This window comes from Streptomyces sp. NPDC026659 (genome assembly GCF_040638245.1).
GTDB lineage: Bacteria > Actinomycetota > Actinomycetes > Streptomycetales > Streptomycetaceae > Streptomyces.
Genome location: NZ_JBEZXY010000001.1, coordinates 277,871 through 389,268 on the forward strand (window position 1 = coordinate 277,871; position 111,398 = coordinate 389,268).

Sequence of the window (111,398 nt, forward strand, 5' to 3'; positions counted from 1 at the left end):
GCCGCACACCTGAGCCGATGGGGGGAAAGCGGAGGGAGAGGGCGGACACCATGGACCAGCCGATCGTCGTCGGCGTGGACGGCTCGGAGCAGAGCCTGCGCGCCGTGGACTGGGGAGCCGACGAGGCCGCCCTGCGCGGGGCACCGCTCCGCCTGGTGTACGCCTCGTTGTGGGAGCGGTACGAGGGCGCGCTGATCGCCCAGGAACTCCACCGGCCGGTGGACGAGGTGATGGCGCGGGACGTGGTCGGCACCGCCGAGGACCGGGCGCGGCGCCGCCGTCCCGGGGTGCCGGTCACCACCGACGTGCTGCCCGACGAGCCGGAGTACGGTCTGGTGCGCGAGAGCCGTACGGCCCGTGCCGTGGTGCTCGGCTGCCGGGGCCGCAGCGGGCTCACCGAGGCGCTGCTCGGGTCGGTCAGCCTGACGGTCGCCGGGCACGCGCACTGCCCGGTGATCGTGCTGCGCGGCGGCCACGACGACCCGGAGCGCGCCGGGACCGGGCGGATCGTGCTGGCCGTCGGCGAGAAGCCGACGGGCACGGCCGCCGTGCGGTTCGCGGCCGAGGAGGCCGCGCTGCGCGAGCTGCCCCTGGAGGCGGTACGGGCCTGGCGGCGTCCGTCGGGGCCGCTGCCCGGCCATGTCCCGCACGACGGCGATCCGGAGCGGGCCGCGCTGGACACGGTGGAGGAGGCGTTGCGGGGCCTGCCCGCCGGTGTCGTACCGGTACGGCACGTCGTGGAGGGCCACACCCGTGACGTGCTGCTCGACGCCTCCCGCGGCGCGGTCCTGCTCGTCGTGGGCGCCCGGCGCAGGCACGGCCGCTTCGGTCTCCAGCTCGGCCGGGTCGCGCACGGGGTGCTGCACCGGGCGGACTGCGCGGTGGCCGTCGTACCGGAGCCGGACTGACGGGCGCGGAGGCACGCCGTCCCGAGGCAACGACCGTCGACCCTGTGGAGTTTCCATGACCGACACCGCCGAACGCGCGCTCACCAACGAGGAGTTGGACACGCTCCTGGCCCACTGGCGGGCCGCGAACTACCTCTCGGCGGGCCAGATCCATCTGATGGCCAACCCCCTGCTGACCGAGCCGCTGCGCCCGGAGCACATCAAGCCCCGGCTGCTCGGGCACTGGGGCACCACGCCCGGCCTGAACCTGGTGTACACGCACCTCAACCGGGTGATCCGGGAGCGCGGGATCGACGCGCTGTGCGTATGGGGGCCGGGGCGCGGCGGCCCTGCGGTCCTCGCGAACTCGTGGCTGGAGGGGAGTTACGCGGAGGTCTACCCGGACGTGAGCCGGGACGGGGAGGGCATGGAGCGGCTGTTCCGGCAGTTCTCCTTCCCCGGCGGAGTGCCCAGTCATGTGGCGCCGGAGACGCCGGGCTCGATCCACGAGGGCGGTGAGCTGGGCTATTCACTCGCGCACGCCTACGGTGCCGCCTTCGACAACCCGGATCTGCTGGTCGTGTGCGTGATCGGGGACGGCGAGGCGGAGACCGGTCCGCTGGCCGCGTCCTGGCACTCCGACAAGTTCCTCGACCCGGTGCACGACGGCGCGGTCCTGCCGATCCTCCACCTCAACGGCTACAAGATCGCCAACCCGACGGTCCTCTCCCGGCTCCCGCAGGCCGAACTCGACGCGCTGCTGCGGGGATACGGCCACGAGCCGCTGTACGTGTCGGGCGACGACCCCGCCGAGGTGCACCACGCGATGGCGGCGGCCTTCGACGAGGCGCTGGACCGGATCAAGCTGATGCAGGACAGCGCGCGCGAGGACGGCGTCACCGAGCGGGCGCACTGGCCGATGATCGTGCTGCGCACCCCGAAGGGCTGGACCGGTCCGGCCGAGGTCGATGGACTGGCGTGGCAGGCCGAGGTGCTGCCCGTGGACGAACACCTGGACCGGCACGGCCGGGTTCTGGAGGTGCTGTCCGAACACCTCGTGGACACTCGATGGTCAACCAGCACATCAAGTGGCTCAGGATCTCGCGGGAGCGGGCAAGCAGCCCTGTTTCGACTGGCTGTCGCTGGAGGAGGCCCGGGTGCACTGCGCGCGCGGGGCCGGGATCTGGGAGTGGGCCGGGACCGGCAACGGCGGCGACCCCGATGTCGTACTCGCCTGCGCGGGGGACGTACCGACCCAAGAGGTGCTGGCGGCGGCCCAGTTGCTGCGTCGCCACCTTCCGGAGCTGGCGCGCGCCCGGCACCACGACTGGATCCGCGTCCACGGCACCGATCTGCCGGAGGTCGCGGAGTGGAGCTGGGACGGCTGAGCGGCAGGGGAAGGGGGGCCGGGATCACCCGGCCCCCCTTCGGCCTTCGGCGGAAGCATCAGTCGTGGTCGGCCCGGCGCAGCAGCCGGTAACCCCGGCCCCGCCACCGGCACAGCCAGTGCCGCAGCCGTCGTCCGGCGCTCATCAGGCGGCCCCCTCGCCCGGTGCGCCCGCCGGGACCAGCGCCTCCACCACGGGGGCGGGCAGTCCCGGCTGCACGTCGAAGGCGCCGCCGAGCCCGGTGGTGCGCAGCAGCCGCAGGAACTCCTGGCTGTCCGCGACCAGCCGCAGCCTGCCCCGACGGGCCCGGGCGCGGTTGCGGGTCCGGCACAGCACACCGAGACCGGTGCAGTCGATGAACTCCACGGGCCGCAGGTCCAGCACCAGGTCGGGGTGCGGACGCGAGGTCAGGGCGTCGAGCCGGGCCGCCAGCCCGGGCGCGGTCAGCAGGTCTATCTCGCCACGCAGGGCCACGACGGTGGCGGGGCGCACCCGCGCTCCCTCTCCGCCGGACCGGTGTTCCTCGGGCTTCGTGTGGTTCTCGGACATACGACGAGCGAACCGGATGCACCGGTCCGGGCGGAAGGGCTGTTCGGCCCCTGATCTCCGTCCGTCCGGGGAAGCTCCGGGGAGGCACGGAAGCAGGCGTTCCGCGGCCGCCGTGTCGCCGCCCGCCCGGCATCCCGTACGCGCAGGCCGGGCCCCGTACAGCCACCCCCGTGGGCCGGACGGCCCAAGCGCGCCGGCCCGTCTCGCGCGAAGGTGGAAGGGCGGGGCCGTCTCCCGGCACCCGCGCACCGGGCGACGACGGTGAGGAGCGAGTGGCATGAAGGGCTATGTCTTCGAGGGGCCGGGCCACGCGTCCTGGCAGGACGTGCCGGACCCCGCGATCAAGGAGCCGACCGACGCGATCGTGAAGGTCGGCGTGGTCACCATCTGCGGCACCGACCTGCACATTCTCAAGGGTGACGTGCCCGAGGTGCGCCCCGGTACGGTCCTCGGGCACGAGGCCGTCGGGGAGGTCGTCGACATCGGCGGCGACGTGCGCACCGTACGGCCCGGCGACCGCGTGCTGATGTCCTGCATCACCTCGTGCGGCCACTGCCGCTTCTGCCGCGAGAGCCGCTACGGCCAGTGCCAGGGCGGGGGCGGCTGGGTGCTGGGCCATCTGATCGACGGCACGCAGGCCGAGTACGTCCGTGTCCCGTACGCCGACCTCTCGGTCCACCCGCTGCCCGCGACCGTGCGCGGCGAGGACGCCGTGCTGCTCGCGGACATCTTCCCCACCTCCTACGAGGTCGGCGTCCTCAACGGGCAGGTGCGCCCGGGCGACACCGTCGTGATCGTCGGCGCCGGTCCCATCGGGCTCGCGGCGATCGTCACCGCGCGGCTGTTCAGCCCCGAGCGGATCATCGTCGTCGACCTGGCCCGGTCCCGCCTGGACGCGGCCCGGCGGCTCGGCGCCGACGCGGTCGTCCTGGCCGACGAGGACCCCGCCCAGCTCGTGGACGACCTCACCGGCGGCCTCGGCGCGGACGTGGCCCTGGAGGCGGTCGGCGTGCCGGAGAGCTTCGAGCTGTGCACCCGGCTCGTACGGCCCGGCGGCCATGTCGCCAACATCGGCGTCCACGGCGCCCCCGCCACCCTGCACCTGGAGGACCTGTGGAGCAGGGACGTGACGATCACGACCGGCCTGGTCGACACGTACTCCACCCCGACCCTGCTGCGGATGACGGCGGCCGGCGGCCTGCCGACCGGCGAGCTGGTCACCCACACCTTCCCGCTGGACGACATGGAGGAGGCGTACGACGTCTTCGCGCACGCCGCCGAGACGGCCGCGCTGAAGGTGGTACTCGGCGCGGAGCGGTACGAGGTGGTCCCCACGGAATCGACGGACTCCACGGACTCCACGGGCTCCACGGGGCCCACGGGGTCCAGTGGCTCCACGGGCTGAGCCGGGCCCGAGAGCCCCGCGACGGCCACCGCACACACACGACCAGGCGAGAGCAGGTGACGGACGTGACCGAGCCGACCGGACGGACGACCACACCCCCGGACACGGCGGCCGACACGGCGGCCGTGCCCGGGACGCCCCGGGGTGATCTGGGCCGCCGCCTCGCGGCCCGGCGCGCGCAGCTCGGGCTGACACGGGAGGCGGCGGCGGAGCGCGCGGGCATGGCGCCCGGCTATCTCCGCTATCTGGAGGCCCATCCCGAGGCCGCGCCGGGCGCCGAGGTGCTGCTCAGGCTGGCCGACGCGCTGGAGACGACGGTGCCCGACCTGACCGGCGGCACCGTCGACCAGCCACCGGGCCCCGGGCAGGCGGCGCGCGGTGCCCGGTTCGAGTCGATCGGCACCGAGGAGTGCCGGGCCCTGCTCGGCGACCACGGGGTGGGCCGCCTCGCGGTCGTCCCGGACGACGGCCCCGTGGTCGTGCCCGTGAACTACACCGTGGTGGACAACACGATCGTCTTCCGGACCGCCGCCGGGGCGACGCCCTCCCTCGCGGACGGCGAGCGGGTGGCCTTCGAGGTGGACCGGATCGACGACGCCTTCAGCCGGGGCTGGAGCGTGCTGGTCCGGGGCGACGCCCGGATCGTGACCGACCCCGGCGAACGGGACGAACTGGTCGCGCGCGCGTACTCCGGGCCCTGGGCGGGCGGGACGCGGGACGTGTGGGTACGCCTCGATCCGGACGCGGTGACGGGTCGGCGCATCACGGCGTGAACGGGTCTCCCGTCGGCTCCTCCCGCTCCTCCAGGTCGTCCAGCAGCACCCCCGTGACCAGACCCGGCCGGATGCGCACCGCGTAGTCCATCCCGTGCTGCGGCGCCCACGGCACGAGCAGCGCCCGGATGCGCGCGAGTTCCGCCGGGTCGGTCACCAGACGGGCGTACCCGGTGACCACCACGCTCCAGCCGAGGTGGGTCACCGGGTCGATGGCGTCGGCCTCGTAGGCGACGACCACACCGCCCCCGCCGTCCCGCAGCGCCTGCGAGGTGAGCGCGGCGCCCTCGTGGGTGCGGATGACGACGTCGCCGCCGTCGAGCACGTGGTTGACCGGGCGGACGGTGGGCAGCGCGTCCTGTGTAAAAACGATTCTGCCGAGGGACACGCTGCCCAGCAGCCGCAGTGCCTCGGCCCGGTCGAGGTCGACACGATGGCGCGCCGGGCGCTGGTCGCACGGCACTGGTTGCTTCTTCATGGGCACGGCTCTCCGGTCGGCCGTCGGCGCCCGGCGGAAGTGGGGCGGCGCCTCGTGGGCGGAGCGGCACCGCGGGGGACCGGTGCCACTCCTGGGTCCACTGTGGTCCACCGCCCACCGCCCTTCCAGTGCCGTTCGGCCCTAGGTTGACGGGCCGGACGATCCTCCCCTCCCCCACCTGGCGGAGGCCGGGAGCCCTGTCGCACGCGTGCTTCGGCGCGGGGGCGCCGGGTGGCCCGTTCCGCGTACCGGGGCCCATCGGGGACCGATACGGTGGAGACGACGACCTGGACGGTGCCGGGTTCGCGCGCCGAGGGACGTGGAGGAACGTGGTGGCAAGCTCCAAGGAGCCCCGCGTGCTGCTGCCGCAACTGAAGCTCGACGAGCTGCTGGAGGAGCTGCAGGCCCGGATCGACGCGGCCAGGGGCACCCGGGACCGCGTGCACAGCCTGCTGGAGGCGGTGCTCAGCGTCGGGCGCGAACTCGACCTGGAGCAGGCGCTGCACTCCATCGTGGAGGCGGCGGCCGTCCTGGTAGACGCCGAGTACGCGGCACTCGGCGTCATCAGCCCCGACGGCCGTACGCTCTCCGCCTTCCACACCGTCGGCGTCTCCGACGAGAAGATCACCGAGATCGGCCCCTATCCGCAGGGCCACGGCATCCTCGGCGAGCTGATCCGGCACCCCGAGCCGCTGCGCCTGTCGAAGATCTCCGAGCACCCGGCGTCGTACGGCTTCCCGCCCAACCACCCCCCGATGCGGAGCTTCCTCGGGGTGCCGATCCGGGTCCGCGACCAGGTCTTCGGCAATCTGTACCTCACCGAGAAGCGGGGCGGGGCGGAGTTCGACGAGGAGGACGAGTCGGTCCTGTCCACGCTGGCCGTCGCGGCCGGGGTGGCCATCGACAACGCCCGGCTGTACGAGGACTCCCGGCAGCGGGAACGCTGGCTGCTGGCGAACGCGGAGATCACCCACCGGCTGATGCTCGGCAGCGAGCGCGCCGAGGCGCTCGACCTGATCGCGGAGCGCGCCCGGGACATCACGGGGTCGGCCCTTGCCGCCGTCGCCATGCCGGTGGAGGACACCGTCTCGCTCACCGTGGAGATCGCGGTGGGCGCGGGCGCGGAGGCGCACCGGGGTCTGGTCCAGCCGCTCGACGAGGGTCTGATGGGGCTCGCGTACTCCTCGGCCGAGCCGGTGACCAGCGACGACATCACGCGGGACGACCGGATAGACGCCGACCCGCAGCGGTTCAGGGGGCTCGGTCCCGCCGTGGCCGTGCCCATCGGCACCGGCGAGGGCGGGATGCGCGGTGTGGTGCTCCTGGCACGCGAGGCGGGGGCGTCGCTGTTCTCCGGCAAGGAGACCGAGCTGCTCCAGGGCTTCGCCGGGCAGGCCGCGCTCGCGATGGAACTGGCCGAACGCCGTCAGGACGCGCAGCAGCTCGCGGTGCTCGAGGACCGCGACCGGATCGCGCGCGACCTGCACGACCTGGCGATCCAGCGGCTGTTCGCGACCGGGATGACCCTGCAGAGCGCGGGCCGTTTCATCGAGCACCCGAAGGCGGCCGAGCGGGTGCTGCGCGCGGTGGACGACCTGGACGAGACCATCAAGATCATCCGCTCGACCATCTTCGGGCTGCGCACCCGCGACGGCGCGACCGGCAGCGGCCTGCGGTCCCGGGTCGTACGGGTGGCCGGCGAGGCGGCCCCCGTGCTCGGTTTCGCGCCCGGGGTGCGCATGGAGGGGCTGATCGACACCGAGGTACCGCCGGAGATCGCCGACGACGTGGTGGCCGTCCTCTCCGAGGCCCTCACCAACATCGCCCGGCACGCCCGCGCCGACCGCGCCGACGTGCTGCTCACGACCGACGGCCGCGAGGTCCGGCTGCGGATCGCGGACAACGGCGTCGGCGTCCCGTCCGGCGGCCGCCGCAGCGGACTGCGCAACATGGCCGAACGGGCGGAGCGGTCGGCCGGACGGCTGGAGACGACGACTCCGGAGGGCGGCGGGACCGTACTGGACTGGCGGGTGCCGCTCCCCGTCGCCTGAGGCTCGGACCTCGGCGTTGCTTGAGGCTCAGACCTCTGCGCGCAGCGCGGCCAGGGCCGTGTCGAGGTCGGCGGTGCGGGGGCGGTTGTACGGCAGCTTGCCCAGGACGACGGCCATGCCGCAGGTGTTGGTGAGCGCGGAGAAGACGAGCCCGCCGGCGATCGCGGCCGACAGCAGCTGGAAGGCGGGGTGCACGAGCCACCCGAGCACCAGGCCAAGGAGCACCAGCGCACCGGCCGTGAAGCGGACCTGCCGTTCCATCCCCCACACCGCCTTGGCCCCGGCGGCGGGCGGCGTGGTCAGTTCGTATCCCCGCGCGGCCCAGGCGCCGGTCCCGCCCTCCAGGGTCGCGGTCACGATCCCCTGCTCCGCCAGCAGCCGGGCGGCACTCTCCGCCCGCGCCCCTGAGGCACACACCACGAGCACGTCCCCGCGCCGCGCGGCCTGTTCGATGTCGGGGAGCGCCCGCCGCACCTGGTCCAACGGGATGTTCAGGGCCCCGGGCAGATGCCCGGAGCCGTACTCGCCCGCCGTACGCACGTCGATCACGATGAACTCGTCCAGCCGCGCACGGACCTGATCGGTGCCGAGAACGACCGGGGTGGGGAAATTGGCCATGGCCGGAATGTACGGTACGGCCGACGCGAAAGCGCCCTGCGGCGGGTTCGGCTTCACGGAGCGTTCACGCCGGCGAACCTTCCGGCGTCATCCCTCCACACCCGCCGCATACGTCAGCGGCGGCGCGATCGCCTGGGCGTCCGCCCCCTCCCCCACCCACAGTCCGATGAACAGCGCCGCCGTTGCCTCCAGCAGCCCGGACCGGTCGAGCCCTCCGGCGGGGAGCGGCGTACAGCCGACGTCCCGTACGAGGGTGTGGACGAGGGCGAGGGCGGCCGGGTCGTCGCCGCAGACCGGGACGGCGAGCGGGCGGCCGTCGAAGACGGGCGGGGTCATGCGCCACACGTCCTCGTGGCAGAGGTTGAACGCCTTGACGACCCGGGCACCCGGCGCGGCGCGGGCCAGCCGTCGCGCGGCCGAGGGGCCGTCGCCGGTCAGCAGCCGGAAGCCGGGCGGCCCGACCGGGTTGGAGCAGTCGAGCAGCACCCTGCCATCGAGGACGGTACGCAGCTCCCGCGCGACCTCCTCCCCCGCGCCGTAGGGCAGCGCGGCGAGGACCACCTCTCCCGCCCCGGCCGCCCCGGCCGGGTCTCCGTGCCGTACACCGTCCCCGAGGCGCTCCGCGAGTCGCCGCGCGCGGCCCGCGTCCCGTCCGCCCACCGTCACCTCATGGCCCGCCCGCACCCAGTGCGTGGCGAGCGCGTCCGCCATGTTGCCCGTGCCCAGCACACCGATCCGCACCGAACTACCCCTTTCCGTAAGCGAGTTGGGTGCCACGCTAGAGGTGTCGTCGGGCACCATTCGGTACGTGACGACCGAACCCTTCCTCGCGGACTGCCGCGCCCGTCTCGCCTTCGACCTGCTGTCGAACACCTGGAACGCGGTGGTGCTCCGGGCCCTGCGCGAAGGCCCCCTGCGCCCCCGCGAACTGCGCGGCCGCATCGGCGGGATCAGCCCCAAGGTCCTCACCGAGACACTGCGGCGACTGCGGCGACTGCGGTTCAACGGCCTGGTGGAACGACAGGCGTACGCCGAGGCACCGCCCCGCGTGGAGTACCGGCTCACACCCCTGGGCCGCACCCTCCTGACACCCCTCGACACCATCGGCGCCTGGGCCTTCGAGCACGGGGACGAGGTGATGGAGGCGCAGGCACGGGCTGTCGGTGACACCCCCTAGGGTCGCGGCATGACACGAACCACGCCGCCACGCCCGTTGGACGTAGAGGCGCTCTTTCCCGAGCTGGCGGCCCACCGGGGCACCACGACCCGGCTCCACCCGCGTCCGGGCGCGCCGGCCGCCGGGGACAGCTCCGTCGGCGGTCCCCTGCTGTGGCCGGCCGACGAGCCCTGGCCGGTGTGCACCGAGCCGCACTCGCACGCGCGCGGAAGGCGCCCGGCGGACATCCACCGGGAGCGCGCGACGCTGCACGCCGCGTGGCGCGGTGACCCGGAGCACGGGCCCACGGACGAGGACCGGCGGATCGTGGACGAGGCGCGGCAGCGCCACCGCGCGCCGGACGAGGCCGCGACCGCTCCGCTCCCCCTGATCGCCCTCGCCCAGCTGTACCGCCGGGACATACCCGATCTGCCGCCCGGGCCGGACGGCCGCGATCTGCTCCAGGTGTTCTGGTGCCCCTTCGACGCACACGGCCCCACCGGTCACGGCATGCTGCTCGACCTGCGCTGGCGACGGTCGAGTGAGGTCACCGAGGCGCTGACGGCACCGCCGCGGCCGTACGTCGTCGGTTTCGACGGTTACGTGCCCGAGCCGTGCGTGCTGTACCCGGAGCAGGTGACCACCTATCCGTTCGCCGGTCTGCTGCCCAAGGAGTTGTGCGCCCGGATCGACGCGTGGGACGGGGCCCGGAGGAGGAAGACCGAAGCGGCGCCCGCGCGTTACCAGTACGACCTCTCCATCCCGCCCGGCTGGCGCGTCGGCGGCCACGCCTCCTGGCACACCACCGACCCCGCCGAGATGGACTGCCCGTCCTGCGCGGCCCCGATGCGTCTGCTCCTGACCGTCGACAGCTCGGAGTGGGACGGCGGCAGCGGCAGCTGGCGTCCGCTGGAGGACCGCGGGCTGCCCACGCACGAGTACGCGGGGCCGACCGAGGTCGTCGTCGGCCGCTGGGGCGAACTCAACGTCTTCGCCTGCCCCGTCGACCCGGCCCACCCCCACCGGTGGAGCATCCAGTGACGGCCAACTGAGGCGACCCGGGGGCCGCGTCACCCCCGATGAGGGGTTTCCTCCCGGCTCGGGCGGAACGAATCCACCCGAACCGGGTAGGGGGGAAGCCATGGACAGCTTCGAGGTGGACGCGGCACTGCAGGAGGCGCTCGACCGCCTCACCCTGTTGAACCAGACCGGTGCCGTCCTGGCGAGCACCCTGGACGCGGTCGAGGGGCTGCGCCGGGTCTGCCGGGTCCTCGTCCCCGCGCTGGCCGACTGGAGCGTCGCCGACGTCATGGACGAGGCGGGCAGGCTGGAGCGGGTGTGCGTCACCCACCACGACCCGAACATCCCGCTCACGGGGCTCACCGGCGTCCTGCCCGCCGTGCGGGAGGACTCCGGCGGCCCCTGGGCGCGGGTGCTGCGCGGCGCGGGCGCGCTGCTGCTGTCCCCCGAGGAGTTCGCCCCCGAGAACACCCCGAGCGACCCCCTGCACGCGCTCAACTCGGCCCTGTTCCGGCGCATGGGCGGGGCGTCCGGCGTCGTGGCGCCGCTGCGCGCCCGGCGTCGTATCCTCGGCGCGCTGGCCCTGGGCCGCGGCCCGGAACGGCCGCCGCTGGGCGAGGAGGACCTGGATCTCGTGGAGGGGCTCGCCCACCGCGCCGCGCTGTACGTCGACAACGCGCGCCTGCACGCGGAGGTGCAGAACATCGCCGAGCGGTTGCAGCGCTCCCTGCTGCCCACCCTGCCGGTGGTGGGCGGCCTCAGGATCGCCGCGCGCTACTCCCCCGCCACCTCCACCGCGCAGATCGGCGGGGACTGGTACGACTGTTTCGTGCTGCCCGGCGGCGACACCGCCCTGATCATCGGTGATGTGACGGGCCACGACCTCCAGGCCGCGGTGACGATGAGCCAGATCCGCAACATGCTCCGGGGCATCGCCTGCGACCGCCAGGAGCCGCCGGGACACATCCTGCGGCGCCTGGACCTCGCCATCGCCGCCCTGAACCCCCACCAGACGGCGACCTGTGTGTACGCCCTGCTCAAGGGCCCCGGCGACGACGGCCACTACACCCTGGACTGGACCCGGGCCGGACATCTGCCCCCGCTGCTGGTGACCGCCGGCGGCGACACGCGGTATCTGGAGGACGCCCACGGGATGGTGCTGGGTGTCACCCCCGAGGCCCGGCGGACGAGCGCCACGAGCGTCCTGCCGCCCGGGAGCACCCTGCTGCTCTACACGGACGGTCTGGTGGAGCGGCGCGGCGAGCCCCTCGACCACAGCCTCACCCGGCTCCGTCAGCACGCGGCGGCCCTGGTCGACCAGAGCCTGGACGTGATGTGCGACGAGCTGATGGCGGGGATGGGTCCGCACGGCAGCGACGACGTCGCGCTGATCGCCCTCCGCCTGCCGGAGTGAGGCGGAGGGCGATCGGCGGGCCGCGCGGACGGGCCGTCAGGCGTGCAGCAGCTTGTTGAAGAAGGTGCGGTACTGCTGGAGTGCCATCCGCAGCCCCTCCGTCTCGACCTCCTGGCCCCGGCTCCACCGGGACTCCAGTTCCTTCTTGTGGTCGGCGAAGGTCTCGGCCAGGGACTGGATGACCTCGGCCACCAGCGTGTCGGCCGAGTGGACGGCGTCCTTCGGGTCGTCCACGAAGGTGCCCTGGATGCGCGTCCAGCGCTCGCGGTAGTCCTCCGCCTCCTTGGGCTCGATCAGCGGCTCCGCCTCCGGCTCGGGCGACCGCTCGGGTGTCCGCTCGGCCGTCCCCTCGGCCTGCCCGCCGGGCGCCTGCTCCTCTGCCGTCCCCCGCTCGCCCGGCACGGCGGTGCCCTCGCCGGGATAGGCGGGCGGCGACTCCGGCGCGGCGCGCCGCTCGGGATGCGCCAGGTCCTCGGTGGTCAGTCCGGTGTCGGCGGCGTCGGTGTCGGTGTGGGTGTGGGTGTGGTGCGACATGGCGAGTTCCCTTTCTTGTCCTACGGCGTACGGCCGGCCCGTCCTACGGCGTACGGTCAGGCCGCGTGCGGCGATCCCCCGCGCCGGTGCGTGTCACCCGTGCCGCCCGTGCCGCCGAGCAGTTCCTGGAACAGCGCGCGGTAGTGCACCATGGCGCCGCGCAGCTCCTCGGTGGTCGCCTCGCCGTTCTCGTTGCGCCGGCTGATGTCGTGGGCGGCGCGGTACTGCTCCAGGGTGTGCGCGTGTTCCACGGAGAGGTCCTTGAGCCGCTGCTCGAACCCTTCCGTCGGATAGCCGCGGTCCCGCATCAGCTGGGTGACCAGCCGGTCGGCGTCCGTGACGCTGCGGTCCGGGTGGTCCACGAATTCCTGCTGGGCCCTGTTCCAGTCCTCGGCGTACCGTTCGCGGGCGCCCGGGGGCAGTTCGCGGATGTCGAGATCCCGGTGCCGCCTCTCCCGGGAGTGCAGCTCGCGCTCGGCCGACAGCCTGCCGTCCCCGGAGCGTACGGCCCTGTCGTACTCGGGCCCGAAGCGCTCGCGCAGCCTGCGGCGCCGTACCACGAAGAAGGCGACCAAGGTGATCAGCGCCAGGATGACCACGATGGGGACGATGATGGCGATCAGCGTTTCGGTGCTGGACATGGGACCTCCCCATGAGTCCGTCGACGAGTCCGGTCCGGTGACGGGGTTGCTCGTTCTCCCTGCGACTGCCCCCGGCCCGCTCGCACACACCTGCGGGCGGCGGGGGTGTGATTGCGCCGGGTCCGTCCGGGTACGCGGGCCGCGACGGGGCTCCGCCCCTCGGCCACAGCGGGAGGCTCTCATGCGGCGACGGCATTCCCCCGAGAACCCGGCAGGCGTTCCGCGCGCGCGTTCCGGGCTGGTCGACTGGTCGCGAAGGTCCTCAGCTCCTGAGCACCGCGGTGAGGGCCGCGAAGACGGTGACCAGGGACGCGAAGGGCACCATCACGAGCCGCACCAGGTCCACCACGCGCGTGAGGCGGCACCGCCGGCAGCCCGGACGGGGCACAAACGGCGGCGGTCCACCGTCGCACACGTGCTCCGTGAGCGGGAGCGCGTGGCACCAGGGGCAGTTGTCGTCACCGCCGTCGAGCCGGAACCAGTACACCGCGCCGGGCGGTCGGCGGTCGCTTCCGTGTCCGTGCGCGCCGTCCCTCATGTCTCACACAACGGCAAGGCCCTGGGGAGAGGTTGCGGTCCCTGTCGGCCGCACGGTCGTTCTGCATATGCCTGAACGACGCGAGTACGCCCCTAACGAGGCCACTGGTCGCGGTACTCGATGTGGATCTCGCGGGCGACGTCGAGGAATTGCCGCGCGGTCTCCCGGAAGACCTTATGACCCGCTTTCGGCGACACACGGACGCAGATGCCGGGCGGACCCCACGCGGACCGTCCCCCGTCAGACCCGCAGCGTCGCCCACACCGCGTTCCCCCCGGTCAGCCGCGACCGGTCCACCCCCCAGGCGTCGGCCAGTTGTCCGACCAGCAGCAGCCCCCGTCCGCTCTCGTCGTCGAGCCCCGGCTCGCACCGGTCCAGTCCCCGGCCGGAGTAGTCGTGGTCGTGCACCTCGACGCGGAGACATCCCGCGGAGACCATCCCGAGACCACACAGGATGCGCACGCTCGGTGTGTGCCGGACGGCGTTGGTGGCCAGTTCGGAGACGAGCAGCACGGCGTCCGCGCACAGCTCTTCGGACAGCCCCCAGCCCTCGATCCGCGTCCGCACACAGCGGCGGGCGACCCGGACGCTGGAGCGGTGCGAGGGTAATTCGATCCAGTGCGCCTGGTCCGGGTCGGCGACGTCCAACAGGTCGGGGGAGGAAGTCGTGTGGGGGGACACGGTGGTTGCCTTCCGTCGGACGGACTCGGTCGACAGAGGGCAATGTGATCAACTTGCCTTCGGGGACGCGACGTTGACCGTGAACGAGACTGCGATTCACTCAAATAACTATGCTCGCATCGGAGTTCACCCTGCAACCGGCTCCCTGATAATTTCAGAAAGCCGGGTATCCCTCTGGTTGCATCATCAAGTGCCTGTCACACTCGTGTCGGTGACAGAGCGTCAGGAGGATGGACGTGAGTGAAGGGCGTGCGAACGCGGGTGGCACCAGTGCGCCCACCGTCCTGCGCATGATCCTGGGCCGACAGCTCCAGAAGCGGCGCCAGGAAGCGGGCGTGTCACTGGAGGACGCCGCGCGGGCGCTCAGGGTCACGCCGCTGACCATCCGCCGCCTGGAGAAGGCGGACGTCGCGCTCAAGCCCCTCTACGTCGAGAAACTGCTGGAGACGTACGGCGCCGACACGAACGAGATCGCCGAGTTCGTCGCCTTCGCCGACCGCGCCAACGAGCCCGGCTGGTGGCACACCTACCGCGACGTGCTGCCCAGCTGGTTCAGCGCGTACGTCAGCCTGGAGACCGGCGCGAGAACCCTGCGCACCTACGAACCGCACTACGTCACGGGCCTGCTGCAGACCCACCGCTACGCACGCGCCGTACTCTCCGGCGGCTTCCCGAACGACAACGACGAGGACCTCGAGCGCCGCGTCGGGCTCCGGCTGCGCCGCCAGGCCCTGCTGGAGAAGGCCGACGCGCCCACCCTCTGGGTCGTCATGGAGGAGGCCGTACTGCACCGGGTGGTCGGCGGCGCCGAGGTGATGCGCGAGCAGGTGGACCGGCTCCTGGAGGTCTCGGAGCTGGAGCACGTCAGCGTCGACATCGTGCCGTTCACCGCCGGGGCCCATGTGGGCGCGTGCGCCCCGTTCACCTACTTCCGCTTCGAGGAGCCCGAGCTTCCGGACGTCGTCTACAGCGAGATCCTCTCCGGTGCGATGTACCTCGACCAGCGTGCCGAGGTCGTCGCCCATCTGGAGGCGCACAACCGCATGTCCCTGCTGACCTCCGACACGCAGAGCAGGGCGCTCCTGAACCGCATGCGCAAGGAGTACTCATGACCACCAGCGACGGCAGTTTCTACAACGGCATGCCCGCGTCGGACCTCGGTGAGCAGGGCTGGGAGTCTCCCTGGAGCGGCCCCAACGGAGGTCAGTGCGTGCAGACGAAGCAGCTCGCGGACGGCCGGGTCGCGCTGCGGCAGTCGACCGATCCCGCGGGACCCGCCCTCATCTACACCCCCGAGGAGATCACCGCGTTCGTCGCGGGGGTCAAGCGGGGCATGGCCGACCACCTGACCACCGGCTGACTTCTCCCCCCACGCACACGCACACCCCGGCACTCATCGAGAAGGAAGAGGATGACCAACTCACACGCGGCGCGGGACATCGACACCAGCAGGCCCCACTCTGCCCGCATGTACGACTACTACCTCGGCGGCAAGGACCACTTCGAGGTCGACAAGCAGGCAGCCGAGAACGTGGCGTCCGTCTACCCGGGCATCTTCACCTGCGCCCGCGAGAACCGCGCCTTCATGCACCGCGCCACCCGTGTCCTGGCCCAGGAGCACGGCATCCGGCAGTGGCTCGACATCGGCACCGGCATCCCCACCGAGCCCAACCTGCACCAGGTCGCCCAGTCCGTGGTCCCCGACGCCCGGGTGGCGTACGCCGACAACGACCCGCTCGTCCTGAAGTACGCCGAGCGTCTGATGCGCAGCACGGCGGAGGGCCGTACCACCTACATCGAGGCGGACGTCAACGACCCGCAGTCGCTCCTCGACGCCCCCGAGCTGGCGGAGGTGCTGGACTTCGACCGCCCGATCGCCCTGTCCCTCAACGCCCTGATGCACTTCGTGCCGGACGCCCGGGACCCGTACGGCATCGTCGGCCGCCTCCTGGACGTGCTGCCCGTCGGCAGCGCGCTGGCGCTGAGCCACTGCACGCCCGACTTCGACCCGGAGACCTGGCAGAAGGTCACCGACATCTACAACAACGCCGGAACGCCGGTGCAGTTCCGCTCCCGCGAGGCGGTGGCCCGCTTCTTCGACGGCCTGGAACTCCTCGACCCCGGCATCACCGTCGGCCACCGCTGGCGCCCCGACACGGAGCCCACGGACACCGACGCGGAGGTCAGCCTGTGGACCGGGGTGGGCATCAAGCGGTAGCGCGTGCGGGGCGTCCGGCGGCGAAGGCACCCACGCCCTCGGGTGGGAGCAGGTGCCCGCGTCGGCCGTGGAAAGGGTCAGGAGCCTCCGGTTCCCTGCCCCTCGATCCTCCCGGCGGACTCCGCCTGCCCCACCTCCGCCCGCACCTGGTCCGGCGTGAGATAGGCGTGGTCGTGCTCCAAGTCCCGGAGCCGGGGCGGACGTCCGCGCTGGAAGCCGGTGCGGACGAAATCGTCGCCCGCGACGGCGTTGAGGAGCCAGTTGACCAGAACGCGGACCTTGGCGACGTTGGTGCGCAGCGCCGACCAGTGATAACCGCGGGCGACGATCTGGGCGAGGATTCCCCGCAGTTCGATGCCGAGCGGCCGTGAGACGGCGTCCTTGCCGCCGAGGTCGACGACGAGGCCCAGGTCCTTGTGGACGTACGGCTTGAGCGGCTCGCCGCGCAGTGCGGCGATGACGTTCTCCGCGACCACCTTGCCCTGCCGCATGGCATGTTGAGCGGTGGGCGGGCAGATCGCGTCGCCGCCCTTGGCGAGGTCCGGCACGGCGGCGGCGTCACCGAGGGCGAACATGCCGTCCTGGCCGGGCACGGTCATCTCGGCGGTCGTCCTGAGCCGCCCCCGGATCTTCTCCGCGTCGAAGGTGTCGATCAGCGGACTGCCGACCACACCGGCCGTCCAGATCAGCGTGTACGTCGGGATGACCCTGCCGTCGGTGAAGGTCACCTCGTCCTCCGTGACCTTCGCGACCGACACGCCCAGCGAGACGTCGACACCTCTGCGGCGCAGGATCGTCATCGCCTGCCGCCCGAGCCGGTCGCCGAGTTCGGGCATGAGCTTGGGGGCGATGTCGACCAGGTGCCAGCGGATCAGGCCCGGATCGAGGCGGGGGTAGCGCTCCACGGCGGCGTGGGTGAGGCGTTGCAGACAGGCCGCCGTCTCGGTGCCCGCGTAGCCGCCGCCCACGACGACGAACTGGAGCCGCGCGGCACGTTCGGCGGGGTCGTCGCTGGCGTCCGCGAGGTCGAGCTGGGAGATGACGTGGTCGCGGATGTACGCGGCCTCCGCGAGGGTCTTCATTCCGACGGCGTACTCGGTGAGGCCGGGGATGTCGAAGGTGCGGGTCACGCTGCCCGGGGTGAGCACGATGTAGTCGTAGGACTCGTTGAGGACCCGGCCGGTGAGGGTGCGCACCACGCACACCTTCGCCTCGGGGTCCACGCCGATCGCCCGGCCCGGGACGATGCGGGTGCGGTACTTCCTGCTCCGCCGCAGCGAGATCGCGATCGACTGGGGGGTGAGGACGCCGGAGGCCACCTGGGGCAGCAGCGGGAGGTAGAGCTGGTACGAGTACGGCGTCACGAGGGTGACGTCCGCCTCGCCCCGGTCCAGTGCGCGCTCCAGACGGCGGACACAACCGACTCCGGCGAAGCCCGCCCCCACCACCAGGATTCTGGGTCGAGACACGGAGACCACCCCTTTCCACGGGTCAGGCGGCTCGAACCGTGCACAGGCACGGGAGCGCGGCCGACACATTGATCCCAACACGTCAGGAATGAGCGCGCGACCGGTGTGCGTGGGGCGGGAGGGCCTGGCCGCTCACGGGACACCCGCGCACCGCCTCCGCCGGCTCACTCACGATCACGCGTCTCGGGGTTGTTCGTATTTTCTTGTTACGCACCGAAGAGACACCGAAGAGACTTCGGCGCGAGGTGGCGGACGGCCCGATGGAGCCCACCGTGGCCGAAAACAGCCCCCATGGCCATGATCAGGGGATGGGTGTACACGCCCGCGAACTGGTCGTTGCCGCCTGCCGAGTTGATTGGACGCTACAAGCGACCGTCACGGAAATATCCAGATACCGCAACACGAAACGGCGCATACGCTTTCAAGCCGGGCGAAAGGGCAAGCTGTGGGTCCTCGGCATCGGCCGGGATCCGCACACCGTCCGCTCCTGACCTGTTCACGCTGGTCAGGGGTGGGCTCGTACCCCAAGGGGAGCACTGTTGATGTCTTCTCGTTCGATCTCCCGCATCGCGGCCGCGTCTCTCGTCGCCGGCGCCGCGCTCGGTGCGGCCACGCTGCCGGCCTCCGCCCAGACCAGCCCCCATCAGGCAGCCCCGTACCGCTCGGGTGTGGTGATCAGCGGTGTGCAGTACGACTCCCCCGGCTTCGACAACGGCTCCAACCGCTCTCTGAACCAGGAGTGGATCGACGTCACCAACACCTCCCGACGCAGCGTGAATCTGAGCGGCTGGACCCTGTCGAGCGAGGACGGCCACGCCTACACCTTCCGCCACTACCGGCTCGGCGGCCGCTCCACCGTCCGCGTCCACACGGGCATCGGCCGTGACACCTACCGCGACGTCTACCAGGACCGCCGCGACTACGTCTGGGACAACCGCTCCGACACCGCCACCCTCCGCAACGACCGCGGCCGGTTCGTCGACGACACCTCCTGGGGTGGCCGCCACCACACGTGGAACGGCTGGCACTTGGGTGACCTCGGTGGCCGCCACAACGATGACCGCGGCTGGTCGCACCGCGGTGGCGGCCTCGGCGGAGCCCACCGCCCCGGCGGGCAGCAGGGCCACCCGGGCCACCCGGGTCAGCCGGGCCACCCGGGTCAGCCCGGTCAGGGCGGCGGCCAGCACCACGGCGGCGGCCGGAACGGCCAGAACGGCGGCCAGCACCAGGGCGGCCAGACCGGCCAGGGTGGCAACCAGAGCCAGGGCGGCCAGACCGGCCAGGGTGGCAACCAGAGCCAGGGCGGCCAGGCTGGTCAGAACGGCCAGGGCGGCCAGGGCGGCAGCCAGGGCCAGGCCGGTCAAGGTGGTCAGACCGGCCAGGGCGGCGGGCAGCACCAGGGCGGCCAGAACGGTCAGAACGGTCAGGGCGGCGGCCAGAACGGCCACCACTGACCCGTGTCCCGCGTGACCGTGAAGCCGGTCACCGGGCGAGTTCCACTCGGCGGCGCGCAGCGGCTCACCCAGCCGCTGCGCGCCGCTCCGCGTGATCCGGCGGTCCCCAACCGGTCCCCGGGAACAGCGAAGGGCCGGTTTCGGATTTCTCCGAAACCGGCCCTGAACTGCGACTCTCACGAGTCGGGACGACAGGATTTGAACCTGCGACCCCTTGACCCCCAGTCAAGTGCGCTACCAAGCTGCGCCACGTCCCGATGCCGTTTGACCTGGGGTTTCCCCGGTCGCAACGTGCAGGGAAACAATACCGCACTCGGGTCGGTGGTCGCGCATCCGTAAACGGTTGACCTCAAGCCTGGTCGAGGTTGCACGATCGGCGGTATGACGATCACCGCGAACGACCACCGTCCCGACCATCGTCCCGAGGACCACTCCGGCGAGGCCTCGCACACCTACGCCGACCTGGGCAGACTGATGGGGCTCATGACCGGCGACGAGAAGCACGGACCGGCCGCCACCTCCACGCTGGACGTGCTGTGGGTGCTCTACGACCGGGTGCTGCGGGTCACGCCGGAGCGGCAGGACGACCCGGGCCGCGACCGGTTCCTGCTGAGCAAGGGGCACGGGCCGATGGCGTACTACGCCGTCCTCGCCGCGAAGGGCTTCGTCCCCGTGGACTGGCTGCCCGGTTTCGGCGGCTACGACTCGCCGCTCGGCCACCACCCCGACCGGGTGCTGGTGCCGGGCGCCGAGATCGGCAGCGGGTCGCTCGGGCACGGGCTGCCGATCGGCGTCGGGACCGCGCTCGGGCTGCGCGCCCAGGGGCTGCACGACCCGGCCGTGTGGGTGCTGATCGGGGACGCCGAGCTGGACGAGGGCAGCAACCACGAGGCCATCGCCTTCTCCGGGCCCGCCGGTCTCGACCGGCTGCACACGATCGTCGTGGACAACTCCTCCGCCAGCCACGCGCGCCCCGGCGGGATCGCCGCCCGCTTCGAGGCGGCCGGCTGGTCCGCCGTGACCGTGGACGGGCGGGACCACGAGGCCCTGTACGCCGCCTTCACCGCCCCGCATCCCGGCCGCCCCCATGTGGTCGTGGCCCGTGTCGAGCCGAAGTACGCCTGATCCGCACCTCCTCCCTCACTCCCGCGCACATCAGTGGAAAGGCCCTTCCTCATGGAGACCATGCGTGACCGGCTCGCCCCCGTCGCCCTCCGGCTGCTGGAGGAGAACCCGCGTGTCGCGGTCGTTCTCGCCGAGATCGGCAGGGACGGCTTCGCCGAGGCCCTGCGCACGCACCCGGACCGCGTGATCAACGTCGGCATCCGCGAGCAGCTCCTGATCGGCGCCGCCGCCGGACTCGCGCTCACCGGGCTCCGGCCGATCGTGCACACCTTCGCCAGCTTCCTCGTGGAGCGCCCCTTCGAGCAGGTCAAGCTGGACCTGGGCCACCAGAACGCCGGGGCGGTGCTCGTCAGCGCGGCCGCCTCCTTCGACTGGCCGGCCGGGGGCGTGACCCACATGGCGCCGGGCGACATCGCCCTCCTCGACACCCTGGACGGCTGGACCATGCATGTGCCCGGCCACCCCGACGAGGCGGAGACCCTGCTGCGCCACGCGGTCGCCGCGGGTGACGACAAGGTGTACGTCCGTCTCTCCCTCCAGGCCAACCGTGAGGCGCTGCCCGTCGACGGGGAGCACTTCCTCACGGTGCGCGAGGGGCGCGCCGGGGTCGTGATCGCGGTGGGCCCGATGCTGGACGCCGTCCTCGCGGCGACGGAGGGCCTGGACGTGACCGTGCTCTACGCCACGACCGTGCGGCCCTTCGACGCCGCAGGGCTGCGTCGGGCGACCGGGTCCGGGGCGGCCCGTCCGGACGTGGTCCTCGTGGAGCCGTACCTCGCCGGGACCTCGACGGGGGCCGCCGGCGAGGCCCTGGCGGACGCACCGCACCGGGTGCTCGGCCTCGGCGTGGCCCGCCGCGAGCTACGGCGGTACGGCACGCTCGAGGAGCATGTGGCCGCGCACGGGCTGGACGCGCGGAGCCTGCGGGAGCGGATCGGCGCGTTCGTGGCGCCCGCCCGGGTGTGAGGAGCGGCTGTCCGGTGCGACGGGGCGGGCGCGCGGATCAGCCCGCCCCGGGCACCCCCAGTTCCGGGTGTGCCTCCAGCAGCCGGGGCGGGGCCGCCTGGCGCCAGGAGTCGGTGAGGATGGCGCGCAGCTCCGCCTCGTCGTCCAGCGCGGCTATCCGGGCCCGCACCCAGGCGAACTGGGCCTCGTGACCGGCGATCCAGAACTTCCCCGGCTCGGCCAGGACCAGTTCGTCGCGCTCCTCCTTGGGGCAGCGCACGGCGATCGAGGTCTCCTCCTCGGGCAGCGTGGCGAACATCTTCCCGGCCACCCGGAACGTGGGCATGCTCCAGGCGATCTTCTCCGTCACCTCCGGCAGGGACAGGGCGATCCGGCGTACGTCGTCTGCGTCCGTCATGCCACGCACGGTAACCCCTGCCACTGACAGTCAGCCGGTGAGCGGATCGAGCGGTCCGAGCGGTTCGAGCGGATCGAGCCGCTTGTAGTACAAGGTCGTGGCGCGCGGGGTGCCGACCGTGTTCGTGGCGTAGTCGGGGCTCGACGCGGTGCCGGCCGTTGGGGAGGGCGGGGCAGGCGAGGCCGACGGTGCCGAGCACGCGGCCGGTGGCGGTGTGCTTTCCCTGATCGCCGCCGTCCGCGCGGCCGTTGTCGTCCACCGGCGGCCACCGTGTCGGTGAGCAGGTGGGCCAACTCGGCGGCGCCGTCCCGCACTTGACCGGCGTCCCACCGCAGCACCCTCATGCCCGTACCACCGCCAGCACATAGCGGGCCTCGTCCGGGCCCGCGCAACGGAACCTCGTCGGGCCGAAGACCCGCATCCGCAGACAGTCGCCGGTGGCGAGGCGGTGCTCGGTGCCCGCGTCCGTCACGTCGAGTGCGCCGGACAGGACCCACAGATGCTGTTCGAGGCCCGGCACGGGCGGGCGGGCGTAGGCGATGTCGGAGCCGGGCGAGAGCCTGCCCTCGACCAGTTCGCCGCGCAGGGCCGGGTGCGGCGGGGACACGGCCCGGCGGACGAAGCCGGAGGCGCGGTCCGCCCACACCCGCTGCCCCCCGGCGCGGACCACCGCGGCCGGTTCGGCCTCGACCTCGCTGAGCAGGTGGGACATCGTGCGGCCGTAGACGCGGCAGAGGCGGTTGAGGACGGCGGCGGTGGCGCTGGTCTCGGCGCGTTCGGTGCGCGAGAGCATGCAGGATCACACCGCTGCGTTCGGCCAACTCGTCCAGGGACCAGCCGTGTTGGGCACGCAGCGCGGAGAGCCTGGCGCCGAGGCGGGCATCGACGAGGTCGGGGGCTTCGCGTCTCACATCCGGGAAGCCATCCCCGATGTGAGACAGGGGAGTTACGGGCGCGTCACGCGGCCGAGTCGGCGGCCCGTGCCGCGCAGCCCAGCGCGTCCAGCACCGGGCGGATCAGCGGATGGTCCTCGGCGCCGCGTCGTACGGCCGCGAAGACGCGGCGGGTGGGGGCCACGCCGTCCACGGGGCGTACGACCACGCCCGTGAGGTCCATGCCGCGCAGCGCCGAACGGGGTACGAGCGCGACCCCCGCGTCCGCCGAGGCCAGCGCGACGACGGCGCGGAAGTCGTCGGAGGAGTGTTCCAGGCGGGGCTGGAAACCGGCGTTCTCGCAGGCGAGCACGACCACGTCGTGGCAGGGGTTCCCGGGGTACGGACCGATCCACGGGTCCTTGGCCAGGTCCGCGAGGGGGATGACGGGGGCGTCCGCGAGGCGGTGGGTGACGGGTACGACCGCGTCGAACGGCTCGGCGTACAGCGGGACATGGGTGAGACGCGGGTCGTCGGCGGGCGGCGCTCCCCGGTACTCGACCGTCACTGCCACGTCCACCTGCCGGTCCAGGAGCATCCGCAGGCTCTCGTCGCCCTCGGCGTCCTGGACACGGATGCCGATGCCGGGCGCGGAGCGGGCGAGCCGAGCCACGGCGGGCGCCACGACCCCGGCGATGCCGGTCGCGAACGCGGCGAGGGTGACCGTGCCGGCCTCGCCCTTGCCATAGGCGGCCAGCTCCGCCTCGGCCCGTTCCAGCTGGGCGAGGACCAGGTTGGTGTGGCCGAGGAGGATCTCCCCGGCCGGGGTGAGCCGTACGCCCTTCGCGCCCCGTTCCACCAGGCGGTGGCCGGTCTCCTGCTCCAGTGCGGTGAGCTGCTGGGAGACGGCGGAGGGCGTGAGGTAGAGCGCGGCGGCGGCCGCCGTGACCGTCCGGTGGTCGGCGACCGCACGGAGGATGTGGAGCCGCCGAGCCTCGATCATGAGGCCCATTATCGCAAGGGGCCGCATGTTTTCGGCCGCGCCCTGGAGGCGGCCCACATGTCCCCGGCCACCATGTCCGCGCGAGATGCCATATACGGGTGAGACAGGTGGCCGCCCCACTGCGCGCGGGGCGGCCACCTGTCTCGTTCAGACCTTCTTCGGGCCTTCAGCCGTCGGATCAGTCCTTCAGCGCGGCGCGGGCCGCCACGAAGGCGTCCACCGCGCGGTTGACGTCCTCCGTGGAGTGCGCGGCCGAGAGCTGGACGCGGATGCGGGCCTGGCCCTGCGGGACGACCGGGTAGGAGAAGCCGATCACGTAGACGCCGCGCTCCAGGAGCAGCTCGGCCATGCGGCCCGCCTCGGACGCGTCGCCGATCATGACGGGCGCGATGGCGTGGTCGCCGGGGAGGATGTCGAAGCCCTCCTCGGTCATGCGGCGGCGGAACAGGGCGGTGTTCTCGGCCAGGCGGACGCGCAGGTCGTCGGCGGACTCCAGCAGGTCGAGGACCTTCAGGGAGGCGGCGGCGATGACCGGGGCGAGGGTGTTGGAGAACAGGTACGGGCGCGAGCGCTGGCGCAGCAGGGCGACGATCTCGGCGCGGGCCGCGACGTAGCCGCCGGACGCGCCGCCGAGGGCCTTGCCGAGGGTGCCGGTGATGATGTCGACGCGGTCCATGACGCCGTGCAGCTCGGGGGTGCCGCGCCCGGTGGGGCCGACGAAGCCGACGGCGTGCGAGTCGTCGACCATGACCATCGCGTCGTAGCGGTCGGCGAGGTCGCAGATCTCGGCGAGCGGGGCCACGTAGCCGTCCATGGAGAAGACGCCGTCGGTGACGATGAGCTTGCGCCGCGCGCCGCCCGCCGTCGCCTCCTTGAGCTGGGTCTCCAGGTCCGCGAGGTCGCGGTTGGCGTAGCGGAAGCGGCCGGCCTTGGACAGGCGGATGCCGTCGATGATGGAGGCGTGGTTGAGGGCGTCGGAGATCACCGCGTCCTCCGCGCCGAGCAGGGTCTCGAAGACACCGCCGTTGGCGTCGAAGCAGGAGGAGTAGAGGATCGTGTCCTCCTGGCCGAGGAACGCCGACAGGCGGGCCTCCAGCTCCTTGTGGACCTCCTGGGTGCCGCAGATGAAGCGGACGGAGGCCATGCCGTAGCCCCAGCGGTCCAGTGCCTCGTGGGCGGCGGCGACCACGTCGGGGTGGTCGGCGAGGCCGAGGTAGTTGTTGGCGCAGAAGTTGAGGACCTCGCCGGGGCGGCCGCCGGCGGTGACGGCGACGGTCGCGGACTGCGGGGTGCCGATGACCCGCTCGGGCTTGTGCAGACCGGCGGCGCGGATCTCGTCGAGGGTGGCGCGCAGGTCGTCGCGCACGGAGTCGAACATGGGGTGGGCTCCTCTGAAGGTGCTGACGGAGTGGGGGTTTTCGCGATACCCGCCGGGTGCGGGGATTACGCGGTCCAGTCGAGGATGACCTTGCCGCCGGTACCGCTCGCCGCGTCCGCGAAGGCCGCGTCGAAGTCGCGGTAGTCGTACCGGCCGGTGATCACGGGCGTGAGGTCGAGGCCGCCTTCGAGTAGCACCGACATCGCGTACCAGGTCTCGAACATCTCCCGGCCGTAGATGCCCTTGATGGTGATCATCGACGTGACGACCCGGGCCCAGTCCACCGGGAACTCCTGCGCCGGCAGGCCGAGCATGGCGATCCGGCCGCCGTTGGTCATGTTGGCGATCATGTCCTGCAGCGCCTCGGCGCGGCCGGACATCTCCAGGCCGATGTCGAAGCCCTCGCGCAGGCCCAGCTCGCGCTGTCCGTCGGCGATGGTGGAGTGCGAGACGTTGAGGGCGAGGCTCGCGCCGATCTTGCGGGCCAGCGCCAGGCGCTCCTCGCTCACGTCGGTGACGACGACGTTGCGGGCACCCGCGTGCCGGGCCACGGCGGCGGCCATCAGGCCGATCGGGCCCGCGCCGGTGATCAGCACGTCCTCGCCGACCAGCGGGAAGGAGAGCGCCGTGTGCACGGCGTTGCCGAACGGGTCGAAGATCGCGGCCACATCGAGATCGACCGGAACACGGTGCACCCACACATTGGTGGCGGGCAGCACCACATATTCGGCGAACGCGCCGTCGCGGCCCACACCCAGTCCGATGGTGGCCCGGCACAGGTGGCGGCGGCCGGCCAGACAGTTGCGGCACTTGCCGCACACCAGGTGGCCCTCGCCGCTGACCCGGTCGCCGACGCGGATCTCGGTGACGTCGCGGCCGAGCTCCACCACCTGGCCGACGAACTCGTGGCCGAGCACGAGCGGGGTGCGCACGGCCTGCTGCGCCCAGCCGTCCCAGTTCCGGATGTGCAGGTCGGTGCCGCAGATACCGGTCCGCATGACCTTGATCAGTACGTCACCGGGCCCCACGGTGGGCTCGGGCACGTCCGTGAGCCAGAGCCCGGGCTCCGCCTTGTCCTTGACCAGCGCCTTCAACGCTACGGCTCCTGAGGGTGAGGCCCGGCACGCGGGCACACCGAAAGGGGCCGCACCGGGTCAGAGAGGTGGAATCACCCTGCAATCTGCCGTATGCGCGGGCCCGGGTCCATCGAGCTTTTCTTAACCGGAGCCTCAGCTCCACTTCACGCCTTGCGGGGACTGGGGCTTCGGGGCGGGTGCGGGGTTTCTATGACCGGTTTGGGCGCGACTCGTTCGGAGCAGCGGTGGGCTCGTCGGTGCGGGTGTGCCGTGCCGTCCGTTCAGAGGGGCAGGCCGTCGGCGGCCGACCGCTCGATGCGGCCGGTGAGTTCGACGGCGAGGGCCTTGATGGTGTCCAGGCCCGGCTGCCCCCACGAGCGCGGGGATGTGTCGGCCGCGCACACGGTGCCCAGCACCATGCCGGTGCTGTCGATGAGGGGTGCACCGAGATAGGAGCGGATACCGAGGTCGTCCACGACGGGGTTCCCGGCGAAGCGCGGATAGTCGCGCACGTCCTCCAGCACGAGCGCCTTGCGGCGGACCACCACATGGGGGCAGAAGCCGTGTTCGCGGGGCAGCACCCGGCCGATCTCGGGCCTGCTGCCGTCCTCGCGAACAACGGGGGCCACGACGGGACTGCTCAGCCCGGCGAAGAACTGACGCTCCTCGCCGATGAAGTTGACCATGGCGTACGGCGCGCCGGTGAGCAGGGCGAGATGGTCGGCGTAGACGTCGAGCGCCGGTTCGGGGCGCTCCCCGAGACCCATGCTGCGCAGCTTGGCCGTCCGGGCGGGGGCCTCCTTGTCCTCCGGGGTGAGCAGCAGGCCACGGACACGGCGGGCCGGCTCGTACATCATGACCGGGCTCCGTGACGGTGGGCGTACCTCATGGGGCGACTCCAGGGCTGTGTGCGGTGGTCACACGGGGGCGGGGCCCATGTGGGCTGGGCACGGGTGGGCTGAGAAAGTGTGGGCGGGGCGGGGAGGTCGTGCGTGGGCGGCCCACGTGTGGGCGGGACACATGTGCGGCGGTCACATGTGGGCGCTGTGGCGTGGCACGGGCGCGGGACTGTGGGCGATGAGGTGGCGTACGAGGGCGAGCAGGGTCTGTACGCCGGAGCTGGAGATGCGGGCGTCGCACGGCACCACCGGTGTCCCGGGGCTCAGATCGAGGGCCGAGCGCACCTCGTCGGGGTCGTAGCGGAAGGCGCCGTCGAACTCGTTCACGGCGACGATGAAGCCCAGTCCGCGTTCCTCGAAGAAGTCCACGGCGGCGAAGCACTCCTCGAGGCGGCGGGTGTCGGCGAGGACGACCGCGCCGAGGGCGCCCTCGCACAGCTCGTCCCACATGAACCAGAACCGCTCCTGCCCCGGCGTGCCGAACAGGTACAGCACGTGCTGCGGATCGAGGGTGATCCGGCCGAAGTCCATGGCGACGGTCGTCTCGACCTTGTTCTCGACGCCGTCGAGGTTGTCCGTGGCCGCGCCGACCGTGGTCAGCAGCTCCTCCGTGCTGAGCGGCGCGATCTCGCTGACCGCTCCCACGAAGGTGGTCTTGCCGACCCCGAACCCGCCCGCCACCAGGATCTTGAGCGCGGTGGGGAACGGGTCAGAGCTGTCGTCGTAATCCATCGAGCACTGCCTCCAGCAGAGACCGGTCAGTGGGGTTGTGGCGGAAGGCGGGGGGCTTGGTGGTGAGCGCCCCGCAGTCGACGAGGTCCGAGAGCAGCACCTTGGTCACGGCGGCGGGGAGTCTCAGGTGCGCGGCGACCTCGGCCACCGTCAGGGGCCCGCGGCACAGGTCGATGGCCTGGGCGTACTCGGGGCCGAGGTAGCCGAGCGGGGCGACTCCGGTGGCCATCACCTGGGAGATGAGGTCCAGGGCGATGGTCGGTTCGGTGCGGCCGTTGCTGACGGTGAACGGCCGCACCAGCCGCCCGGCCGCGTCGTCCAGCCAGGGCCCGTCGCCGGCCGTCGTCACGCTCAATGCCTCGTCGCCGGGGTGTCGGCGGCCTGCTGTCGGGGGGCGGTCACGAGGTAGGGGCGGACGCTCTTGACCAGCATCGCCATCTCGTACCCGAGCACGGCGGCGTCGGCCTCGCGTCCCGCGAGCACGGCGAGACAGGTGCCGGATCCGGCGGTGGTGACGAACAGCAGGGTCGAGTCGAGTTCCACGACGACCTGGCGCACGTCGCCGCCGTCGCCGAACCGGACGCCCGCGCTGCGGCCCAGCGAGTACAGGCCGGAGGCGAGGGCGGCCATGTGGTCCGCGCTGTCGGGGTCGAGTCCGTGCACGGACTTCACCAGCCCGTCGCAGGACAGGAGCACGGCGCTGCCGGTGTGGGGAACGCGCTGCACGAGGCCGCTCAGCAGCCAGTCGAGGTCGGTTGCTTGGGCGGTCGGCGCATCGCTCGCCATGGTGGATCGACTCCTTGGGGTACGAAGGTCTGCGGGAGCGTGGTGGGCGCGGGTCGGGGCGGTCGCGGGGCTGGGGCGGGGCGGCGTCATGCGGACGGGGGGCTCGCGTCGTGGTGGTCGGGGGCGGGGCGTGGAGTGGTCGGGGTGGGGGGTGTGTCCATGTGGTGGGGGGACGGGCCGGTGGGGATGGGCGGGGGGTAGGCGGGCGGGGGCGGGCTGGTGGCGGCGGTCGTGGGGCCCGGCAGCATGTGTGCCGACTCCATGTGCGTCGGTTCCATGTGCGTCGGCTCCATGTCCCCTGGCTCCGTTGGCGCCAGGTGCAGCGACACCATGTGGCTGGACACCATGTGGTCAGCGGCCGTGGGGGCGGAATCCATGTGTTCGGGCGCCATGTGGCCGGTAGCCGCGTGGCCGAGCTCCGCGTGCTCCGGACCCATGTGGCCGGCATCCGCGTGCCCAAGCTCCATGTGCTCGGAACCCCTATGCCCAGGCGCCATGTGGTCGGCCTCCAGGTGCGGAGACGACACATACCCCGGCCCCATGCGCCCCGTGGCCATCCCCACGGCCCCCTCCTCGGAGGGCGCCTCCGGGTAGCCGGACCCCGTCGTCTCCATGTGCTGCTGAGTCTCCGCCAGCCCGATCCCGCGCTGGAAGGCGGCCATCAGGCCGGGGTCGTGGCCTGCGACGGTGTCGCCCTCCTGGCGGGGGGTGGGGCCGCCGCGGAGTTGGGGGACGATGTGTTCCTGGGCGCGGCGGCGGGGCAGCCTGGGCCGCTCCATGGTGCCGCGCACCGCACTGCCGACGCGTGGGGTGGGGAGGTTACCCATGTTGGCCTCCACCATGGACCGGTCCTCGGCGCTGACGCCGGGTACCGCCTCGGCAGGGTTGGGCCGCCGCTCGTGGGCACCGCGCGTGGGCAAGGGCGGCGGTGTGCCCCCGACCCCACTCGCTCCCTGAGCGTGCCGCCCCCGCCCGGGGCCCGGCATCTTCCCGGTGCCTCCGTCAGAAACCCCCGGCGCGGTCCACGTACGACCGGAACGCCCGCTCTCCCCCGCGCCCGAGTCACGGCCCGCGTCACCACCGACCGGTCGCCCGGGAGGAGCCGTACCCTCACCACGAGCCACGCGCGGCTCGCCACCGGACGCACCGTCCGCCCCCGAGACGGGATCGGTCGTCGCGCCCGGCGCCAGGGAGGGCCGTCCGGCCGGGGCAGTCAACTCCCCGACCCCGGAAGGAATCTGGGCCTGCTCAGGCCCCCCTGCCTGCCCAACACCCCCCGCAACGCCGGACATCATCCCCGGCGCCGGTCCCAGCAGGGCCTGCGGGATGACCAGCACCGCCTGGACTCCGCCGTAGATGTTGGTCTGGAGCCGTACGCCGATGCCATGACGGCGGGCGAGTTGGGAGACGACGTAGAGGCCGATGCGGCCGTCGGCGAGGAGGCTGGCGACGTTGACCTGGTCGGGGTCGGCGAGCAGGGCGTTCATGCGCTGCTGTTCCTCCACCGGCATGCCGAGGCCGCGGTCCTCGACCTCCACGGCGAGTCCGGAGGTCACGAGGTTGGCGCGCAGCAGTACTTGGGTCTGCGGGGCGGAGAACACCGTGGCGTTCTCGACGAGTTCGGCCAGGAGGTGGATGACGTCGGCGACGGCGTGTCCGCGCAGTTCGCCGTCGATGGGCGGGACGAGTTTGACCCGGGAGTACTGCTCGACCTCGGCGATGGCGGAGCGCAGTACCTCGGTCATGTCGACCGGGTTGCTCCACTGGCGCCGGGAGACGGCGCCGCCGAGCACGGCGAGGTTCTCGGCGTGGCGGCGGATGCGGGTGGCGAGGTGGTCGACGTGGAAGAGGCCCTTGAGCAGGTCGGGGTCCTCGATCTCGTTCTCCAGCTCGTCCAGGATGGAGATCTCCCGGTGCACCAGGGACTGCAGGCGCCGGGCGAGGTTGACGAAGACCTCCAGTTTCTGTTCGCTGCCCGCCTGGCTGGAGAGCTGGGCGGCGCGCACGACGGCGGTGACGGCGCCGTCGTGCGCGCGGGCGAGGTCGGCGGCGAGGAGTTCGAAGTCGTCGGCGTCCTCGGGCGGCCTGCGGCGCGGTTTGCGCTGCGGGGGCGTCTCGCCCTTGCGCAGCGCGTCGACGAGCGTGCGCAGGTCGGCCTCGCCGCGCGCGGCGCCCCGGCGCAGCGCGCCGACGCGTTCTCCGACGGAGCGCGCGGCGCGGTCGGCGGCCACGGCCGCGATGGCGATGCCGGCGGCGGCCACCACGACGGCGCCGACGAGAACGGCCCAGAGGCCGAGGCTCGTCGGGACGCGGCTGGAGCGGACGCAGAAGACGACAGCGGCGCCCGCGCCGAGGGCGACGGCGATGGGTGGGAGCACGGCGAGTCGCATGAGCTGGGGCCGTATGTGCGTCTCGGGCAGCGCGGGAGCGGGTCGGGCGACCGGTCGCCCGTGCCTGCCGCCCTCCCGGCGGTCGGCACGGGTGGCCGGTGCACGGAGGTGAGACATCTGCGTCCTCGTACTGGTCCGTCGGGCCTGTCCTCGCGTGGTGCGCCCTGGGTGCACCACGCCTGGCGGTGTCGGCGGCACGGGGCGCACAAATGCCCCGCGTCGTCCGACGGACACTCACGGTAGTTGCCTGCGCATCCGGTCTGATGGGCAGTTGACAAAGTCACCCGGCCGACATCCCGCTCTGGTATGAGGCTTCGTACTGCAGACCGATAATGTCGTCGAATTCCCCTGCCAAAGAGAGAACATAGAGAAAAGAAAACAGTCCGACTCGATCAGAAAATGCCGTCACCGAACAGCACGGTCGAGGCCGGTCTCCGGGGCGGAAGAGCACTCATTCGGGTTGCAGGACGAAGTCGTACGTGGCGTGCAGATGCGGCTCCCCGACGGGGGCGCCGTCCGGCGCGGTCCCGGCCGGGCGCTCGGTGAACCGTACGATCAGCGGGTCCTTGGTGCCGAAGACGACATCGCTGTCGAGATAGTCGCCGCCCTCCTGGAAAAGGTGGGTGATCAGCTTTCGGTGACCGGGCTCGTCGATCAGGAAATGGATGTGCGCGGGCCGGAACCAGCTGATGTCCGTCCGGTGGATCAGATCGCCCACCGGACCGTCCATGGGAATGGCGTAACCACGTGGCGCGATGGTGCGGATGCAGTACGAACCGTCGTCCCGCGTACGGTATTTGGCGCGCAACCGCGCCTCGTCGATTTCCGGGAGCTGCGCCTCGTAAGCGCCGTCGGCGTCGGCCTGCCACACGTCGAGCACGGCGCCCGCGAGGGGCTTGCCTCCGGTGTCGGTGACCTTCCCGGTGATGTAGAGCGGGGTTCCGGGGAGGCCCTCGGACAGGTCGAACCCGTGGGGCACGGTGGGCGATCCGTCGATGTGGAACGGGCCGAGGACGGTGGCGGGGGTGGCCTCGGGGGTGAAGCGGTTGTTCAACTGGACCACCAGCATGCTCAGTCCGAGCACGTCGGAGGCGAGGATCAGTTCCTGCCGTTTGTCGTCGCAGGTCTGGCCGGCGTCGGTGAGCCACTGGATCGCGGCGGCCCATTCGTCCTCGGTGAGGCGTACCTCGGCCGCGAACGCGTGCAGATGGCGGATCAGCGCGGTCATCAGCTCGCCCAGGCGCGGGGAGTGGGCGGTGGCCCAGCGCTGGACGGCCAGTTCGGTGATGTTGTCCTCGTCGGCGAACACGGGTGCGGCCCTGCCTCTCTTGTCGCGTGGGTCCGTCCGTTCGCTGCGGCCCCGCGCGGCGCGGCTCACGGCACGCGGGGGGGCGCGGGTCAGTCCTCCGGTCGCGGTCCGGGGTGCGGGGGCCGTGCCAGGGGTTCGGGTGCGAACGGGTCGGGGGGTACGGGGGTGTTGTTGAGGTCCACGGACAGGAACACGTCGCGTGCGACCGGGTGGCGCAATTCCTCGGCGAGTTGACCGATCAGTCCGGCGGTGCGGGCCAACAGGGCGAATCCGCGCAGGAGTTCCAGGGGCAGGCCCAGGTCGGCGAGGGCGGCGCCGCAGACTCCGGCCCCGTTGAGGGGCAACGTCCGGCCGAGGACGTCCGGATGGACCCGGCCGATGGCGGCGAAGAGCGACAAGTGCGGCCCGAACAGGCCCTCTTCCTCCGCGATGCGCATCAGCCTCGGTGTCCGGGGGTCGCCGTCCTTGTGGACGTGGTGTCCGAGGCCGGGTACGAACTCGCCGGCCGCGCGGCTCTCGCGCACTGTGCTCAACGCGACCGTGTCCCAGCCTTGTTCGTCCTTCGGCAGGTCGCCGTCCAGGGAGACCAGGACGTCGTGGAGGAAACGGCCGGTGTCCTCGGTGACGCCGAGGAAGCGGGAGCCGCCGCCGAGCAGTCCGGCGGCGAGCGCGCCCTGCACCGAGTCGGGCGCGGAGAGGTAGGTGAGGCGGGTGACGATGGCCGTGGGGGTGAAGCCGTGGTCCGCGAGGGCGGCGAGGACGGCCTCGAACACCCTGGTCTCAGCGGGACTTGGGCGCCGCTGGGCGGCCAGCCAGAACGCGAGTTCCCCGAAGCCGACCGAGCCCATGACGTCCTCGGCCAGGTCGTGCCCGAGCAGGGTGATGCGCTCGGGGTCGGCGGCGCCGAGGGCGGTGGGGTAGGCGGGGCGCGGGATCCGCTCGGAGGTCCCTGCGCGGTCGGGGGGCGGCTCGGTCATGGCCGCTCGCCCTCGGGCTCGGCCAGCCACTTGCGCAACTCCGCACCGTGTTCGTCGAGTTCGGGTGGGGGAAGCCGGTACGTGGCGGGGGTGGCGGAGAACCGGATCGGGTGCCGGGTCGTGGGTACGGCGCGCTCCCCCTCGCCCACGCTGACCACCGGGTCGAGTCCGAAGCGCTCGGCGAGCGCGAATCCGCCGTCGATGGTGTTGATGGGCCCGCACGGCACCCCGGCCGCGACGAGCAGGTCGAACCATTCCTCGGCGCCCCGCGTCACGAACCGCTCGGTCAGCAGGGGGCGGAGTTCGTCGCGGTGGGCGGTGCGGTCGGCGTTGTGCGCGAAGCGGGGGTCGTCGGCGGTCTCGGGGATGCCCAGCACCGTGCACAGCTTGCGGAATTGACCGTCGTTGGCGGCGGTGACGACGAGTTCGCGGTCGGCGGTGGGGAAGGGTTCGTAGGGGCAGACGCTGGGATGGGCGTTGCCCATGCGGTAGGGCACGGTGCCGCCCGCGACGTAGGCGGAGCTGTGGTTGACCAGGCCGGTCAGGGCGGAGGAGAGCAGGTTGACCTCGATCAACTGGCCCTCGCCGGTGGCGTCCCGGTGGCGGAGGGCGGCGAGGATGCCGATGGCCGCGTGGTTGCCCGCCATGACGTCGAACACGGAGATCCCGGCGCGGTAGGGCGGCCCGTCGGGTTCGCCGGTGAGGCTCATCAGGCCGGAGACGGCCTGCACCATGAGGTCGTAGCCGGGTACGTCGCGTCCCGCGCCCGAGCCGAAGCCGGTGATCGAGGCGTAGACCAGGCCGGGGTTGTCCCGTCGTACGGTCGCGAAGTCGAGTCCGTACTTGGCCATGCCGCCGGGCCGCAGGTTCTCGATCAACACGTCCGCACGACGGGCGAGTTCGCGGGCGGCCTCGGCGTCGCGTTCGTCGCGCAGATCGAGGACGAGGGAGCGCTTGCCCCGGTTGATGCCGAGGTAGTACGTGGAGACCTCGCCGCGTACGGGGGGCGTCCAGGTGCGGGTGTCGTCACCGTTCGGCCCTTCGACCTTGACGACGTCGGCGCCGAGGTCCGCGAGGAGCATGGTGGCGTACGGCCCGGCGAGGACGCGGGAGAAGTCCGCGACCAGGACTCCGGCGAGCGGGCCCGCACCGGTCGTCGTCGGCGGGGCTTCCGGCTTGGCGCTTCGCGGCATCGGCCTCGCCTCTCTGTCCGCTGCGCGGACGTTCGTCCGCCAACGGATTCTGTGCGGACGGCGTCGGGGCGTCAAGGGGGCCGCACGCCGTCAAATCCGGGACGGAGAGGTGTCGTCGGGCAGCTTGGTCTCCGGTCGCCGGACCGTGTGGGGTGCGGTTTCCAGGCGGGCGAAGTCGAGGCTGATCTCGCCGGCGGCCTGGAGGAGGAGCGGCAGATAGTCGTTGACCAGGACGTCCGCGGGGGTCTCGGCAGCGTGCGCGTTGACGTTGACGCTCGCGATGACGCGCCCGGAGCCGTCGCGCAGCGGGGCGGCCACCGAGCGGATGCCACGGGCGAGCTGCTCGTCGGTCATCGCCCAGCCCCGCGCGCGCACCTCGCGCAACTCGGCCTCCCATTCACCGCGTTCGGGCCGCCACACCGGATCGAGGCCGGACCGGCCGGGCTCCGCGACGACACGGGCAGCCTCCTCGGGCGGCAGGGCGGCCAGCAGGACCTTGCCGAGCGAGGTGGGCAGGGCGGGGAAGCGGGTGCCGATCTGCACCACCAGGGCGACGACCTTGGGGACGGAGACCCGGGCGACGTAGACGATGTCGGAGCCGTCGAGCTGGGCGATGGAGCAGGACTCGTTGGTGCGCTCGACGAGCCACTCCAGGTGTGGGCGGGCCACATCCCACAGCCCCATCGACCGGGTGTACGCCACACCGAGGTCGAGCACACGTGGGGTGAGGGCGAAGCCGTTGTCCTGCTGGCGCACATAGCCGAGTTCGGCCAGGGTGAGCAGGATGCGGCGCGCGGTCGGTCGGGCGAGGCCGGTCGCACCGGCCACGTCGGTCAGTGTCATGACCGGCTGCCGGGGCCGGAACGCGGTGATCACCTCCAGCCCCCGGGCCAGCGCCTCGATGAAGTCGGGCCCGGTTCCCTCGCGCGGCATGGCAACCCCTTCTGTCCGTGTGCACTGTTCTGTCCGTGTGCGCTGTCCATATGAGGCCGTCCGTTCCCGGACGGTGTTCTCGCGGAACTGTACGCAGTATTGACACGGCACCGCCCCGCTGAACACCATCGGAGCGGACCGGTTGTCCGCTGCGCGGACAGTCGTACGGAATCCGTCCGCGAGGCGGCCGTACGCGGGTCCGCAAGGCCAGTCGCCCGCCGGGAAACGGGAGTTGCCGTGCCGATCCAGTCCGCTCCGTTCGAGCCGGGCCGTCCCTTCGTCTTCCGGGACGCCACGGTGCTGACCGTGGACCGGGCGCACCGGGTACTCCCCCACACCGACGTACTCGTGACGGGAGACCGGATCACCGCCGTCGGCCCGCGCCTCGACGTGCCGGAGGGGGCGGCGGAGATCGACGCGGCCGGCGGGATCGTGATGCCGGGCATGATCGACACGCACCGCCACATGTGGCAGACCGCCATGCGCGGCTACGGTGCCGACTGGACGCTGACGCAGTATTTCGTCTGGTACTACCTGGAGCACGGCAAGGTCTTCCGGCCCGAGGACATCCACGCCGGGAACCTGCTGTCCGCCGTGGAGGCGCTGGACGCCGGGGTGACGACGGTCGTGGACTGGTCGCACGGGCTGCGGACGGTCGACCACGCGGACGCGGCCGTGGACGCGCTGCGGTCGGTGCCCGGCCGCTTCGTCCTCGCCTACGGCAACATCCACCAGGCCCCGGCGGAGTGGACGGCGGCACCGGAGTTCCGCGACTTCGTGCACCGCCGCATCTCCGGTGACGACATGCTCGGCTTCCAACTCGCCTTCGACGTCACGGGAGATCCCGAGTTCCCCGAACTGCCCGCCTTCGAGGCCGCGCGCGACCTGGGCGTGGCCGTCACCACCCACGCCGGGGTGTGGGGCGCCACCGACGACAGCGGTGTCCGGCTGATGCACGAGCACGGGTTCATGACTCCCGAGACGGTGTACGTGCATGCCTCCACGCTCTCGGCCGACTCCTACCACCGCATCGCGGCGACCGGCGGTTCCGTCTCGGTCTCCACCGAGAGCGAGCAGAGCGCGGGCCAGGGCTACCCGACGACCTGGGCCCTGCGCGCCCACGGCATCCCCGTCTCGCTGTCGATGGACACCAGCGTGTGGTGGAGCGGCGACCTGTTCTCCGCGATGCGCACCACGCTCGGCGCCGACCGGGCCCGCGAGCACCTGGAGGCCCACGCCCGCGGCGAGACCGTCACCCATGCCGCGCTGCGTGCCGAACAGGTCGTGGAATGGGCGACGTCGGGCGGTGCGCGGGCCATCGGCAGGTCCGACGACCTGGGCAGCGTGGAGGTTGGCAAGAAGGCCGACCTGGTACTGCTGCGCAACGACCGCTCCCCCGTGTCGTTCCCGCTCCTCAACCCCCATGGCCACGTGGTCTTCCAGGCCCAGCGCGGCGACGTCCACACCGTGGTCGTGAACGGCCGGGTGGTGAAGTACGACCACCAACTGGTCGGCGTCGACCTGGCCGTCGTACGCCGCACGGCCGAACGGAGCGTGGAACACCTGCGGTCGGTCATCGGGGAGGAGGCGTGGGCCGCCGGGATGAATCCGGACGTGCCCGAGACCAAGGTGCTCGACAACCCGTACACCTATACCGATTACCGCAGTTCGGGCACCCGGCCCCGCTGACGCGCACCGTGATCCGTACGTGATCAAGACCCCGTACTCTCCGCCAGGTCGAAGCCGATCGAAGCCTCACGGCACTCAACATCCTGGCGGGGAACGGAAGATGACGTACAGACGCGCGGTGCTGCCCGCGGTGGCCGGCGCCGTACTGCTCACACTGTCGCTGTGGTGGGCGGGGGCGAGTGCGCAGGCGTTGCGGCTGCCGGGGGCGGGCACCATGCTCGATCCTCAATCAGCCCTTCAGATACGGCTGTTGCTGGGACCGTGGTCGTACGATCCGCCGTCCGAGATGCTGAGCGGCGCCGCGTACGGCGACCTCTACCGCACCGCGATGCAGATCAGATACGTCACGGTCTTCGTGGTCTTCCTCGCGGGCGCGCTGTTCCTGGTCCGCAGGCTGCCCCCGGTACGCCCCCGCACCCCGGCCCTCCTCCTCGCGGTGTGGACCTGGAGCCTCGTCGCCGGGACACTGGCCGCGCTGGTGTCCGCACCGTGGCTGATCTCCTCCCGGGGGCATGGCAGCTACCGACTCCTGCCCCAGCTGGCGAGCGCGATCGCCTCGGGGCAGCAGCTCACGGTGTTCGCGGGCCTCCTGGCCTCCCTCGGCACGGTGCTGGTCGCCCGGACCGCCGCCAAGGACGCCGAGGGCTTGGACGGCGCGGAGGGCGCTGAGGAACCGCCCCGCCGCGAGGTCGCGCCCCGCGCCGCACGCCTGTCCGCGAGCGTCGGCACGGCGGTCGTCGCGTTCTCCCTGATCGTCCTGTCATACGAATCCGTCGCCGCGGCGATCCAGACCTCGTTCTACGACGGCGGCATGTTCTCCGAGCCGGGCGACCTGCTGCGCCAGTGGCTGCTCCTCGGCTTCTGGACGTCCCCCACGTCGACCGCCCTCACCGACTGGCTCCTCTACCGCCTCCTCGACGCCCTCCTGCTCGCGGTGGTGTGGTGGTCGCTACGGCTGCTCCCGGGGCTCCTCACCCGCGTCACCGTCCCCGCGATGGCGCTGTGCGGCGTCTGCGCGACGGTGCTGGGCCTGCTGGCGAGCCAGGTGGCCGGCCTTCCGCTGAACAGCGACGCGGCGGCCTGGGGGCCGTTGTACGTACTGGGCCGGCTGGGCGGTGGCGTTCCGGCGGCGATCACGTTCGGGACGGTGGCGGGAGTGGCCGCAGTGACGGTGTTGCGGATGGCCGACCGGAGGGAGACGACCGAGGCACCGGGGCCGGCGGAAGGGGCGGTGGAGGCGTAGCGGGTCGACGAAAGTCCGTCCGCGCCGACGCCGAAAACCCCCCAGGTCGGCCGCCCACTGACGCCCACCCCACGCCATGCCGGGCACGCCCCTCGAACTCAAGCGATCGCCAGCACGACCGCCAACGTCGAGTCGTACTCCTGCTGCCGCCCGGCCAGGGACTCCAGCACCTGCTGCGCGCTCTCCCACTGCTCGGGCTGGGCCTTGGCGTAGCCCTGCCAGCCGATGACGATGAGCAGTCGGCCCGGTACTTCCGGTCCCCAGCCGATGTCACCGGCGGCGTCGGTGAAGGCCTGCCAGTTGCGGGCCGCCGAGGCCGGGAGGTCGAGGGCGGGGAGGCAGCGCTCCATGAATCCGGCCTGGTCGGTGACGCCGGCCAGGTCGAGGGGGATGATCTTCCAGCCGGCCTCGTGGACCACCTGGGCGAGTGTCGCTTGGGGCATGTCCGTACCGCCTTCGGCGTCCGGTTTCTCCCCGCCGCCGCGGGAAGCAGGTCGATTTCACCCATCATGCCCCACGGTGAGCGATCCCTCACGAGGAGCCGGTTCCGCCCCGCATCCCCCGCGGAACGACGACAGCGGCGGGCCACGGCCCTACCCCGGAACCGTCCCACCCGCAACCGCGGCATCCCGGAGTCACCTCACACCTTCGCGAAGACATGTGACCGGTAGCACCTCCCGCCCCGTTCCCGCAGGTCCAAGCCCCTTCCGGGCACGACGAGTTGACTGAACCTCACCCGTTCATTCACAGGCGACTTGACTGGTCCATACCAATGCGATTGAGTGCGGCCCACACCCCCCACGGCCACCCCCACCCGCCTTGTCCGGTGCCACTGGCGCCCGCGCGGGAATCCCGGCCCCGTCGTCGCACGCTGCCCGGGTACGGCCGTTTCCTGCAAAGGAGTTGACTCTGTGTCGAGACGACACGTCTCCGCCGCGCTGACCGCGCTCGCCCTCGCGGTGACCCCGCTGGTCATGTCGGCCCCGGCCGCGTCGGCGGCTCCGGCCACCGCGGCCGCGTCGTGCGCGAGCTACCCCAGCTGGGTGGCGGGCAAGTCGTACGCCACCGGCGACATCGTCCGTTACACGGACGGCAAGACGTACATCGCCGAGCACGACAACCCCGGTTACGACCCGGTCATCAGCACCTGGTACTGGGACCCCTACAACTGTGACGGCGGCGGCGGTGGTGGTTCGACCACGTGCGCGAGCTACCCGAGCTGGGTGGCGGGCAGGTCGTACGTCACCGGCGACATCGTCCGTTACACGGACGGCAAGACGTACATCGCCGAGCACGACAACCCGGGTTACGACCCGGTCATCAGCACCTGGTTCTGGGAGCCGTACAACTGTGACGGCGGCACGACCAACCCCGTCGGCAACTTCGTTGTCAGCGAGGCCCAGTTCAACCAGATGTTCCCGAACCGGAACTCGTTCTACACCTACAACGGCCTCGTCGCGGCCCTGAACGCCTTCCCGGGCTTCGCCAACACCGGCAGCGACACCGTGAAGAAGCAGGAGGCCGCGGCCTTCCTCGCCAACGTCAACCACGAGACCGGCGGTCTGGTCTACGTGGTCGAGCAGAACACGGCCAACTACCCGACGTACTGCGACTGGAGCCAGTCCTACGGCTGCCCGGCCGGCCAGGCGGCGTACTACGGCCGAGGCCCGATCCAGCTCAGCTGGAACTTCAACTACAAGGCGGCCGGCGACGCCCTCGGCATCGACCTGCTGCACAACCCGAACCTGGTGCAGACCGACGCGGCGGTCGCCTGGAAGACCGGCCTCTGGTACTGGAACACCCAGTCCGGCCCCGGCTCCATGACCCCGCACAACGCGATGGTCAACCAGGCCGGCTTCGGCCAGACCATCCGCAGCATCAACGGCTCCCTGGAGTGCGACGGCCGCAACCCGGCCCAGGTCCAGAGCCGCGTGGACGCCTACCAGCGCTTCACGTCGATCCTCGGCGTGACGCCCGGCGGCAACCTGTCCTGCTGACAGCACCGCACACACCGCGACCGCGGCCCTCCCGGGCCGCGGTCGCGCCATGTCCCGGGCACTGCCCCGGAGGGTCCGGACTCAGCGATCGGTTGCCAGGTTCAGGTTCTCGTCCCGCGGTTCGGCAACCGGTTCCAGCACAGCGCCCTCGCGCCAGGGCCGCGGAATGGGGCGGGACACCGTGCGCCACCACGGGTCCGTCGGGATCCGGCCCGCCGGTTCGAAGGGCTCGCCGGGGCGCGGGGAGGCCACCGGCTGGTCGGCCTCGCCGGAGACGTCCCTCGTCCACTCCCCCGGCTCCGCCCAGGCGTGCATCGCCAGGTTGAAGGTGCCCCAGTGGATCGGGAGCAGGACGCCGTGCGGGGTGCCGCCCTGGAGGTCGAGGTGGGCGCGGAGGCCCTCCTCGGGGGTCATGTGGATGTCGGGCCAGTACGGGCTGTAGGCGCCGATCTGGATCATGGTGAGGTCGAAGGGGCCGTAGGCGGTGCCGATGTCCTGGAAGCCTTCGAAGTAGCCGGTGTCGCCGCTGTGGTAGACGCGGTGTTCGTCGCCGGCGACCACCCAGGAGGCCCAGAGGGTGTGCTGGGTGTTGCGCAGGCCGCGGCCGCAGAAGTGGCGGGCCGGGGTGGCGGTCAGGGTGAGGCCGCCGACCTTGGCCGACTCGTGCCAGTCCAGTTCGCGCAGGCGGTCCGGGGAGACGCCCCAGTGTTCGAGGTGGGCGCCGACACCCAGCGGGACCGCGAACAGCGTGTCCGTGTCGGCCAGCGCCTTGATCGTGGGCATGTCGAGATGGTCGTAGTGGTCGTGGGAGATCACCACGACGTCGACCGGACCGAGCGCGGCCAGCGGCAGCGGCACCGGGTGGAGGCGGCGCGGGCCCGCGAAGGGGAACGGCGAGCAGCGCTCACCCCACACCGGGTCGAACAGGACCCGCTGCCCGTCGATCTCCACCAGCACACTGGAGTGGCCCATCCACGTCACCCGCAGGCCCGTGGCCGGCGGCGCCGCCAGGTCGGCCAGGGTGGTGGGATGCACCGGGATCGTCCCCCGAGGGGCGCGCGCGGGGCGGGTGTCCTTGTCGAAGAACGCCTTCGCCAGGTCCAGCGCGGAGCCCGAGGGCCGCGTGCTCGCTGTACCGCCCGGGTTCTGGAAGACGCCGTCCTTGAAATGGGGCGACCGGCGAATACGCGCGAGGCGCTCACCGCTCGGTTCCGCGCCGAAGGCCGCGGGCTGTAGAGCACGGAGCCCTTGGCTCTGGGAACGCAGGCCGGTCACGGTACCTCCAGGTGGCGGCGGATCGGTGGTGCCTCATTATGGGCGGCACCCCCGGCGCACAGGTCCGCCGGGGGCTGAGTGACTCAGCCGGGACAGAGAAACGTCCGGTGCGGCGTCGCTATTCCCGTCCCGGCCCGGATTCCCGTCCGGACAACCGGCCCCCGATCCCAAGGAGCACCCCCTTGACCACCCCCGCCCCCTTGATCTCCCTCACCTGGACCGACCACCTCACCGGCCGCCGCGGCTTCCTCGTCGTCGACCGGCTCGTCCGGGGTGTCGCCAGCGGGGGCCTGCGGATGCGGGCCGGGTGCACGCTGGAGGAGGTCACCGGGCTCGCGCGGGGCATGACGATGAAGGAGGCCCTGCACTACGACCCGACGAGCCGGTACGTGCCCCTCGGCGGGGCGAAGGGCGGGATCGACTGCGATCCGCGCGACCCGGAGGCGTACGGGCTGCTCGTGCGGTACCTGCGTGCCATGCGGCCGTACATCGAGAGCTGCTGGACCACCGGCGAGGACCTCGGGCTCACCCAGGACCTGGTGGACCGGGCGGCGACGGAGGCGGGGCTCGTCTCCTCGGTGCAGGCCGTGTACCCGTTGCTGGACGACGAGCCCGCCGCCCGCGCCCGCCTCGCGGCCGCCTTCGAGGTCGAGGTGGACGGGATCGGGCTGGACGAGCTGGCGGGCGGCTGCGGGGTCGCCGAGGCGTGTCTGACCGCGCTGGACCGCGCCGGAACGCCCCGTCGCGGTACGCGAGTTGCCGTGCAGGGGCTGGGCACGATGGGCGGGGCCACCGCCCGGTTCCTCGCGCGGGCGGGCCTGACCGTCGTGGCCGTGGCGGACGTCAAGGGAACGATCGCCAACCCCTCGGGGCTGGATGTGGGGGCACTGCTGGCGGCGCGGGACGCCCACGGGACCGTCGACCGGGCCGTGTTGCGGCCGGGCGACCGCGAACTCCCGGGCGACGCCTGGCTGTCGGCCGACGCCGAGATGCTGGTGCCCGCCGCGGTGTCGTACGCCATCGACACCACCCACCAGGAACACATCAGCGCGCGCTGGATCGTGGAGGCGGCCAACATGCCCGTGCTGCCGGAGGCGGAGGCAGCGCTGACCGCGCGCGGGGTGTGTGTGCTGCCCGACGTGGTGGTCAACTCCGGAACGAACGCCTGGTGGTGGTGGACCCTGTTCGGTGACATCGGCCCCGACGCCGAGGAGGCGTTCGCGCATCTGCGCCGGTCGATGCGCGCGCTGACCGGGCTGATGCTGGACCGCGCGGAGGCGGACGGTACGACCCCGCGGGCCGCCGCGCATGCCCTGGTGGCCGACCGGCTGCCGGTGATCGCGGAGCGGTACGGCTGGTATCGCTGAGCGGGGCCCGGGCGGGTACGGCGCACATGTGGCCGGCACCTATGTGTGCCGACCACATGCGGACGCAAACCTGTCCTCACACCCTCAGAGCTTCACGCCACCGAAGCGATCCGCATCTTGATGTCCGCCGGCGACAGCCTGCCCTTCGCCGTCACATGGTCGCCGGAGGACTCCCCCCGCAGCCTGCGGCCGATCCACGGCACGAGGTGCTGGCGGGCCCAGTGGACGTCGTCGCGGCGGATCTCCAGCGTGCCCCGGGGCGGGAGCGACGGCCACGCCTGCTCCGGATCGGCCGGGATCTTCACGCCGAGGGCCTGTCCCGCGCGCAGGGCGACCCGGGTGTGCCCCTCGGGCGAGAGGTGGAGCCGGTCGTCGTCCCATGCCCTGCGGTCCTGCACGGACTTGAGGGACCACAGGTCGAGCACGGGGCAGTCGTACCGGTCGGCGATGGCGCGGACATGCCCGTTGTAGGTCGCAATCTTGCCGCGCAGATGCTTGAGCAGCGGCACGCCGCGCGTGTCGAAGCCGGTCGCCACGAGCACGGTGCCCGCCGACGCCGCGAGCAGCGCCACCGTCTGCTCGAACCGCTCGGCCACGTCGTCCGGGTCGGTGCCGGGGCGGATGATGTCGTTGCCGCCGGCGCAGATGGACACGAGGTCCGGGGCGAGCCGGGCGGCCTTGGGCGCCTGGTCCGCCGCGATCTGGTCGAGCAGCTTTCCGCGCACCGCGAGGTTGGTGTACGTGAAGTCGCCTTCGGGCCGCCGGTCGGCGAGGAGTACCGCGAGCCGGTCGGCCCAGCCCACGAACGCCCCGTCGGGGCCGGGGTCGCCGACGCCCTCGGTGAAGCTGTCCCCCACCGCCACGTACGACCCGATCATTGATGTGTTGTCACTCTTCGAATCGTCTGCCACATCGCACCATGATTCACCTTCGGATGTGACTTACGCGACCGTAGGAAGGGGTTGACGAACGGTGAGATAAGCCACTCTTAAAGAGTTTGCCAATCACGGAATAGGCGCGGCCGATCAAAAGCTGGGTGGAAAAGCGGTCGGAAAGCCCCTCCGAAAGCCCGGCTGAAAGCCCGTCGGAAAGGGGCACCGAAAGGGGCGTCTTCGCAGCTCCGATGCCGGGGCGGGCGCGGACCCGGGTGCGGCGGAGGCGATGTCGTATCGTCGACTCAGCGCCCGCCGCCGAGCCGCGCGGCGGGGCCGACCTGGAGGAGCACCCGTGACGCAGCAGGTCCCGTCGACCGAGCCGGAGCTGGCCGCCGTGCGCAATTTCCGCGATGTGGGCGGACTGCCGACCGTGGACGGGCGGCGGGTACGACACGGGGTGCTGTTCCGCAGCGGTCATCTCGCGCACGCGACCGACGAGGACGCCGCATTTCTCGCGTCGCTGGGTCTGCACACGGTGTTCGACTTCCGCAACGCGGCCGACCGGCGCCTCGAAGGCCCGGACGTGGAACTGCCCGGTGTGCGGAATGTGAACCTTCCGCTGAGCGACCCGGCCGACGGTGCCGAGTTCTGGAAGCTGGTGCGGGACGGGAATCTGGACGAGCTGCGCGGCATTCTCGCGGGCGGCAAGGGCGCGGACCGCATGGTCGCCTCGTACCGGAAGATCGTCAAGGAGCGCACGGCCGAGCACTCGCGGGTGCTGCACGCGCTGGCCGAGGACAGTGTGCCCGCGCTGATGCACTGCGCGGCGGGCAAGGACCGCGCCGGTATCTCGGTCGCGGTGACGCTGCTCGCGGTGGGCGTGGAGCGCGACGCGATCACCGGCGACTATCTGATGTCCAACGCCAAGCACCGCCGCTACAAGGTGCGCCGCAGCGGCAGCCCCGACACCGCGTACACGCCCGAGGTCATGGAACTGCTGAGCCCCCTCTTCGACGCCCGCGCCGAATACCTCGCGGCGGCCTTCGACAGCATCGAGGAGACCTGGGGCGACGTGGACGCCTATCTGGAGCGGGGCCTGAAGCTGGCCGACGGGACGCGGGAGCGGCTGCGCGCCCGTCTCGTCGACTGAGCGGGCGGCCGCCCCCGCCGAAGGCGCGCCCCACCAGGGCACGACCCACCACGGCACGCCCCGCGCGAGCGGCCCCCGCTCACCTCACCCCTTCGCCCCCAGCGAGAACAGCAGGAACAGGAACGCGGCCAGTACGTGCCCGAGGGCGACGTACACCACCAGCCGCACCCACAGCGAGCGCGGGAGCTTCTCCTCGTAGTCACTCATGACGGACCTCCGGTCGGGTGCCCCAGGCACAGCGCGGCCGTGGGGCTCTGGAGCAGGGTGTGGACGAACAGCAGCTCGACCCCGCCCGGGTCCTCGGCGGTGAGCCGGTGCGGGGTCAGCGAGTCGAAGTGGGCGCTGTCCCCGGGCGCGAGCAGATGGCTGCCGTCGCCGAGGCCGAGCCTGAGGCGGCCCCTGAGGACGTACAGCCATTCCTCGCCGGGGTGGACGCGCACGATGTCGGGCCGGGTGCGGTACGGGATCTGCACGCGCAGCGCCTGCATCCCACGCCCGGAGGCACCGGCCTGGAAGTAGGTCCAGCCGGCCGCGCCGGTCGGCTCCATGTCGGCGGCGCGTACGATCGCGTCGCGGTCGGCGGTGGTCTCGCCGAGCAGCTCGGAGACGGTCGTACCGTAGATGCGGGCGAGCGCGAGCAGCATCGGCAGCGAGGGCTGGCGCTGTCCGGTCTCCAGCCGGGAGAGGTGGGCCGGGGAGAGTCCGGCGGACCCGGCCGCGGCCTCCAGGGTGAGCCCGGCGCGACGGCGCAGGGCCCGCAGTTGCGGCGCCACGGCGGGCAGGTCGTCCCCCTGGCCCGCCGGTGGCACGGCGTCTGAGGCGTTCATGCCTCCATTGAGCCGCATTTTTGCCTGTGCGGCAATTTTCTTGCCGCACAGGCAAAAAATGCTCAGCGTCCGGCGACCGCCTGCTTGATCAGCGTCCGCCCGAAGTCCCACATCAGCCCGCCCCCGCTGTGCGCGTCGTCCATGACCGCCGTGAACGCCTCCACGAACCGCTCCACGTCCGCCTCATCGATCACCAGCGGCGGAATCAGCTTGATCACCTCCAGGTGGTCGCCGGAGACCTGGGTGAGGATGCGGTGCCGTTGCAGCAGCGGTACGACGACCATCTGCGCGAAGAGCCCCTTGCGGGCGGCCTGGAGCATGGTCCAGCGGCCGCGCAGCTTGAGCGAGTCGGGCCGCCCGAACTCGATGCCGATCATCAGCCCCCGCCCGCGCACGTCGGCCAGCAGCTCGTACTTTCCGGTCAGCGCGGCGAGCCGGGACTTCAGCAGTTCGCCGACCGTGCGGGCGCGGGCGACAATCTGCTCGTCCTCCATGACGGAGAGCACGGCGAGTCCGGCGGCCATGGCCTGGGCGTTGGAGCCGAAGCTCGCGGAGTGCACCAGGACGCGGTCCATGGAGGAGTAGACCTTCTTGAAGATCCAGTCCTTGCCCAGGGTGGCGCTCACGGGCACATAGCCGCCGGAGAGCGCCTTGGCCACGCAGACCAGGTCCGGTTCCACGCCGTCCTCGTGCTGGTAGGCGTAGAAGTCGCCGGTGCGGCCGAGGCCCGTCTGCACCTCGTCCGCGATGAGCAACGCCTTGTGCCGGTGCAGGAGTTCCTGCGCGGCACGCAGATAGCCGGGCGGTGCCTCGTGCACGCCCTTGCCCTGGATCGGCTCCACGACGAGGGCGGCCACGTCGCCCTTCTTCAACTCCCGCTCCAGCGCGTCGAGATCACCGAGAGGTACGGCGGTGTCGGGCAGCAGGGGTGCGAAACCGTCGCGGAAGCCGCGCTCGCCGTTGACGGAGAGGGAGCCGGTGGTGAGGCCGTGGAAGGCGTGGTCGCAGTAGAGGATGCGCGGGCGCCCGGTGGCGTAGCGGGCGAACTTGAGGGCGGTCTCGACCGCTTCGGTGCCGCTGTTACCGAAGAACACCCGGTCCAGGTGCGGGCTGTGGGCGAGGAGCCGTTCCGCCAGCAGGCCCGGCAGCGGCTGGCAGTCGAAGCGGGTGAGGTCGGCGAGGTCGAGGTCGAGCACGTCGTGCAGGGCCTTGCGGACGACCGGGTGGTGGCGGCCGAGGCCCATCACGCCGAACCCGGCGAGCATGTCGAGATAGTCGTTGCCGTCGGCGTCGTAGAAGTGGGCGCCCCCGGCCCGCTCGTAGACCTTGTCGAAGCCGATCGTGTGCAGCATGCGCGGGAGTTGGGGATTGAGGTACCGCGCGTGCAGGTCGTACCGTTCGGCGCCGCGCTCGGCGAGGAGGGCGCCGAGATCGAACTCCGTGCTCATTCAGCTCTCCTGTTTCTCCTGGCCCGGACGTTTCTCCTGACCCGAACGCCGGTGTACGTCGTACGCGGCGAGGCTCCCGCTGATCCGCCCCGCGATCTCGACGGGCGTGAGCCCGATGTCCGCCAGCACCTCGGCCCGCTTGGCGTGCGCGAGGAACTGCTCCGGAATCCCGAACCGCCGTACGGGCACGTCCACGTCGGCGTCCCCGAGCGCGAGCGCCACGGCGGAACCGACGCCTGCGGCGCGGCTGTTGTCCTCTACGACGGCCACCAGCCGGTGTTCGGCGGCGAGTCGGGGCAGCGCCGGGTCGACGGGCTTGACCCAGCGCGGGTCGACCACGGTGCAGCCGATGCCGCGTGCCGTGAGCAGGTTCGCCACCTGGAGTCCCACGGACGCCATGACGCCGACGGCGACCAGCAGCACGTGGGGCTGTTCGTCGCGGTGGAGGACGTCCATGCCGCCCACCTGCCCGACCGCCGGGATCTCGGGTCCGACGGACTCCTTGGGGAAGCGGACCAGCGTGGGCGCGTCGTCCACGGCGACCGCTTCCCGCAACTGGGAGCGGAGTTGGGCGGCGTCGCGCGGGGCGGCGATGCGCAGGCCGGGGACGACCTGGAGGACGGACATGTCCCACATGCCGTTGTGCGAGGCGCCGTCGACGCCCGTGACCCCGGCCCGGTCCAGGACGAAGGTGACCCCGCAGCGGTGCAGGGCGACGTCCATCAGGAGCTGGTCGAAGGCACGGTTGAGGAAGGTGGCGTAGACGGCGACGACCGGGTGGAGTCCGCCGGTGGCGAGTCCGGCGGCGGAGACGGCCGCGTGCTGCTCCGCGATGCCCACGTCCCATACCCGGTCGGGGAAGCGCTCGGCGAAGCGGCCGAGGCCGACGGGGTGCAGCATGGCCGCCGTTATGGCGACGACGTCCTCGCGCTCCTCGCCGATCCGGACGATCTCGTCCTCGAACACCGAGGTCCAGGAAGGCCCGTTGGAGGGGGTGAGCGGCGCGCAGGTGAGCGGGTCCATCACGCCGACGGTGTGGAAGTGGTCGGCCTCGTCCGCGAGGGCGGGCGCGTAGCCCCGGCCCTTCTCGGTGATGCAGTGGACGAGGACGGGACCGTGGAAGCGTTTGGCGCGGCGCAGCGCGGACTCGACGGCGCCGATGTCGTGGCCGTCGATGGGGCCGACGTACTTCAGGCCCAGGTCCTCGAACATGCCCTGGGGCGCGAAGGCGTCCTTGAAGCCCTTCTTGGCGCCATGCAGGGCCTCGTAGACGTACTTGCCGACGATCGGGGTGCCCCGGATGACCTGCTTGCCCCAGGCGAGGGCCTGTTCGTAGCCGTCGGTGGTGCGCAGGGTGGCGAGATGGTTGGCGAGGCCGCCGATGGTGGGGGCGTAGGAGCGTTCGTTGTCGTTGACGACGATGATGAGCGGACGGTCCTTGGCGGCGGCGATGTTGTTCAGCGCCTCCCAGGCCATGCCGCCGGTCAGCGCGCCGTCCCCGATGACGGCGACCACATGGCCCCGCTCCCCCAGCACCTGGCGGGCCTTGGCGAGGCCGTCGGCCCAGCCGAGCGCGGTGGAGGCGTGGCTGTTCTCGATGACGTCGTGCTCGGACTCCTCGCGCGAGGGGTAGCCGGACAGGCCACCCTTGCCGCGCAGTTTGGAGAAGTCCTGACGTCCCGTCAGCAGCTTGTGCACATAGCTCTGGTGGCCGGTGTCCCACAGGATGCGGTCCACGGGCGACTCGAACACCCGGTGCAGGGCGATGGAGAGTTCCACCACGCCCAGGTTGGGCCCGAGGTGGCCGCCGGTCCGGGACACCGCGTCCACCAGGAACTCCCGTACGTCGGCGGACAGTTCGTCGAGCTCTTCCTTCGTCAGCGCCTTCAGGTCACGTGGTCCCCGGATTCTTTCCAGAATCGTCACGCCGGCCCCCTCTCGGTCCGTGTGCCGTGCCGTGTCTCAACTCGCCTGTCTCAACTCACCTGTTCCGACTCCTCGTTGATCTCCTCCGCGAGTCGCATCGCCTCCTCGATGAGGGTTTCGACGATCTTGGATTCCGGGACGGTCTTGATGACCTCGCCCTTGACGAAGATCTGGCCCTTGCCGTTGCCGGAGGCCACACCCAGGTCCGCCTCGCGGGCCTCGCCCGGGCCGTTCACCACACAGCCCATCACCGCGACACGGAGGGGAACCTCCATGCCCTCCAGACCCGCGGTGACCTCCTCCGCCAGCTTGTACACATCCACCTGCGCACGCCCGCACGACGGGCAGGAAACGATCTCCAGACCCCGCTGCTTCAGGTTCAGCGACTCCAGGATCTGCAGACCCACCTTGACCTCCTCCGCCGGCGGCGCGGACAGGGAGACGCGGATCGTGTCGCCGATGCCCTGGGAGAGCAGCGCGCCGAAGGCCACGGCCGACTTGATCGTGCCCTGGAACGCCGGGCCCGCCTCCGTCACACCCAGGTGCAGCGGGTAGTCGCACTGCGCGGCCAGCTGCCGGTACGCCTCGATCATCACGACCGGGTCGTTGTGCTTCACCGAGATCTTGATGTCCCGGAAGTCGTGCTCCTCGAACAGCGACGCCTCCCACAGCGCCGACTCCACCAGCGCCTCCGGGGTGGCCTTGCCGTACTTCTGCAGCAGACGCCGGTCCAGGGAACCCGCGTTCACCCCGATCCGGATCGGCGTGCCGTGGTCCTTCGCCGCCTTCGCGATCTCCCGGACCTTGTCGTCGAACTGCTTGATGTTGCCCGGGTTCACCCGGACCGCCGCACAGCCCGCCTCGATCGCCGCGAACACGTACTTCGGCTGGAAGTGAATGTCCGCGATCACCGGGATCTGCGACTTCCGCGCGATCGTCGCCAGCGCGTCCGCGTCGTCCTGCGTCGGACACGCCACCCGCACGATCTGGCAGCCCGACGCCGTCAGCTCCGCGATCTGCTGCAACGTCGACCCGATGTCCGACGTCCGCGTCGTCGTCATGGACTGCACGGACACCGGGGCCCCGCCTCCGACGGGCACCGCGCCCACCTGGATCCGGCGCGACACCCGCCGGGGCGCGAGCGCCCGCGGCGGTACCTCGGGAACGCCCAGGGATACGGCGGTCACGGCCTCACTCCCGGTTTCCCGAGACGGTCTCGCGCATGGCCCGCAGGGACTCCTTGAGGGAGCCCATGGTGGCGAGGACGGCGGTGGGCTCGTAGCCGCAGTGCGCCATGCAGTTGGCGCAGCGCGGGTCCTTGCCGCGGCCGTACTTGTCCCAGTCGGTGTCCTCGATGAGCTCGCGGTACGTGGGCACGTAGCCGTCGCTCATCAGGTAGCAGGGGCGCTGCCAGCCGAAGAGGGAGTAGTTGGGGATGGCCCAGGCGGTGCAGGGGAAGTCGACCTTGCCCTCCAGGAAGTCCAGGAAGAGCGGGGAGTGGTTGAGCCGCCAGCGCCTGCGGTTGCCGCCGGAGAAGGCCTTCTTGAACAGCTCGCGGGTCTGCTCGACGCCGAGGAAGTGCTCCTGGTCGGGTGCCTTCTCGTAGGCGTAGGCGGGCGAGATCATCATCTCGTCCACCTTGAGGTCGTCGTTGAGGAAGTTGAGGACCTCGACGATGGTCTGCGGGGTGTCGGTGTTGAAGAACGTGGAGTTGGTGGTGACGCGGAAGCCGCGCCGCTGGGCCTCCTTGATGGCCTCCACGGCCTCGTCGAACACGCCCTCCTTGGCCACGGACTCGTCGTGCCGCTCGCGCAGTCCGTCGATGTGCACCGCGAACGCGAAGTACGGCGAGGGGGTGAACTTGTCCATCTTCTTGCGCAGCAGCATGGCGTTGGTGCACAGGAAGACGTACTTGCGCTTGGCGACCAGCTGGCGCACGATCTCGTCGATCTGCGGGTGCATCAGCGGCTCGCCGCCGGCGATGGAGACCATCGGCGCGCCGGACTCCAGCACCGCGCCCACGGCCTGGGCGACGGGCATCCGCTGCTTGAGCACCCCGGCAGGGTGCTGGATCTTGCCGCAGCCCTCGCACTTCAGATTACAGGCGAAGAGTGGTTCCAGCTCGACGATCAGCGGGAACTTGTCCCGCCTGCGGAGCTTCTGTTCCGCCAGGTACGTAGCGACCTTGATGGACTGACGCAGCGGCATGGCCATCTGGCTCACCTCCGGGGGAGCGGCAAGGAACGGTGCCATTCGAAAAACGCGGGAAGTACGGAACGCAGCACGCGGAAGGCCGATATTCCACCGCGTACCGTTCCGATGCGGACGAGTTCATGTTCAGGAGCGTCCACGACCACCCGTACGGCCGCAACCGGGCGGCTGCCCGCGCGGACGGCGGTGAGCAGGGTGGCGGCCGACTCCATGTCCACGGCGATGGCGCCGGTGGCCAGGAGGTCGGCGCGCTCCGGGCCGCGCACCACGTGGTCCGAGCCGGTCAGGGGACCGGTGTGGACGGTACGGCCGGGCAGGGCCCGGGTCAGCTCCTTGACGAGCAGATCGGTGTGTACGCACGGCACGGTGCCGCGCGGGTCTCGGGTCTCCTCGGCGACCACGAGGTCGCCGGGGTGCATGCCGGGCGCGAGCCCGGCGCAGAAGCCGGTGGCCAGTACGGCGGCGTCGGCGAGGCCGGGTGTGGCCAGCATCCGGCCGACGGCCCGTTCCGCCGCGCGCGGGCCCATGCCCGTGCGGACGACGGTGGGCCGGCTGTCGCCGCCGCCGCGTTCGCCGGTGCGCAGGGCGAGGCGTTCGATGCCGAGCGCGCAGGCGATCAGCAGCGGTGCCGGGGCGGGCCGGGTGCTCATTCAGCGGCCCTCGGCTCCGGCGTGCCTGCCTCCTGCGGTGGCGAGGGGTGCCTTGTCGAAGGGGTCGCCGTGGAGATAGCGGCCGAGTGCGGTGAGCGGGAACACCTGCCGGTAGAGGTGGTAGTTGATGGAGAAGTCCCAGGGGAAGCCGGTGCCGGTGAAGTGGGGCTCGTCCCAGGAGCCGTCCTCGCGCTGGGTCTCGGCGAGCCAGCGGACGCCGCGTTCGACGGCCTTGGCGTCCTTCTCCCCGGCCGCGAGGAGGGCCATGAGGGCCCAGGCGGTCTGGGAGGCGGTGGAGGTGCCGCGGCCGCTCCATTCCGTGACGTGCTTGTAGGAGCGCAGGTCCTCGCCCCAGCCTCCGTCGTCGTTCTGGACGCGTTCCAGCCAGGCGACGGCGCGGCGGATCGCCGGGTGCGCGGCGGGGAGTCCGGCGGCGGTGAGGGCGGGGACGACGGAGCCGGTGCCGTAGACGTAGTTGACGCCCCAGCGGCCGAACCACGAGCCGTCCGCCTCCTGTTCGGCGAGGAGCCAGTCGATGCCGCGCCGGGTGCGCGGGTCGTGGGCGAGTCCCTCGGCGGCGAGCATCTCGACGACGTGGGCGGTGACGTCGGCGGAGGGCGGGTCGATGACCTCGCCGAAGTCGCAGAAGGGCAGCCGGTTGGGGAACGGGCTGGTGTTGTCGACGTCGAAGGCGCCCCAGGCGCCGTTCTTCGACTGCATGCCGAGGTTCCAGCGCACGGCGCGGCCGATCGCCCCGTCCACGCGGGCGGGTTGGGGGTGGCGGACCCGGCGCAGGGCGAGGACGACCTCCGCGGTGTCGTCGATGTCGGGGTAGTTGTCGTTGTGGAACTCGAACGCCCAGCCGCCGGGCGGCAGTTGGGGGCGTTTGACGGTCCAGTCGCCGGGGCGGCGGATCTCCTCGCCGAGCATCCAGTCGACGGCCTTGACCAACTGCGGGTGGTCGGCGGGGAGTCCGGCGTCGGCCAGCGCGATGGTGGCGAGGCAGGTGTCCCACACCGGGGACTGGCAGGCCTCGATCATGCGGGAGCCGTCCTCGCGCCAGATGGCGAAGCGGTCGAGAGACTCCAACCCAGCGCGCATGACGGGGTGTTCGAGGTCGTAGCCGAGCAGGTGCAGGGCGATGACCGAGTACACGGCGGGGGGCTGGATGCCGCCCCAGCAGCCGTCGTTCTCCTGGCGTTCGACGATCCAGCGGGCGGCGGTTCCGATCGCGGCGTCGCGCAGGCGGCGCGGTACGGCCCGGCGCAGCTTGTGCACCATGCGGTCCAGGCGCTGGAAGGCGCCGTCCCAACTGGCCAGTGGCGCGAAGGGCTTGGGCGGGTTGGGGTGGGCCGGGTCGGTGTGCAGCTCGTCCAGCGCGAAGGGCGCGGGGCGCACCGGGCGCTTGGCGGAGACGATGGTGAGCGGCACGATGGTCTGCCGCGCCCAGCAGCCGAAGTCGTAGATGTTGAGCGGCAGCCAGGTGGGGAACCAGATGAGTTCCGGGGGGAGTTCGGGCAGGTCCTCCCACTTCCACCAGCCGAACAGGGCGAGCCAGATCCGGGTGAAGACGCGGGCGGAGGCGATGCCGCCGTGCTCGCGGACCCAGGCGGAGGCGCGGGCCATATGGGGGGCGTCGGGGGCGTCTCCGGCCAGGCGCAGGGCGACGTACGCCTCGATGGTGGCGGAGAGTTCGCCGGGGCCGCCGTAGAAGGTGGGCCAGGCGCCGTCCGCGCGCTGCTCGCCCCGGATGTGGAGGGCGGCGGCGTGGGTGGTGGCCTCGTCGCGGATGCCGAGGAACTGACGCAGGAGCAGGTCCTCGGCGTCCATGGTGACGTTGGTCTCCAGGTCGCCCTTCCACCAGCCCTCGGGGTCCTGCCCGGCGAGCAGGTGGTCCGTGGCACGGCGGACGGCGCGTTCGGCGGCCTCGGGTACCCCGGCCGCCCGGGGGGTGGTGATGTCGGTGTCGCTGGCCGCGTCGGCACGGGGCGGGATGGCCGCCCCGGTGCTTCCGTCGGTCGTCGCTGTCATGGCTTCCCCTTCGTGCAGTCGTACGAGTCGTGCTGCTGCGGGTCCGCCGTCGGCCGGTGTCGGTCATCGCGCCGCACCGGCCGGCGACTACGCGAGGGCTATTCGGCCGATAGTGATCATCTCTTCCTGACGACGACGAAGTCGGCGAGCGCCGTGAAGGCGGCCCGCACCCGGTCGGGCATGTCGACGGCGTGGAGGGCCTCGACGGCGACGGCGTGCTGGCGCCGGGCCTCGTCCGCCGTCCACTCGCGGCCGCCGGCCTCCTCGATGAGGGCGGCGCGGGCCGCGAACTCGGCCTCGGAGAAGTTCGCGAAGTCGCTGCTCTTGGCGTCGGCGGCGAGGATCTCGCCGAGGCGCTCGGAGGCGGGGCCGCCCGCGGCGAGCGCGGCGACCACGGGCAGGGACTTCTTGCGCTGGCGCAGGTCGCTCCAGGTCTGCTTGCCGGTGGACTCCGGGTCGCCCCAGATGCCGAGCAGGTCGTCGACGGCCTGGAAGGCGAGGCCGAGGTGGTAGCCGTACCGTTCCAGCGCGTCGGCGGTGGCGTCGTCGGCGCCGCCGAGGACCGCGCCGATGGAGGAGGCGCAGGCGAGCAGGGCGCCGGTCTTGTTGCCCTCCATCTCCAGGCACTCCTCGACGCTGACGCGGTCGCGGTGCTCGTAGGAGATGTCCTGGGCCTGGCCGTCGATCAGGGCGCGGGTGGCGGTGGTGAGGCGGCGGGTGGCGCGGCCCGCCTCCACCGTGCCGAGTTCCAGCAGGAGTTCGTTGCCGAGGGCGAAGAGGGCGTCGCCGACCAGGATGGCCTGGGCGGGGCCGTGCACCTTCCAGACGGTGTCGCGGTGGCGGCGCTGCTCGTCGCCGTCCATCAGGTCGTCGTGCAGCAGCGAGAAGTTGTGGACCAGTTCGACGGCGACGGCGCCGGGCACGCCGACCTCGGGGGCGGCGCCGGTGACCTCGGCGGAGAGGACCGCGAGGGCGGGGCGCACGGCCTTGCCGCCGTCGCCCTCGGCCGGGTTGCCCGCCGCGTCGATCCAGCCGAAGTGGTAGGCGGCGACGGTGTCCATGGGCGGCGCCAGCCGGTCGACGGCCGCGCGCAGGACCGGGGTGGCCAGGGTGCGGCCGCGCTCCAGCAGCGCGGTCACGTCCACCGCGTCTGCGGCGGTCGAGGCCGGGGGCGGCACAGTGGGCACAGTCTCTCCTCTTGTTGCGGTACCGGGGGTGCGGGGCCGGCCCGCGTGCTCCTGATCGAGCATCACGCCGCCTCCTCGAGAGCGAAGAGGTGACGGGGGCGGGGGCGGCCCAGGGCGCCGAGGGCGGCGTCGGCCGCGCTCACGCCGCTGCGGACCGCACTCTCCATGGTCGCGGGCCACCCGGTGGCGGTCCACGCTCCGGCCAGGTACAGGCCGGATGCCTTGGTGCGGGCGCCGGGCCGCAGCCGTCCGACGCCGGGGGCGGGAGCGAACGTGGCGGTGCGCTCCCGGGTCACGAAGAAGTCCCGCACGCGGGCGGCGCGGGTGCCGGGGATCAGCCGCTCCAGCTCGGGCAGATAGCGCTCGCGCAGCTCGGCGACGGGCGTGTCGATCTCGTCCTGGGCGGCCGACTGGGACAGCGCCAGATACTGGCCGTCGCCGAGCCCGGAGGCGGCGGTGCGGTCGAAGACCCACTGCACGGGCGAGCCGAGCGCGGCGAAAAAGGGCCGGGCGAGGACCTGGCGGTCGTACACCACATGGACGTTGAGGATCGGGGCGGTGCCGATGCGCAGCAGCCGGCCGGGGTCGTCGAGGGCGCCGGGCGGCAGCAGGTCGTGCGCCTCGCGCTGGGGTACGGCGAGGACGACGGCGTCGGCGTCGAGCGTCTCGCCGGGAACCTGAACGCTCCAGCCGCCGTTTCCGTTCTGGGAGAGGGAGGTGACGCGTGTACGGACCTCGGTGCGCACGCCCGCGGAGTCGAGCGCCTTGCGGGCCAGCCGGTCGTGCAGTTCACCCAGCGGGACATGGGCCCAGCCGATGTCGGCCGCGCCCGGGTCGGACAGCAGACCGGTCTTGAACACCATCGCGGCGAGTCCCAGCGAGGCGTCGCCCGCGACCGCGTTGAGGGTGGCGACACCGACCAGGTCCCACAGGGCCTCGACGGCGCGCGCCGACTGGCCGTGCGCGGCCAGCCAGCCGCCGAAGTCCCGCTCGTCCAGGGCCGGATCGGTGAGGTCGAGTCCCTTGAGCGCGAGCGCGGCCCGCCCGACCGCGGCACGCTCGGCGAGCGAGAGGTGCGGATAGGCGGCCAGGCTGCGCCCCAGGTGGAGGGGGACGGGCAGCGGGTCGCGCCGCAGCCTGCCGAGCCGCCTGCCCTCGGGCTTGCCGGCGTCCACGACGGGTACGTCGAGACGGTCCTGCAGCGGTGCCAGCGCCGCGCCCTCGATGCGGTCGAGGAACCAGCGGTAGGCGGTGCAGCAGCGCAGGTAGACGTGCTGGCCGTTGTCCACGGTCAGTTCGCCGCGCTGGAAGGAGAAGGCGAGGCCGCCCAGTCTCGGCCTGCCTTCGAGGAGGGTGACGCGGACGCCCGCGTCGGCGAGGGCGAGGGCCGCGGTGGTCCCGGCGAGGCCGCCGCCGACCACGACGGCGTGCCGGGACGTGCCGTCCGCGGGTGCCGGAGGGCCGGAGTGCGCCTGTGCGGGACGTGCGCCGTCGCTCATCGTGCGTCCTTCCGTGCGTGCCGCGCGTGCTGGTTGAACGGTGCACGCTCGGCCGTCGCAGTCAGGGACGCCACGCCGCAGTCCGGGGTTGCCCGCTTTGCCGGACGGGTGGACCCCGGCTCGTCCGCCGGGGCCATCAGGCGCGCCTCCTGACGCTCTGGCGGGTGACGTGCCGGGTGTCGAGCCCGGACAGGCCGCGCACGGCGACGTACGCCTTCTCTCGGCCGGGCAGTGAGACGCGGCCGCGCAGCACGGCCTCGGGGTCGCGCTCGATGCGGTCGAGCAGGCGGCGGTAGATGCCGGCCATGGCGGCGACGCAGGCGCCGCTGCGCCGGTCGAGCATGGGCAGCAGCCGGTAGCCCTCGGCGAACAGGGCGCGGGCGCGGCGGACCTCGAAGTGGACGAGGCCCGCGAAGTCGGAGCCCTCGGGCGGGGTGGGTCCGGCGAACCCGGCCGAGCAGCCGAACTTGGCGAGGTCGTCGGAGGGCAGATAGGTGCGGCCGCCCTCGGCGTCCTCGCGGACGTCGCGGAGGATGTTGGTGAGCTGGAGGGCGAGGCCGAGGGTGTCGGCGTACTCGGGGGCGCGTTCGGCACCGCGTGCGCCGGGTTCGGTGCCGAAGACGCCGAGCGAGAGGCGTCCGATGGCTCCGGCGACGCAGCGGCAGTAGCCCTTGAGGTCGTCCCAGGTCTCGTAGGTCTGGCCGCGCACGTCCATCTGGACGCCGTCGATCAGCTCGTCCAGGCCGCCGAGCGGGATCGGGAAGACGCGGGCGGCGTCGGCGAGGGCGACGGCCACCGGGTCGGTGTCGTCCTCCTCGACCTCGCCCTGGTGGACGCGGGTGAGCAGCGCCCTGGTCTCCTCCAGGCGCGCGACCTTCACGTCGTCGGGCAGCTCGCCGTCGCCGATGTCGTCCACGCGCCGGGAGAAGGCGTAGAGCGCGGACATGGCGCGGCGCTTGGGCGTGGGCAGCAGCCGGATGCCGTAGGCGAAGTTGCGGGCCTGCTGGCCGGTGACCGTCTCGCAGTAGCGGTAGGCGGCGAGTACCGGTGCGGACACGTGCGGTGAGGACTCCACGGCCCGGATCACCCCTCTCCTCGCAGGGTCACGCCCACCTCGCGCAGCAGCTGGAGCCTGCCGGGTCTGGGAGGGCCGGGAAGGACGTCGAATCCGGCGGCGGCGATCGCGTCGACCGCCGCCCTTCCCCCCGCCACGAACCCCGCGAGCAGCAGCTTGAGCCTGCCGTGGACGCTACCCACGAGGGGGGCGCCTTCATTCAGCAGTTCGCGGGCGCGTTGTGCCTCGTACGCGACCAGCGCGCGCACCGACGCGCCGGCGCTCCCTGCGGTGAGGTCGGATTCCTGGACGTGGAAGCGCTTCATGTCCTCTGCGGGCAGATAGATCCGGTCGCGGCCGAGGTCCTCGGCGACGTCCTGGAGGTGTTCGACGATCTGCAGTGCGGTGCAGATCGCGTCGGACAGGCGGACCCGCTCGGGCGTCGTCGTGCCGGTGACGGCGAGGACGAGGCGGCCGACGGGGTTGGCGGAGAGTTCGCAGTAGGCGCGCAGGTCGTCGTACGTCTCGTAGCGCTTGACGAGCTGGTCCTGGCGGTTGGCGGCGATCAGGCCGAGGAAGGGCTCGGGGCTGATGCGGCGGCGGCGCACGGTGGGCTGGAGGCGGCGCAGCAGCGGGTGGCGCGGGGTGGCGTCGAAGACGCGCCTGAGGTCGGCCTCGAAGGCGTCGAGGACGGCGACGCGGTCCTTGGCGTCGGCCTCGGGGACGCCGAGGACGCGGGCGTCGGCGCCGCCGGGGGCGAGGTCGCCGTCACCGATGTCGTCGACGAGGCGGGCGAAGCCGTAGACGGCCATGAGGTCGTCGCGCCAGGCGCGGGGCAGGAAGAAAGGGGCCACGGGGAAGTTCTCGCTCGTGGCCTTGTCCAGCGTGGCGCGTTCCAGTGCCGTCGCCGTGTCGGTTCCCGTCACCGCGCGCTGCCCGGGGCGGGGACGGCACATGCTGCGCTGAGCTGGGGAGTTTCCGTAGCCATTGCCGTCACATCTCCCGTTCTACACTGCGGAACCGATACACACTATTTCGGACACGCCGCCTGCCCTCCGGGGGAGGTCGCCCGGCGGAGGGTGTCGCGCATTATCGCCCTACTTGCCGGTTTCCGGCACCGGTACAGCTTACGTTGTACAACGCGGCAGGGTCCGCCGGGGTGTCCGGCGCATCACAACAACACACCGATTGGCGTCAAGATTCCTACGCACGGCCGGAGTTGACGTTTCCTTTGCAGACGCCGGGCCCCGCCGGAGAAGTTCCGGCGGGGCCCGGGGCCGCTCGGGTCACTTGCCCGTGAACTTCTCGTACTCCTTGAGGACCTCTTCGGTGGGTCCGTCCATGCGGAGTTCGCCGCGCTCCAGCCACAGGACACGGTCGCAGGTGTCGCGGATCGAGTTGTTGTTGTGGCTGACGAGGAAGACCGTGCCGGCCTCCTTGCGCAGCTCGCGGATGCGTTCCTCGGAGCGCTTCTGGAACTTGCGGTCGCCGGTGGCCAGGGCCTCGTCGATCATGAGGACGTCGTGGTCCTTGGCGGCGGCGATGGAGAAGCGGAGCCGCGCGGCCATGCCGGAGGAGTAGGTGCGCATCGGCAGGGTGATGAAGTCGCCCTTCTCGTTGATGCCGGAGAAGTCGACGATGTCCTGGTAGCGCTCCTTGATCTGCTCGCGGGACATGCCCATCGCGAGACCGCCCAGGATGACGTTGCGCTCACCCGTCAGGTCGTTCATCAGGGCCGCGTTGACGCCGAGAAGGGAGGGCTGGCCGTCGGTGTAGACCTTGCCCCTCTCGGCCGGGAGCAGGCCCGCGATGGCCCGCAGCAGGGTCGACTTGCCGGAGCCGTTGGAGCCGATCAGGCCGATGGCCTCACCCCGGTAGGCGACGAAGGAGACACCGCGCACGGCGTGCACCTTGCGCACCCCGCGCTCCTCGCCGCGCTTGATGATGCGGCTGAGGGCGGCGGTGGCGCTGCCCTTGCCGGTCTTGGCCCCGTTGACCCGGTAGACGATGTGCAGCTCGTCCGCGATGACGGTCGGACGGCGCTCGTCGGTGTTGTTCTCAGCCACGGCCGTACCGCTCCTCAGCCTTCCAGAAGTAGACGAAGCCGCCGCCGAAGAGCACCACGGCCCAGAGGGCGGCGAGGGCCCACACGTGCGGGGGCAGGTTCGAGGCGCCGTAGCCGTCGATCAGCGCGAAGCGCATGAGGTCCATGTAGACGGCGGCCGGGTTGGCCTGCAGGACCCGGACGATCCACTCCGGCTTGCCCGCGAGCATGTTGTTGATGGAGAACATGACGCCCGAGGCGTACATCCACGTGCGCAGGATGAACGGCATCAGCTGGGCGAGGTCGGGCGTCTTGGCGCCCATGCGGGCCAGGATCAGCGCGAGCCCGGTGTTGAAGAGGAACTGGAGCAGCAGCACCGGGAGGACGAGCAGCCAGGACAGCCGCGGATAGTTCCCGAAGCCGATCACCACCACGAAGATGACGATCATGGAGAAGAGCAGCTGCTGGAGCTGCTGGAGCGAGAAGGAGATGGGCAGCGAGGCGCGCGGGAAGTGCAGGGCGCGCACCAGGCCCAGGTTGCCGGAGACGGCGCGCACGCCCGCCATGATCGAGTTCTGCGTGAAGGTGAACACGAAGACGCCCGTGACCAGGAACGGGATGTACGTGTCGTGGGACATGCCCCGGCCGGCCTTGAGGATCAGGCCGAAGATGAAGTAGTAGACGGCCGCGTTGAGCAGCGGCGTGACCACCTGCCACAGCTGGCCGAGCTTGGCCTGGCTGTACTGCGCCACCAGCTTCGCCGAGGAGAAGGCGAGGATGAAGTGGCGCCGGCCCCACAGCTGGCGGACGTACTCGACGAGCGAGGGCCGGGCGCCGCTCACCGCGAGCCCGTACCTGGCGGCCAGCTGCTTCGCCGTCAGTCCCTCGTCGGGCGACGGGACCGCGCTCACCGCGACACCGCCGTCATGGAATGTCTCACTCACGGGTGGAAACTTTCGTCTTCGAGTACGTCGTGTACGCCGTACGTTCTACGTCGTGCGTTCGTCACGTTCTACGTCGTGCGTTCGTCGTCCGGTACCGCGGCCCGGGGCCGGGGTGGGGCCCCGGCGGCACGGGCCGCACCGTCGAGCTTCTCAGATCACCGGCGGCCGGCCCAGCCGGGTCAGCCGCCACACGGTACGCCAGCTCATCGGACGGCGGGGACCGCACGACGTGGTCCAGCCCTCCTTGAAGCCGCCGAACCATGCCTTCAGCGCCGGGCCCGAGGGACGGCGGAGCAGGGTGAGCAGCAGCCAGACCCCCAGGTAGACGGGGACCAGCGGGGCGGGGAGGTTGCGGCGGGCCAGCCAGACCCGGTTGCGGGCGACCATGCGGTGGTAGACCGCGTGCCGGGAGGGCGCGGTGGTCGGGTGGAACAGCACCATGTCGGAGCGGTAGTCGATCATCCAGCCCGCGTTCAGCGCGCGCCAGGCGAGGTCGGTCTCCTCGTGGGCGTAGAAGAACTCGTCCGGCAGCCCGCCGACCTCGGTGAACACCTTGGTCCGTACGGCGTTGGCGCCGCCGAGGAACGTGGTCACCCGGGAGGAGCGCATCGGGTCGGAGGCGCGCAGCCGGGGCACGTGACGGCGCTGGGTCTCGCCGGTCTCGGGGTCGGCGATGCGGAAGCTGATGATCCCGAGCCGGGGGTCGGCGGCGAACGCCTCGCGGCACAGCTCGGCGGTGTCGTACCGGGCGAGCAGGCCGTCGTCGTCGAGGAAGAGCAGGATGTCGACGTCGCTGCCGCCGGGTCCGAACGCCTCGATGCCGACGTTGCGGCCGCCGGGGATGCCGAGGTTCTCGGGCAGCTCGACGGTGCGCACGCCCTCGGGGACGTCGGGCACGGGCGAGCCGTTGCCGACGACGACGACCTGGACGTGGTCGCCCTCCTGCTTGGCGACGGAGTCGAGCAGGGCGCGCAGCTCCTCGGGCCGGTTGCCCATCGTGATGACGACCGCGCCGACCTTCATGGCGTCTCTCCCGGTCATGCCGTTCACCTCAGCCTGCTCGACACGAGAATGGACACCAGGTGCAGCACGGTCTGCAGCAGGGCGATGCCGGCCAGCACGGCGGTGCCGAGCCGGGTGAAGAACAGGTCGCCGCGCACCTGGTCCACGATCGCGAGCACCAGGATCAGCAGCGACGCCTCGATGCCGAGGATGAGCCGGTGGAACTTCAGCGCGGCGGCGGCACGCCGGGCGAGCGCCATCCCGGAGGAGCGCGGCTCGGCGGCCGACTCCTGCACCGGGGGCATCCCGGCCTGGTGCCGGGCGACGCCGACGAGGTCGGTCTCCGCCTTGATGAGGATCGCGCCGAGCGCGGCGAGCGTGCCGAGGAAGGCCCACAGCCAGTCGATGCGGCCGGTGCCGAACAGGTCGGCGGCGCGCAGGCCGAGGCCGACCAGGACGGCGGCGTCGGTGAGGTAGGCGCCGACCCGGTCGAGGTAGACCCCGCCGAGCGAGTACTGCTTGCGCCAGCGGGCGATCTCGCCGTCCACGCAGTCCAGCAGCAGATACAGCTGCGTGGCCACGATGCCGAGGACGGCGCCCCAGATCCCGGGCACCAGCAGGGCCGGGGCCGCGAGCACGCCGCAGACGGTCATCAGGTACGTGAGCTGGTTGGGCGTGATCCTGGTGTTGACCAGGTAGCGGTCGATGCGCAGGGACACCTCGCGCATGTAGAGGCGTCCCGCCCAGTGCTCACCGCTGCGCCGGTCCTTCACCCCGGCGGGGTGGACGACCGGACGGAGTTCAGCTACCGATGGCCTTGACATAGTCGGCGTAGATGTCCTTGATCTGAGTCGGCTTGAGGTCGAGGTGTTCGAGGATCGTGTAGCGGCCGGGCCTGGTCTCGGGGGCGAACTCCACGACGCGGACGAACTCGTCCGCCGTGAAGCCCATGTCCTCGGCGCGCACCGGCAGCTCGTGCCGGCGCAGCACCTCGGCCATGTGGGCCGATTCCTCGTGCGCTCCGCGCAGGTACATCGCGAAGGCGGCGCCGAAGCCGCACTGCTCGCCGTGGCTGGCGGCGCGCTGCGGGAAGAGCAGGTCGAAGGCGTGGTTGATCTCGTGGCAGGCGCCCGAGGAGGGGCGCGAGTCGCCGGAGACCGACATGGCGATGCCGGAGAGGACCAGCGCCTCGGCGAGGACCTGGAGGAACTCGTTGTCGCCGATGGAGCCGGGGTGGCGCAGCACGGCCTCGCCGGCCTGGCGGGCCATGGCGGCGGCGAGTCCGTCGATCTTCTCGCCGTTGACCCGGTTGGCCAGCTCCCAGTCCGCGATGGCGGAGACGTTGGAGATCGCGTCGCCGATGCCGGAGCGCACGAAGCGCGCCGGGGCGTCGTGGATGACGTCCAGGTCGATCAGGACGGCGATGGGGTTGGGCACACCGTAGGAGCCCCGGCCCGCGTCGTTGTCCAGGGTGGCGACCGGCGAGCACAGGCCGTCGTGCGCGAGGTTCGTGGGTACGGCGACGAGCGGCAGGCCGACCCGCGCCGCGGCGAACTTGGCGCAGTCGATGATCTTGCCGCCACCGAGGCCGACGACCGCGTCGTAGTGCCCGGCGCGGATCTCACCGGCAAGACGTACGGCGTCGTCCAGGGTGCCGCCGCCGACCTCGTACCAGGTCGCGCCGGGCAGCTGGGGCGAGACGCGCTCGCGCAGCTTGGCGCCCGAGCCGCTGCTCACGGCGACGGCGAGGCGGCCGGAGTGCGAGATGCGCTCGTCGGCGAGGACGGAGGCCAGGTCGTCGAGGGCACCCGGGCGGATGTCGACGACGACCGGCGAGGGAATGAGCCTCGTCAGTACCGGCACGCGATCTCCCGTCCCCGGGCCAGGTCGTCGTGGTTGTCGATCTCGACCCAGGAGACCTCGCCGATCGGGGCAACGTCGATCTTGAAGCCGCGGTTGACGAGCTCCTGGTAACCGTCCTCGTAGTACAGCTGCGGGTCGCGCTCGAAGGTCACACGCAGCGCGTCGGCCAGCTCCTCGGCCGCCTCGCCCTCGATGAGCGTGACGCCGATGTACTCACCCGTCGCCTCGGCCGGGTCCATCAGCTTCGTGATCTTCCGGACACCCTTCTCGGGGTCCACGACGACCTTCATCTCCTCGTCCGCCAGGGACTTCACCGTGTCCAGCGCGAGGATGATCCTCTTGCCCTCACCACGCGCGGCAAGGAGGGTCTTCTCGACCGAGACCGGGTGCACCGTGTCGCCGTTGGCCAGGATCACGCCGTCCTTGAGGGCGTCACGGCCGCACCACAGGGAGTAGGCGTTGTTCCACTCCTCGGCCCTGTCGTTGTCGATCAGCGTGATCGTCAGCCCGTACTTGGCCTCCAGGGCCTCCTTACGGGCGTACACCGCCTCCTTGCGGTAGCCGACGATCACCCCGACCTCGGTCAGACCCACCTCGGCGAAATTGCCCAGCGTCAGGTCCAGAACCGTCAGCGACTCCTCGTCGCCCTCCGGACCGACCGGCACCAAAGCCTTGGGCAGCGTGTCGGTGTAGGGACGCAGACGCCGCCCGGCGCCGGCCGCCAGCACAAGGCCGATCATGCGGTTTCTCCTTCGTCGTGAACGGCGGGCGCCCCTGCGGACACCCAGAAGCGGATGCTCTCCGCGAGCACCAGCAAGGCGATGACCACGGCGAGGACCGTGAGCGCGACGGTGAACGCGGAGGCGGTCAGCAGCGCGGCCAGGACGGCGACGAGCAGAACCCGTCCCTCCTGACCGCCGATGGCACGCACGAGCCACGCGGGCGGCGCGCCGGCGCCGCCGCGGATGCGGTACACCGTGTCGTAGTGATGGTAGGCGACCGCTGCCACCAGGCCGAATGCCGCCGGGAGGGCCCCGGGTACGTCGGCGCGGGCGGCGAGGGCGAGGACCGTGCCGTACTCGGCGGCGCGGAAGAAGGGCGGCACGAGCCAGTCGAGGGCGCCCTTGAGCGGGCGGGCGACGGCGAGGGCCGAGGCGATGACGTAAAGGACGGCGCCGACGACGGGAAGCGGGCTGCCGTAGCCGGGCAGCGCCGAGCAGACGACCACGGCGGCGGTGCCGAGGAGGGCGACGGCGGGGGCGCCGTAGCCGGGCAGGCCGCGCTTGAACAGGCGGCTCAGCCGCTCCGCGAGCGGGCCGGGGTCGGCCAGGTCCACCAGCGCCTGGGCCGCCCGGTCCGTGCGCCGCGCCTTGCGGGTCACCGAGCGCAGGACGCGGCCCGCCGTGGTGTACGTCGCGGCGAAGGCGCAGCCGATCAGGAGGACGTAGAAGGTGATGCGGGGCGTGGTCGCGGCGGTGAGGACCGCGATCATGGCCCAGCGTTCGCCGATGGGCAGGACGATCATGCGGCGCAGCCACACGGTCCAGCCGACGCTGTCGAGCCTGCCGGAGAGGGCGGCGGTGGGGCTGGTGTTGGCGGTGGCGTCGTGGTTGGCCTCGTTGAAGGAGAAGTCCACGACGTGGCGGCAGGTCTGGAGGATCATCGCGGCGAGGGCGAGGGTCCAGACGTCATCGCCGCCGCGGGCCGCGCCGAGGGCGAGACCGGCGTAGTAGGCGTACTCCTTGGCGCGGTCGAAGGTGGCGTCGAGCCAGGCGCCGAGGGTGGAGTACTGCAGGGAGTAGCGGGCGAGCTGGCCGTCGGTGCAGTCCAGCACGAAGGAGGCGATCAGCAGGACACCTGCGGCGATGAACCCGGCGCGGGTGCCCGTCGCGGCCGAGGCCGCCGCTATGAGCGCGGTGATCAGCGAGGCGGTGGTGACCTGGTTCGGGGTGAGGCCCCGGCGGGCGCACCAACGGGCGATGTAGCGCGAGTACGGGCTGATGCAGAAGGTGGTGAAGAAGCCGTCGCGGGACTTCACGGCGGACTTCAGGCGTACGGCCTCGTCGTCGACGGCGGCGACGGCCTGCCGGGCCTCGTTGCGGGCCTGGGGGTCGGCGGGGACGGTGGCGACGAGGCTGCCCAGCTCGGGGCGGTGCACCTCGCCGTAGTCGGCGTCCAGGGCGGTGACCAGGCGGTCGGGCAGGCTGTCCACGGCGACGGCGGTGCCGCCGCCCGCCGCGGTCTCGCGGGTCAGGGCCCGGCCGAGCGCCTGTCGGGCGGTGGCCTGCGCGGTGACGGCGCCGGGTACGGCGGCGAGCGGGTAGCGGGGGTCGGTCAGCACGAGGCGCAGCGCGTGCGGGTGGCCGACGAAACGGGCGTCGACCAGGGCGATCCGGTGGCCGGACGGCACGGCGGCGAGCAGAGCCTGGGCCTCGGCGGCGTCGGCGGCCACACGCACCTCGAAGCCGAGGGACCGCAGATCGCCCTCGAGAGACGATCCGGGTACCGGCTGACCGGTGACGATGGCGGTCGACAACCGAACTCACTCCCTGGGGGTCGGCGCGTCGGCGCCGGTCGCTCGTGTGATGCGTGGTGGGGGCGCCCTGCCTGCGGCACCCTGGGCGGCATGTCGGCGAAGGCTATCCGATCGGCCGGAGCCGTCGTTCACCGGGCGTTCACGGCCCGGCCCTCGCGGAGCCGTCGCGGCGGCGCCTTCGCCCATGCCGCGATCATCATCGGGGATGCGGGGGCCGCCCCACAAACCGCCGGGGGCGGAACCGGGCATCGCGGGGCAGAGGGGCCGCGGCACCGGCTCTGCCGGAGTGTGCCCGGGTCGGCATAGGGTGGACGACCATGACGTGGCTGATCACCGGCGGAGCCGGATACATCGGGGCACACGTGGCGCGGGCGCTGGCCGGGGCCGGGGAGGGCGTCGTGGTGCTCGACGACCTGTCGGCCGCCGTGCCGGAGCGGCTGCCCGAGGGGGTGCCGCTGGTCGAGGGCTCGACGCTGGACGGCGATCTGCTGAAGCGGGTGCTGGCCGAGCACGGGGTGACCGGTGTGGTGCATCTCGCGGCGCGCAAGCAGGTCGGGGAGTCGGTGGCGGAGCCCACCCGCTACTACCGCGAGAACCTCGGCGGCCTCGGCACGCTCCTGGACGCGATGGCGGAGAGCGGGGTGCGGCGCCTGCTGTTCTCCTCCTCGGCGGCGGTGTACGGCAACCCGGACGTGGACCTGATCACCGAGGACACCCCGTGCGCGCCGGTCAACCCCTACGGCGAGACCAAGCTGGCCGGTGAGTGGCTGGTGCGGGCGGCGGGCCGGGCGCACGGCATCGCGACGGTGTGCCTGCGCTACTTCAACGTGGCCGGAGCCGCCGCCCCGGAACTGTCGGACACCGGCGTCTTCAACATCGTCCCCATGGTCTTCGACCGCCTCACCCGCGGCGAGGCCCCCCGGATCTTCGGCGACGACTATCCGACCCCGGACGGCACCTGCGTCCGCGACTACATCCACGTGGCCGACCTCGCGGAGGCCCACCTCGCGGCGGCCCGCCGCCTGTCCGACGACAGCTTCACCGGCGACCTCACCCTGAACATCGGCAGGGGCGAGGGCGTCTCGGTCCGCGAACTGATCACCGTGATCGCCGAGGTCACCGGCGACACCCGCCCACCCCTCGTCGAGCCCCGCCGCCCCGGCGACGCCCCCCGCGCGGTCGCCTCCGCGTCCCGCGCCCACACGGAACTGGGCTGGGAGGCCCGGCGGGACGTACGGGAGATGGTGTCGTCGGCGTGGGAGGGGTGGCGGCGCCACCACGGGTGAAGCGCCCCCGGCCACCCGCACCGCTCTGACCTGCGGATCGTTTCCGCAGGTCAGAGCATATGACAACGGTGTTCAGTGCCGCGTTGCCCAGGGGGTGTCAGGCGTTGTTCACTGTGAGCCGGTGGGCAGACGGAAGGGCGGTCTTCGGCATGGGGGCAGGGCACGACCACGGTCATGGGCACAGTCACGCGCCCACGGGGACGGCCGCGGCCGCCTATCGGGGGCGGCTGCGGGCGGCGTTGGGGATCACGCTCACGATCATGGTGGTGGAGATCGTCGGCGGCCTGCTGGCGGACTCGCTCGCTCTGATCGCGGACGCGGCCCACATGGCGACCGACGCGGTGGGGCTGATCATGGCGCTGCTCGCCATCCACTTCGCGGCCCGGCCGCCGAGCGCGAACCGCACCTTCGGTTACGCCCGTGCCGAGATCCTGGCGGCCCTCGCCAACTGTCTGCTGCTGCTCGGGGTCGGCGGTTACGTCCTCTTCGAGGCGGTGGAGCGGTTCTTCAGGCCCGCGGAGACCGAGGGCGGGCTGATGATCGTCTTCGGTGCGATCGGTCTGTTCGCGAACTCCGTGTCCCTCCTGCTGCTCATGGGCGGGCAGAAGGACAGTCTCAATGTGCGCGGCGCCTTCCTGGAGGTCGCCGCCGACGCGCTCGGCTCGGTCGCGGTGATCATCTCGGCGGCGGTCATCCTGGCCACCGGCTGGCAGGCCGCCGACCCGATCGCCTCGCTGGTGATCGGTCTGATGATCGTGCCGAGGACGGTCAAGCTGCTGCGCGAGACGCTGGACGTCCTGCTGGAAGCGGCCCCGAAGAACGTGGACATGGCCGAGGTACGCACGCACATCCTGGAGCTGGACGGCGTCGAGGACGTGCACGATCTGCACGCCTGGACCATCACCTCGGGCCTGCCGGTGCTCTCCGCGCACGTCGTGGTCAGCACGGAGGTGCTGAACGCCATCGGCCACGAGAAAATGCTGCACGAACTCCAGGGCTGCCTCGGCGACCACTTCGACGTGGAGCACTGCACCTTCCAGCTGGAGCCCGGCGGCCACGCCGAGCACGAGGCCCGGCTCTGCCACTGACGGCGGGCAACGAGGTCCGTTCTGCCACTGACGGCGGGCAACGAGGTCCGCTCTGCCACTGACGGCAAGCAACGATGGTCCGCTCTGCCACTCACCGCGGGCCCCCAGGGGCCGTGCCCTGCCGCCGGTCCCGGTGGCGTACGTTGACGGTGCGCACCCGTGTGCGAGGGCTTCGCGAGGTTCCCCGCGACGGGCGCCGGGCACGATGTGCTTCCGGGCCCCGCTTCCGCCACACCTGGCACGGGACATGCGGACGTGCCGGGAAGTGCCGGGAGTGCCGGATTCGTACGGCAGACTTGGGGTGCCAAGACCGAGGCGAAGGATGGGTATGCCGATCACACCTGCCACCGAGACGCACAGCTCGTCGAGCGGCACCACACAGCCGATTCTGCTGGAACTCGTCGACGAGAAGGGCGTGACGATCGGCACCGCGGAGAAACTCGCCGCGCATCAGCCGCCGGGGCAGCTGCACCGGGCGTTCTCGGTGTTCCTCTTCGACGAGCGGGGCCGGTTGCTGCTCCAGCAGCGGGCGCTCGGCAAGTACCACTCCCCCGGTGTCTGGTCCAACACCTGCTGCGGCCACCCTTACCCGGGCGAGGCCCCCTTCGCGGCGGCGGCCCGGCGGACGTACGAGGAGCTGGGTGTCTCCCCGTCGCTGCTGGCCGAGGCGGGCACCGTGCGCTACAACCACCCGGACCCGGCCTCGGGTCTGGTGGAGCAGGAGTTCAACCACCTCTTCGTCGGCCTGGTCCAGGAGACCGTGGCCCCGGACGCGGAGGAGGTCGAGGAGACCGCCTTCGTCTCCGCCGCCGAACTCGCGGAGCGGCACGCCCGCGAGCCGTTCTCGGCCTGGTTCCTGACCGTCCTGGACGCGGCCCGGCCCGCGATCAGGGAACTGACCGGCCCCTCGGCGGGCTGGTAGCACCCGGACGGCTCCGGGGAGCCGGGGGCGGTCTCACCGCTGGAGCGCGGGCTTGAGCGGCAGGGCCGCCCAGATCACCTTGCCGCCGCTCGCCGTGTGCTCGACGTCGACCGCACCCCCCGCCTCCCGCGCCACCTCGCGCACGAGCAGCAGACCGCGCCCGCCGGTCTGACCGTGGTCCGCCTCCAGGGCGGTCGGGCGGTAGGGGTGGTTGTCCTCCACCGACACCCGCACCCATTCCGCGCCGACGGCCACCTCCACGGCGAGCATCGGCGACAGCAGCGCCGCGTGCTTGACCGCGTTCGTGACCAGCTCGGAGACGATCAGCAGCAGTCCGTGCGCCACGTCGTCGGCGACGGGAACGCCCTGGCGCAGCAGCAGATCGCGCACCGCGTGCCGGGCCTGCGGGACCGAGGCGTCCACGGTGGCCGCGGTGAACCTCCAGACCCCTTCGTAAGGCAGTGTTCCGGGCGCCGGCCGGGCGCCCTCCTCCGCTGGGCGCGGCACGCTCCCGCGCCCGTGGTTGTCCATCGTCCGGTCGCCACCCTCGCGCTCGATTGTCACCACACCTTGAGTGTTGGTAATGATCGGCTCCGCACCGGATGACTGAACAGAAGTCAGCGGGTATCGAACGTTTCCGACCGTTCTCGTATGACCTGGTCGTCCGGACGACTGTTCCTGTTCCCCGGACGCCGGTTCCCGAACTCTTCGGGTTGTACGGGTTTGGTCCCGGTGTCGATTCGGGCAACGCCACCGGGACTTACGGGCGGCACCGGCCCGGCCGATACGATCCGCCGCATGGAGCCGCAGCTGTCGTACCGGGTCACCGGCCACGTCGCCACCGTCGTCATCCGCAACCCGGCCAAGCGCAACGCCATGACCGCCGCGATGTGGCGGGCGCTGCCCCCGCTCCTCGACCGGCTCGCCGCCGACCCGGACGTACGGGCGCTGGTGCTGACCGGCGAGGGCGGGACCTTCTGCGCGGGCGCCGACATCTCCTCGCTCCGGGAGGGCGCCCAGGAGGCGCAGGGGCTCGCGGTGGCGGCGGAGGAGGCCCTCGCCGCGTTCCCGAAGCCGACGCTCGCCGCTGTCCGGGGGCACTGCGTGGGCGGCGGAGCCCAGCTCGCGGCCGCCTGCGATCTGCGGCTCGCGGAGGAGGGGACGCTGTTCGGGGTGACCCCGGCGCGGCTCGGCATCGTCTACCCCGCCTCCTCCACCCGGCGCCTGGTGTCACTGGTAGGTTCGGCGACCGCCAAGTACCTGTTGTTCTCGGGCGAGTTGATCGACACCGAGCGGGCCCTGCGCACCGGTCTGGTGGACGAGGTGCTGCCCGCCGGGGAGCTGGACAAGCGGGTGGACGGGCTGACCGGGGTGCTGGTGTCCCGCTCCCGGCTCACCCAGGCGGCGGCGAAGGAGTTCGCGGACGGCCGCACCGACCGCGACGCCCACTGGGCGGAGCAGGCCCGCGCCTCGGCCGACACCGCCGAGGGCGTCACCGCGTTCCTGGAGCGGCGGACGGCCCGGTTCACCTGGAGCGTGCCCGCGCCGGAGTGACCGGGGCGCGGGGCTTGGGCGGCGGCCGACGGGGTACCCGAAAGCGGCCTACGGGGTACCCCGAGCGGTCCGGACGCCTTGTCCGGAAGCCCGTGAGACCCCTGAGAAGGGAGAGCCGATCGTGTTCCGTGCCATCGCCGACGTACTGGGCCGGATCGGCGGAGCCGTCGCGACCGTCGTCACGCTGCCGTTCCGAGCGCTCGCCCGGCTGTTCGGGGGCGCCTCGGGCGGCAGCCGCGCCTGACCGGCGGCCGCCGGTGGCGCCGACGGGCCGCCGGAGCGCCCTGCCGTCCGGATGTCGGTGTCACCTGCCACAATTGCCGCGCAACCTCAGTGGAGAAGGCGGTACGGGATCGTGACGACACCCCTCACAGCGTCCATCGAAGGCAGGATCGCCGGGGAACTCGGCGTACGGGAGCGGCAGGTGAAGGCCGCGGTGGAGCTGCTGGACGGCGGTTCGACGGTGCCCTTCATCGCCCGCTACCGCAAGGAAGCGACCGAGATGCTCGACGACGCGCAGCTGCGCACGATCGAGGAGCGGCTGCGCTATCTGCGGGAGCTGGAGGACCGGCGGGCCGCGATCCTGGACTCGGTGCGCGAGCAGGGCAAGCTCACCGAGGAGCTGGAGGCCGGCATCCGGGGCGCCGAGACCAAGGCGCGCCTGGAGGACATCTATCTGCCGTACAAGCCGAAGCGACGCACCAAGGCGCAGATCGCGCGCGAGGCGGGTCTCGAACCGCTGGCCGAGGGGCTGCTGACCGACCCGTCGGTCGACCCGGCGGCCGCCGCGGCCGCGTTCGTGGACGCGGACAAGGGTGTCGCGGACGCGCAGGCCGCGCTGGACGGCGCGCGGGCGATCCTGACCGAGCGGTTCTCGGAGGACGCCGACCTGATCGGTGAGCTGCGCGAGCGGATGTGGACGCGCGGGCGTCTCGCGGCCAAGGTGCGCGAGGGCAAGGAGGAGGCGGGCGCCAAGTTCGCCGACTACTTCGACTTCACCGAGCCGTTCACCGCACTGCCCTCGCACCGCGTCCTCGCGATGCTGCGCGGCGAGAAGGAGGAGGTGCTCGACCTCGTCCTGGAGCCGGAGGAGCCGACCGAGGGTCCGTCGACGTACGAGGGCTTCATCGCGACCCGGTTCAACATCGCGGACCGGGGCCGCCCGGGCGACAAGTGGCTGGGCGACACGGTCCGTTGGGCCTGGCGCACCCGGGTCCTGGTGCACCTCGGCATCGACCTGCGGCTGCGGCTGCGCACGGCCGCCGAGGACGAGGCGGTGAACGTGTTCGCCGCCAACCTGCGCGACCTGCTGCTCGCCGCCCCGGCCGGCACCCGCTCCACGCTGGGCCTGGACCCCGGTTTCCGTACGGGCGTGAAGGTGGCCGTGGTCGACGCGACCGGCAAGGCCGTCGCCACCGACGTGATCTACCCGCACGTCCCGGCCAACAAGTGGGACGAGGCGATCGCCAAGCTGGCGCGCCTGGCCAAGGAGCACTCGGTCGACCTGGTCGCGATCGGCAACGGCACCGCGTCCCGCGAGACCGACAAGCTGGCGACCGAACTCATCGCCAAGCACCCGGAGTTGAACCTCACCAAGGTGATGGTGTCGGAGGCGGGCGCGTCGGTGTACTCGGCGTCGGAGTACGCCTCCCGCGAGCTGCCCGGCATGGACGTGTCGCTGCGCGGCGCGGTCTCCATCGCGCGCCGTCTCCAGGACCCGCTGGCCGAACTGGTGAAGATCGACCCGAAGTCGATCGGCGTCGGGCAGTACCAGCACGACCTGTCCGAGGTGAAGCTGTCGCGTTCGCTGGACGCGGTGGTGGAGGACTGTGTGAACGGCGTGGGCGTGGACGTCAACACCGCGTCCGTGCCGCTGCTTTCGCGGGTGTCCGGCGTCTCCGCCACCCTCGCGGAGAACATCGTGGCGCACCGCGACGCCAACGGCCCCTTCACCTCCCGCGCCCAGCTGAAGAAGGTCTCCCGGCTCGGCCCGAAGGCGTACGAGCAGTGCGCGGGCTTCCTGCGCATCCGGGGCGGCGACGACCCGCTGGACTCCTCCAGCGTGCACCCGGAGGCGTACCCGGTGGTGCGGCGGATGGTGAAGACCACGGGCCAGGAGGTCGCCTCGCTGGTCGGCAACACCGGGGTGCTGCGCTCGCTGCGTCCGGCCGACTTCGTGGACGACACCTTCGGGCTGCCGACTGTCACGGACATCCTCAAGGAGCTGGAGAAGCCGGGCCGCGACCCGCGTCCGGCCTTCAAGACGGCCACCTTCAAGGAGGGCGTGGAGAAGATCTCCGACCTGTCCGCCGGGATGGTGCTGGAGGGCGTGGTGACGAACGTGGCCGCCTTCGGCGCGTTCGTGGACATCGGCGTCCACCAGGACGGTCTGGTGCACGTGTCCGCGATGTCGAAGACCTTCGTCAAGGACCCGCGTGACGTGGCCAAGCCGGGTGACATCGTCAAGGTGAAGGTCCTGGACGTGGACATCCCGCGCAAGCGGATCGCACTGACGCTGCGGCTTGACGACGAGGCGGCGGCGCAGGGGCAGGACGGCGACGACCGGCGGGACGGCGGCTCCCGGCCGCCGCAGCAGCGACGGGGCCAGGGCGGCCGCCAGGGCCAGAACCAGGGCGGCCGTCAGGGCCAGGGCGGTCGGCAGAGGCAGGGCGATCGGCAGGGGCAGGGGCGCGGTGGTGACCGGGGTGGCCGTCAGGCGCCCGCGCCCGCCAACAGCGCCATGGCGGACGCGCTGCGACGCGCGGGTCTGCTGAACCCGGGCGACGGGCGGGGCTGAACCGTCTTCGGTGCCGGGCGGGTGCACACCCCACCCGGCACCGTGACCCGGTGGGGGCCGTACGACCTGTCTAGCGCTCGGTGACCTTGCCGTCGGCGACCTCCAGGTGCCGGTTCACCTGGACCGCGTCGAGCATCCGGCGGTCGTGGGTGACCAGGAGGAGCGTGCCGTCGTAGGCGTCGAGGGCAGACTCCAGCTGCTCGATGGCGGGCAGGTCGAGGTGGTTGGTCGGCTCGTCGAGGACGAGCAGGTTGACGCCCCGGCCCTGGAGGAGGGCGAGGGCGGCGCGGGTGCGCTCGCCCGGGGAGAGGGTCGCGGCGGGGCGCAGCACATGGTCGGCCTTCAGCCCGAACTTGGCGAGCAGCGTACGGACCTCGGCCGGCTCGGTGTCGGGCACGGCCGCCTGGAACGCGTCGAGCAGGGTCTCGGGGCCGTGGAAGAGGCCGCGTGCCTGGTCCACCTCACCGACCAGGACGCCGGAGCCGAGCGCGGCGTGTCCGGCGTCCAGCGGGACGCGGCCGAGGAGGGCGCCGAGCAGGGTGGACTTGCCCGCGCCGTTGGCGCCGGTGACCGCGATGCGGTCGGCCCAGTCGATCTGGAGCGTGACCGGGCCGAAGGTGAAGCCGTCGCGCCGTACCTCGGCGTCCCGGAGCGTGGCGACGACCGCGCCCGAGCGGGGCGCGGAGGCGATCTCCATGCGCAGCTCCCACTCCTTGCGGGGCTCCTCGACGACCTCAAGGCGCTCGATCATCCGCTGTGTCTGACGCGCCTTGGCGGCCTGCTTCTCGCTGGCCTCGCTGCGGAACTTGCGGCCGATCTTGTCGTTGTCGTTGCCCGCCTTGCGCCGGGCGTTCTTGACGCCCTTGTCCATCCAGGAGCGCTGCGTCTGGGCACGGTCCTGGAGGGCGGCGCGCTTGTCGGCGTACTCCTCGAAGTCCTCGCGGGCGTGCCTGCGGGCGACCTCGCGCTCCTCCAGGTAGCCCGCGTAGCCGCCGCCGTAGAGGTTGATCTGCCGCTGGGCGAGGTCGAGTTCGAGGACCTTGGTGACCGTGCGGGTGAGGAACTCGCGGTCGTGGCTGACGACGACGGTGCCCGCGCGCAGACCGGTGACGAAGCGCTCCAGGCGCTCCAGGCCGTCGAGGTCGAGGTCGTTGGTGGGCTCGTCCAGCAGGAAGACGTCGTAGCGGGAGAGCAGCAGCGAGGCGAGTCCGGCGCGGGCCGCCTGGCCGCCGGAGAGGGAGGTCATCGGCCGGTCGAGGTCGACGGCGAGGCCGAGCGATCCCGCGACCTCCTCGGCCCGCTCGTCCAGGTCGGCGCCGCCGAGGTGCAGCCAGCGGTCCAGGCTGGTGGCGTAGGCGTCGTCGGCGCCGGGCGCGCCGTCCACGAGCGCCTGCGTGGCCTCGTCCATGATCCGCTGTGCCTCGGCGACGCCGGTACGACGGCCCAGGAACTCCCGCACGCTCTCCCCCGGCCTGCGCTCGGGCTCCTGCGGCAGATACCCGACGGCGGCGGTGGGCGGCGACAGCCGCAGCTCACCGTCCTCGGGCGGGGTGAGCCCGGCGAGGAGCCTGAGCAGCGTGGACTTGCCCGCGCCATTGGCTCCGACCAGCCCGATCACGTCCCCGGGCGCGACGACGAGGTCGAGCCCGGAGAAGAGGGAGCGGTCGGCATGCCCGGCGGCGAGGTCTTTGGCGACGAGGGTGGCAGTCATCAGGGGGTCGATTTTAATGTCCGGCCGGGTGGGGCGCGGCCAGGCGTCAGGGAGCGACCGGCGCCGTCAGGACCGTCCCCGTCGTACGGGCCACCACGTACGCGTTGCCGCGCACCGCTCTCGGGTCCAGGGGGAGGTGGTGGCTGCCCGGGGGGAGGACCTCGTCGAGGAGTTCGCGGACGTGGACGCGGTGGAGGCGGTCGCGGCGGTAGGCGAGGAGGCGGACCCGGCAGGGGGTGGCCACGTCGAGTACGGCGGTGTGGCGGTCGGCGGTCAGGGTGGTGATCCGGCGGGGGCGGAGCGGGTCGCGGTCGAGTGCCTGCTCGGTCTGGGCGACGAGGAGGGGGACGATCGGCGCGAGGGCGTCCACATGGGCGGCGGAGACACCGGACCGCGCGAACGCCGCGTGGACGGCGGCCCGTTGGACCTCGGGGACACCGGGGGCGTACAGCACGGCGTCGTAGCGGCGCAGTTCCGCCGCGGGTACGTCGTCCACCTCCGGGGTGACGTCGGCGCCGACGCCGGTGCCGCGCAGGGCGGCGGCCAACCGGGCGGGGACCCCGGCGCGAGGGCCGATCACCAGGACGTGGGGGCGGGGTGCGGGTGCCGCGTCGGGGCGGTCGAGCAGGGCGGTGAGGGCGGCCCGGTAGGCGGGGCCCCGGAAGCGGAACGGTCCGGTGCCGCCGTACCCGTCGCGCACCGGCTCGGCGCGCTCGCCGTCCTGCCAGGCGAAGTCGCGCCAGACGACATCGCCGCCGTCGCGCTCCACGACGGCGGTCAGCGCCCCGCAGGCCAGATCCGCGCACTCGGCACACCCGTACACGACGAACCGCCCCCCGGGGAGCGGGGGTTCGCCCTCGAGGAGCAGCCCTCGCACCTGCGCGGCGAGCACCTCGGGCGGTACGTCGGAGGCGAGCGGGGTCACCGCGTCCAGGTCGGGGAACCGGAACAGCAGCGATTGCCCGTCCACGACGAAGTCCGTGAAGTCGCGGTGGATCTGATAGCCGCCGTCGGGCAGCACGCCGCCCGCGCGGAACGCCGGTACCAGGCCGAAGGTCGCGTAAGCGGCAGACATGCTGCGAGTATCCCGGCGCCACCGCGATCGGGAGCCCGTCGGGAGCGCAGTCGTGGGACGGCCGTCGGACGGTGGCCGGAATTCCCTTGGTCCGCACAGGGCAACGGCCGTACGCGCGAGCGAGGGCGTACGTGTTCGTACGACGCTGGACGGCCTCGTCGGCCCGGTCTCCGCCTACAGCTCCGACTCGCCCCACCGGCCGACGACCACCTCGTCCCCCACGGACACCTTGCCCGGACGCAGCACGGCGAACTTCGTGCCGAACGCGACTCCGCCCTCCGCCGCACGGCGATATCCGGCGAGGGTGCGCAGTGGTTCGGGGCCCGATCTCGCGCCGGTCTCCTGGTCGACCATGGTGACGGCGCAGCGGATGGCGAGCTTGGCGTACCCGAGTTCGGCCGCGCCGAGGGTCAGGAGCTGGGCGCGGTCCTCGGTGTGGGGTGCGGCCCAGCCGTCGATGACGATGTTGGGGCGGAAGCGGCTCATCGGCAGCGGGGCGGCGCCGTGTTCCGCCAGTCTCCGGTTCAGTTCGTCCAGGGTGGCGCGGGAGACGATGTGCAGGGCGCAGCTGTCGGCGTAGCCGGAGGTGCCCGGCGTCCGGCCGTCGGTCACCCGGTCGTGGTCGGGCGGTACGCGGACCAGTCTGCTGGGCGCGCCGAGCATCTGGGACAGCCAGCCGGCCACCGTGTCGCCCTGGTCGATGCCCCGGTAGGCGGTGCCGAACAGGTCGACGGGGCGGGCGGGACCGGACGCGTTCACGGGGATGCGCACGGTGCCGTGGCCGGGTGCGTGGAGGGCGAGTTGATCGCCGGCGGGGTCGATCTCGGGTTGAATCCCAGCCAGTTGGGGGTCTCGCCGCTGGGTGCGGAAGACGCCCTCCTCGCTGACGACCATGAAGCTGCGGTCGTGCGCGAGTCCGGCGGGCGCCAATTGGGCTTCCGCCACCGGGACTCCGGCGCAGCCCTTGACGGGGTAGTACGTCAGGTGGGTGACGGTGGCCATGTGCGCCTCGGGCTGCTCGGTAGCGGGTAACTCGTTTTCTGGGTAAGTCGGTTACTCGGTGACGAGCGCGAGCGTGAACCCGTCGTACCCCTTGGCCCCGACGGTCTGGAGCGTGGTGGCGGTCAACTGCGGGTGCTCCGCGATGAGTTCGGTGAAGTCGCGGACTCCCTGGACGCGGGGGTCGGCGCTCGCCGGGTCGGTCACCGCGCCCTCCCGTACGACATTGTCCCCGATGATGACGCTGCCGGGCCGGGTGAGTCGCAGCGCCCAGCGCAGATACTCGGGGTTGGACGGCTTGTCCGCGTCGATGAAGACCAGGTCGAAGGGGCCCACGCCCTCGTCCGCGAGCACCGGCAGGGTATCGACGGCCTTGCCGACGCGCAGGTCGACCAGGTGGCCGACCTCGGCGCGGGCGATGTTGGTGGCGGCGACCTCGGCGTGGTGCGGGTCGGCCTCCAGGGTGATCAGCCGGCCGCCCTCTGGCAGGGCGCGGGCGAGCCAGATGGTGCTGTAGCCGCCGAGGGTGCCGATCTCCAGGATCGAGCGGGCGCCCTGGATACGGGCCAGCAGATGCAGCAGCTTTCCCTGGTTCGGGGCCACTTGGTGGGGCGGAAGTCCGGCCGCCTCGCTCTCCTCCGCCGCGCCCCGCAGCGGGGCGTCCTCCTCGACCAGCAGGCCGTTGAAGTAGTCGTCCACGGCGTTCCAGAGTTGCTGCGACACGGTGGGTTCCCTTTCGATACCGACCAGGTTCCGAAAGGGAACCTACTATGGGCGCACGGCGGCCTGTCAACGGCTTCCGGCGGCGCGTTCCTGGGGAGTCACGACGATGGGACCACGACGATGAGGCCACGACGATGAGGCCACGGCGCGAGGCGGACGACGCCTGCGGCATCGCACAGGCGGCCGCGGTGGTGGGCGACTGGTGGAGCCTGCTGGTGCTGCGGGAGATCGCGCGCGGCCATGTGCGCTTCGACCGGCTCGCGGAGGAGCTGGGCGTCTCCCGCAAGGTCCTCGCGGAACGACTGCGCGCGCTGACCGACCACGGAGTGCTGGAGCGCCGCCGCTACCAGGACCGCCCGCCGCGCCACGAGTACGTCCTGACCGAGCAGGGCCGCGGACTGCTGCCCGTCCTGGTGTCGCTCCAGGACTGGGCGGACCGCTGGCTCCTCGGCGACGGCACGCTCACCGGGCAGGCGCCCGACGACGGCGCGGAGGCACGGCGGGTCGCGGCCCTCGTCGGTGAGCGCGTCCCCGCGGGGGTGCGCCTGCCGGGCACGGACGGCGCCGCGCACGACCCGGTCTCCCCCACCGCCCGCGCGACCGTCCTGTTCGCCTACCCGGCCACCGGCATACCCGGACTCCCCGTCGACCCGGCGCCCTCGACCGTCCCCGGCAGCGCGGGCTGCACACTGGAGAACCGCCAATTTCGCGCGGCCTGGCCCGAGTTCGAGAAGGCCGGTGTCGCCCTGCACGGGATGAGCACGCAAACCCCGGCGGAACAGGCCGCGTTCGCCCACGCCGAGGAACTGCCCTTCCCCCTCCTGTCCGACGACCGGCTCCAGCTGACCGCCGCCCTACGGCTGCCGACCTTCCGCGCCGGGCAGGACCTGCGCATCAAGCGGATCATCCTGGTCATCGACGCCGAACGGACCTTCCGCCACGCCCTGTTCCCGGTCACCGACATCCCCGCCGCCGTGTCCCGCAGTCTCGACCTCGCCACCGCCTGTCGGTGATGATCCCGGTCATGGCGACTGTGACGGCGTTGCGCCGCTACCCGGTGAAGTCCATGCTCGGCGAATCCCTGACCAGCGTCGCGGTCACCGCACGCGGGCTGCACGGGGACCGGATGGCGGCTGTGCTCGACGAGACGGGGGCGGTCGGTTCCGCCAAACATCCGCGCAAGTGGGGCCAGTTGCTGTCCTGTCGGGCGACCCTGGCCGACACGGTGACGGTCGAGCTGCCGGACGGTACGGAACTCTCGCCGGGCGACCCGGAGTTGAACGCCCGGCTGTCCAAGCTGCTGGGCCGCGAGGTCTTCGTGTCGGACGATCCGGACCGGGGCGGTGGTGCGCTGGAGCGCGCGGTGCCCGCGTACGAGGGCGGGCTGCCCGACGTACTGCGGGACACGGCCCGTACGGACGCCACCGGTGCGGCCGTCACCTCCGGGCGGGTCGCGCCGGGGACGTTCTTCGACTACGGCAGGGTCCATCTGGTCACTACGGCGTCCCTGGAGCGGCTGCGTTCGGCGTACCCGGGCGGGGACTTCGACGCGCGCCGCTTCCGGCCGAACCTGGTCGTCGACACCCCCGATGCCTCGGGCTTCCCCGAGGACACCTGGCTCGGCGGCCAACTCCGCGTCGGTGAGGCCCTGTTCCGGGTCGTCGTGGCGACGCCCCGCTGTGTGGTGCCCACGCTGGCCCAGGCCGGCCTTCCGGCCGACCCGGGCATCATGCGTACCGTGGCCCGCGAACACCGCGTTCCGGTCTTCGACTTGGGCCGTCTGTCCTGTGTCGGTGTCTACCTGGACGTACTGGAACCGGGCACGGTCCGGCGGGGCGACGAGGTGCACCTGTCGCCGTGACCGGTCGCGCACTCCGGGGTGCCGACGACGGTGAGGGTGCGTGCGACGGGCGCTCCGGTGGTGGCCCGGGCGAGGGCCTTGGGGCCGCCCTCCAGCGGGAGTTGAGCCCTGGTGCGGGAGAGGTCGAGGGTGAGGGTGGGGCGGGTGGACGGCGGTTCGATGAGGTCCTTGTCGGTGCCCGCGACGATCAGGGCCAGCCGGTGTCCCGCCGGGACGACGTGGTCGGTGGCGGCCAGGTCGAGGGTCATGGTGTAGGCGCGGCCCGGGGTGAGCGGGACGCCCTTGGCGAGCGAGGCGTGGTGGCCGAGATCGGCCCAGCCACGGCTGACGACGGTGGCGTCGACGTGCACGGTCTTGGCCGCCGTCGCCTTGAAGCAGGCGCTGTCCCCTGCCGTGCTCTCGCCCCAGCAGGTGCGGTCGGCGAGGGTGGTGATGCCCTCGGCGCTGTCGGCGTAGTCGCGGATGGTGTCCGGGCCGAGGTCGACCAGCACGGCGGACAGGTGGGCCGAGGCGGTGCTCGGGGTGGCGGTCACGGTGACCCTGGAGGAGCCGGAGATCCGCAGCGGGCCGGTGAGTGCCGGGGTGACGAAGGCGGCCTTGTCGGGCGTGGACTTCGTGAGGTCAGCCGCCCAGTCGGTCTCGCTCCGGCTCGGGTCGTCGGTGAACGTCTCGGTGCCGGTGGCCCTGCCGAGGCCCAGGGTGCCGACGCCGGGGGTGGCGCCGCGTCCCGGGTACAGGGTGGTGGTCCGGGTGTCGCGCGGCGGCCAGACGGCGGAGGTGACCCACTGGTCCGGGTGGCGCTCGATGTCGGCCATGGGCTCACGGTCGATGCCGTTGTCGTAGCCGAGGAGTTCGTGGTCGAACCAGCGGTGCAGGGTGTCGACCCAGGCGCCGCGCCGGTAGTCGAAGGGGTCGACGTGACCGGTCTGGGAGAGCCAGATCTTGCGCTCGACGCCGTGCTGCGCCAGCGCGTCCCACCACTGGCCGAAGTGCTTGGTGCGGACGTTGAGGTCCTGCATCCCGTGCACCAAAAAGACGCTGGCGCGGACCTTGGCCGCGTCCTTGACGTAGTCCCGCTCGGTCCACAGCCCGGTCCAGTCGCCGCTGGCGGGGCTGCCGTCCGCGAGCTTCTTCTGCACGGCCGCGCAGTGGGCCTGGGCGGAGGCGCTGTCGACGTATCCGGCCAGCTCGTCGGGGCCGCCGTCGTAGAGCTGGGCGCCCTGGGCGAAGTAGTAGTCGTACCAGGAGGAGATGCCGCTGATCGGCACGATGGTCTTGAGGTTCTTCACGCCCGTGGCGGCGACGCCGTTGGCGATGGTGGCGTCCCAGCTCTTGCCGATCATGCCGGTCGCGCCGGTCGTCCAGCTCGCCTTGACCGGTGTGCCGCCGGTGCGGCTGGTGTAGGCGCGGGCCCGGCCGCCGAGCCAGTCGACGACGGCCTTGGCGGAACGGATGTCGGAGCGGCCGCCGACGTCCACGCAGCCGTCGCTGCGGTTGGTCCCGGCAAGGTCGACGCCGACGAAGGCGTAGCCGCGCGGCACGAAGTAGTTGTCGTAGAAGAGCGGCATCTGGACGACGTGACCCTGCGCGTCGTACGTCTTCAGCTGGCTCTCGTTGCCTCGTCCGCAGCAGGAGTAGTAGGGGCTGGCGTCCATGATGACGGGCACCTTGCGGCCCGCGCGGGCGGCTTCGGAGGGGCGGACGATGTCGGCGGCGACGCGGTCGGTGCGGCCGTCGCCGTCCCCGTCCAGACCGGTGTCCACCCACACCGACTCGCGGACGGCGTGCGCGTACGAGTAGACGGGCCTGCTCTCCCGGGGTGCCGCCTGGGCGGCGGCCGGTACGAGGAAGACGGCCGTCAGGGCTGCGACGGCCAGGATCGCGAGCGTTCTCCACAGCGTGCGAATCGGCATGGGCGGACGGTACTCCGGTCAACTGCCGTGCAGAAGGGGGCGCTTCGAGGCGGGGCGTGTCCATTCAGGTGAGGGTGGCGTGCCGGTTCGGGGGAGAGCCGGGGCACGGGCCGGGGCACAGGCCGTGGCATGTCGGCCGAATGGCGATCGTGTGACAGGAGCGGCCGTGGACACCCGCGTGGCCACGGGGACTCAATAGGCTCCGAACAGACTTTTGCTACCGACGACTTGGAGCTGACGTGCACCGCAGAATCATCGCGCCGGGCGCGCTGGCCGCGGCCTCCCTCCTGCTGGCGGTCCCGGCGTCGGCCGCGACCTTCACACCGGGCGCGCCGGGCATCGGTGACCCCTACTACCCGTCCTACGGCAACGGCGGCTACGACGTCGCGCACTACGACCTCCGCCTCCAGTACCAGCCGAAGACGGACGAGCTGGAGGGCACCGCGACCATCCTCGCGAAGACCACCCAGGACCTGTCCAGCTTCGACCTGGACTTCCTGCTCGACGTGAGCGAGGTGCGGGTCAACGGTGTGAAGGCCGCCTTCGCCTCCTCCGGCGAGCACGAGCTGGTCGTCACGCCGAAGACCCCGCTGCCGAAGGGGACGCAGGTCACCGTCGTGGTCCGCTACAGCGGCGTGCCCTCCACGAAGAGCGCGTACGGCTTCACCACCTGGCACCGCACCCCCGACGGCGCGATCGCGGCCGACGAGCCCGAGGCCGCCTGGTGGTGGTTCCCGAGCAACGACCACCCGAGCGACAAGGCCACCTACGACGTCTCGGTGGCCGTGCCGGACGGCACCCAGGCCATCTCCAACGGCGCGCTGACGTCGACCAGTTCGAAGCTGGGCTGGACCCGCTACAACTGGCGCCAGGACAAGCCCCAGGCGACGTATCTGGCCACTCTGGCCCTCGGCCGCTTCGACATCACCACCTCCACCTCCGAGGGCGGGGTGCCGGTGATCAACGCGTACAGCAAGGACCTCGGCGACAACGACGGCGCCGCCCGCGCCAGCGTGGAGCGCACCGGCGAGCTGGTGGACTGGCTGAGCGGCTACTTCGGCCCATACCCCTTCTCGTCGGCGGGCGGCTACGTCCCCAACACCACCACCGGTTACGCGCTGGAGACCCAGACCCGCGTCTACTACAGCCCGAAGCAGTTCGCGGCCGGTTCCAACACCTCGGTCGTCGTCCACGAACTGGCCCACCAGTGGTACGGCGACGACGTCTCCCTCAAGGGCTGGAAGGACATCTGGATCAACGAGGGCTTCGCCCGCTACGCCCAGTGGCTCTGGTCCGAGCACGAGGGCGAGGGCACCACCCGCGAACTCGCCGACTACGTCTACGCCTCCCACCCGGCGGACGACCCGTTCTGGACGGTGAAGCCCGGCGACCCGGGCCCGGACGGCCAGTTCGACCTCGCCGTCTACGACCGCGGCGCCCTCGCCATCGAGGCCCTCCGCCACGCCGTCGGCGACGACGCCTTCTTCGCCGTCCTCAAGGGCTGGCCCAAGTCCCACGCCTACGGCAACGCCTCGGTCGCCGACTTCCAGCGCTACGCGGAGGAGGTCTCGGGCAAGCCGCTGTCTTCTCTCTTCGACACATGGCTCTTCGAGCCGTCGAAGCCCGCGGCGCCTGCGACGGGGGCGGTGTCGCTCGCGCGGAGCGCCGGCGGAGAGGTCGCGCAGCCGAAGTCGTGGAAGAAGATCGAGGCGACGAACGAGGTGCACGGGCCCTGAGTCCCGCGCCGGACGGCGTGCCCGGCGAGCAGTCCGTGCCGTCCCGGCCGATCGCGTTCACGTGGTCGGCCGGGACGGGCCGCTCGCCCGCGCGCGCCGACCGGCCCGATCACGCCGCCACCCGCGCCGCTCAGCCCGCCGGGACGGCAGCCACCAACTCGTCCCGGCCGATCGCGTCCACCCGGTCCGCCTGCACCGTGCACGCGTACGCCCCCGCGACCGCACCGTACCGAGCGCACCGCTCCGGCGGCTCGCCGTTCAGGTGGCCGTAGAGGAAGGCCGCCGCGAAGGCGTCCCCCGCGCCGTTGGAGTCCGTGACCGGGGCGGGTGGGACGGCGGTGGGTATGTGGGTCGGCTCGCCGTCCGACAGGAGGTACGCGCCCTCGGCGCCCGCCGTGACGACGACCGTCCGGGCGCGGCCGTGTTTCACGATGTGGCGCATCGTGGACTCGGGGTCGGACAGGGCTGTGGCCGAGAGAAAGACGAGGTCGGCGGCGAGGGCGAAGGGCTCGTGGTAGGGGTTTTCGCCGTCCCAGTCGTGGAGGTCGGTGGAGAGGGGGACGCCGGTCTCCAGAAGGAGGGGCAGGGCTTCGGCGCAGGGGTGGGTGATCGTCACGTGGACGTGCCGGGCGGCCGAGGCGAGGGGGCGCAGCACCTCTGCTGGGAAGCGGTCGTCGGGGTGGGCACGGCTCGTGTCGTAGAGGGAGAGGCGGCGGCCGTCGGGGCCCACCAGGTTGACCGCGCGTTTCGTCCCGGCGGGTTGCGGGAGCGCCGTCAGGGCGATGCCGCGTTCGGTGTGCAGGGTGCGGACGAGGTCGCCCTCGGGGTCGTCGCCGAGGAGGTCGAGGTGGTGGACGCGCAGGCCGAGGGCGGCGAGGCCCAGGGCGACGAAGTCGCCGGTCTGTCCGGCCCGGGTGCGGATGCCGGAGTCGATCATGTAGCTGTCGGCGTAGGGCAGCGGCAGCTCGGGGACGGGCACGATGGTGTCCACTCCGGCGCCGCCGAGTACCAGTACGTCGATTCCGTCCCGCACGGTCATGGACCGTCCTCCCCGTGGTCGTACACCGTCACCGGGACGCCCCGCCGCACCAGCCGCTCGGTGATCAGCGGCTCCACGCGCGGCCAGCTCCCGCCCGCCAGGCCGCAGCCTATGCGAGGCATGTGCACGGAGGCACCGAGTTCGATCACTTGGCCGGCGAGACGGTCGAGGGCGGTGTCGATCGCGTCGTAGCGGACGGGGGCCGGGGCGGTCCTGCCGGGTCTTCTGACGCCGTGCTGGCCGATCATGTTGGCCACCCACAGGTCCGGGGCGACGGGGACGAGCCGGATCGCGCCCAGGCCGAAGTCGTTGCCCGCGCGGTCGCGGTACCAGGCGCGGTAGTCCGCCTCGGGCTCCGGCCAGCGCCCGGAGAGGGCGGCGACGAAGCCTCTCCCCCAGCCGCCGACGTCGTTGCAGACGTGGGCGATCACCCGTGCGCCTCCCGCACACGGCTCGGTGGCGTCACCCCGGACGTAGGTGATCCCCGAGAGGATCTCCGAAACGATCTCCGACATGACGCCACCGTAACGGCGGCCACTGACAACGCCGCCCACCTGCGCTTCTACGGGGCCCAGGCAGCCCTGAGGACGGCTACTTCGCCAGTTCCGCCGGCTCCTCCGCCGCGTTCCGGGCGACCCGCCCCCGTACCCCGTACCAGCCCGCGACCAGCAGCGCCGCGATGACCGGGATGAGCAGCAGGGTCTTGCGGCCCACGTCCGGGTCGTTCCACATCATGCCGAGGCAGACCAGCAGGAAGACGATCGTGGCGATCTCCGTGACCGGGCTGAACTTCAGCTGGAAGTGCGGCCGGGTGACCTGACCCGCGCGGGCGCGGCGGACGAAGATCATGTGGCAGATCATGATGATCACCCACGTGCTGATGATGCCGAGGGAGGCCACGTTCAGCACGATCTCGAAGGCCTGGCTGGGCACGAGGTAGTTCAGGCCGACGCCGAGCACGCAGACCGCGCAGGTCAGCAGGATGCCGCCGTAGGGAACCTGACTGCGGTTCATGCGGGCGGTGAACTTCGGCGCGGAACCGGCGGTCGCCATGGAGCGCAGGATGCGGCCGGTGGAGTACAGACCGGAGTTCAGCGAGGACATGGCGGCGGTCAGCACGACCAGGTTCATCACGTCACCGGCCGCCGGAACGCCGATCTTGGACAGCACGGTCACGAACGGGCTCTGGTCGGCGGAGTACACCGAGCCGGGCAGCAGCAGGGCGAGCAGCACGACCGAGCCGACGTAGAACAGGCCCACGCGCCACATGATCGAGTTCACCGCGCGCGGGACGACCTTCTCGGGCTTCTCGGTCTCACCGGCGGCGACGCCGACCAGTTCGAGCGCGGCGTACGCGAAGATCACGCCCTGCATGACCAGGACGACGGGCATCATGCCGTGCGGGAAGATGCCGCCGTGGTCGGTGACGACGCTCAGGCCGGGCTGATGGCCGCCCACGTCGTGCTGGGTGGCCAGCAGGAAGATGCCGACGAACATGAAGGCGACCAGCGTCGCGACCTTGATGATCGCGAACCAGAACTCCATCTCGCCGAAGATCTTCACCGAGATCAGGTTCACGGTGAGCACCACCGCGAGGGCGATCAGCGCCAGCACCCACTGCGGGATCGGCGTGAACATGCTCCAGTAGTGCGTGTAGAGCGCGATCGCGGTGATGTCCGCGATGCCGGTGGTCGACCAGTTCAGGAAGTACATCCAGCCGGCGACGTAGGCGCCCTTCTCCCCGAGGAACTCGCGCGCGTACGACACGAAGGAGCCCGAGGAGGGGCGGTACAGGACCAGCTCGCCGAGCGCCCGCACGACGAAGAAGGCGAACACGCCGCAGACCAGGTAGGCGATCGCGAGCGCGGGGCCCGCGTTGTGCAGACGGCCACCGGCGCCCAGGAAGAGGCCGGTGCCGATGGCACCGCCGATGGCGATCATGTTGACGTGACGGGGCTTGAGGTCCTTGCTGTATCCGGCGTCGCCCGCGTCCGCGGGCGTCTGGGACGCCTGGGCCGCCTGTACGGCGGCCGGTGCCGATTCCACGGCTTCCTTGCTCACGGGTCGTTCCACTCTCTGGTGCGCCCGGACCGCGTAGGCCCGGGGTCCTGACAATTCGGCCCACCCCGCCTCGGTGTGTCGCGGTTCAGACCAAGGCAGCAGCTTCCCAGAGAGATCACCCGTAATGCGGTGGTCCACGTCACAGAGCGGCACTTCTCACACATCCTCCCCGGCTTTCACAGCTCCGGTACGGCGGCGATGCCACCGCGCAGGGCGACGGCGGCGATACTGCTGCGCATGACGACGGTGGCGATACTGCTGCGCATGACGACCGAGGACGGCGCGTATGACGACCGAGGCCACCGGGGGCTGCCGCGCGTGACGATCGAGGCCACCGAGGACTGCCGCGTATGACGACCGAGGCCGAGGAGCCCGCCCTCACCATCGACGAGCTGGCCGCGCGCTCCGGCGTCAGCGTGCGCACGGTCCGCTTCTACGGCACCCGGGGTCTGCTCCCGCCCCCGGTGATAGGCCCGCGCCGGGTGGGCCGCTACGGCCGCGCGCACCTGGCCCGGCTCGCGCTGATCGAGGAACTCCAGCTCCAGGGCCTCACCCTCGCCGGGATCGAGCGGTATCTGGAGCGGCTCCCGGCCGACCTCTCCGACCAGGACCTCGCCGTACACCGCGCGGTGGTCTCCTCCTGGGCGCCCGAGGCGGTGGAGACGCTCTCGCGTACGGACCTGGAGCGCCGGGCCGGCCGCCCGCTGGACGACGAAGATCTACGACGCCTCGCCGCGATGGACGTCCTCGCCCCCGACGGCGACGGCTGGCGCGTGGACGCCGGGCTCCTCCGTCTCGGCGTACGCCTCCTGGACGTCCCCCTCTCACAAGAGGTGATCCTCGCCGCCCGCACCGCCCTCCTCGACCACTCCCGCGCCGCCGCCCGCGAACTCTCCGACCTGCTGCGCGGCGCGGTGACGGAGCGGGACGCGCGGGACGTCCGCTCCCTCTCGGCGCACATGCAGCCGCTGGTGGTGCAGGCGCTGCTGACCACGTTCCAGCGGTCCCTGAAGCGGGAGGTGCGGCAGTGGCTGTCGGAGGCGGGGGCGGTGCCGGAGGGCGCGCCGTCCTCGGAGGGTGCTCCGCCAGCGGAGAACGCCCCGCCCCCGGAGGACAAGGACTAGGAAACCGGCTGCGGACCGCCCACCCGGTGGTGTGTCATCGACGGCATGGCGATCGTGCTGGGCAAGCCGGGAGTCGACGGGGTGACCGAGGCCGTGGGCGCGCTGCGGGGATGGCAGTACGAAGGGGCGCCGACGCAGCTGCACCCCGGGGACCTGGGCTGGTTCCGGCGGTTCGGCCCGGAGGCCACGGCCGCGGCGGTACGGACCTGGAGCCGCGACGGCCGGACTCTCGCCGTCGGGCTGCTGGACGGCCCTGAGCTGCTGCGGCTGGCGGTCGCGCCGGACGCGTGGCGGGACGAGGAGCTGGCGCGGCGGCTGCTCACCGACATCGCCGCGCCGGAACGGGGTGTACTGCCGCCGGGGCGGGCGTACGTCGAGGCGTCCCCGGGCACGCTGGTCCACGGTCTGCTCTCCGAGGACGGCTGGTGTCCCGACGAGCCGTGGACACCGCTGAGCCGCGACCTCACGGAGCCGGTGGACGCCCCCGGCGTACGGATCGAGACGGTCGGCCCGTCACAGGCCGGCGTCCGCGCCGCCGTACAACGGGCCGCGTTCGACGGATCGGCCTTCACGGCCGAGCACTGGCACGCGATGGCGGCCGGACCGACGTACGCCGACGCCCGCTGTCTCGTCGCCCACGACGACCAGGACAACGCCGTGGCGACGGTGACGGTGTGGTCGGCCGGTCCGGGCAGGCCCGGGCTCCTGGAACCGATGGGCGTGCACCGCCACCACCGCGGGCGCGGCTACGGCCGTGCCATCACCCTCGCCGCGGCGGCCGCGCTGCGGGAACTGGGCGCGTCGAGCGCGCGGGTCGGCACGGCGAGCGCGAACGCGGGTGCCGTCGCCACGTACCGCTCGGCGGGGTTCCGGGTGCTGGGTGAGGTTCGGGATCTACGGCGGGACGCGTAGGGGCGCTGTGCCCGGCCGCTCAGTCGAGGCAGAACTCGTTGCCCTCGACGTCCTGCATCACGATGCACGACTCGTTGACGCCGTCGGCCCGCAACAGCCGCTCACGCCGCGCCCCGAGCGCGACCAGCCGCGCGCACTCGGCCTCCAGCACGGCGAGGCGCTCCTCCCCCACGAGCCCGGTGCCCACCCGTACGTCCAGGTGCACCCGGTTCTTGACGACCTTCCCCTCGGGAACCCGCTGGAAGTACATCCGCGGTCCCACCCCCGAGGGGTCCATGCAGACGAACGCCGCCCCTTGCCGCTCGGGCGGCAACGACCGGTCAAACTCCTCCCAGCTCTCGAACCCCTCCGGCGGAGGCGGCACGACGTACCCCAGCACCTCACACCAGAACCGGGCGACACGCTCGGGTTCCGCGCAGTCGAAGGTGACTTGGACCTGTCTGATCGGTGGCATCGGCGCACCATAGCAGGGGGGATCCGGGGCTCAACTCCCTTTTTTCATGGGTGTCGTGACAGTTCCTCGTGGGGAACTCGGTGACCGGATCGAGGACTTCACGCGGATGGCCGCGCAGCACCAACTGGGGGCCGTCGGCCTGGAGCCACGCCCAGGTGTCGGCGATGGTCTCGTGGAGGGGGCGGCAGCGCAGTCCGGCGGCCACGGCCCGGGCGGAGTCGACAGCCCAGACCCCGGTGTGTGTGCGCCACAGGGGCAGTTCGGTCCACTGGTTGACTCGTGAGCGGTGAGGTCCTCCGGGGAGGCCCACACGGGTCGTCCGGCGCCGCCAGTCACGCTCAGGCAGGTGTCGAGGAACTCGGCGAAGGTGAGCCCTTCGGGGTGGGCGACGTTGAAGGCCGCGCCGGCCTCCGTACTCTCCGCCTGGTCGAGGGCGAAGGCGGCCACGTCGCGGACATCGACCGGCTGAATCCGCCGGTCGGCCGGAGCCGGGGCGAGGATCGGCCCGCCGCGCGCTGCGCGGGAGAGCCACCAAGGGAGGCGACCGACGTATTCGCCGGGACCGAGAATCACCCCGGGCCTCACGAACACCGCCCGCTCGCCGAGCACTTCGGCTACGGCCCGCTCGCCGCCCGCCTTTTGGAACCCGTACTTGGTGGGCGAGCCGTCGGCACCGGTGTAGCCGAACGTCCCGTCCGCATCAGACGGGCAGTCGAGCAGCGCGGACGTCTCGGTGAGCGCGCGGTGGGGCCAGTCGGCGTACACGGACACGGTGGAGATGTGCACCCACCGGCGGGCCTGACCGGCCAGAGCGTGTGCGGCCAAGCGGGCGTCACGAGGCGGCAGTTCGGAGCTGGACGTGTCCACCACCGCGTCCCAAGGGCCCGCCGCGGCAAGACGAGCGAGGTCCGCCGGGTCGGTACGGTCGCCGTGGATGGCCTCCACGTCCGAGCGGTTGCGCTTCCGCTCAGAAGCGCCCCATTGGAGCGGACTGCGTGACTAACGGCTTTGCTCGTACTTCCAGAATTGCCGGGCGGCGCGGGCCTGGCGCGGTTGGTAGACGGCACCGGACAAGGCCGTAGCGGCGGTGGCGGTGCGGTCGGCCGGTTCGGGCTGTTGGAGGCCGGAAGGCCATCAGCCGCTGTGCCGGTCACCCCTCGCCGAAGTCCTTGGCGGTGGGGTATGTGACGTGGGTACAGCCGCGTCGAGCCGTGATGTCGTCGACGTAGGCGCGGAACAGCGAGCTGATCGTCTTGGGGCCGAGGACGCGGTCGTAGGGGGAGGCGGTGGCGAGGGTGTGCAGGGCGGGTTTGCCGTTGCAGACCGAGGAGGCCCACCAGTCGCCTTGACCGCCGCCCGCCGTTCCGGGCTTGAGCCTCACCTCGCCGTCGAGGGTGTCAAGGCTGACGGAGTCCGCCTCGGCACCGAAGTAGGACACCGTGCGCAGCCACCAGGGCGAGGTCGTGAGCGCGCCCTCGACGTAGTCGCGCTGATCGCCGTCCAGGCCGTCGGCGACGGCTCGGACGCGGTCGGGGCCGACCGCCAGCAGGCAGCTTTCGACCGGGTTCGCGTCGCGGGCCGGAATCGCCAGAGCGCGGTCGGGCAGCCGGTCGTTTCCCTCTTCCTTGACCAGCCGTCCGGCCCAGCCGCAGGAGCCGCCGGCCGAGACGGCCGGAGCCAGCCTGGAGGGGACCGGGGTCATCCGGTCGGGCAGAGCCGCAAGACGGGTCCGGCAACCGGTCCGGTGGGTGAGCTGCCGCATGGCCGAGTGGGCGATGTCCGCCAGCCGCCGTCGGTCCCCGGCGGAGACCTCCGGGTACAGGGCCACGGCGGTGACCTTCAGCAGTCCCGGGGCCTTGTCGTCACTGCCGGGGCCGCACTCGGCACGGATCACCGTGCGGAAGTTCGTGTACGAGCCCAGCGTGCCGTCGCCCAGCGGCCACTCCTCAGGGTTGATTCCGGCGACGGCGGTGGGATCGTCCTTCGGGCGGAGGTGATCGTCGAATGTGGAGAACGGGGCGTGTACGTGGCCGGCCCTGTTCACTGTCTCGGAGCCGTCGCTGCTCCTGACGATCAGCCGGAACAGGTCGGTGGACTTGTGCGAGCCGTCCGTCGTCTTGTAGATGGTGCAGGCGCTGGGCAGATGCCGTACGTCGAGCCGGTACTTGTCCCAGTCGTCGGATTCCGCCCGGACCATGCCGCCCCGCAGCTCCATCACCCGCGCCCCCGAGACCAGGTGGTCGCAGGCCGCGGCGATGTCGCGCTCGCTCGCGGCACGGTCGCGCACGTCGTCGACGGTCAGAAAGCCCGCGTACAGGCTCAGTCCGATGCCGCCCACGGCCGTCGTCAACACCAGTCGGCGCCGGCCCGCACCCATTCAGCTCTCCCCCGTCGATTCCGTTCGCGGCCACTGCCGCGTCCGTCACCAAGCGTAGAGAGAGCGCGTCCGGGCACCGCACTCGGCCCGGACCGGCCTTCGGCGGCGGGCAACGACGCGGGGCGCCCCCGGCCGGCGATTCCGGCCGAGGGCGTCCCACACCCGAGGCCGCCCCATACCCGAGGCCGCCCCACACCCGACGACGCGTCAGCGCGCGTCTGTGAACACCTCGCCTCTCTCCGCCTTCTCCACCAGCAGCGCGGGCGGGTTGAAGCGGTCGCCGTAGCGGTCCGCCAACTCCCGCGCCCGCCCTACGAACCCGGGCAGGCCGCCCTCGTAGCCGTTGATGTACTGGAGGACGCCGCCGGTCCAGCCGGGGAAGCCGATGCCGAGGATGGAGCCGATGTTGGCGTCGGCGACGGAGGTCAGGACGCCCTCCTCCAACAGCCGTACGGTGTCCAGGGCTTCGGCGAAGAGCATCCGCTCCTGCATGTCGCGGAAGGGGATCTCGTACCCCGGCTTGGTGAAGTGCTCGCGCAGGCCCGGCCAGAGGCCCGCGCGCTTTCCGTCCTCGTAGTCGTAGAAGCCGGCGCCGCCGCTGCGGCCGGGGCGGTCGAACTCGTCGACCAGGCGGTCCACGACGATGTCGGCGGGGTGCGGGGTCCAGGTGCCGCCCGCCTCCTCGACGGCGCGGCGGGTCTCGGCGCGGATCTTGCGCGGGAGGGTCAGGGTCAGCTCGTCCATCAGGGACAGGACCTTGGCGGGGTAGCCCGCCTGGGCCGCAGCCTGCTCCACCGAGGCCGGTTCGATGCCCTCGCCGACCATCGCGACGCCCTCGTTGATGAAGTGGCCGATCACCCGGGAGGTGAAGAAGCCGCGGGAGTCGTTGACGACGATCGGGGTCTTGTTGATCTGGCGGACCAGGTCGAAGGCGCGGGCCAGGGTCTCGTCGCCGGTGCGCTCGCCCTTGATGATCTCGACCAGGGGCATCTTGTCGACCGGTGAGAAGAAGTGCAGTCCGATGAAGTCGCCCTGCCGCTCGACGCCTTCGGCCAGCGCGGTGATGGGGAGCGTGGAGGTGTTGGAGCAGAGCAGCGCGTCGGGCTCGACGACGGACTGGATCTCCTGGAACACCTTGTGCTTGAGGGCGGTGTCCTCGAAGACCGCCTCGATCACCGCGTCGCAGCCCGCGAGGTCGGCCACGTCGGCGGTCGGGGTGATGCGGGCCAGCAGGGCGTCGGCCTTCTCCTGGCTGGTACGGCCCTTGGCGACGGCCTTGGCGCACAGCTTCTCGGAGTAGCCCTTGCCCTTGACGGCCGCCTCCAGGGCGACGTCCTTGAGGACGACCTCGATCCCGGCGCGCGCGCACGAGTAGGCGATGCCCGCGCCCATCATGCCCGCACCGAGGACGGCGACCTTGCGGACCTTGCGGGGCTCGATGCCCTTCGGGCGGTTGGCCCCGGAGTTGACGGCCTGGAGGTCGAAGAAGAACGCCTGGATCATGTTCTTGGCGGTCTGCCCGGCGGCCAGCTCCACGAAGTAGCGCGCCTCGATGACCTGGGCCGTCTCGAAGTCGACCTGGGCGCCCTCGACGGCGGCCGCGAGGATGTTGCGCGGGGCCGGGTAGGGGGCGCCGTTCGTCTGCTTGCGCAGGGAGGCCGGGAAGGCGGGCAGGTTGGCGGCGAACTTGGGGTTGGCCGGGGTGCCGCCGGGGATGCGGTAACCGGGCTGGTCCCAGGGCTGCTTCGATTCCGGGTTGGCGTCGATGAAGGCGCGGGCCTTCGCGATCAGCTCTTCCGGGGTCTCGGCCACCTCGTGGACGAGGCCGTTGTCCAGGGCGCGGCGCGGGTTGTACTGGGTGCCCTGGAGGAGGACCTTCAGCAGCGCGTCGGTGATGCCGAGCAGCCGGACGGTACGGGCGACACCGCCACCGCCGGGGAGCAGGCCGAGGGTGACCTCGGGGCAGCCGATGCGGGAGCCGGGGGCGTCGAGGGCGATGCGGTGGTGGCAGGCGAGGGCGATCTCGAAGCCGCCACCGAGGGCCGCGCCGTTGATCGCGGCGACGACCGGGATGCCCAGGGTCTCGATACGGCGCAGGTTCCGCTTGATGGCGAGGCCGCCGTCGAAGAGGTCCTGCGCGGTCTCGGGGGTGACCCGGATGAGGTCGCGCAGGTCGCCGCCCGCGAAGAAGGTCTTCTTCGCCGAGGTGAAGATGATGCCCCGGATCGAGTCCTTCTCGGCCTCCAGGCGGTCGGTGACCGCGGCGAGGGAGTCGCGGAACGCCTGGTTCATGGTGTTCGCGGACTGGCCGGGGTCGTCGAGGACGAGGGTGACGACACCGGTGTCGTCCTGTTCCCAGCGGATGGTGGTGCTCTCGGTCATGACAGTCGTCTCCGTAGAAGTCTCTTGATCCCGCAGATCCCGCTGATTTCGCTGATTCCGCTGATTCCGCCGGGAGTTCAGATCCGCTCGATGATCGTGGCGATGCCCATGCCGCCGCCCACGCACAGGGTGGCCAGGCCGTACCGCTTGTCCTGGCGCTCCAGTTCGTCCACGAGGGTGCCGAGGATCATCGCGCCGGTGGCGCCGAGGGGGTGGCCGAGCGCGATGGCGCCGCCGTTGACGTTGACCTTGTCCAGGGACAGGCCCATGTCCTTGACGAAGCGGAGCACGACGGCGGCGAACGCCTCGTTGATCTCGACCAGGTCGATGTCGTCGATGGTCAGCCCGGCCTTGGCCAGCGCCTTGCGGGTCGCGGGGGCGGGGCCGGTGAGCATGATGGTGGGCTCGGAGCCGGAGACGGCGGCGGAGACGATCCGGGCGCGCGGGGTGAGGCCGTACCGCTCCCCCACCTCGCGCGAGCCGATGGCGACCAGGGAGGCGCCGTCCACGATGCCGGAGGAGTTGCCCGCGTGGTGGACGTGGTCGATCTTCTCCACCCAGTGGTACTTCTGCAGCGCGACCGCGTCGAAGCCGCCGAGCTCGCCGATGTCGGCGAAGGACGGCTTGAGCTTCGCGAGGGAGTCGGCGGTGGTGCCGGGGCGCGGGTGCTCGTCGTGGTCGAGGACGGTCAGGCCCGCGCGGTCCCTGACCGGGACGAGGGAGCGCTCGAAGCGGCCCTCCTTGATCGCGGTGGCGGCGCGCTCCTGGGACAGGGCCGCGTACTCGTCCACGTCGCGGCGGGAGAAGCCCTCGATGGTGGCGATGAGGTCGGCGCCGATGCCCTGCGGCACGAAGTTGGTGGCCAGGTTGGTCATCGGGTCGTTGAACCAGGCGCCGCCGTCCGACGCCATCGGCACCCGGGACATCGACTCGACGCCGCCCGCGAGCACCAGGTCCTCCCAGCCCGAGCGGATCTTGGCGGCGGCCATGTTGACGGCCTCCAGACCCGAGGCACAGAAGCGGTTCTCCTGGACGCCCGCCACGGTGTCCGGGAGCCCCGCGGCGACGGCGGCGATACGGGCGATGTCCGAGCCCTGGTCGCCGACCGGGCCGACGACGCCGAGCACGATGTCGTCGATGGCGGCCGGGTCCAGGTCCGGGTAACGGCCGCGCAGTTCATGGATGAGGCCGACGACGAGGTCGACGGGCTTGGTGCCGTGCAGGGCGCCGTTCGCCTTGCCGCGGCCGCGCGGGGTGCGGATCGCGTCGTACACGTACGCTTCGCTGCTCACTGGGGTGCCTTTCGGGAGGGTGGGCCGGTGGCCGGGCGGGGGTGTCGCGTGGGTCGCCGCTGTCAGTCGGCGCCTGCGAGGGAGCCGTCGTGGCGATCGTCGTGGCGATCGTCGTGGCGGTCATCCAGTGCCGGAATCCCCCACTCCCGGGCGACCTCCGCTGTGCCGCTGCCCGGCAGCGCGGGGCCGGTGCGGACGGCGGTGGGGGTGGCGGAGAAACGGGGGGCGGGGGCGGGCTGGGTGAGGCCCGCGTGGTCGGTGAAGGTGCCGCGCGCGGCGAGGTGGGGGTGGTGCGGGGCCTCGGTCAGGGAGAGCACGGGGGCCACGCAGGCGTCGGAGTCCGTGAAGACCGCCGTCCACTCCTCGCGGGTACGGGACTTGAAGCGGGCCGCGATCCGCTCGCGCAGCTCGGGCCAGCGGGTGAGGTCGTGGTGGGCGTCGGCGAGCCCGTCCAGGCCGAGCAGGCGCAGGAACTCGCCGTAGAACCTGGCCTCCAGGGCGCCCACCGCCATGTACCGGCCGTCGGCGGTCTCGTACGTGCCGTAGTACGGGCAGCCGCCGTCCAGCAGGTTGGCGGCGCGGCGGTCCTGCCAGGCGCCCGCCGCGAGCATGCCGTGGATCATGGCGGAGAGATGGGCGGTGCCGTCCACGATCGCGGCGTCCACGACCTGTCCGGTGCCGGTGGCGCGCGCGTGGTGGAGGGCGGCGAGGACGCCGACGACGAGGTAGAGCGCGCCGCCCGCGTAGTCCCCGAGGAGGTTGGCGGGCAGCGCCGGGGGCTCGCCGGGGCGGCCGATCATGCCGAGGGTGCCGGTGAGCGCGATGTAGGCCGCGTCGTGGCCCGCGCGGTGGGCGAGCGGGCCGTCCTGGCCCCAGCCGGTCATGCGGCCGTAGACCAGCCGGGGGTTGCGGGCGTGGCAGTCGGCGGGGCCGACGCCGAGACGCTCGGCGACGCCGGGGCGGTAGCCCTCGATCAGGACGTCGGCGCGCTCGGCGAGGTCGAGCACGCGCGCGGGGCCTTCGGGGGCCTTGAGGTCGAGGACGACGGAGCGCTTGTTGCGGTTGGTCACGTCGTACGCCGGGTCGACGCCGAGGCCCGCGCCGCCCGGCCGGTCCACCCGGACCACGTCCGCGCCGAGGTCGGCGAGGAGCATCGCGGCGAACGGGCCGGGGCCGATGCCAGCCAGCTCCACCACGCGCACGCCGGTGAGCGGCCCTTGCCCCGGCGTCGTTGCCGTCGTCATGCCGTCAGCCCCCAAGCGTGTGTGACACAACCGATGTAACACCGGTGATGCTAGGAAGACGTTCCACCGGGCACAAGACCTGAACGAGCGAGCGCTTAGCCGAGTGCCCGACGGGCTTCGCCCGCTTCTTCCGGGTATTCCCGGGCGCCCGCGCCGCCGTCTCCGGCCCGCCGGTCGTGGTCCGTACCGCTCACGCTAGCCTCGGCCGACCGGCGCGGCGCGGGCTGTACCACCAAGGGGTGGCACGGTCAGGAGCGTCATGGACAGAGGTGTCATGGACAAGGGTGTCACGGACAGGGGTGTCATGAGCAGGCTGAAGACGACGGACCGTCCCTACGACATCGTGCTCTTCGGAGCCACCGGTTTCGTCGGCACCCTGACCGCGCGCTACCTCGCCGCGCACGCCCCCGCCGGACTGCGCTGGGCTGTCGCGGGCCGCGACGAGGCCCGCCTGGAGCGGCTGCGCGCGGAACTGCCGCACGGCGAGGACATCGGCGTCCTGCGGGCCGACGTACACGAACCGGGCACCCTCCGCGCCCTCGCCGAGCACGCTCGCGTGGTGGCCACGACGGTCGGCCCGTACGTCACCTACGGCGAGGACCTGGTCGCCGCCTGCGCGGAGGCGGGCACCGACTATCTCGACCTCACCGGCGAGCCGGAGTTCGTGGACCTGGTGTACGTACGGCACGACGCGCGCGCCCGGGAGACCGGCGCCCGTCTGGTGCACGCATGCGGCTTCGACTCGGTGCCGCACGACCTGGGCGCGTACTTCACGGTCCGGCAGCTGCCCGAGGGCGTGCCGCTCACCGTGGACGGCTTCGTGACCGCGGACGCGTCCTTCTCCGGCGGCACCCTGGCCTCCGTGCTGGGCCAGTTCGCCCGCGGCGGCAGGATGCTGGCCGCCGCCCGCGACCGCGCCCGCCACGAGCCCCGCCTGCTCGCGCGCCGGGTGACGACCCCGCTGGGCGCCCCTCGCTACGCCGGGGAGATCGGTGCCTGGGCGCTCCCGCTCCCCACCATCGACCCCCAGATCGTCCGCCGCTCCGCCCGCTCCCTCGACCGCTACGGCCCCGACTTCCGCTACCGCCACTACGCCGCCGTACGCCACCTGCCCGTCGCCGCGGGCGCCATCGCCGCCACCGGCGCCCTCGCCGGCGCCGCCCAGCTCCCACCCGTCCGCCGCTTCCTCTCCTCCCGCCTCCGCCCCGGCGACGGCCCCAGCCCCGAACGCCGCGCCCGCAGCTGGTTCCGCATCCGCTTCATCGGCGAGGGCGACGGCCACCGCGTCTACACCGAGGTCACGGGCGGCGACCCTGGCTACGACGAGACGGCGAAGATGTTCGCGGAGGCGGCCCTGTCCCTGGCCTTCGACGACAATCCCCCGGTGTCTGGGCAGGTCACGACGGTGACGGCGATGGGGGACGCGCTGACGGAGCGGCTGCGGGGGGCGGGGATCGGGTTTCGGGTGGTCGCGGAGCGGTAGGGCCACGGCCGTCGGTTCCCGAACCAGCCCCTCCGCTACGCAGCGGCTACGAGCTGCCGGACACGCTCGTTGAAGTCGACGACGAGGGCGTGCCGGTCAAACGGGATCATGCGCCGCTGCACGTCCTGAACCGCTTCGACGCTTCGTGAGGACTTCACGCGCCTCGCGAGTTCCAGCGTGCGCACGCCCGTCGCGTGCGCGGCTTCGAGGTCCCCGCGCTGGAGGTGCGAGACGGCAAGGGCGGCGTGGGACATCGCTCCGCGTCGCGCTCGGTTCTGGGAGCGGGCGTACTCGATGGACTGTCGGGCGTGCTCCGCGCTGTGCTCGGGCTGCTGAAGATCGCGGAAGGCATTGGCGTACTCGCCGTGCAGATAGGCCCCGTCAATGAACTTGGCCCACTCCGGCTCGTTCTCTCGCACCACACGGGCGAACGCGGCTTCCGAACGCAGCACGGCCCGCGCGGTTCCCCGTTCATCCCCGAGCACGGCGAGCGCACGGGCTTCCAACGCCCAAAGGTCCGCCAGACAGGCGGGTGCGTGCGTGTCTCGTAGCCGTTGCCGCCCGGACTGCGTCAACCGGCGGCCCTCAACAGGGTTGCCGAGCAGCGTCGCTTGATCCGCCATACCTGCGAGAACATGCGCTCCGAGTGCCGCGTCCTCCGACTCTTCCGCCAGGCGGAGCGCCTGAATCAAGTAGCGCTGTGCAGTGCCGTGTTCGCCGTTGTCGAAGGCCATCCATCCGAGCAGGTACGTCTGTTCAGCATCCGCGCTGCACAACGCCCTACGTATGCCGTCCGAGTGCGTACGCCGCAGGAGCGGAGAGACGTGCTGGTTCACGTACTCCGTGAGCATTCCCGCGGTCCATGTCCGCTCTCCCTGCCTCGGTCACCGACTCGGCCGTGTTCCACGGTGGCCTGTACGCGGTCCGGTGCCGCTAGGCAGAACTTGGACTCTCCCAACTTCTGCCACTCGAAAGCGCGTTAATGGGGGGGGAGTCGCACCGGGTCGGCGTCTTCGGCGGGTTCCGGCACCTGAACCGGCCCTCGATGGAGAGCGGTGCGTCGGCATGGGTGCCCATCAGGTGGCGGCGAGGTTGTTGAGCAGGCGGCCCAGCTCTTCCGGCGCCTCAATGTGGGCCAGGTGGCCCTGGCCGGGGAGTTCGTGGACTTCGGCGTGAGCGACGCGCTGCCGTACGTGGTCGAACGACGTTCCGTAGGGGGCCGTTCCGCGATTGCGCCGGCCGATGATCAGGTCGACTTGATCTGCCTGTCGTGCCATCACATCCGGAGGCGGCGCCGCGTTGAGCGCGCCGAGTTCGGCGTACAGCGGTCCGCTCAAGCGACGCAGTATCGCCCAACTGTGAGAATCGGCCCGAAGGTCCTCGACATGTGCTGCGGAGAAGCCGGAGATCTGCCGATTGACGATCTCGACGCAGCGATCCCAGTCCGCCGTCTCCGCCGCGCTCTTCAGGTCTGCCAGTGCATGGTGTCCGAACGGCTGCATCACCGGCTCGTAGGCGATCACCTGGGGAATCGGGCGATCGTTGGCGGCCAGCAAACCGATCAAGCCGCCGTAGCTCCAGCCGAAGAGGGCCCTCGCATTGTCGAACTCGTCAAGGACCGCGCCGAGGTCCTCAACCTCGGTTCGCAGCGAGTAGGAATGGGTCAGCGGCCCCGAGGAAGCGCGTCCCCGACGGTTGACGACTACCACTGAGGGCCACGCGTCGACGGCGCCCGCAACGTGGCGCCACGTATGCGCATCACTCATCACGCCCGGGACGACGACGAGGCCCGGAGCATCCGGCTCCCCGTACACATCGACCGTGACCCAGCTGTCCCCGCCGACCGACAACCTCTTCTGAATCGTTCGCTCCATAAATCAATTATGGAGCGAACGATCTACAATGCAAGAGTGACCGAACGCAACCGTGGACGACCGCGAGCCTTCGACCGCGACCGCGCGGTCCTCGACGCCGCTCGCCTCTTCTGGCGACGCGGTTACTCCGGCACCTCGACCCGCGCCCTGACCGCGGCCCTCGGGCTCTCCACCTCCAGCCTCTACGCCGCCTTCGGCAGCAAGGCCGGACTGTTCGAGGAAGCGGTGCGGACCTACGCCGAGCGTTACCGCGAGATCTACCAGCAGGCCGTCGCCGAGAAGGACGTCCAGACGGTCGTCGAACGCATCCTCACCGACTCGGTCCACGAGTTCACCCGGCCAAGCGACACCCATCCCGGATGTCTCATCAGCAGCGCCGTGATGACCGACAGTACGAGCACGCTCGACACCAGCGCCTACATCGCCGCACTGCACAGCTCGAACGAGCAGGCCCTCCTCGTACGCATCGAACGAGCCGTCCAGGACGGGGAACTGGCCGCGGGCACCAACGCAGCGGTCCTGACCGGGCTCATCCAATCCGTCTGGCACGGATTGTCAGTGCGATCCAACCTCGACACAGCTCGCGAGGACCTGCTCGCGACGGCACAACTTGCCCACCGGCTGATCTGCCGACAACTCACGTCACCAACGTCCTGACCCGCAACAACCAGGTCGTGGTGGATCTTCGTGATCAGCCCGCCCCGGGACCGGCCGGGCGCCTCGCCGGGCCGGATCCAGCTCCCCCTTCCTTTCGGGCCCCGCCTCCGCTCACGGCATCGGCCGCCGCACGCAGGAAGGCCGTCAGTTCCCGGACGAGTACGGTCGGCCGTCGGCGGTGGACGACGGCGATCTCGCGTGCCGGGGTGGGCCCGCGCAACTCGCGCACCGCGACCCGGCTCCGGTCCGCACCGGCGAGCACGGTCTCAGGGACGAGCGCGATGCCGAGACCGGCGCCCACCAGGGCCAGGATGACGTGGTAATCGGCGGACTCGTAGGCCACACGGGGCTCGAACTCCGCCTGTCGCGCGAGGTGTTCCAGACAGACCCGGTTCGGGATGCCCAGGGCGCCGGAGATCCAGGTGTCCTCCGCGAGCCGGGCGAGGTCGATGCCGGGTGTGCGCGGGGCGAGTTGGTGGCCGGACGGCAGTACGAGCCGCAGCGGGTCGTCGAGCAACGGCCGCCGCTCCAGGCCGGGATGCGAAGTCGGTGGCACGCCGGGATAGCGGTGGGTGATCAGTACGTCGAGGTCGCCCGAGGTCACCAGGCCGTAGCCGTCGGGCGGTTCGATGTCCACGAGCGACAACTCGGCTTCTGGATAACGGCTCTTGAGTTCAGCCAGCGCCATCGGGACCAGCGTCTGGGCTGCGGTGGCGAAGGAGCCGAGCGCGAGGTGCCGCGGCTGGGCGCCGAGCGCGGCGTCGACGGCGGTGCGCGCCTGGCGCAGCGCGCCGATCACCCGCTCGCCGTGCTCGACCAGGACCGCGCCGACCGGCGTCGGGACGACTCCGCCCGGGCGGCGCTCCAGCAGCCGGGCGCCCAGCTCCGCCTCCAGCTTGGCGATCTGCTGGGACAGCGCCGACGGCGTGAAGGCCAGCGTGCGCGCCGCCTCCGCGATGGACCCGGCGTGCGCCACCTCGACCAGGACCCGGAGACGGTTGACGTCCAGCTCTCGCACCATGGGCCCATCGTAAGCAGCGCTAACGGCGGCTTACCGATCGCCGCTTGTGCTAACGGGAGCGGCCCGCGAAGGATGACCGCATGACGAGTCCGACCCTCACGCCCTCCGCCTCCGACGTACGCGCCGCCGCCGACCGCATCCGTCCCTACGTCCGCCGTACTCCCCTGCTCGACGTGGAGACCGGCGGCCGTCGCGTCCTGCTGAAGCTGGAGTACCTCCAGCGCAGCGGCTCGTTCAAGCTGCGCGGCGCGCTCAACGCGATGCTCTCCGGACCCTCGGACGACCACGTGGTGGCCGCGTCGGGCGGCAACCACGGCCTCGCGGTCGCGACAGCGGCCTCCCTCCTCGGGATGTCCGCGACGGTCTACGTACCCCGGACGGTTCCGGAGGCGAAGGCCCGCCGCATCGAGGCCACCGGCGCGCGACTGGTCCGGCACGGCGCCACCTTCGCCGAGGCCGCCTCGGCGGCGGAGGAGGCCGCGGCGCGGCCGGGGCACCGGTTCGTGCATCCCTACGACGACCCCGCCGTGGTCGCCGGACAGGGGACGGTGGCGGCCGAGATCCTCGCCGACGCCCCGGACGTCGACTCCGTCGTGGTGGCGGTCGGCGGCGGAGGACTGGCGGCCGGTACGGCCCTCGCCCTCGCCGCACCCGGTGCCGGTACCACCCCGGGCGGACGCAATACCACCCCGGGCGGACGCGATGCCGTCTCCGGCGGACGCCGCGTCGTCGCCGTCGAGCCGGAGCACTGCCGCTGTCTGCACGACGCGCTCGCGGCGGGCGGTCCCACGGACTCGGCGGTGGACTCCGTCGCCGCCTCCGCGACCGGCGCGAGCCGGGCCGGAGCCCTTCCCTACGCCGTCCTCGCCGCCCACGACGTGGCGTCGGTGCTGGTCGGCGACGAGGAGATCCTCGCGGCCCGGGACCTGCTGTGGGAGCAGTGCCGGATCGCCGCAGAACCGGCCGCGGCGATCCCGTTCGCGGCCTGGCTCGCCGGCCGGGTTCCCGGAGAACGGCCCTGCCTGGTGGTGTGCGGCGCGAACGCCGACTGGACCCCCACCGGGTGAGCCCCCGGCGTCATCCGATCTCCCCCACCGCCTCCCGCAACGCCCGCCGGCACAGCGCGTCCGCCCTGCGGGTCGTCTCCGGGAGGCGGTACTTCGGGGTCAGCGCCAGGGTGTGGGCGACGGCGGCGGGGAGGGTGACGCGGTGGCCTGCCGAGACGTAGACCGGCTTGACGCCGTCGCGGGTACGGAGTGCCTGGCCGACCTCTTCCGCGCCGTCCAGGAGGGGGGCCGTGCTGCCGCGCGGGGCGGCGGGTTCGGGGTGGGTGAAGGTGAAGGGGTTCTTCGCCACGCCCATCGCGGGGAGGTCCGTCAGGACGCCGAGGTGGCAGGCGAGGCCGAAGCGGCGGGGGTGGGCGAGGCCGTAGCCGTCGCAGACCAGGAGGCCCGGCGGGCAGGGGAGCTGCGACAGGGCGGCCAGGAGGGTCGGGATCTCGCGGAAGGCGAGCAGACCGGGGATGTAGGGGAAGGAGACGCGGCCGACGGCCGTCGACTCCGCGACCGTCTCCAGTGTGGCCGCGTCCAGGACGACAGCCGCCGCTGCCACCAGGTCGCGTTCGTCGTCGTAGGCCACGTCCAGGCCGGTGACGTGGCCCGTGCCCGGCTCCGGTCCCGGCTCGTCCAGGATCACCCGGGCACACAGCGCGTCCTGGACCGCGCGGGCCTCCGTCTCCGTGGTGGGCCAGCCCTCGGGCACCGGTGCGATCTTCGTCATGGTGGGGCCGACTGTACGACGGCGGACGGTACGCTCGCGATCATGTTCGTGCTCGAATTGACCTATACCGCCCCGCTCGACGCCGTCGAGGCCGCTCTCGCCGCGCATGTGAGCTGGCTGGACGAGCAGTACGACCAGGGGGTCTTCCTGGCCTCCGGGCGGAAGAACCCGCGTGACGGCGGGATCATCCTGGCCGTCGGTGCGGACCGGGCGGCCATCGAGGAGGTCGTGGCGGGCGATCCGTTCGTCACCGCCGGGGTGTGCGAGTACCGCGTCACCGAGTTCACCGCGACGAAGACGGCGCCCGGGCTGGAGCGGTACCGGGAGAACCTGGGCTGATCCTCAGCTCTTCTTCTCGTCCAGGGCCTGCCGCAGCTGCTCCTTGTTCATGTCGGAGCGGCCGTGGATGTCGCGCTGCCTGGCCTCGTTGTAGAGCTGGTCGTAGGTCGGGCCGCCGGAGCCCCTGCCCGACCGCCTGCCGCCGCGCTCGCCGGAGGACATGTCCTCGGTCGAGCTGCGGCTCGCGCTCTTCGATTCGCCGGTGCGGGCGCGCTCCTTGTTGACCGTGCGCGCGGCGATCTCCTCGGCCCGGTCGGTGCTCGCGCCCCGCTCCAGCTCGCTCTCCTTGATGTGCTCGTACTGGCGCTCGCGCTTGGGGCTGGAACCGGCAGGCATGGTCACTCCCGTCGTCGTGCCGTCGTCGTCATCGTCGTGCCGTCGTCGTCATCCGCACATCCCCGCCCTTAGGGGACACCGCCCGGGTACCCAGTTCGCGCGGGCCCACCGGATGCACCCCTACGGTGACGGACGTCACGTTCCCTCCATGTGCACGGAACGGCCGCTTCCGTCGTCTCTCCGGGTATCAGGTCGCCGGACGCCCCGAGGACGTCCGGCCGTCACGAGGGAGCAAGGTGTTGTCCACCATCGAGCAGGTAGTGGAGGCGCGGCTGGTCGCGGCCGCCCCGCGCATGCCGACCATTCCCGTCACGCTGCACTACGACCGGCAGGACCCCTTCGCCGTCCGTATGACCTTCCCGGCCCCGGCCACCCTCGCGGGCGTGGAGATCTGCTGGACCTTCTCCCGCGAACTGCTCTCCGCCGGGCTGACCGGCGCGGAGGGTCAGGGAGACGTCCGGGTCCGCCCCTACGGGTACGACCGGACCGTCCTGGAGTTCCACGCCCCCGAGGGCATGGCGGTGGTGCATCTGCGCTCCGGCGACGTACGGCGTTTCCTCGCGGCCACCGCCGAGCTGGTGCCCGTGGGCCTGGAGCACCTCCAGCTGGACCTGGACGACGGTCTGGCCGAGCTGATGCGGGATGCCTGCTGAGCGCACCCGCCGAGGACGCCTGCCGAGCGCTCCTGCCGAGCGCTCCTGTCCGGCTCGGGGGCGCCGGGTAAATCCTTTGACAGTCCTCCTGGCCGCTCCTACGGTGTACAGCGGTTCTGTTGTCGTCGATCGGAGTAGGACGTTGCTCGTCTGAGGTTCTGAGACACCGCGTTCACACCCCCCGGGGTGTACGTGGCGTACGACCTCGGCGTCCGAGCCGTCCTCCAGACGCAGGCCCTTTCTCCCGCCTCCCCTGGTCCCCGGTTTCCGCCTCGCGGTGTCTCGACACGCGCCCACCGACCGCACCGGCATTCCGCGAGGCTCCATGTCATCCGCACCCGCGTCACTCACCTGTACCTCCCTCTCCTTCGCCTGGCCCGACGGCACCACCGTCCTGGACGGCCTCGACATCGCGTTCGGCCCCGGCCGCACCGGCCTCGTCGGCACCAACGGGTCCGGAAAATCAACCCTGTTGAAGCTGATCTCCGGTGAGCTCACCCCCTCCGGCGGCACCGTGAAGGCGGCCGGCGAGATCGGCCACCTTCCGCAGCACGTCACGCTCGACACCGGTCTGCGCGTGGACGAGGCCCTGGGCATCGCCGCCCGGCGGTCCGCCCTGCACGCCATCGAGGCGGGCGACGCCGCCGAGGAGCACTTCGACACCCTCGGCGACGACTGGGACGTCGAGGAGCGCGCCCTGGCCACCCTCGGCGAACTCGGCCTGGGCCACCTCGATCTGGACCGCACGGTGGGCGAACTCTCCGGCGGCGAGGCCGTGTTGCTGCGACTGGCCGCACTCCTGCTGCGTCGCCCGGATGTCCTGCTCCTGGACGAGCCCACCAACAACCTCGATCTGTACGCCCGCAGACGCCTCTACGCGGCCGTCGCCGCCTGGCCCGGCGTCCTCGTGGTGGTCAGCCACGACCGTGAACTGCTCGACCTGGTCGACCGGATCGCGGACCTGCGCTCCGGCACGGTCACCTGGTACGGCGGCAACTACACCGCCTACGAGGAGGCGTTGGCCGTGGAACAGGAGGCCGCCGAGCGCACGGTGCGCGCAGCCGAGGCCGACGTACGCAGGCAGAAACGCGAACTGTCGGACGCCCAGACCAAGTTGGCCCGCCGCAAGCGGTACGGGCAGAAGATGTACGACTCCAAGCGCGAGCCGAAGATCGTGATGGGCGCCCGCAAACGCGCCGCCCAGGAGTCGGCGGGCAAGCACCGCATCCTGCACGAGGAGCGGCTCGCCGAGGCGCGCGACCGACTGGACGAGGCGGTGGATGCGGTACGGGACGACGACGAGATCCGCGTCGACCTGCCGTACACCGCCGTACCGCCCGGCCGCCAGGTGCTCACCCTGGAGAAGCTGGAGACGGTCTTCGGGGCGCGCGTCGAGGGCATCCTCGATCTGCGCGGCCCGGAGCGGATCGCGCTCGTCGGGCGCAACGGCTCGGGCAAGACGACCCTGCTGCGGACCGTCGCCGGGGAGCTGGCGCCGATGGCGGGCGAGGCGCGGGCACACGTCCCGCTCCGCTTCCTGCCCCAGCGGCTGGACGTGCTGGACGACACGGCGACGGTCGCGCAGAACGTGGCCCGGTTCGCGCCGGACGCCACCACGAACCGGGTCCGGGCCCGGCTCGCCCGCTTCCTGTTCCGGGGCGCGCGGGCCGACCAGCTCGCGGGCACGCTCTCCGGGGGCGAACGCTTCCGGGCGGCGCTGGCCGCGCTGATGCTCGCCGAGCCCGCGCCCCAGCTGCTGCTCCTGGACGAGCCGACGAACAACCTGGACATGGCGAGCGTGCGCCGGCTGACTTCGGCCCTGGAGTCGTACGAGGGCGCGCTGCTGGTCGCGAGCCACGACCTGCCGTTCCTGGACTCGGTGGGGATCACCCGCTGGCTGCTGATGGCGGACGGCGTGCTGCGCGAGACGAGCCGGGAGGAGGTCGAGGCAGGCCCGGTCGAGTGACCGGCTCACCCGAATGGCCCCGGAACCACCGGTTCCGGGGCCATTCGGCGTACGTGTCGCCACGACCACGAAACACCCTCCCACCTGGTGCGCAGCCGTCCTTACGCCACCCTTAACCTACGGGTTCGTAACCTACGGATTCGTAGCCTACGATCTCGTAGGTTCGCGGCGCGGGGCCCTCATCGTCCTGCCCGCCCTCTTTCACTTCATTTGTGCTCCCCGCTCGGCATTACCTGGAGTTCCCGTGACGATCACCTCCCCTCACCTCGGCAGCCCGGCCGTATGGACCGACGCGCGGCTGCTGTTCGCGCTGGAGGAGGTGGTGGAGAAGGAGCTGAACCGGCATCTGAAGGTCGCCAAGGACTGGATGCCGCACGAGTACGTGCCCTGGAGCGACGGCCGCAACTTCCCCGGCCTGTTCGAGGACGGCGAGGCGTGGGGCAAGGAGCAGTCGAAGGTCACCGACATCGGCCGTACCGCGCTCGTGGTGAACCTGCTGACCGAGGACAACCTCCCGAGCTACCACCACGAGATCGCCTCGCTCTTCGGCCGCGACGGCGCGTGGGGCACCTGGGTGCACCGCTGGACCGCCGAGGAGGGCCGCCACGGCATCGTCATGCGCGACTACCTGCTCGCCTCGCGCGCGGTCGACCCGGACGAGCTGGAGCGGTTCCGCATGTCGCACATGAGCGAGGGCTTCGAGTCGGACAACCGGCACTCGATGCTGCACTCGATCGCGTACGTCGCGTTCCAGGAGCTGGCCACCCGGATCTCGCACCGCAACACCGGGCACCAGTCGGGCGACCCGGTCTGCGACCGGATGCTCTCGCGCATCGCCACCGACGAGAACCTGCACATGGTCTTCTACCGGAACCTGCTGAAGTCCGCCTTCGAGCTGGCCCCCGACCTCACCATGCAGGCCGTGCGCGACGTCGTCGTCAACTTCCGGATGCCCGGTCACGGCATCCCCGGCTTCGAGCGGGCCGCCGCGCAGATGGCCATCGGCGAGGTCTACAACCTGCGCATCCACCACGACGACGTGCTCCAGCCGGTGCTGCGCTTCCTGAAGGTCATGGAGATCGACGGTCTCGGCCCCGAGGGCAGCGCGGCGCAGGAGGAACTCGGCCTGTACATGGGCGGTCTGGACGCGCAGGCGACGACGTTCGACGAGCGTCTCGCGGCCCGCAAGGCCCGGATGGCGGCGCGCGCGGCTGGCTGAGCCCGCCCGCCCCTTCGTTTACCTGCGGCGCGCCTCCCCGGTTCAGCGGGAGGCGCGCCGCAGTGCCATGCGCTCCTTCTCCGACAGCCCGCCCCACACACCGAAGCGCTCGTCGTGGCTGAGCGCGTACCGCAGGCAGGCGGAGCGGATCGCGCACATGCCGCAGATCCGCTTCGCCTCGCGGACGGAGCTGCCGGGCTCGGGGAAGAAGAACTCGGACCCGGTCTGCGCGCACAGGGCCTGGTTCTGCCAGTCGGTGTCGGCCGGGGTGATCGTCTCGGTGTGCATGGAACGGATCGTGCCGGGCCGCGAAAAACGTTCCATCAACGCGGGTTCAACAACGCCCGCCGAGACCGGCGCCCGCCCCATGCTCCCCCGCCGGCGGCCTCCCGGCACGGCGGCGCGCGCGGACGCGCTCCGGCGGCGCGTGCCGGTGCGCGGTGCCAGACTCGGCAGTGCCACGCGTCCCGGGGCCCGGCGAGGAGGGCGAGCCATGCTCAGCACCCGTGCCCTGGAGGGCGCTCCGAACTGGATCGACCTCGCCGCCCCGGACCTGGACGGCGCGCTCGCCTTCTACGGCGCCCTCTTCGGCTGGCACTTCCGCCCGCTGGGCCCGGACGCGGGCGGGTACGGCTTCCTCCAGCTGGACGGCAGGACGGTCGCCGGTGCGATGCCGACCGGTGCGGGGCGTGAGCTGCCTGGCTGGACGGTGTACTTCCGGACCGAGGACGCCGAGACCACCGCGGAGACGGCCGAACGGGCGCACGGCACCGTCCTGTCCGCGCCCGGCGACGTCATGGGCCTCGGGCGGATGGCGGGCCTCGCCGACTCCGCCGGGGCCGTGTTCCGCGTCTGGCAGCCCGGCGAGGTCGAGGGCCTGGACGCGGCGAGCGAGCCGGGCGCGCTGTGCTGGGTCGAGCTGCACACCCCGGACGTGGCGGCGGGCGCCGCCTTCTACCACCGGGTGCTCGGCCTGGAGACCTCCGCCACCGCGTTCCCCGACGGCATGTACACCTGTGTCGGCCCGCCCGGCGCCGGGGAGGACGCGATGTTCGGCGGAGTCGTCCGCTCGGCCGACGACCCGGCGGACACGGGCGCGGGCGCGTACTGGCTGCCGTACTTCGCGGTGACGGACCCCGACGCGCTGGCCGCCCGGACCCGGCAGCGGGGCGGCACGGTCCTGCTTCCCCCGACCACCGTCCCGGGCGTGGGCCGCATGGGCCGCCTCACCGATCCCTACGGTGCCCGCTTCGCGGTGATCAGGGGCGAGCCGCCACAGGGCTGACCCGGTCCGGGCTATGCCGTCGACCGGTGGACCAGTGTCGTCGGCAGGACGACCGAGGAGGGGACGTCGTCGGGTGCCGCGCGGCCGCGCAGGAGCAGGCGGGCCATCAGGCGGCCCATCTCCTCGATGTCCTGGCGAACAGTGGTCAGGGGCGGGTCGGTCTGTTCGGCGACGGGAGCCATGTCGTCGAAGCCGATCAGGGCGACGTCCTCGGGGACGCGGCGGCCGCGTTCGCGCAGAACGCGGAGGGCGCCGAGGGCGGTGAGGTCGTTGGCGGCGAAGACGGCGTCGACGTCCGGGCGGCGGTCGAGGAGTTCGCGCATGGCGCCCTCGCCGCCGGAGGGGGTGAAGTCGCTGTAGACGACGAGGCCGGGGTCGTCGGTGCCCATGACGTCGCGGTAGCCGTCCAGGCGGTCCACCGCCGAGGTCTGATCCAGGGGCCCGGTGATGTGCGCGATGCTGGTGCGGCCGAGGGAGACCAGATGGCGTACGGCCGCGCGGGCGCCGCCCCGGTTGTCGCTGTCGACGTACACCGGGCCGCCCCGGCCGTCGCTCCAGTCGGGCCGCCCGCCGAAGACGGTCGGGACGCCCGCGTCGTGGATGAGGCCGGGCAGCGGGTCGTCCAGGTGGAGGGAGAAGACGAGCGCGCCGTCCACGTGACCGCCCGCCAGATAGCGGGCCACGCGCGCGTGGTCGTCCCGGCCCTCGGTGAGCAGCAGCACGAGCTGGTTGTCGTAAGCCGTCAACTCCTTGCTGATCCCGCGTAGTTGGGCGGCGAAGAAGGGGTCGGCGAAGACGCGGGTGCCGGGTTCGGCGATGACGACGGCGACGGCGTCGTGCCGCCGGGTGACGAGGCTGCGGGCGGCGCGGTTGGGGACGTAGCCCAGTTCCTCGACGGCTTCCCGGACCCGGGCGACGAGCGGGGCGCGCACTCCGTCGCCGCCGTTGACGACACGGGAGACGGTGGCCCGTGACACCCCGGCCCGCTCGGCGACGGCCTCCAGCGTGGGGCGCGACACTGCCTCGGTCACTCGGTGCTCCTCATCGGGCGGCTGCCGCCCAGGATAACCGCGTAGCGGCGCCCGGCACCGGGGGCGATCGTCAGGAAGATGCCTGGTCCTTGCGGGCGCGGCTCGGCTGGACCCGCTTGGGTTCGCCGGGCATCTTCGGATACTCCGGCGGGTACGGCAGATCGCCCAGGCCGTGGTCGCTCTCGTCCTTGCGGGCCAGCTCCAGGAGGGCGTCCAGGGAGTAGGCGTGGTCGTCCATGCCGGCGTGCACGTCACCGAGTTCAGCGAACCGCACCGGCATGGTGGCGAGGTCGAAGTCGCGGGGCCGGGCGTCGGCCACCTCGTCCCAGCGCAGCGGGGCGGAGACGGTGGCCTCGGGGCGGGGTCGTACGGAGTAGGCGGAGGCGATGGTGCGGTCTCTCGCGGTCTGGTTGTAATCAATAAAAATATGTTCGCCCCTTTCCTCCTTCCACCACTTCACCGTCACCTGGTCCGGCATCCGGCGGGCGAGTTCTCGGCCGACCGCGATGGCGGCGCGGCGGACCTGGGTGAAGGTCCAGCGCGGTTCGATGGGCACGAAGACGTGCAGTCCCCTGCCGCCGGAGGTCTTGGGGAAGCCCTGCAAGCCCCCGAACTCCTCCAGTACGGCGCGGAGTTCGAAGGCGGCGCGGACCGCGTCCGCGTAGTCGGTGCCGGGCTGCGGGTCGAGGTCGATGCGCAGTTCGTCGGGGTGGTCGACGTCGTCCCGACGCACCGGCCAGGGGTGGAAGGTGAGCGTGCCGTACTGCGCGGCCCAGACCGCCGCGGCCTGCTCCGTGGGGCACATCTCGTCGGCGCTGCGGCCGCTGGGGAAGGTGATGTGGGCAGTGGGGATCCAGTCGGGCATGTTCTTGGGCGCGCGCTTCTGGTAGAACCACTCGCCGTCGAGGCCGTCCGGGTAGCGCTCCAGGGTGGTGGGGCGGTCGCGCAGGGCGCGCAGGATGCCGGGGCCGACCGAGGCGTAGTACTGGGCGACGTCCAGCTTGGTGAATCCGCGCTCCGGGAAGAAGACCTTCTCCGGGTGGGTCAGCCGTACGGTCCGGCCGGCCACCTCCAGTT

At 72.0% G+C, this 111,398-nt stretch carries 104 protein-coding genes, 1 tRNA gene and 5 pseudogenes (2 of these 110 running past the window's edge); 40 read left to right on the forward strand and 70 right to left on the reverse strand.

The features are described from left to right. The 3 genes and pseudogenes from AB0E91_RS01315 to AB0E91_RS01325 form a co-directional block, all read left to right on the forward strand. Positions 1-13, forward strand: partial view of a universal stress protein gene (locus AB0E91_RS01315; protein WP_361773353.1) — the end only. 905 nt of this gene lie to the left of the window's left edge; only the last 13 of its 918 coding nucleotides appear in the window; the start codon falls outside the window, past its left edge; the stop codon is at positions 11-13. A gap of 37 nt (positions 14-50) precedes the next feature. Beyond that, on the forward strand, positions 51-908 hold the full coding sequence (locus tag AB0E91_RS01320; protein ID WP_361773355.1) for a universal stress protein: 858 nt from the start codon (positions 51-53) through the stop codon (positions 906-908). Positions 909-963: 55 nt separating this feature from the next. Beyond that, positions 964-2,275: pseudogene (locus tag AB0E91_RS01325) on the forward strand (phosphoketolase family protein). 144 nt (positions 2,276-2,419) lie between these two features. Here the strand turns inward: AB0E91_RS01325 and AB0E91_RS01330 are convergent. Continuing rightward, the gene (locus AB0E91_RS01330; RefSeq protein WP_361773358.1) at positions 2,420-2,824 is read right to left on the reverse strand and encodes an STAS domain-containing protein; all 405 of its coding nucleotides are present in this window, start codon (positions 2,822-2,824) and stop codon (positions 2,420-2,422) included. A 277-nt stretch (positions 2,825-3,101) separates the two neighbouring features. Between AB0E91_RS01330 and AB0E91_RS01335 the strand changes: the two genes are divergently transcribed. Then, positions 3,102-4,229: a zinc-dependent alcohol dehydrogenase family protein gene (locus AB0E91_RS01335; RefSeq protein WP_361773361.1), complete on the forward strand. Its 1,128-nt coding sequence runs from the start codon at positions 3,102-3,104 to the stop codon at positions 4,227-4,229. Positions 4,230-4,294: 65 nt separating this feature from the next. Further along, positions 4,295-5,002, forward strand: a complete 708-nt coding sequence (locus AB0E91_RS01340) for a pyridoxamine 5'-phosphate oxidase family protein (RefSeq protein ID WP_361773363.1) — start codon at positions 4,295-4,297, stop codon at positions 5,000-5,002. On the opposite strand, the gene AB0E91_RS01345 is transcribed toward AB0E91_RS01340, so the two are convergent. After that, positions 4,992-5,480 (reverse strand): pyridoxamine 5'-phosphate oxidase family protein, encoded by a 489-nt coding sequence (locus AB0E91_RS01345; protein WP_361773366.1) that lies wholly within the window; start codon positions 5,478-5,480, stop codon positions 4,992-4,994. The genes AB0E91_RS01340 and AB0E91_RS01345 overlap by 11 nt on opposite strands. A 332-nt stretch (positions 5,481-5,812) precedes the next feature. Between AB0E91_RS01345 and AB0E91_RS01350 the strand changes: the two genes are divergently transcribed. Then, on the forward strand, positions 5,813-7,531 hold the full coding sequence (locus AB0E91_RS01350) for a GAF domain-containing sensor histidine kinase (RefSeq protein ID WP_361773368.1): 1,719 nt from the start codon (positions 5,813-5,815) through the stop codon (positions 7,529-7,531). Positions 7,532-7,558: 27 nt separating this feature from the next. Here AB0E91_RS01350 and AB0E91_RS01355 read toward each other — a convergent pair whose 3' ends face one another. After that, positions 7,559-8,149 carry a rhodanese-like domain-containing protein gene (locus AB0E91_RS01355; protein ID WP_361773371.1) on the reverse strand — a complete coding sequence of 197 codons (591 nt, stop codon included), beginning with the start codon at positions 8,147-8,149 and terminating at the stop codon, positions 7,559-7,561. Between the two features lie 87 nt (positions 8,150-8,236). Then, positions 8,237-8,890 carry an NAD(P)-binding domain-containing protein gene (locus tag AB0E91_RS01360; RefSeq protein ID WP_361773374.1) on the reverse strand — a complete coding sequence of 218 codons (654 nt, stop codon included), beginning with the start codon at positions 8,888-8,890 and terminating at the stop codon, positions 8,237-8,239. A 67-nt stretch (positions 8,891-8,957) separates the two neighbouring features. On the opposite strand from AB0E91_RS01360, the gene AB0E91_RS01365 reads away from it, so the two are divergent. From AB0E91_RS01365 to AB0E91_RS01375, 3 genes are all read left to right on the forward strand, one after another. Further along, the gene (locus AB0E91_RS01365; protein WP_361773377.1) at positions 8,958-9,326 is read left to right on the forward strand and encodes a helix-turn-helix domain-containing protein; all 369 of its coding nucleotides are present in this window, start codon (positions 8,958-8,960) and stop codon (positions 9,324-9,326) included. A gap of 9 nt (positions 9,327-9,335) precedes the next feature. Further along, positions 9,336-10,346, forward strand: coding sequence for a hypothetical protein (locus AB0E91_RS01370; RefSeq protein WP_361773380.1), 1,011 nt, complete (start codon positions 9,336-9,338; stop codon positions 10,344-10,346). Positions 10,347-10,446: 100 nt separating this feature from the next. Then, positions 10,447-11,739 (forward strand): GAF domain-containing SpoIIE family protein phosphatase, encoded by a 1,293-nt coding sequence (locus AB0E91_RS01375; protein ID WP_361773383.1) that lies wholly within the window; start codon positions 10,447-10,449, stop codon positions 11,737-11,739. Between the two features lie 36 nt (positions 11,740-11,775). On the opposite strand, the gene AB0E91_RS01380 is transcribed toward AB0E91_RS01375, so the two are convergent. The 4 genes from AB0E91_RS01380 to AB0E91_RS01395 form a co-directional block, all read right to left on the reverse strand. Next, positions 11,776-12,273, reverse strand: a complete 498-nt coding sequence (locus AB0E91_RS01380; RefSeq protein ID WP_361773386.1) for a hypothetical protein — start codon at positions 12,271-12,273, stop codon at positions 11,776-11,778. Between the two features lie 56 nt (positions 12,274-12,329). Further along, positions 12,330-12,914: a hypothetical protein gene (locus tag AB0E91_RS01385; protein ID WP_361773389.1), complete on the reverse strand. Its 585-nt coding sequence runs from the start codon at positions 12,912-12,914 to the stop codon at positions 12,330-12,332. A gap of 262 nt (positions 12,915-13,176) precedes the next feature. Beyond that, the gene (locus AB0E91_RS01390) at positions 13,177-13,452 is read right to left on the reverse strand and encodes a hypothetical protein (protein ID WP_361773392.1); all 276 of its coding nucleotides are present in this window, start codon (positions 13,450-13,452) and stop codon (positions 13,177-13,179) included. 240 nt (positions 13,453-13,692) lie between these two features. Then, positions 13,693-14,133, reverse strand: coding sequence for an ATP-binding protein (locus AB0E91_RS01395; protein ID WP_361773395.1), 441 nt, complete (start codon positions 14,131-14,133; stop codon positions 13,693-13,695). 236 nt (positions 14,134-14,369) lie between these two features. Here AB0E91_RS01395 and AB0E91_RS01400 point away from each other — a divergent pair, with 236 nt between their 5' ends. The 3 genes from AB0E91_RS01400 to AB0E91_RS01410 are packed head-to-tail and all read left to right on the forward strand — an operon-like array spanning position 14,370 to position 16,351. Next, complete coding sequence (locus tag AB0E91_RS01400; protein ID WP_361773397.1) at positions 14,370-15,245, forward strand: helix-turn-helix transcriptional regulator; 876 nt, start codon at positions 14,370-14,372, stop codon at positions 15,243-15,245. Then, the gene (locus AB0E91_RS01405; protein ID WP_361773400.1) at positions 15,242-15,493 is read left to right on the forward strand and encodes a DUF397 domain-containing protein; all 252 of its coding nucleotides are present in this window, start codon (positions 15,242-15,244) and stop codon (positions 15,491-15,493) included. The genes AB0E91_RS01400 and AB0E91_RS01405 overlap by 4 nt, the downstream gene beginning before the upstream one ends. A 51-nt stretch (positions 15,494-15,544) precedes the next feature. Next, a complete protein-coding gene (locus AB0E91_RS01410) occupies positions 15,545-16,351 on the forward strand; it encodes an SAM-dependent methyltransferase (protein ID WP_361773403.1) in 807 nt (268 codons plus the stop codon). 77 nt (positions 16,352-16,428) lie between these two features. Here AB0E91_RS01410 and AB0E91_RS01415 read toward each other — a convergent pair whose 3' ends face one another. Continuing rightward, positions 16,429-17,829, reverse strand: a complete 1,401-nt coding sequence (locus tag AB0E91_RS01415; RefSeq protein WP_361773406.1) for an NAD(P)/FAD-dependent oxidoreductase — start codon at positions 17,827-17,829, stop codon at positions 16,429-16,431. A gap of 263 nt (positions 17,830-18,092) precedes the next feature. On the opposite strand from AB0E91_RS01415, the gene AB0E91_RS01420 reads away from it, so the two are divergent. Both AB0E91_RS01420 and AB0E91_RS01425 read left to right on the forward strand, forming a co-directional pair. After that, positions 18,093-18,311, forward strand: a complete 219-nt coding sequence (locus tag AB0E91_RS01420) for a hypothetical protein (protein WP_361773409.1) — start codon at positions 18,093-18,095, stop codon at positions 18,309-18,311. A gap of 51 nt (positions 18,312-18,362) precedes the next feature. Continuing rightward, positions 18,363-18,830, forward strand: a pseudogene (locus tag AB0E91_RS01425) (lamin tail domain-containing protein); the annotation flags it as partial. A 627-nt stretch (positions 18,831-19,457) separates the two neighbouring features. Here AB0E91_RS01425 and AB0E91_RS01430 read toward each other — a convergent pair. Then, positions 19,458-19,531: transfer RNA gene (locus AB0E91_RS01430), tRNA-Pro, on the reverse strand. 217 nt (positions 19,532-19,748) lie between these two features. Between AB0E91_RS01430 and AB0E91_RS01435 the strand changes: the two genes are divergently transcribed. After that, positions 19,749-20,399 carry a transketolase gene (locus tag AB0E91_RS01435; protein ID WP_361775095.1) on the forward strand — a complete coding sequence of 217 codons (651 nt, stop codon included), beginning with the start codon at positions 19,749-19,751 and terminating at the stop codon, positions 20,397-20,399. Positions 20,400-20,450: 51 nt separating this feature from the next. Further along, a complete protein-coding gene (locus AB0E91_RS01440; RefSeq protein ID WP_361773412.1) occupies positions 20,451-21,365 on the forward strand; it encodes a transketolase in 915 nt (304 codons plus the stop codon). Positions 21,366-21,402: 37 nt separating this feature from the next. Here the strand turns inward: AB0E91_RS01440 and AB0E91_RS01445 are convergent, their stop codons facing one another. From AB0E91_RS01445 to AB0E91_RS01510, 14 genes and pseudogenes are all read right to left on the reverse strand, one after another. After that, positions 21,403-21,762 (reverse strand): MmcQ/YjbR family DNA-binding protein, encoded by a 360-nt coding sequence (locus tag AB0E91_RS01445; RefSeq protein ID WP_361773415.1) that lies wholly within the window; start codon positions 21,760-21,762, stop codon positions 21,403-21,405. A 340-nt stretch (positions 21,763-22,102) separates the two neighbouring features. Continuing rightward, positions 22,103-22,673 (reverse strand): annotated as a pseudogene (locus AB0E91_RS01450) (helix-turn-helix domain-containing protein). Between the two features lie 46 nt (positions 22,674-22,719). Continuing rightward, positions 22,720-23,637, reverse strand: a complete 918-nt coding sequence (locus tag AB0E91_RS01455) for a LysR family transcriptional regulator (protein ID WP_361773418.1) — start codon at positions 23,635-23,637, stop codon at positions 22,720-22,722. Between the two features lie 178 nt (positions 23,638-23,815). After that, positions 23,816-25,015, reverse strand: a complete 1,200-nt coding sequence (locus AB0E91_RS01460) for a glycine C-acetyltransferase (protein ID WP_361773421.1) — start codon at positions 25,013-25,015, stop codon at positions 23,816-23,818. A gap of 65 nt (positions 25,016-25,080) precedes the next feature. Then, a complete protein-coding gene (tdh, locus tag AB0E91_RS01465) occupies positions 25,081-26,109 on the reverse strand; it encodes an L-threonine 3-dehydrogenase (protein ID WP_161181388.1) in 1,029 nt (342 codons plus the stop codon). A 263-nt stretch (positions 26,110-26,372) separates the two neighbouring features. Then, positions 26,373-26,948, reverse strand: coding sequence for a GAF domain-containing protein (locus tag AB0E91_RS01470; RefSeq protein WP_361773424.1), 576 nt, complete (start codon positions 26,946-26,948; stop codon positions 26,373-26,375). A 174-nt stretch (positions 26,949-27,122) separates the two neighbouring features. Continuing rightward, entirely contained in the window at positions 27,123-27,722 is a 600-nt protein-coding gene (locus tag AB0E91_RS01475; protein ID WP_161181386.1) for an ATP/GTP-binding protein, read from the reverse strand. Continuing rightward, positions 27,700-28,071 carry a DUF742 domain-containing protein gene (locus AB0E91_RS01480; protein WP_361773427.1) on the reverse strand — a complete coding sequence of 124 codons (372 nt, stop codon included), beginning with the start codon at positions 28,069-28,071 and terminating at the stop codon, positions 27,700-27,702. Before AB0E91_RS01480 ends, AB0E91_RS01475 begins: the two co-directional genes overlap by 23 nt. A gap of 2 nt (positions 28,072-28,073) precedes the next feature. Continuing rightward, entirely contained in the window at positions 28,074-28,508 is a 435-nt protein-coding gene (locus AB0E91_RS01485; RefSeq protein WP_161181384.1) for a roadblock/LC7 domain-containing protein, read from the reverse strand. 86 nt (positions 28,509-28,594) lie between these two features. After that, positions 28,595-31,015: an ATP-binding protein gene (locus AB0E91_RS01490; protein WP_361773430.1), complete on the reverse strand. Its 2,421-nt coding sequence runs from the start codon at positions 31,013-31,015 to the stop codon at positions 28,595-28,597. Positions 31,016-31,349: 334 nt separating this feature from the next. After that, positions 31,350-32,207 (reverse strand): dioxygenase, encoded by an 858-nt coding sequence (locus tag AB0E91_RS01495; protein ID WP_361773433.1) that lies wholly within the window; start codon positions 32,205-32,207, stop codon positions 31,350-31,352. A gap of 89 nt (positions 32,208-32,296) precedes the next feature. Continuing rightward, complete coding sequence (locus AB0E91_RS01500; protein WP_361773436.1) at positions 32,297-33,184, reverse strand: citryl-CoA lyase; 888 nt, start codon at positions 33,182-33,184, stop codon at positions 32,297-32,299. Further along, positions 33,181-34,377 carry a CoA transferase gene (locus tag AB0E91_RS01505; RefSeq protein WP_361773439.1) on the reverse strand — a complete coding sequence of 399 codons (1,197 nt, stop codon included), beginning with the start codon at positions 34,375-34,377 and terminating at the stop codon, positions 33,181-33,183. The genes AB0E91_RS01500 and AB0E91_RS01505 overlap by 4 nt, the downstream gene beginning before the upstream one ends. 90 nt (positions 34,378-34,467) lie before the next feature. Continuing rightward, a complete protein-coding gene (locus AB0E91_RS01510; RefSeq protein ID WP_361773442.1) occupies positions 34,468-35,310 on the reverse strand; it encodes an IclR family transcriptional regulator C-terminal domain-containing protein in 843 nt (280 codons plus the stop codon). A 237-nt stretch (positions 35,311-35,547) separates the two neighbouring features. Between AB0E91_RS01510 and AB0E91_RS01515 the strand changes: the two genes are divergently transcribed. After that, complete coding sequence (locus tag AB0E91_RS01515; protein ID WP_361773445.1) at positions 35,548-36,999, forward strand: amidohydrolase family protein; 1,452 nt, start codon at positions 35,548-35,550, stop codon at positions 36,997-36,999. A gap of 100 nt (positions 37,000-37,099) precedes the next feature. After that, the gene (locus AB0E91_RS01520) at positions 37,100-38,242 is read left to right on the forward strand and encodes a hypothetical protein (protein WP_361773448.1); all 1,143 of its coding nucleotides are present in this window, start codon (positions 37,100-37,102) and stop codon (positions 38,240-38,242) included. A 98-nt stretch (positions 38,243-38,340) separates the two neighbouring features. Here the strand turns inward: AB0E91_RS01520 and AB0E91_RS01525 are convergent, their stop codons facing one another. Beyond that, positions 38,341-38,685, reverse strand: coding sequence for a barstar family protein (locus tag AB0E91_RS01525; protein ID WP_361773450.1), 345 nt, complete (start codon positions 38,683-38,685; stop codon positions 38,341-38,343). Positions 38,686-39,153: 468 nt separating this feature from the next. On the opposite strand from AB0E91_RS01525, the gene AB0E91_RS01530 reads away from it, so the two are divergent. Continuing rightward, a complete protein-coding gene (locus AB0E91_RS01530) occupies positions 39,154-40,239 on the forward strand; it encodes a glycoside hydrolase family 19 protein (protein WP_361773453.1) in 1,086 nt (361 codons plus the stop codon). An 81-nt stretch (positions 40,240-40,320) separates the two neighbouring features. On the opposite strand, the gene AB0E91_RS01535 is transcribed toward AB0E91_RS01530, so the two are convergent. After that, the gene (locus AB0E91_RS01535; RefSeq protein ID WP_361773456.1) at positions 40,321-41,514 is read right to left on the reverse strand and encodes an MBL fold metallo-hydrolase; all 1,194 of its coding nucleotides are present in this window, start codon (positions 41,512-41,514) and stop codon (positions 40,321-40,323) included. A gap of 182 nt (positions 41,515-41,696) precedes the next feature. Between AB0E91_RS01535 and AB0E91_RS01540 the strand changes: the two genes are divergently transcribed. Continuing rightward, positions 41,697-42,881, forward strand: a complete 1,185-nt coding sequence (locus AB0E91_RS01540) for a Glu/Leu/Phe/Val dehydrogenase dimerization domain-containing protein (RefSeq protein ID WP_361773459.1) — start codon at positions 41,697-41,699, stop codon at positions 42,879-42,881. Between the two features lie 92 nt (positions 42,882-42,973). Here AB0E91_RS01540 and AB0E91_RS01545 read toward each other — a convergent pair whose 3' ends face one another. Continuing rightward, positions 42,974-43,759, reverse strand: a complete 786-nt coding sequence (locus AB0E91_RS01545; RefSeq protein ID WP_361773461.1) for an SGNH/GDSL hydrolase family protein — start codon at positions 43,757-43,759, stop codon at positions 42,974-42,976. Between the two features lie 349 nt (positions 43,760-44,108). On the opposite strand from AB0E91_RS01545, the gene AB0E91_RS01550 reads away from it, so the two are divergent. Beyond that, a complete protein-coding gene (locus tag AB0E91_RS01550) occupies positions 44,109-44,906 on the forward strand; it encodes a tyrosine-protein phosphatase (RefSeq protein ID WP_361773463.1) in 798 nt (265 codons plus the stop codon). 84 nt (positions 44,907-44,990) lie between these two features. Here the strand turns inward: AB0E91_RS01550 and AB0E91_RS01555 are convergent, their stop codons facing one another. The 20 genes from AB0E91_RS01555 to AB0E91_RS01650 form a co-directional block, all read right to left on the reverse strand. Next, positions 44,991-45,113: a DUF6126 family protein gene (locus AB0E91_RS01555; RefSeq protein WP_018546801.1), complete on the reverse strand. Its 123-nt coding sequence runs from the start codon at positions 45,111-45,113 to the stop codon at positions 44,991-44,993. Continuing rightward, positions 45,110-45,733 carry an XRE family transcriptional regulator gene (locus AB0E91_RS01560; RefSeq protein WP_161178727.1) on the reverse strand — a complete coding sequence of 208 codons (624 nt, stop codon included), beginning with the start codon at positions 45,731-45,733 and terminating at the stop codon, positions 45,110-45,112. Before AB0E91_RS01560 ends, AB0E91_RS01555 begins: the two co-directional genes overlap by 4 nt. 62 nt (positions 45,734-45,795) lie before the next feature. Further along, the gene (locus tag AB0E91_RS01565; protein WP_361773466.1) at positions 45,796-47,181 is read right to left on the reverse strand and encodes an aspartate aminotransferase family protein; all 1,386 of its coding nucleotides are present in this window, start codon (positions 47,179-47,181) and stop codon (positions 45,796-45,798) included. Further along, the gene (gene dxs, locus AB0E91_RS01570) at positions 47,182-49,107 is read right to left on the reverse strand and encodes a 1-deoxy-D-xylulose-5-phosphate synthase (RefSeq protein WP_361773468.1); all 1,926 of its coding nucleotides are present in this window, start codon (positions 49,105-49,107) and stop codon (positions 47,182-47,184) included. Positions 49,108-49,157: 50 nt separating this feature from the next. Beyond that, positions 49,158-50,294 carry a flavodoxin-dependent (E)-4-hydroxy-3-methylbut-2-enyl-diphosphate synthase gene (gene ispG, locus AB0E91_RS01575; protein ID WP_361773471.1) on the reverse strand — a complete coding sequence of 379 codons (1,137 nt, stop codon included), beginning with the start codon at positions 50,292-50,294 and terminating at the stop codon, positions 49,158-49,160. A gap of 4 nt (positions 50,295-50,298) precedes the next feature. Next, entirely contained in the window at positions 50,299-51,321 is a 1,023-nt protein-coding gene (gene hpnH, locus AB0E91_RS01580; protein ID WP_161182652.1) for an adenosyl-hopene transferase HpnH, read from the reverse strand. A gap of 5 nt (positions 51,322-51,326) precedes the next feature. After that, on the reverse strand, positions 51,327-51,968 hold the full coding sequence (locus AB0E91_RS01585; RefSeq protein ID WP_361773474.1) for a 1-hydroxy-2-methyl-2-butenyl 4-diphosphate reductase: 642 nt from the start codon (positions 51,966-51,968) through the stop codon (positions 51,327-51,329). Continuing rightward, a complete protein-coding gene (shc, locus tag AB0E91_RS01590; RefSeq protein WP_361773477.1) occupies positions 51,969-53,999 on the reverse strand; it encodes a squalene--hopene cyclase in 2,031 nt (676 codons plus the stop codon). Between the two features lie 116 nt (positions 54,000-54,115). Further along, a complete protein-coding gene (locus AB0E91_RS01595; protein ID WP_161182654.1) occupies positions 54,116-55,249 on the reverse strand; it encodes a polyprenyl synthetase family protein in 1,134 nt (377 codons plus the stop codon). Continuing rightward, positions 55,249-56,685: a hydroxysqualene dehydroxylase HpnE gene (gene hpnE / locus AB0E91_RS01600; RefSeq protein ID WP_361773480.1), complete on the reverse strand. Its 1,437-nt coding sequence runs from the start codon at positions 56,683-56,685 to the stop codon at positions 55,249-55,251. Before hpnE ends, AB0E91_RS01595 begins: the two co-directional genes overlap by 1 nt. Beyond that, positions 56,682-56,822, reverse strand: coding sequence for a DUF6380 family protein (locus AB0E91_RS01605; RefSeq protein WP_361773483.1), 141 nt, complete (start codon positions 56,820-56,822; stop codon positions 56,682-56,684). Before AB0E91_RS01605 ends, hpnE begins: the two co-directional genes overlap by 4 nt. Further along, positions 56,822-57,772 (reverse strand): presqualene diphosphate synthase HpnD, encoded by a 951-nt coding sequence (gene hpnD / locus AB0E91_RS01610; RefSeq protein ID WP_361773486.1) that lies wholly within the window; start codon positions 57,770-57,772, stop codon positions 56,822-56,824. Before hpnD ends, AB0E91_RS01605 begins: the two co-directional genes overlap by 1 nt. Next, positions 57,769-58,695, reverse strand: coding sequence for a squalene synthase HpnC (gene hpnC / locus AB0E91_RS01615; RefSeq protein WP_361773489.1), 927 nt, complete (start codon positions 58,693-58,695; stop codon positions 57,769-57,771). The genes hpnD and hpnC overlap by 4 nt, the downstream gene beginning before the upstream one ends. 330 nt (positions 58,696-59,025) lie before the next feature. Continuing rightward, positions 59,026-59,805, reverse strand: a complete 780-nt coding sequence (locus AB0E91_RS01620) for an ABC transporter ATP-binding protein (protein WP_361773492.1) — start codon at positions 59,803-59,805, stop codon at positions 59,026-59,028. Beyond that, positions 59,798-60,727: an ABC transporter permease gene (locus AB0E91_RS01625; RefSeq protein ID WP_361773495.1), complete on the reverse strand. Its 930-nt coding sequence runs from the start codon at positions 60,725-60,727 to the stop codon at positions 59,798-59,800. The genes AB0E91_RS01620 and AB0E91_RS01625 overlap by 8 nt, the downstream gene beginning before the upstream one ends. A gap of 150 nt (positions 60,728-60,877) precedes the next feature. After that, positions 60,878-61,750 (reverse strand): glycosyltransferase, encoded by an 873-nt coding sequence (locus tag AB0E91_RS01630; protein WP_361775100.1) that lies wholly within the window; start codon positions 61,748-61,750, stop codon positions 60,878-60,880. A 23-nt stretch (positions 61,751-61,773) separates the two neighbouring features. Continuing rightward, positions 61,774-62,553: a CDP-alcohol phosphatidyltransferase family protein gene (locus AB0E91_RS01635; protein ID WP_361773498.1), complete on the reverse strand. Its 780-nt coding sequence runs from the start codon at positions 62,551-62,553 to the stop codon at positions 61,774-61,776. Continuing rightward, complete coding sequence (locus AB0E91_RS01640) at positions 62,531-63,592, reverse strand: iron-containing alcohol dehydrogenase family protein (RefSeq protein ID WP_361773501.1); 1,062 nt, start codon at positions 63,590-63,592, stop codon at positions 62,531-62,533. The genes AB0E91_RS01635 and AB0E91_RS01640 overlap by 23 nt, the downstream gene beginning before the upstream one ends. Continuing rightward, positions 63,580-64,332, reverse strand: coding sequence for a phosphocholine cytidylyltransferase family protein (locus AB0E91_RS01645; protein ID WP_361773504.1), 753 nt, complete (start codon positions 64,330-64,332; stop codon positions 63,580-63,582). The genes AB0E91_RS01640 and AB0E91_RS01645 overlap by 13 nt, the downstream gene beginning before the upstream one ends. After that, positions 64,329-66,128, reverse strand: a complete 1,800-nt coding sequence (locus AB0E91_RS01650; RefSeq protein ID WP_361773507.1) for a DUF5941 domain-containing protein — start codon at positions 66,126-66,128, stop codon at positions 64,329-64,331. The genes AB0E91_RS01645 and AB0E91_RS01650 overlap by 4 nt, the downstream gene beginning before the upstream one ends. Before the next feature lie 317 nt (positions 66,129-66,445). Between AB0E91_RS01650 and galE the strand changes: the two genes are divergently transcribed. From galE to idi, 3 genes are all read left to right on the forward strand, one after another. Continuing rightward, entirely contained in the window at positions 66,446-67,414 is a 969-nt protein-coding gene (galE, locus tag AB0E91_RS01655; RefSeq protein ID WP_361773510.1) for a UDP-glucose 4-epimerase GalE, read from the forward strand. A gap of 149 nt (positions 67,415-67,563) precedes the next feature. Further along, a complete protein-coding gene (locus AB0E91_RS01660) occupies positions 67,564-68,502 on the forward strand; it encodes a cation diffusion facilitator family transporter (protein ID WP_361773513.1) in 939 nt (312 codons plus the stop codon). Positions 68,503-68,830: 328 nt separating this feature from the next. Then, positions 68,831-69,424, forward strand: a complete 594-nt coding sequence (gene idi / locus AB0E91_RS01665) for an isopentenyl-diphosphate Delta-isomerase (protein WP_161181770.1) — start codon at positions 68,831-68,833, stop codon at positions 69,422-69,424. A 33-nt stretch (positions 69,425-69,457) separates the two neighbouring features. Here the strand turns inward: idi and AB0E91_RS01670 are convergent, their stop codons facing one another. Beyond that, complete coding sequence (locus AB0E91_RS01670; RefSeq protein WP_161181774.1) at positions 69,458-69,955, reverse strand: ATP-binding protein; 498 nt, start codon at positions 69,953-69,955, stop codon at positions 69,458-69,460. Positions 69,956-70,222: 267 nt separating this feature from the next. Between AB0E91_RS01670 and AB0E91_RS01675 the strand changes: the two genes are divergently transcribed. From AB0E91_RS01675 to AB0E91_RS01685, 3 genes are all read left to right on the forward strand, one after another. Further along, positions 70,223-70,978 carry an enoyl-CoA hydratase/isomerase family protein gene (locus tag AB0E91_RS01675; protein WP_361773516.1) on the forward strand — a complete coding sequence of 252 codons (756 nt, stop codon included), beginning with the start codon at positions 70,223-70,225 and terminating at the stop codon, positions 70,976-70,978. 121 nt (positions 70,979-71,099) lie between these two features. After that, entirely contained in the window at positions 71,100-71,222 is a 123-nt protein-coding gene (locus AB0E91_RS01680) for an LPFR motif small protein (RefSeq protein WP_361773519.1), read from the forward strand. A gap of 111 nt (positions 71,223-71,333) precedes the next feature. Beyond that, the gene (locus AB0E91_RS01685; RefSeq protein ID WP_361773522.1) at positions 71,334-73,775 is read left to right on the forward strand and encodes a Tex family protein; all 2,442 of its coding nucleotides are present in this window, start codon (positions 71,334-71,336) and stop codon (positions 73,773-73,775) included. 70 nt (positions 73,776-73,845) lie between these two features. Here the strand turns inward: AB0E91_RS01685 and AB0E91_RS01690 are convergent, their stop codons facing one another. From AB0E91_RS01690 to AB0E91_RS01705, 4 genes are all read right to left on the reverse strand, one after another. Further along, a complete protein-coding gene (locus AB0E91_RS01690) occupies positions 73,846-75,486 on the reverse strand; it encodes an ABC-F family ATP-binding cassette domain-containing protein (protein ID WP_361773524.1) in 1,641 nt (546 codons plus the stop codon). Positions 75,487-75,532: 46 nt separating this feature from the next. After that, positions 75,533-76,561 carry an oxidoreductase gene (locus tag AB0E91_RS01695; RefSeq protein WP_361773527.1) on the reverse strand — a complete coding sequence of 343 codons (1,029 nt, stop codon included), beginning with the start codon at positions 76,559-76,561 and terminating at the stop codon, positions 75,533-75,535. A gap of 174 nt (positions 76,562-76,735) precedes the next feature. Further along, entirely contained in the window at positions 76,736-77,563 is an 828-nt protein-coding gene (locus AB0E91_RS01700) for an MOSC N-terminal beta barrel domain-containing protein (protein ID WP_361773529.1), read from the reverse strand. 51 nt (positions 77,564-77,614) lie between these two features. Then, entirely contained in the window at positions 77,615-78,283 is a 669-nt protein-coding gene (locus AB0E91_RS01705; RefSeq protein WP_361773532.1) for an O-methyltransferase, read from the reverse strand. A gap of 134 nt (positions 78,284-78,417) precedes the next feature. Here AB0E91_RS01705 and AB0E91_RS01710 point away from each other — a divergent pair, with 134 nt between their 5' ends. Next, entirely contained in the window at positions 78,418-79,296 is an 879-nt protein-coding gene (locus tag AB0E91_RS01710) for a winged helix-turn-helix transcriptional regulator (protein ID WP_361773535.1), read from the forward strand. Between the two features lie 11 nt (positions 79,297-79,307). Further along, on the forward strand, positions 79,308-80,144 hold the full coding sequence (locus AB0E91_RS01715) for an MOSC domain-containing protein (RefSeq protein ID WP_361773538.1): 837 nt from the start codon (positions 79,308-79,310) through the stop codon (positions 80,142-80,144). Here AB0E91_RS01715 and AB0E91_RS01720 read toward each other — a convergent pair. Further along, positions 80,081-82,057, reverse strand: coding sequence for a Xaa-Pro dipeptidyl-peptidase (locus AB0E91_RS01720; RefSeq protein ID WP_361773541.1), 1,977 nt, complete (start codon positions 82,055-82,057; stop codon positions 80,081-80,083). The two genes, AB0E91_RS01715 and AB0E91_RS01720, sit on opposite strands and share 64 nt — an antisense overlap. Positions 82,058-82,296: 239 nt before the next feature. Between AB0E91_RS01720 and AB0E91_RS01725 the strand changes: the two genes are divergently transcribed. Further along, positions 82,297-83,793 (forward strand): M1 family metallopeptidase, encoded by a 1,497-nt coding sequence (locus tag AB0E91_RS01725; RefSeq protein WP_361773544.1) that lies wholly within the window; start codon positions 82,297-82,299, stop codon positions 83,791-83,793. 130 nt (positions 83,794-83,923) lie between these two features. Here the strand turns inward: AB0E91_RS01725 and AB0E91_RS01730 are convergent, their stop codons facing one another. The 3 genes from AB0E91_RS01730 to AB0E91_RS01740 all read right to left on the reverse strand — a co-directional run bounded on the left by AB0E91_RS01730 (position 83,924) and on the right by AB0E91_RS01740 (position 86,893). Then, positions 83,924-84,832 (reverse strand): adenosine kinase, encoded by a 909-nt coding sequence (locus tag AB0E91_RS01730; RefSeq protein ID WP_361773547.1) that lies wholly within the window; start codon positions 84,830-84,832, stop codon positions 83,924-83,926. Next, a complete protein-coding gene (locus tag AB0E91_RS01735; RefSeq protein ID WP_361773550.1) occupies positions 84,829-85,347 on the reverse strand; it encodes a macro domain-containing protein in 519 nt (172 codons plus the stop codon). Before AB0E91_RS01735 ends, AB0E91_RS01730 begins: the two co-directional genes overlap by 4 nt. A 76-nt stretch (positions 85,348-85,423) precedes the next feature. Further along, positions 85,424-86,893: an amino acid permease gene (locus AB0E91_RS01740; RefSeq protein WP_361773553.1), complete on the reverse strand. Its 1,470-nt coding sequence runs from the start codon at positions 86,891-86,893 to the stop codon at positions 85,424-85,426. 350 nt (positions 86,894-87,243) lie between these two features. On the opposite strand from AB0E91_RS01740, the gene AB0E91_RS01745 reads away from it, so the two are divergent. Beyond that, positions 87,244-88,017, forward strand: a complete 774-nt coding sequence (locus AB0E91_RS01745; RefSeq protein ID WP_361773556.1) for a MerR family transcriptional regulator — start codon at positions 87,244-87,246, stop codon at positions 88,015-88,017. A gap of 45 nt (positions 88,018-88,062) precedes the next feature. Next, on the forward strand, positions 88,063-88,929 hold the full coding sequence (locus AB0E91_RS01750) for a GNAT family N-acetyltransferase (RefSeq protein WP_361773559.1): 867 nt from the start codon (positions 88,063-88,065) through the stop codon (positions 88,927-88,929). Between the two features lie 19 nt (positions 88,930-88,948). Here the strand turns inward: AB0E91_RS01750 and AB0E91_RS01755 are convergent, their stop codons facing one another. From AB0E91_RS01755 to AB0E91_RS01780, 6 genes and pseudogenes are all read right to left on the reverse strand, one after another. After that, positions 88,949-89,383 (reverse strand): VOC family protein, encoded by a 435-nt coding sequence (locus tag AB0E91_RS01755; protein ID WP_361773561.1) that lies wholly within the window; start codon positions 89,381-89,383, stop codon positions 88,949-88,951. Between the two features lie 139 nt (positions 89,384-89,522). Next, positions 89,523-90,328: pseudogene (locus AB0E91_RS01760) on the reverse strand (NAD-dependent epimerase/dehydratase family protein); the annotation flags it as partial. Between the two features lie 205 nt (positions 90,329-90,533). Further along, entirely contained in the window at positions 90,534-91,760 is a 1,227-nt protein-coding gene (locus AB0E91_RS01765) for a hypothetical protein (protein WP_361773564.1), read from the reverse strand. Positions 91,761-91,967: 207 nt separating this feature from the next. Next, positions 91,968-94,142 (reverse strand): 3-hydroxyacyl-CoA dehydrogenase NAD-binding domain-containing protein, encoded by a 2,175-nt coding sequence (locus tag AB0E91_RS01770; protein WP_361773567.1) that lies wholly within the window; start codon positions 94,140-94,142, stop codon positions 91,968-91,970. A gap of 77 nt (positions 94,143-94,219) precedes the next feature. Next, positions 94,220-95,434, reverse strand: coding sequence for an acetyl-CoA C-acetyltransferase (locus AB0E91_RS01775; RefSeq protein ID WP_361773570.1), 1,215 nt, complete (start codon positions 95,432-95,434; stop codon positions 94,220-94,222). A 62-nt stretch (positions 95,435-95,496) separates the two neighbouring features. Then, the gene (locus AB0E91_RS01780) at positions 95,497-96,678 is read right to left on the reverse strand and encodes a CaiB/BaiF CoA-transferase family protein (protein ID WP_361773573.1); all 1,182 of its coding nucleotides are present in this window, start codon (positions 96,676-96,678) and stop codon (positions 95,497-95,499) included. Positions 96,679-96,982: 304 nt separating this feature from the next. On the opposite strand from AB0E91_RS01780, the gene AB0E91_RS01785 reads away from it, so the two are divergent. Then, positions 96,983-98,161, forward strand: a complete 1,179-nt coding sequence (locus tag AB0E91_RS01785; protein WP_361775103.1) for a saccharopine dehydrogenase NADP-binding domain-containing protein — start codon at positions 96,983-96,985, stop codon at positions 98,159-98,161. A 35-nt stretch (positions 98,162-98,196) separates the two neighbouring features. Here AB0E91_RS01785 and AB0E91_RS01790 read toward each other — a convergent pair. Together AB0E91_RS01790 and AB0E91_RS01795 are read right to left on the reverse strand one after the other, a co-directional pair. Continuing rightward, a pseudogene (locus AB0E91_RS01790) lies at positions 98,197-99,012 on the reverse strand (transcriptional regulator); the annotation flags it as partial. A gap of 225 nt (positions 99,013-99,237) precedes the next feature. Then, the gene (locus tag AB0E91_RS01795; RefSeq protein ID WP_361773576.1) at positions 99,238-100,035 is read right to left on the reverse strand and encodes an alpha/beta hydrolase; all 798 of its coding nucleotides are present in this window, start codon (positions 100,033-100,035) and stop codon (positions 99,238-99,240) included. Positions 100,036-100,071: 36 nt separating this feature from the next. On the opposite strand from AB0E91_RS01795, the gene AB0E91_RS01800 reads away from it, so the two are divergent. Further along, positions 100,072-100,692 (forward strand): TetR/AcrR family transcriptional regulator, encoded by a 621-nt coding sequence (locus AB0E91_RS01800; protein ID WP_361773579.1) that lies wholly within the window; start codon positions 100,072-100,074, stop codon positions 100,690-100,692. Positions 100,693-100,726: 34 nt separating this feature from the next. Here the strand turns inward: AB0E91_RS01800 and AB0E91_RS01805 are convergent, their stop codons facing one another. Continuing rightward, positions 100,727-101,713, reverse strand: a complete 987-nt coding sequence (locus tag AB0E91_RS01805) for a LysR family transcriptional regulator (RefSeq protein WP_361773582.1) — start codon at positions 101,711-101,713, stop codon at positions 100,727-100,729. Between the two features lie 80 nt (positions 101,714-101,793). On the opposite strand from AB0E91_RS01805, the gene AB0E91_RS01810 reads away from it, so the two are divergent. Further along, on the forward strand, positions 101,794-102,780 hold the full coding sequence (locus AB0E91_RS01810) for a pyridoxal-phosphate dependent enzyme (RefSeq protein WP_361773585.1): 987 nt from the start codon (positions 101,794-101,796) through the stop codon (positions 102,778-102,780). Positions 102,781-102,790: 10 nt separating this feature from the next. Here AB0E91_RS01810 and AB0E91_RS01815 read toward each other — a convergent pair whose 3' ends face one another. Then, positions 102,791-103,492 carry an endonuclease V gene (locus AB0E91_RS01815; protein ID WP_361773588.1) on the reverse strand — a complete coding sequence of 234 codons (702 nt, stop codon included), beginning with the start codon at positions 103,490-103,492 and terminating at the stop codon, positions 102,791-102,793. A gap of 42 nt (positions 103,493-103,534) precedes the next feature. Here AB0E91_RS01815 and AB0E91_RS01820 point away from each other — a divergent pair, with 42 nt between their 5' ends. Then, positions 103,535-103,831, forward strand: coding sequence for a YciI family protein (locus tag AB0E91_RS01820; RefSeq protein WP_361773591.1), 297 nt, complete (start codon positions 103,535-103,537; stop codon positions 103,829-103,831). 3 nt (positions 103,832-103,834) lie between these two features. Here AB0E91_RS01820 and AB0E91_RS01825 read toward each other — a convergent pair whose 3' ends face one another. Next, positions 103,835-104,167 (reverse strand): plasmid stabilization protein, encoded by a 333-nt coding sequence (locus tag AB0E91_RS01825; RefSeq protein WP_361773594.1) that lies wholly within the window; start codon positions 104,165-104,167, stop codon positions 103,835-103,837. A 236-nt stretch (positions 104,168-104,403) separates the two neighbouring features. On the opposite strand from AB0E91_RS01825, the gene AB0E91_RS01830 reads away from it, so the two are divergent. From AB0E91_RS01830 to AB0E91_RS01840, 3 genes are all read left to right on the forward strand, one after another. Then, a complete protein-coding gene (locus AB0E91_RS01830) occupies positions 104,404-104,820 on the forward strand; it encodes an SsgA family sporulation/cell division regulator (protein WP_361773597.1) in 417 nt (138 codons plus the stop codon). A gap of 325 nt (positions 104,821-105,145) precedes the next feature. Then, complete coding sequence (locus AB0E91_RS01835) at positions 105,146-106,786, forward strand: ABC-F family ATP-binding cassette domain-containing protein (protein ID WP_361773600.1); 1,641 nt, start codon at positions 105,146-105,148, stop codon at positions 106,784-106,786. A 244-nt stretch (positions 106,787-107,030) separates the two neighbouring features. Continuing rightward, positions 107,031-108,005 carry an acyl-ACP desaturase gene (locus tag AB0E91_RS01840; protein ID WP_361773603.1) on the forward strand — a complete coding sequence of 325 codons (975 nt, stop codon included), beginning with the start codon at positions 107,031-107,033 and terminating at the stop codon, positions 108,003-108,005. 42 nt (positions 108,006-108,047) lie between these two features. On the opposite strand, the gene AB0E91_RS01845 is transcribed toward AB0E91_RS01840, so the two are convergent. Continuing rightward, positions 108,048-108,293: a WhiB family transcriptional regulator gene (locus AB0E91_RS01845; protein ID WP_361773606.1), complete on the reverse strand. Its 246-nt coding sequence runs from the start codon at positions 108,291-108,293 to the stop codon at positions 108,048-108,050. Between the two features lie 205 nt (positions 108,294-108,498). Between AB0E91_RS01845 and AB0E91_RS01850 the strand changes: the two genes are divergently transcribed. Next, positions 108,499-109,290, forward strand: a complete 792-nt coding sequence (locus AB0E91_RS01850) for a VOC family protein (RefSeq protein ID WP_361773609.1) — start codon at positions 108,499-108,501, stop codon at positions 109,288-109,290. Positions 109,291-109,301: 11 nt separating this feature from the next. Here the strand turns inward: AB0E91_RS01850 and AB0E91_RS01855 are convergent, their stop codons facing one another. Both AB0E91_RS01855 and ligD read right to left on the reverse strand, forming a co-directional pair. Continuing rightward, entirely contained in the window at positions 109,302-110,321 is a 1,020-nt protein-coding gene (locus tag AB0E91_RS01855) for a LacI family DNA-binding transcriptional regulator (protein ID WP_361773612.1), read from the reverse strand. A gap of 70 nt (positions 110,322-110,391) precedes the next feature. Beyond that, positions 110,392-111,398 carry the 3' portion of a non-homologous end-joining DNA ligase gene (gene ligD, locus AB0E91_RS01860; RefSeq protein WP_361773615.1) on the reverse strand. Its footprint extends 16 nt past the window's final position, so only the last 1,007 of its 1,023 coding nucleotides appear in the window; its start codon lies beyond the right edge, outside the window; the stop codon is at positions 110,392-110,394.

Bases quoted from the DNA above. Each gene is read 5' to 3' on its own strand.
- AB0E91_RS01645 (WP_361773504.1), bottom strand. From the start codon at position 64,332: ATGATCGGCCTTGTGCTGGCGGCCGGCGCCGGGCGGCGTCTGCGTCCC.
- AB0E91_RS01410 (WP_361773403.1), top strand. From the start codon at position 15,545: ATGACCAACTCACACGCGGCGCGGGACATCGACACCAGCAGGCCCCAC.
- AB0E91_RS01335 (WP_361773361.1), top strand. From the start codon at position 3,102: ATGAAGGGCTATGTCTTCGAGGGGCCGGGCCACGCGTCCTGGCAGGAC.
- AB0E91_RS01390 (WP_361773392.1), bottom strand. From the start codon at position 13,452: ATGAGGGACGGCGCGCACGGACACGGAAGCGACCGCCGACCGCCCGGC.
- AB0E91_RS01710 (WP_361773535.1), top strand. From the start codon at position 78,418: ATGAGGCCACGGCGCGAGGCGGACGACGCCTGCGGCATCGCACAGGCG.
- AB0E91_RS01805 (WP_361773582.1), bottom strand. From the start codon at position 101,713: ATGGTGCGAGAGCTGGACGTCAACCGTCTCCGGGTCCTGGTCGAGGTG.
- hpnE (WP_361773480.1), bottom strand. From the start codon at position 56,685: ATGAGCGACGGCGCACGTCCCGCACAGGCGCACTCCGGCCCTCCGGCA.
- hpnC (WP_361773489.1), bottom strand. From the start codon at position 58,695: ATGTGCCGTCCCCGCCCCGGGCAGCGCGCGGTGACGGGAACCGACACG.
- AB0E91_RS01445 (WP_361773415.1), bottom strand. From the start codon at position 21,762: ATGACGGACGCAGACGACGTACGCCGGATCGCCCTGTCCCTGCCGGAG.
- AB0E91_RS01375 (WP_361773383.1), top strand. From the start codon at position 10,447: ATGGACAGCTTCGAGGTGGACGCGGCACTGCAGGAGGCGCTCGACCGC.
- AB0E91_RS01835 (WP_361773600.1), top strand. From the start codon at position 105,146: ATGTCATCCGCACCCGCGTCACTCACCTGTACCTCCCTCTCCTTCGCC.
- AB0E91_RS01630 (WP_361775100.1), bottom strand. From the start codon at position 61,750: ATGAAGGTCGGCGCGGTCGTCATCACGATGGGCAACCGGCCCGAGGAG.
- AB0E91_RS01565 (WP_361773466.1), bottom strand. From the start codon at position 47,181: ATGAGCACGGAGTTCGATCTCGGCGCCCTCCTCGCCGAGCGCGGCGCC.
- AB0E91_RS01735 (WP_361773550.1), bottom strand. From the start codon at position 85,347: ATGTCGGAGATCGTTTCGGAGATCCTCTCGGGGATCACCTACGTCCGG.
- AB0E91_RS01440 (WP_361773412.1), top strand. From the start codon at position 20,451: ATGGAGACCATGCGTGACCGGCTCGCCCCCGTCGCCCTCCGGCTGCTG.
- AB0E91_RS01765 (WP_361773564.1), bottom strand. From the start codon at position 91,760: ATGGGTGCGGGCCGGCGCCGACTGGTGTTGACGACGGCCGTGGGCGGC.
- AB0E91_RS01700 (WP_361773529.1), bottom strand. From the start codon at position 77,563: ATGGCCACCGTCACCCACCTGACGTACTACCCCGTCAAGGGCTGCGCC.
- AB0E91_RS01695 (WP_361773527.1), bottom strand. From the start codon at position 76,561: ATGTCTGCCGCTTACGCGACCTTCGGCCTGGTACCGGCGTTCCGCGCG.
- AB0E91_RS01770 (WP_361773567.1), bottom strand. From the start codon at position 94,142: ATGACCGAGAGCACCACCATCCGCTGGGAACAGGACGACACCGGTGTC.
- AB0E91_RS01745 (WP_361773556.1), top strand. From the start codon at position 87,244: ATGACGACCGAGGCCGAGGAGCCCGCCCTCACCATCGACGAGCTGGCC.
- AB0E91_RS01605 (WP_361773483.1), bottom strand. From the start codon at position 56,822: ATGGCCCCGGCGGACGAGCCGGGGTCCACCCGTCCGGCAAAGCGGGCA.
- AB0E91_RS01345 (WP_361773366.1), bottom strand. From the start codon at position 5,480: ATGAAGAAGCAACCAGTGCCGTGCGACCAGCGCCCGGCGCGCCATCGT.
- AB0E91_RS01330 (WP_361773358.1), bottom strand. From the start codon at position 2,824: ATGTCCGAGAACCACACGAAGCCCGAGGAACACCGGTCCGGCGGAGAG.
- AB0E91_RS01490 (WP_361773430.1), bottom strand. From the start codon at position 31,015: ATGTCTCACCTCCGTGCACCGGCCACCCGTGCCGACCGCCGGGAGGGC.
- AB0E91_RS01460 (WP_361773421.1), bottom strand. From the start codon at position 25,015: ATGTTCGACTCCGTGCGCGACGACCTGCGCGCCACCCTCGACGAGATC.
- shc (WP_361773477.1), bottom strand. From the start codon at position 53,999: ATGACAGCGACGACCGACGGAAGCACCGGGGCGGCCATCCCGCCCCGT.
- AB0E91_RS01780 (WP_361773573.1), bottom strand. From the start codon at position 96,678: ATGACGACGGCAACGACGCCGGGGCAAGGGCCGCTCACCGGCGTGCGC.
- AB0E91_RS01750 (WP_361773559.1), top strand. From the start codon at position 88,063: ATGGCGATCGTGCTGGGCAAGCCGGGAGTCGACGGGGTGACCGAGGCC.
- AB0E91_RS01715 (WP_361773538.1), top strand. From the start codon at position 79,308: ATGGCGACTGTGACGGCGTTGCGCCGCTACCCGGTGAAGTCCATGCTC.
- AB0E91_RS01380 (WP_361773386.1), bottom strand. From the start codon at position 12,273: ATGTCGCACCACACCCACACCCACACCGACACCGACGCCGCCGACACC.
- AB0E91_RS01635 (WP_361773498.1), bottom strand. From the start codon at position 62,553: ATGTCAAGGCCATCGGTAGCTGAACTCCGTCCGGTCGTCCACCCCGCC.
- AB0E91_RS01815 (WP_361773588.1), bottom strand. From the start codon at position 103,492: ATGACGAAGATCGCACCGGTGCCCGAGGGCTGGCCCACCACGGAGACG.
- AB0E91_RS01670 (WP_161181774.1), bottom strand. From the start codon at position 69,955: ATGGACAACCACGGGCGCGGGAGCGTGCCGCGCCCAGCGGAGGAGGGC.
- AB0E91_RS01720 (WP_361773541.1), bottom strand. From the start codon at position 82,057: ATGCCGATTCGCACGCTGTGGAGAACGCTCGCGATCCTGGCCGTCGCA.
- AB0E91_RS01455 (WP_361773418.1), bottom strand. From the start codon at position 23,637: ATGATCGAGGCTCGGCGGCTCCACATCCTCCGTGCGGTCGCCGACCAC.
- AB0E91_RS01475 (WP_161181386.1), bottom strand. From the start codon at position 27,722: ATGGATTACGACGACAGCTCTGACCCGTTCCCCACCGCGCTCAAGATC.
- AB0E91_RS01820 (WP_361773591.1), top strand. From the start codon at position 103,535: ATGTTCGTGCTCGAATTGACCTATACCGCCCCGCTCGACGCCGTCGAG.
- AB0E91_RS01660 (WP_361773513.1), top strand. From the start codon at position 67,564: ATGGGGGCAGGGCACGACCACGGTCATGGGCACAGTCACGCGCCCACG.
- AB0E91_RS01500 (WP_361773436.1), bottom strand. From the start codon at position 33,184: ATGACCGAGCCGCCCCCCGACCGCGCAGGGACCTCCGAGCGGATCCCG.
- AB0E91_RS01850 (WP_361773609.1), top strand. From the start codon at position 108,499: ATGCTCAGCACCCGTGCCCTGGAGGGCGCTCCGAACTGGATCGACCTC.
- AB0E91_RS01545 (WP_361773461.1), bottom strand. From the start codon at position 43,759: ATGATCGGGTCGTACGTGGCGGTGGGGGACAGCTTCACCGAGGGCGTC.
- idi (WP_161181770.1), top strand. From the start codon at position 68,831: ATGCCGATCACACCTGCCACCGAGACGCACAGCTCGTCGAGCGGCACC.
- AB0E91_RS01435 (WP_361775095.1), top strand. From the start codon at position 19,749: ATGGGGCTCATGACCGGCGACGAGAAGCACGGACCGGCCGCCACCTCC.
- AB0E91_RS01785 (WP_361775103.1), top strand. From the start codon at position 96,983: ATGAGCAGGCTGAAGACGACGGACCGTCCCTACGACATCGTGCTCTTC.
- AB0E91_RS01485 (WP_161181384.1), bottom strand. From the start codon at position 28,508: ATGGCGAGCGATGCGCCGACCGCCCAAGCAACCGACCTCGACTGGCTG.
- galE (WP_361773510.1), top strand. From the start codon at position 66,446: ATGACGTGGCTGATCACCGGCGGAGCCGGATACATCGGGGCACACGTG.
- AB0E91_RS01470 (WP_361773424.1), bottom strand. From the start codon at position 26,948: ATGATGTACGAGCCGGCCCGCCGTGTCCGTGGCCTGCTGCTCACCCCG.
- AB0E91_RS01730 (WP_361773547.1), bottom strand. From the start codon at position 84,832: ATGACCGTGCGGGACGGAATCGACGTACTGGTACTCGGCGGCGCCGGA.
- AB0E91_RS01690 (WP_361773524.1), bottom strand. From the start codon at position 75,486: ATGACTGCCACCCTCGTCGCCAAAGACCTCGCCGCCGGGCATGCCGAC.
- AB0E91_RS01370 (WP_361773380.1), top strand. From the start codon at position 9,336: ATGACACGAACCACGCCGCCACGCCCGTTGGACGTAGAGGCGCTCTTT.
- AB0E91_RS01560 (WP_161178727.1), bottom strand. From the start codon at position 45,733: ATGAACGCCTCAGACGCCGTGCCACCGGCGGGCCAGGGGGACGACCTG.
- AB0E91_RS01585 (WP_361773474.1), bottom strand. From the start codon at position 51,968: ATGAGCACCCGGCCCGCCCCGGCACCGCTGCTGATCGCCTGCGCGCTC.
- hpnH (WP_161182652.1), bottom strand. From the start codon at position 51,321: ATGGCCATGCCGCTGCGTCAGTCCATCAAGGTCGCTACGTACCTGGCG.
- AB0E91_RS01845 (WP_361773606.1), bottom strand. From the start codon at position 108,293: ATGCACACCGAGACGATCACCCCGGCCGACACCGACTGGCAGAACCAG.
- AB0E91_RS01320 (WP_361773355.1), top strand. From the start codon at position 51: ATGGACCAGCCGATCGTCGTCGGCGTGGACGGCTCGGAGCAGAGCCTG.
- AB0E91_RS01355 (WP_361773371.1), bottom strand. From the start codon at position 8,149: ATGGCCAATTTCCCCACCCCGGTCGTTCTCGGCACCGATCAGGTCCGT.
- AB0E91_RS01755 (WP_361773561.1), bottom strand. From the start codon at position 89,383: ATGCCACCGATCAGACAGGTCCAAGTCACCTTCGACTGCGCGGAACCC.
- AB0E91_RS01405 (WP_361773400.1), top strand. From the start codon at position 15,242: ATGACCACCAGCGACGGCAGTTTCTACAACGGCATGCCCGCGTCGGAC.
- AB0E91_RS01385 (WP_361773389.1), bottom strand. From the start codon at position 12,914: ATGTCCAGCACCGAAACGCTGATCGCCATCATCGTCCCCATCGTGGTC.
- AB0E91_RS01510 (WP_361773442.1), bottom strand. From the start codon at position 35,310: ATGCCGCGCGAGGGAACCGGGCCCGACTTCATCGAGGCGCTGGCCCGG.
- AB0E91_RS01555 (WP_018546801.1), bottom strand. From the start codon at position 45,113: ATGAGTGACTACGAGGAGAAGCTCCCGCGCTCGCTGTGGGTGCGGCTG.
- AB0E91_RS01795 (WP_361773576.1), bottom strand. From the start codon at position 100,035: ATGGAGCGAACGATTCAGAAGAGGTTGTCGGTCGGCGGGGACAGCTGG.
- AB0E91_RS01520 (WP_361773448.1), top strand. From the start codon at position 37,100: ATGACGTACAGACGCGCGGTGCTGCCCGCGGTGGCCGGCGCCGTACTG.
- AB0E91_RS01675 (WP_361773516.1), top strand. From the start codon at position 70,223: ATGGAGCCGCAGCTGTCGTACCGGGTCACCGGCCACGTCGCCACCGTC.
- AB0E91_RS01505 (WP_361773439.1), bottom strand. From the start codon at position 34,377: ATGCCGCGAAGCGCCAAGCCGGAAGCCCCGCCGACGACGACCGGTGCG.
- AB0E91_RS01825 (WP_361773594.1), bottom strand. From the start codon at position 104,167: ATGCCTGCCGGTTCCAGCCCCAAGCGCGAGCGCCAGTACGAGCACATC.
- AB0E91_RS01525 (WP_361773450.1), bottom strand. From the start codon at position 38,685: ATGCCCCAAGCGACACTCGCCCAGGTGGTCCACGAGGCCGGCTGGAAG.
- AB0E91_RS01810 (WP_361773585.1), top strand. From the start codon at position 101,794: ATGACGAGTCCGACCCTCACGCCCTCCGCCTCCGACGTACGCGCCGCC.
- AB0E91_RS01595 (WP_161182654.1), bottom strand. From the start codon at position 55,249: ATGCTCGATCAGGAGCACGCGGGCCGGCCCCGCACCCCCGGTACCGCA.